Below are 115,343 nucleotides of genomic sequence, written 5' to 3' on the forward strand. Positions count from 1 at the left end.
CCATCTAAGCACCATAGCCATTCACGCAGGTGCCCCATGAGCGACCAGCAGGATTTCCCGGACCGCCCCGACGAACACAGCGAAGTCGAACACCCCGATCACGCGACCGGCGCCGGCCACCACCTCGCCCTGCCCGGCCAGCAGTTGCCGGACAAGGTCTACGTGATCCCGATCCACAACCGCCCGTTCTTCCCCGCGCAAGTGCTGCCGGTAATCGTCAATGAAGAGCCCTGGGCCGAAACCCTCGACCTGGTGGCCAAGACCCCGCACCACTCGCTGGCGCTGTTCTTCATGGACACCCCGGCCGAAGACCATCGCCACTTCGACACCAAGGCCCTGCCCCAGTACGGCACCCTGGTGAAGGTGCACCACGCCAGCCGCGAAGGCGGCAAGCTGCAGTTCGTCGCCCAGGGCCTCACCCGGGTGCGCATCCGCACCTGGCTCAAGCACCACCGCCCGCCCTACCTGGTGGAAGTCGAGTACCCGCACCAGCCGGCGCAGCCCACCGATGAGGTGAAGGCCTACGGCATGGCGCTGATCAACGCGATCAAGGAACTGCTGCCGCTCAACCCGCTGTACAGCGAAGAGCTGAAGAACTACCTCAACCGCTTCAGCCCCAACGACCCGTCGCCGCTCACCGACTTCGCCGCCGCGCTCACTTCCGCCACCGGCAACCAGCTGCAGGAAGTGCTGGACTGCGTGCCCATGCTCAAGCGCATGGAAAAAGTGCTGCCGATGCTGCGCAAGGAAGTCGAAGTCGCGCACCTGCAAAACGAGATTTCCGCCGAGGTGAACCGGCAGATCGGTGAGCACCAGCGCGAATTCTTCCTCAAGGAACAGCTCAAGGTCATCCAGCAGGAGCTGGGCCTGACCAAGGACGACCGCAGCGCCGATGTCGAGCAGTTCCAGCAGCGCCTGCAGGACAAGACCCTGCCCGAGCAGGCGAAGAAACGCATCGACGAAGAGATGGGCAAGCTGGCCATCCTCGAGACCGGCTCCCCGGAATACGCCGTCACCCGCAACTACCTGGACTGGGCCACCGCCCTGCCCTGGGGCGTGTATGGCAAGGACAAGCTCGACCTCGTACACGCGCGCAAAGTGCTCGACCGCCACCACGCCGGGCTCGACGACATCAAGGAGCGCATCCTCGAATTCCTCGCCGTCGGCGCCTGGAAAGGCGAGATCAGCGGCTCGATCGTGCTGCTGGTGGGCCCGCCCGGGGTGGGCAAGACCAGTATCGGCAAGTCCATTGCCGAGTCCCTTGGGCGGCCGTTCTACCGTTTCAGCGTCGGCGGCATGCGTGACGAGGCCGAGATCAAGGGGCACCGGCGCACCTACATCGGCGCCCAGCCGGGCAAGCTGGTGCAGGCGCTGAAGGAAGTCGAGGTGATGAACCCGGTGATCATGCTCGACGAGATCGACAAGATGGGCCAGAGCTACCAGGGCGACCCGGCCTCGGCGCTGCTGGAAACCCTCGACCCCGAGCAGAACGTCGACTTCCTCGACCATTACCTGGACCTGCGCCTGGACCTGTCCAAGGTGCTGTTCGTCTGCACCGCCAACACCCTGGACTCGATCCCCGGGCCGTTGCTCGACCGCATGGAAGTGATCCGCCTGTCCGGCTACATCACCGAAGAGAAGCTCGCCATCGCCAAGCGCCACCTGTGGCCCAAGCAGCTGGAAAAGGCCGGTGTCTCGAAGAGCAGCCTGAGCATCAGCGACAGCGCCCTGCGCACGGTGATCGAAGGCTATGCCCGCGAGGCTGGTGTGCGCCAGCTGGAGAAACAGCTCGGCAAGCTGGTGCGCAAGGCGGTGGTCAAGCTCCTGGAAGCCCCGGACGCCAAACTGAAGATCGGCAACAAGGAGCTTGAGCCGGCCCTCGGCATGCCGGTGTTCCGCAGCGAGCAAGTGCTGGCCGGCAAGGGCGTGATCACCGGCCTGGCCTGGACCAGCATGGGCGGCGCCACCCTGCCGATCGAGGCCACGCGCATCCACACCCTCAACCGCGGCCTCAAGCTCACCGGCCAGTTGGGGGATGTGATGAAGGAGTCGGCAGAGATCGCCTACAGCTATGTCAGCTCGAATCTGAAGCAGTTCGGTGGCACGCCGGGCTACTTCAACGAGGCTTTCATTCACCTGCACGTGCCCGAAGGCGCCACCCCCAAGGATGGCCCCAGCGCCGGTGTGACCATGGCCAGCGCGCTGTTGTCGCTGGCCCGCGACCAGGCGCCGAAGAAAGGCGTGGCCATGACCGGCGAGCTGACCCTGACCGGGCAGGTGTTGCCGATTGGCGGGGTACGCGAGAAGGTCATCGCCGCACGGCGGCAGAAGATCTTCGAGCTGATCCTGCCCGAGGCCAACCGCGGTGATTTCGCGGAGTTGCCGGCGTATTTGAAAGAGGGCCTGACCGTTCATTTCGCCAAGCGCTTTGCGGAAGTGGCGAAGGTACTTTTCAGCTAAGGGAACAGTGTAGGCGGGCTGACAGCGCCCGCCCTACCCGAACAGCTTGCTCATGCCCCCGGCATGCTCGCCGATAGTCGCCCACTGGCCGAGGAACTGCCTGAAGTGGAACATGAACGTAGCCAGTTGCTGGCGAGTGTTCATGCGCAGCAGGCGTTCCATGGCACTCTCCAGATAGGCCTCGATGGTCTGCCAGGCGGTGTGCAAATGACCGCTGGCGATCACCACATCCCACAGTTCGATGTCCAGTAGCTGCATATGGCCTTCAAGCTGGCTGACCCGGCCCTCGACTCGGCGGTGCTGCGCCAGACGCTGGCTGAGCTGCTGGTGACGCTGCTCCAGCGCCCTGATCTGGGCCCGCGCGTTCGCAGCCTTGCGCCCATAGATCGAGCGGCTGATGAGGAAGCCAAACAGGCCACCTGCCCAACCGGCCGAAGACTGCTTCGAGTAACGCAGGTAATCGCGCTGCAGCGCCCTGATGTCTTCATTGAGCATCTCCAGCTCCCAACTCAGGTCGAGGGGCCCTGACGAGCCGGCAAAGCGCTTTGCCGCACGGCACTTTTCCAGGATGGGCGGTATCAGCCGCTCACGGGCGGTATCGCGAAAGATCGTCAGGCCAATACGCAAGGTGTCGACCTGCTGGTCGTAGTCATCCACCAGCCCGTGCAATCGCACCAGCTCGCTCCCCATCACGGCAAGCACCTGTCGGTCATGGCTGTCGAGCTCGACGGGCGGCGCTTGCAGCAGGCTTTCCCAGCTTTGCTTGTTGGCGCCAAGGGCGCGCGTGCGAGCGGCCAAGGCCACCACTTTGCTCCCTTGCACGTCAATGCTGGCGGCATGCTTTTGCAACCCGGCGGTGACCCGCTGGCATTGCACGCGCAAGCCCATCCAGCTGTCACCATGTGCCCGCAACTGCTGAAACAACGACAGCATGCTCTGGGGTATCAGCTCAGGCTCGCTGATCCAGTCGTACCCCAGCCACTCCCGGGTCTGTGCGATGTTAGAAGGCAGCTGCTGCACACTCGCACGGTAAGCATCAAGTGCCTGTAAGGCCGGCCGGGTGACCAGCATGCCCGCCTGGCCGTGGCCTTCACGTTCGTCCATCGCCTCGATCAGCGCACCCGGCTGCATGATCGCCCTGGTTTGCTGTTCATCGAAGCTCAATTGTCTTGGGTTCATTCCCATACTCCAGGTAGAAGGCACCGTCCGCCAATGCCCCGGCTGACGGTGCCTGGACCTCAGAAGGCCCGACGGTCCTGTTCGAGCAGGCTACGCAGGAAGCCGAGCAAGGCCGCGAACGCCTGCACCACGGAGGTGACATCACTGGCAGTGGCCATTGCATGGCTGGCGATCTGCGTCTGCCGGGCCTGCAACGAAAGACGCAGAACATTGATCGCGCTGTCCCACTGCGCACGCAGCTCGAGCAGGCGCGGCAAGTCGTCCAGCGCTGCCAGGTTGCTGCGCAACTCGGCCCGCGCTCGGGCCAACTCGCGCAGCTTGCGAGCCAGGCCGTTGAGGCGTTCCTGCAGCGCACGGCGCTCACGCTGCAGCTGTTCGTAGCGCATGCCTTCGATCAGATCGCCCAACAGTACTTTGAGCTGCTCCACCGCCTGGGTCACAACCTCGGCCGTGACCAGCGCCTCACCGCCCGGGGCCGCCAGCTTCTGCAAGTCGGTGAGCGACGGTACTACACCGCCAAAACGTGTTTGCAGGCCGTTGGCTTCCAGGGTGGCAATGGCCTTGAGCACGCTCTCAACCTTGGCGGCCTCACGCCCATGCTCTTCAGTCAGCTGCCGCTCGGTGCCCGAGGTTGCTTGTTGCTGCTTGAGCAGGCGCTGCTGGTCGCCCTGCCCGTCCAGCGCCGGCAGGGCGGCAAGCGCCTGGCGCTCGCTTGCCAGGTGAGCCAGCAACCGGCCCAACAGTGTCGCGACAGCGTCGCGGGTTTCTCCGGCGAGGCCGATCAGTTCGCCGCCATCATCGTCGCCTAAGGCATCCAGGATATCGGCCAGAGGATCGCCGGCCAGTTCGGCAACCAGGCGTTGGGCATTGCCAGCCAATTGCCGGCGGCAGTTGTCGAACAGCTTCATGTGCCGCTCAAGGCCCTCTTGAAGCACTGGCGCGAATTTCAGCGCGCCCTGCTGCCAGGCAGTGGTGAACGCGCGATTGGCAGCCAGGATGGGCTCCATCTGCGGCGCATCGGAAGGCTGCAGGTAAGTGACATTGTCATTCATGCTCGTTCACCTTTTATTGGGCCGAGGCGGCTTCGTCGAAAATGCGGGTTAGTTGCAGGCTGGTTTTCTCGATAGCGGCCCACTGTTTGAAGAACTGCTTGAAATGCAGCCCGAAAATCGCCAGCCGTTGGGTATCGTTGATACGGTCAAGACGCGAGATGGAGGTATCGATGTAAGCACCAACGATGCCCCACGCTGTTTGCAGGTGGGACGCGGAAGTCACCACATCCTGCAGCCGGGTATCGAGTTCGTTGACGAAGGTGGCCAGCGTTTCCATGCGCCCTTCCAGGTTGACTCGCTGGGTCAACTGCTCACTGAAAGAGTGCCGCTCAGCCTGACGTTTCTTGCGTTCCTTGCGCACTTTCTCGGCTTTGCTGCCATAGATGCCGCCGGTGATGATCGCCCCAATCGGGCCAGCGGCCAGCCCGCCCAAGGCCAGCTTGAGGTATTGGTCGTATTCCTTGCTCAACGCCTCGATTTCAGCGTCCAGCTCGGCCATGAGGCCACGCAGGCGCTCGACCTCACCATCGTTCTGCTTGCGCTCGACGGCCTGGCCCTTGGTCTTCACCGCGGGAATCAACTTGAAGCGGGCGGTATCGCGAAATGACTCGGTTTCCTGCTGCACGGCAGTGACCTGAACGGCGTAGGCACGTACATCCTCGTTGAGAAACTGCATGTACTCGACCAGCGTCGACACCGCATTCCGGTCGCTGGTACCCAACGCCAGCGGGGCACGCAAAGCAACATCCTGCCATTGGCTTTCCCTGTTCACCTTGAGGATCTCGCCGGTCAGCTCGATGATCGCCTCGCCGGCGCTACCGATCGCGTTGGCGGTCGACGCCAGCTGGCTGGCGAGGCGCTTGCTGTTGTCCGAGAGCGGCGCCCAGCCGCGCGCGTGGGTGCGCAGGTCGGCGAACAGCTTGCCCCATGCAGCCGGCTTGAGCTCTGGCTCATTGATATCGGTGTAGCCCAGCCAGCGCTGCAGATTGTCGGTGGTGGCGGGCAAGGCAAAGACGAAGTTGACGTAGCGATTGATGGTGATGATGTGCTCGCGGCTGAGGGTCAAGCCCCCCTCCCCTTCACCATCACGCTCGGCCATGGCCTTGACCAGCTTGCCCGGCACGATTGCAGCATCCTGTTGCAGCTGATCATAATCAGCCCTGATTGCGTTCATGGTCCTGCTCCCTTGATTCGAGCCTGGACAGGCTCGGGAGGAGCAACCCTAGGTATCCCGTACATCCGATAGCAGCGGGCAGCTGTTCCTGCCCGGCTGGTTTTTCCCCCTCGACCCGGAGCCACCATGCCCTACCACCGCGCACTGTTTCTGTTTGGCCTGGCGCTGTTAAGTGCCTGCGCGCAACAGCCGCAACGCACCGTCGAACTGGACGCCGAAAGCGAATGCCCGACGCGCCTGCAGGTCGGCCAGAACATGACCCTCACCCTGCCCAGCAACCCCACCACCGGTTATCGCTGGCTGTTGCAGAACCCGGCCCCGGAGATCCTGCGCGCCCTCGGCCCCGAGGTGTACAGCAGCCCCGAGCAAGCCGGCATCGTCGGCAGCGGCGGGCTCTCCACCTGGCGTTTCCAGGCCAAGGCTGCCGGCGAGGGCCACCTGATCCTGGTCTACCAGCAGCCCTGGGCCCCGGAAGTGCGGCCGGTGCAGACCTTCGATTGCGCCATTCGGGTCAAGTGAGCCTGCGGCGCCGGTCAGCCAGTCATGCAAGCTTGCCGTGGTTTGGCTAGAATGCCGCCCCTGTAGATTGCCAGCCGCCCGGACCCTTCGTGAGCAAACAACCCGACCGCCTTTTCGCCCAGCCCCTGGAGCAGGTACCCGACTTCGTCTTCAACGAGGACGTGGTGCAGGTGTTCCCGGACATGATCAAGCGCTCGGTGCCCGGTTACCCGACCATCGTCGAGAACCTCGGCGTGCTGGCCGCGCGCTTCGCCCAACCGAATACCGCGCTGTACGACCTCGGCGCCTCGCTGGGCGCGGTGACCCAGGCCCTGCGCCGGCATGTGCGCAGCGACGGCTGCCGGGTGATCGCGGTGGACAATTCCGCCGCCATGGTCGAACGCTGCCGCCAGTACCTCACGGCCCAGGATTCGATGTTCCAGGAACTGTTGCCGGTACAGGTGCTGGAGGCCGACATCCTGTCGTTGCCGTTCGAGCCCGCCTCGGTGGTGGCGATGAACTTCACCCTGCAGTTCATCGCCCCCGAACAACGCCTGGAGCTGCTCGGCCGTATCCGCCAGGCGCTGCTGCCAGGCGGTGCGCTGATCCTCTCGGAAAAGCTGCGCTTCGCCGATGACCAGCAACAGCAACTGCTCAACGACCTGCACCTGGACTTCAAGCGGGCCAATGGCTACAGCGAACTGGAAATCGCCCAGAAGCGCAGCGCCATCGAAAACGTGATGAAGCCCGATACGTTGGAAACCCATACCGAGCGCCTGCGCGCCGCCGGTTTCTCCAAAGTCGTGCCCTGGTTCCAATGCCTTAACTTCGCCTCGCTGATAGCCCTGCCATGATCGATCTGTCCCCCCTCGTCCGCCGCCTGGCGGGCACGCCCCTTGCCACCTGGTCCCAGGGCCTGCAGGCACAACTCGAAGCCAAGCTGGAAAAGGGCCACGGCGACCTCGACCGCTGGCGCGGCGCGCTCGATGCGCTGCCGCAACTGATGCCGAGCGAAGTCGACCTGGCCAACGGCCTGCGCCTGGACTGCGACTGCGACGACGCCACCCGTGCGCAGATGCGCCAGGCCCTGATGGGGCTGTCGCCGTGGCGCAAGGGGCCGTTCGACCTGTTCGGCGTGCACGTGGACACCGAATGGCGCTCGGACTGGAAATGGTCGCGGGTCGGCCCGCACCTGGACCTTAAGGGCAAGCGCGTGCTCGACGTGGGTTGCGGCAATGGCTACTACCAGTGGCGCATGCTCGGCGCCGGTGCCGACATGGTCATCGGTGTCGACCCCAACTGGCTGTTCTTCTGCCAGTTCCAGGCGGTGCAGCAGTACCTGCCGGACTTGCCGGCCTGGCACCTGCCGTTCGCCCTGGAAGAGCTGCCGGCCAACCTGGAAGGTTTCGATACCGTGTTCTCCATGGGCGTGTTCTACCACCGCCGCTCGCCCATCGAGCACCTGCTGGCGCTCAAGGACTGCCTGGTGAAAGGCGGCGAGCTGGTGCTGGAAACCCTGGTGATCGAGGGGGATGAAAACCAGGTGCTGGTGCCTGAGGACCGTTATGCGCAAATGCGCAACGTGTGGTTCCTGCCCTCGGTGCCGGCGCTGGAGCGCTGGCTGCGCCGCGCCGGGTTCAGCGATGTGCGCTGCGTCGATGTCAGCGTCACCAGCGTCGAGGAGCAGCGCAGCACCGAGTGGATGCGCTACCAGTCGCTGGGCGACTTCCTCGACCCGAACGACCACGGCAAGACCGTCGAAGGCCTGCCGGCGCCGCGCCGCGCCACGCTGCTGGCGCGCAAATAAAAAAGGCGCCCAAGAGGGGCGCCTGAATACACCTGCGGCGAGGAGCTGTCGCGGCGCAGGTGGCGGTACTCAATCCTTGGCCAACTCGCGGGCCTTCTCTTGGGCCTTGCGCTCGCGCTCGGCCACGGCCTGTTGCTTGTCGCCGTACAGGCGCGCCTGGTCCTCGCGGAACGCCTGCCAGAACTGCTTGGAACGCTCCGCGCCACCCTCGGCGAAAACGCTGGTGCTGCCCAGGGCGAGGATCGCCAGCAGCAGGTATTTGTTCAGGTTCATCGTGCTTGCCTCGTGATAACCGTTTCGACAGGGTCATCATCGCAAGGGGTAGCTAACGCCAAGGTGAGGCGCAGATTACAGTGCTGCAAGACTGGCCTCATCGGCGGCAAGCCCCCACTTAACGGGCTCCTACAAAAAAACTGTCTTGCAGGCGATGGGCCGGGCCTGTCACGCACATGACCCGCGTATTACAAATCCGTTATCCCCGCCGTTTACCCATTCGCATCCAGTAACATCCTCACCGCTTGACCCTGATGTCACTACAGGGTCGAGAATCGCCCCCTTTCCGCAACCCGAGCCCACCATGCGCCTATTGATCATCGAGGACGAACCCCGCACCGCCGATTACCTGCAGCAGGGCCTGCGCGAGAACGGCTACGTGGTCGACTGTGCCCACACCGGCACTGACGGCCTGCACCTGGCCCGCCAGCAGCCCTACGACCTGGTGATCCTCGACGTCAACCTGCCAGAGCTCGATGGCTGGAGCGTGTTGCAGCGCCTGCGGGCCGAGTCGTCCACGCGGATCATGATGCTCACCGCCCATGGCCGCCTGGCCGATCGGGTCAAGGGCCTGGACCTGGGCGCCGACGACTACCTGCTCAAGCCCTTCGAATTCCCCGAACTGCTGGCGCGTATTCGCAGCCTGCTGCGGCGCAACGACCAGCGCCTGCAACCGAGCACCCTGAGAGTCGCCGACCTGGAGCTCGACCCCGGCCGCCACCGCGCCTTCCGCGGCGGCCAGCGCATCGACCTGACCGCCAAGGAGTTCGCCCTGCTGCACCTGCTGATGCGCCAGAGCGGCGAAGTACTGTCGCGCACGCAGATCATCTCGCTGGTATGGGACATGAACTTCGATTGCGACACCAACGTGGTCGAGGTGTCGATCCGCCGCCTGCGGGCGAAGATCGACGACCCCTTCGAGGACAAGCTGATCCATACCCTGCGTGGCGTTGGCTATGTGCTTGAGGCGCGGGCGTGAAGCGCGCGACCCTGTCACTGCGCCTGGGCCTGACCGTCACGCTGATGGGCGCGGCGTTGGTGCTGTTGCTGGCCACCCTGGCGGTGTTCGCCCTCGACCACGAGTTGGACAGCCGTGCGCGCAAGGACCTGGCGCGCAAGATGCAACAGGTCGAGCACAACCTGCGGGTCGACCTGCGCAGCGACGACCTGGGCGCCCGCGCCCACCCACTGCTCGACCTGGTGATGGGCCATGACAACCTGAGCCTCAGTGTCATGGCCACCAGTGGCCGCCACCCGGCCCTGCTCAGCCTTGGCCCGGCCCTGCAATCCCGGCACCTGCTGGAAATGGCCGCCAGCCCCCGGCTGGTGTTCCACGAATGGCGCGACGATCAAGGCAACGAAGTGCTCACCGCCAGCCGCTTGATGTTGCTGCGCGACGACACCCCGGTGAACGTGCTGATGTCGCTCAACCGCGGCGACGACAACGCCTTGCTCCAGGCCTACCTGCATTCGACCCTGCTCGCCTTGCCGCTGTTGCTGCTGCTGATCGGTATCGCGGCCTGGAAACTGGTGCAGCGCGACCTGCGCCCGCTGCGTCACTTTCGCCGTATCGCCGGCCAGGTGTCGGCCCAGGATCTGGACCACCGCCTGCCGGTGGACGGCCTGCCGACGGAGCTGGCCGACCTGGCCCGGGCCATCAACGTCATGCTCGACCGCCTCGATCAGGGCGTGCGCCAGTTGTCGCAGTTCTCCGACGACCTGGCCCACGAACTGCGCACGCCGATCGGCAACCTGATGGGCAAGGCCCAGGTGACCCTGGCCCGCGAGCGCGATGGCGACAAATACCGTGAAGCGCTGGAAGACAGTGTCGAGGAGCTGACCCGGCTCAACCGCATCATCAACGACATGCTGTTCCTGGCGCAGGTCAGCCAGCCCCAGAGCCAGGTTGCGCTGCAGCCGGTGGCACTGGCCGACGAGGTGGCCCGGGTGAGCGAGCTGTTTGCCTTCAGTGCCGAACTCAAGGGCATCACCCTGGAACTGCAAGGCTGGGGGACAGCGCTGGCGGACAAGCTGATGTTCCAGCGGGCGCTGTCGAACTTGCTGAGCAATGCGATACGGCATAGCCCGGAAGGGCAAAAGGTGACCGTGGGGATCGAGCGGCTGGGCGATGAAGTCGGGGTCTGGGTGGAAAACCATGGGGCTGGCATTGGCGAGGCGCATTTGCCGCACCTGTTCGAGCGTTTCTACCGGGCTGGCAGCGGGCGGTCACGGCTGGAGGGGGGGACCGGGCTGGGGTTGGCCATTGTGAAGTCGATCATGCAGTTGCATGGGGGGCGGGTTGAGGTGCGTAGCCGGGCCGAGGGGCCGACGCGCTTCACCCTGGTATTCCAAGCAGAATGAGGCACTGGCAATGCCGGCCTCTTCGCGAGTAAACCCGCTCCCACAGAATTCGTGCACGCCTTGAGGCCTGCGAAGAATCTGTGGGAGCGGGTTTACCCGCGAAAAGGCCGGTGCTGCCAAACATCAATTAGCGCGAAGCGGCGACGATCAGCGCTTTCATCTCGGCCACGGCGGCCTTGAAGCCAACGAACAGCGCATGGGCCACCAGCGCATGGCCGATGTTCAGCTCGTTGATGCCCTTGATCGCAGCCACGGCTTCGACGTTGTGGTAATGCAGGCCATGGCCTGCGTTGACGATCAGCCCCTGGCCGATACCGAACGCCACGCCATCGACAATACGCTGCAGCTCTTCGGCCACCTCGGTTGGGGTTTCGGCATCCGCGTAACGGCCGGTGTGCAGTTCGATGGCCGGGGCACCGACGCGGCGCGAGGCTTCGATCTGGCGCTCATCGGCATCGATGAACAGCGACACTTCGGCGCCGGTGCGCGACAGGCGCTCGACCGCGGCCTTGATCCGCGCTTCCTGGCCAGCCACATCCAGGCCACCTTCGGTGGTCAATTCCTGGCGGGTTTCCGGGACCAGGCAGATATGTGCCGGGCGGATCTTCTCGGCGAACAGCATCATCTCTTCGGTGACGCCCATCTCGAAGTTCATGCGGGTCTGCAGCACGTCCTTGAGCACCAGCACGTCGCGCTCCTGGATGTGCCGGCGGTCTTCGCGCAGGTGCACGGTGATGCCGTCGGCACCCGCTTCCTCGGCGTCCAGCGCGGCCTTGACCGGGTCTGGATAGCGGGTGCCCCGGGCCTGGCGCAGGGTCGCCACGTGGTCGATGTTGACGCCGAGAAGCATGCGGTTGCTGTGAGTCACGAAGGGGCACTCCTGAAAGTTGAGGGCCACAGCATACGTGCTGATCAGCGCTTGCGAAACAGTTCCCGGCTGACCAGTGGCTTGGGCCCCAGGTGCACCGCCAGGGCCTGGCGCATCAGGCGCTTGGCGGCGAGCAAGGCGCCGGGGGCGTCCCAGTCGGCCTGGGCCAGGGCCTGCAACACGGAGCCTGTGAACAACCCGGGCTGGAACAGCTCGACCCGTTGCAGGCCGGCGTCCACCTGCAGGCGATAAAGGCCCTCGGCGACGACCGGGTCGTCATTCACGTCATGTTCCAGCGAGAAGGCGTAACCCAGTTCGTCCAGCAACCGCCATTCGAACGAGCGCAGCAGCGGCTCCAGCGGTCGGCCGGCGGCCAGGGCTTGCAGGGTCAGGGTGTAATGCTCGAACAGCGCGGGCTGCGGTGCCTCGGCGGGCAACAGGCGCATCAGCAGTTCGTTGAGGTAGAGGCCGCTGAACAGCGCGTCGCCGTGCAGCCAGGCGGCGATGCCGCTGCTGTCCAGGTGCCATACGGTCTTCAGCTCACCACGGCCGCGCAGTTCCACCTCCAGTGGCACGAACGGCCGCACCAGGCTGCCACCCTTGCCCCGCGCCCGGCGCAGTACCGCGCGCACCCGCCCCTGGGGCGTGAGGAAATCCACCAGGGCGCTGGTTTCCTTGTAGGGGCGGGTGTGCAGCACGTAGGCCGGCTGGGGGGTGGGTTGGTCCATGGAGACTCACTCAGGCCTGGTGTCGCGAACCTGTAGGAGCGGCCCTGTGCCGCGAAAGGGCCGTAAAGCGGCCCTCAGATTTCAGCGTCGATGCGCAGATTGCCGGGGCCGCTCTGCGGCCCGTTCGCGGCACAAGGCCGCTCCTACAGGCAGAGCAGATTCGCTCGGGATGGGCTTACAGGTCGCCGTAACCCAGCGAACGCAGGGCGCGCTCGTCGTCGGACCAGCCGCCTTTGACCTTGACCCACAGGTTGAGCATGACCTTGGAATCGAACAGCACTTCCATGTCCTTGCGCGCTTCGGAGCCAATGCGTTTGATGCGCTCGCCCTTGTCGCCAATGATGATTTTCTTCTGGCCGTCACGCTCGACCAGGATCAGCGCATGGATGTGCAGCACATGGCCCTGCTGCTTGAACTCTTCGATTTCCACGGTGATCTGGTACGGCAGCTCCGCACCCAGCTGGCGCATGATTTTCTCGCGGACCAGTTCGGCGGCGAGGAAGCGGCTGCTGCGGTCGGTGATCTGGTCTTCCGGGAAGAAGTGGTCGTTCTCCGGCAGGTGCTTGGCGATCTGGGCTTCCAGCGCCTCGAGGTTGTGCCCCTGTTGCGCGGAAATCGGCATCACTTCGGCGTTCGGCAGTTGTTCCTGCAGCCACTGCAGGTGCGGGATCAGCTCGGCCTTCTCTTCCATGCGGTCGGTCTTGTTGACCGCGATGATCAGGGGGCCGGTGACGTACTGCACGCGCTCGAGCACCAGCTGGTCCTCGTCGGTCCACTTGGTGCGGTCAACCACGAAGATCACCACGTCGACATCTTTCAATGCCGCCGAGGCGTTGCGGTTCATGTAGCGGTTGAGCGCCTTGTCGTTGGCCTTGTGCATGCCGGGGGTGTCGACGTAGATCGCCTGCACGTCACCCTCGGTCTTGATGCCGAGCATGTTGTGGCGGGTAGTCTGCGGCTTGCGCGAGGTGATCGCCAGCTTCTGGCCGAGGATGTGGTTGAGCAGCGTCGACTTGCCGACGTTGGGGCGGCCGACGATGGCGACATAGCCGCAGCGGGTCGAAGTGTTCTCAGTCATTGCCATTCTCCACGCCCAGGGCGATCAATGCGGCGGCGGCGGCGACCTGTTCGGCAATACGCCGGCTTACGCCCTGGCCACGGCTTTTCTTGTTCAGCAGGACCACTTCGCATTCGACGAGGAAGGTCCGGCAGTGCGGTTCGCCCTGGATGTCCACCACTTCGTAACGTGGCAGCTCGCAGGCACGCGACTGCAGGAACTCCTGCAGGCGGGTCTTGGGGTCTTTATTGGTGTCGACCAGGGTCAGGCCTTCGAACTCGTCGGTCAGCCAGGCCAGGATGCGCTCGCGCGCGGTCTGCATGTCGGCGTCCTGGTAGATGGCGCCAATCAGCGCTTCGAGGGCGTCGGCGAGGATCGACTCGCGGCGGAAACCGCCGCTCTTGAGCTCGCCCGAACCCAGGCGCAGGTACTCGCCCAGGTCGAAGCCGCGGGCCAGGCGGGCCAGGGTTTCGCCCTTGACCAGGCGCGCACGCAGGCGCGACAGCTGGCCTTCCCGGGCCTGCGGGAAGCGCTCGAACAGCGCTTCGCCGACCACGAAGTTGAGAATGGCATCGCCAAGGAATTCCAGGCGCTCGTTGTTGCGCCCGGCATAACTGCGATGGGTCAGGGCCAGCAGCATCTGGTCCTGATCCTTGAAGGTGTAGCCGAGCTTGCGCTCCAGGCGGGCAAGGGAAGCACTCATGGGGCCACCCGTACAATGTTCAACGCGTTGTTCAAATCAACATCCTGAAAGACGGTTTGGCTGTGGTCCGACATCAAAATGGCGAAACCTCTCACTCCCTGAGAACACAGCCTATGTCAGAAAAGCAATCGGCGCTGTCCGCAGACAGCGCCGTTGATACTTAGTGGATCAGGCCGACCCGCGACAGGTTGGGCAGGTGGCTGAGTTTCGGCTCAGGCCAGCTCATCCACACCGCGAACGCCTTGCCGACGATGTTCCGGTCCGGAACCATGCCGTGCAGCTCTTTGGGGATGTTCGGATCATCCCAGTAGCGGCTGTCGTTGGAGTTGTCGCGGTTGTCACCCATCATGAAGTAATGCCCGGCAGGCACGGTCCATTGCTGGTCCGGCGGCATGCGGTAGCGGGTCATTTCCTTGCGGATCAGGTGCTCGACTTCGCCGAGTTTTTCCTTGTACAGCTCGGCACTGCCCAAGGTGCCCGGCTCGCTGCCGACCAGTTGCTCGGTGACCGCCTGGCCATTGACGAACAGGCGCTTGTCGTTGGTGTAGCGGATCTGGTCGCCCGGCAGGCCGATTACCCGCTTGATGTAGTTGACGTTCGGGTCGCTGGGGTAGCGGAACACCATCACATCGCCGCGCTGCGGGTCACCGACTTCGATGACCTTCTTGTCGATCACCGGCAGGCGGATGCCGTAGGAGAACTTGTTCACCAGGATGAAATCGCCCACTTCCAGGGTCGGTTTCATCGAACCCGACGGGATCTGGAACGGCTCAACCAGGAACGAACGCAGCACCAGCACGATGAACAGTACCGGGAAGAACGACTTGCCGTACTCGACCAGCAACGGCTCCTTGTTCAGGCGTTCGACCACGGCCATTTCTGGCTGGTTGACGCTGCCCTGGTAGGTGGCGATCGCCGCACGCCGGCGCGGGGCCAGGAACAGCAGGTCGATCAGACCCAACAGGCCGCAGACGGCAACGGCGATGACGAGCAACAGCGGGAAATTTAGCGACATAGGACCTAGCTATCCAACCTGAGCACGGCGAGGAAGGCTTCCTGTGGAATTTCCACGTTGCCGACCTGTTTCATGCGTTTCTTACCGGCCTTCTGCTTCTCCAGCAGCTTCTTCTTACGGCTCACGTCGCCACCGTAGCACTTGGCCAGTACGTTCTTTCTGAGCGCCTTGACGGTTGTCCGCGCAATGATCTGGCCGCCAATGGCTGCCTGGATCGCCACGTCGAACATCTGCCGAGGGATCAGCTCCTTCATCTTCTCGGTCAACGCACGGCCTTTGTAGGCGGCGTTGTCACGGTGCACGATCAGTGCCAGGGCATCGACCTTGTCGCCGTTGATCAGCACGTCCAGCTTGACCAGGTTGGCCGACTGGTAGCGGTCGAAATGATAGTCCAGCGAGGCATAACCGCGGCTGGTGGACTTGAGGCGGTCGAAGAAGTCCAGCACCACTTCGTTCATCGGCATGTCGTAACGCACTTGCACCTGGCTGCCGAGGAACTGCATGTCGCGCTGAACGCCACGCTTCTCGATGCACAGGGTGATGACGTTGCCCAGGTGCTCCTGCGGTACCAGGATGGTGGCGGTGACGATCGGCTCGCGGAAATCGGTGACGGACGACACATCAGGCAGCTTCGACGGGTTGTCGACGACGATGGTTTCGCCGGTCTTGAGCTCCAGCTCGTAGATCACGCTTGGTGCGGTGGTGATCAGGTCCAGGTCGTACTCGCGCTCCAGGCGCTCCTGGATGATCTCCATGTGCAGCATGCCGAGGAAGCCGCAACGGAAGCCGAAGCCCAGGGCATCGGAACTTTCCGGCATGTATTGCAGCGACGAGTCGTTCAGGGTGAGCTTCTGCAGCGCGTCGCGGAAGTCCTCGAAGTCGTCGGAGCTCACCGGGAACAGACCGGCGTACACCTGCGGCTGGATCTTCTTGAAGCCTGCGAGCACTTCGACTTCGGGGGTCGAGGACAGGGTCAGGGTGTCACCGACCGGCGCACCGTGAATGTCCTTGATGCTGGCGATGATGAAGCCCACTTCACCGGCCTTCAGATCGGCAGTTTGCGTGTGCTTGGGGGTGAACACGCCAACGCTGTCGACCAGGTGCACCTTGCCGGTGGACTTGACCAGGATCTTGTCGCCCTTCTTGACGCGGCCCTGGCGCACGCGCACCAGCGAGACCACGCCCAGGTAGTTGTCGAACCAGGAGTCGATGATCAGCGCCTGCAGCGGCGCGTCGATCTCGCCTTCTGGCGCGGGGATGGTCTGCACCAGGCGCTCGAGCACCTCGTCCACGCCCATGCCGCTCTTGGCACTGCACGCCACGGCGTCGGTGGCGTCGATGCCGATGATCTTCTCGATCTCGTCCTTGACGCGGTCCGGGTCGGCCTGGGGCAGGTCCATCTTGTTCAGCACCGGCATGACTTCCAGGCCCTGCTCGATGGCGGTGTAGCAGTTGGCGACCGACTGGGCCTCGACGCCCTGGCCGGCGTCGACCACCAGCAGTGCACCCTCGCACGCGGCCAGCGAACGCGAAACTTCATAGGTGAAGTCGACGTGGCCGGGGGTGTCGATGAAGTTCAGCTGGTAGGTTTTGCCGTCCTGCGCCTTGTAGTGCAGGGTGACGCTGTGGGCCTTGATGGTGATCCCGCGCTCGCGCTCCAGGTCCATGGAATCGAGGACCTGGGCCTCCATTTCGCGCGCCGACAGGCCACCGCACATCTGGATGAAACGGTCGGCCAGCGTCGACTTGCCATGGTCGATGTGGGCGATGATGGAGAAATTGCGGATATGACTCAAATCACTCACGGGTCAACACTCGAAAAGGCTGCGAGCCGGACGCCCGCCGAAAAATAGCCGGGAATTGTACCTCAAGCCGGAGGGATATGGGAGGTTCCTCTATCGGCCAGCGGCATCACCCTGCGGCTGCGCTGAGAAAAACATGTACTTGTGGGAGCGGGCTTGCCCGCGAACACCGGCAAAGCCGGTGCCCTCCAACGCAGCGCCTGCTTCGCGGGCAAGCCCGCTCCCACAGGGCCCGCAATGCCTGCCAGCGCCGCAGATTGTCCCATAGCAAATTGAGAGCGCTCATGAAAAAGGGCAGCCAACGCTGCCCTTTTCCTACCTAACAATCCGCTTATTCAGCCAGCTTGAAGGTGATGAAGCTTGCGCGCCCCTGGCGCAGCACGCGCATCGACACCGAACGGTTCTTCGGCAGGTCCTTGGCAATTTCGGTGAATTCCTTGGCCGAGCCGATGGCCTGGTTGTTCAAGTGGCTGATGACATCGCCCGGACGCAGGCCGATCAGCGCTGCCGGGCCGTCCTGGACTTCCTTGATCACCACGCCGCCCTTGAGCTCCAGCGACTTCTTCTGCTCAGCGGTCAGGTCAGCAACCGAAACGCCCAAACGGTTGCTACTGCGCTCGACGCTGCCCTGGGCACCGGTGCCGATGTCAGCCTCTTCATCCGGCAGGGCGCCAACGGTGACATCGAGGTTCTGGCGCTTGCCATTGCGGATGATCTCAAGTTTGGCCTTGGCGCCATCCTTGAGGCTGCCGACCAGGTGCGGCAGGTCGGCCGACATGACGATCGGCTGGCCATTCATGCTCAGAATCACGTCCCCCACCTGCAGCCCGCCCTTGGCCGCCGGGCCGTCTTCCAGCACCTGGGCTACCAGGGCGCCAGCCGGTTTGTCTAGGCCGAAGGATTCAGCCAGGTCCTTGTTAACCTCCTGGATCACCACGCCCAGCCAGCCGCGACTGACCTTGCCGTCTTTCTTCAACTGGTTGGAGACGTCGATCGCCACGTCGATCGGGATGGCGAACGACAGGCCCATGAATCCACCGGAACGGGTGAAGATCTGCGAGTTGATACCCACCACCTCGCCATTCATGTTGAACAACGGGCCGCCGGAGTTGCCCGGGTTGATCGCCACGTCGGTCTGGATGAACGGCACATAGGTGTCGTTGGGCAAGGTACGGCCCTTGGCGCTGACGATGCCTTTGGTCACCGAATGATCGAAGCCGAACGGCGAACCGATGGCCAGCACCCACTCACCCACCTTGAGTTTTTCCGAGTCGCCCAGCTTGACGGTCGGCAGGTTCTTGCCCTCGACCTTGAGCAGGGCCACGTCGGTACGCGGGTCGGTGCCGACCAGCTTGGCCTGCAGCTCACTGCGGTCGGACAGACGGACGATGATTTCGTCGGCATCGGCGACCACATGGTTGTTGGTCAGCACGTAGCCATCGCTGGAAATGATGAAGCCCGAACCCAGCGACTGCGCCTCGCGCTGGCGATCGCCACGAGGCGAGCGCGGCTGCTGCGGCATGTTGCGTTCGAAGAACTCGCGGAACATCGGCGGCAGGCCTTCGAGGTCGGGCATCTGCCCGGCGGCGATGCGCCGGTCCGGCAGTTTCTGCTTGGTACTGATGTTGACCACCGCCGGCGAAGCCTGCTCGACCAGCGTGGTGAAGTCCGGCAGGGCTTCCTGGGCTTGGGCGGTCAGCACCTGGCCGAGCATCAGCACGGCGGCGAACATCGATAGGTAGGGTTTCAAGCGTGGTATTGACATACGGCTCCCGTCACAACGAGCGTAGTTAGCAGTTAGGCCTTGCAGACGCAGGAAAGGCCAGACTCCAAGAAGAGCCTGACCTATAGAAAATTTGTGGCTGGATTGCAAATGACAATGGGTTAATTTCATGTCAGCTCTGTGTAACAAGAGCTTTCAGAACACGCGACCCCGTCACTGACGGGCCTGGGCATCCTGGGCCCGCATCGACAAGGCGACGCGCTCGGCAGTGCCCAGCGGAATTTCGCCGACCACGGTGACCATCACCTTGCCCTTGGGCGTGTTGAGATGCCGCGAGACCGCGACGGTCGGGCCGAGCTGAGTGCGGGTATCAGTGCCCGAATTGTCGCTGATCGGCTCGAGGAACACCGAGAAGCGGGTCAGGCCGTCGTCATACATCAGGCTGCTGACCGTACTCTTGCGGTCCGGGTCACGGCGTACGCTGCTATTGATCAGCTCGAAGCCTGGCGGCAGCCAGTCCGAGCGCCAGCCAGCGACTGCTTGCGAGGTAGTGGACGTCACCCGCTCAACCGGCTTGCAGGCAGCACTGGCACCGAGATCAGCGTCGCTCGGCAGGTCATTGGTATCCAGGCGGGTCATCTGAAAGCGCTCAAGCAGTTGCCCTTTGTCGTTGATCATCAACGAGCGCAGCGGCAAGCCGGTCTGGCGATCCAGGTGAAGCTCGAAGGCATAACGGTGCTGGTCACGCGGGGTAAGGGTCACGATCACTGCGTCGCGCCCGGCAACGCGTGACTTGCCTGCCACGCTCAGGTCGTACCAGCTCATCAGTTTCAAAGGGTCAAGCATGCGCGGGGCGGCATCGGGCGGCGCACTCACGCCACTGACCAAGGCGCCACTGACGCATTGCACCTTGCCATCGACGCGCACGATTTCCTGAGCCGAGCCATCGAGCTGAAGTAGCCGCTCGCTGACCTTGCCATCCTGGACGCGATGCCAGATATCGTGCGTGGAGAAGCTGCCATTGCGTTCGTAGACGAACGACCCCTGGTAACTCTGCTTCTGTTCAGCCTGTGCCAGCTTGTTCAGCCACTCGCTCGCCTCGGGCGAGGAGTTGGCCGCGTAGGCCTGCAGCGTCAGGCTGCTGCCAAGCAGCAGCGACAGGAGAGGTAGCGCGCGCATGATCCTCCTTACTAGCGGTTTTCCAGGCTGGCAGCGCGTGCGTAAGGCAGAGCGGTTTCGGTGCCTTTGAGCGCGGATTCCTGGGCATGCTGACGCAGATAACCTGGCAGACGCTGATCCCAGCCGGCCTGATTCTGCAGCACACCGTTGGCCATCGGCCCGGTCGGTTGTTCGCTGCTTTCACTATAGCCTGCCAAAACGGCGGGGCCTTGTGCCTGAGGCATGCTCAGCCCCTGCTGGGCAGGCTGCTGGGAAGCCAGTTCGGCACCCGTTATCTCATCCTGGTTGTAGAAGCGCACACCTGCCAGCACGGCAACGGTCACCGAGGCAGCCACGGCCAGGCGGCCAATGCTGCGCCACGGGCCTTGCTTGACCTTGGCAGGCACGGCCTCGTCAGCCAGCGCTGCGGAAACCGCCGAGGCGATATCCAGCTTGGGCAACAGCAGTTCCTTGTGCATCGCTGCACGAGCGACCTGGTAGCGCGACCAGGTGGCACGGGTTTCGGAATCGTCGACGGCATTGAGCACACGACGCAGTTCCAGTTCGTCCGCTTCGTTATCCATTACCGCGGACAGCGATTCCTGCAAAGCTTCACGACTCATGGCGGTTCCTCTCTTGGCTGTCGCCGCTGTCTCAGGTTTCCTGCAACAGCGGTTGCAGGGCTTTGTCTATGGCCTCCCGAGCGCGGAAAATCCGGGAGCGCACGGTACCCACCGGACATTGCATGACACTGGCAATGTCCTCATAACTCAGACCATCGAACTCGCGCAGCGTCAACGCCGTGCGCAGGTCTTCCGGCAGTTGCTGGATGGTGCGATGGACAGTGCCTTCGATTTCATCCCGCAACAACGCGCGCTCTGGGGACTCGAGATCCTTGAGACCATGATCGCCGTCGTAAAACTCCGCATCCTCGGAGCTCACATCGCTGTCTGGCGGCCGTCTTCCACGGGATACCAGATAGTTTTTCGCCGTGTTGATGGCGATGCGGTAGAGCCACGTGTAGAACGCGCTGTCACCGCGGAAATTCCCCAGCGCCCGGTACGCCTTGATGAAGGCTTCCTGCGCCACGTCCTGCGCTTCATGGGTGTCGTGTACGAAACGCACGATCAACCCGAGAATCTTGTGCTGATACTTCAGCACCAACAGATCGAACGCTCGCCTGTCACCGCGCTGCACGCGCTCGACAAGCTGCTGATCCTCTTCCTGGGTTAGCATGAACACTCCTCAGTGAACTCGAAGGAGCGTTGCGACAAGCATCGTTCAGGCTTGCAACCATAGACTCGGGCTTTACGCAAAAGTTCTCCCCTCCAAGCAAGTTTCCTGCGGCCCTTGGTCGGCTCGCACGAAAGGCGCAGCGCGGTCACGGCCGGCTGCGTCGATAATCTGGTTTCAGTACACAGGTGTCAGCCCAAGCAAAGGGCTGCCGCCCTGCGTCGCCGCGGCAAAATGTGGCGTGCGTACAGCCTTCTTAGGATTTCCCTGGCTAGAGGAAAGTTCCCAAAAAGATCGTCTTTGCCCCGCATCCGCCATTGGAAATCCGGCCCCCGGGGCTGCTATAAAGGCATCCCGGCCCGGTTTCACGATAGTTTCACAATGCCATCTGCGCTTGACTATTGTGCCGTGCCCCCTTCGAAGATTACTAGTGTCCCGACATGAGCCAACAATTCCAACATGATGTCCTGGTGATCGGCAGTGGTGCGGCTGGCCTGAGCCTGGCACTGAACCTACCCGGCCACCTGCGCATCGCCGTACTCAGCAAGGGCGACCTGGCCAACGGCTCTACCTTCTGGGCCCAGGGCGGCGTGGCCGCCGTGCTCGACAACACCGATACCGTGCAGTCGCATGTCGAGGACACCCTCAATGCCGGCGGCGGCCTGTGCCACGAGGACGCCGTGCGTTTCACTGTCGAGCACAGCCGCGAAGCGATCGAGTGGCTGATCGAACAGGGCGTGCCGTTCACCCGTGACGAACACTACAGCGTCGACGACGGTGGTTTCGAATTCCACCTCACCCGCGAAGGCGGCCACAGCCACCGGCGCATCATCCATGCCGCCGACGCCACCGGCGCGGCGATCTTCAAGACCTTGCTCGACCAGGCGCGCCAGCGGCCGAACATCGAGCTGCTGGAACAGCGCGTGGCGGTCGACCTGATTACCGAGCGCCGCCTGGGCCTGGGCGGCGACCGTTGCCTGGGCGCTTATGTACTGGACCGCAACACCGGCGAGGTCGATACCTTCGGCGCCCGCTTCACTGTGTTGGCCACAGGCGGCGCGGCCAAAGTCTACCTGTACACCAGCAACCCCGACGGCGCCTGTGGCGACGGTATCGCCATGGCCTGGCGGGCGGGTTGCCGGGTGGCGAACCTGGAGTTCAATCAGTTCCACCCCACTTGCCTGTACCACCCGCAAGCCAAGAGCTTCCTGGTGACCGAGGCCCTGCGTGGCGAGGGCGCCCTGCTGCGCCTGCCCAATGGCGAGCGTTTCATGCCCCGCTTCGACCCGCGCGAAGAGCTGGCACCACGGGACATCGTTGCCCGGGCCATCGACCACGAGATGAAGCGCCTGGGCGTGGATTGCGTGTACCTGGACATCAGCCACAAGCCGGCCGAGTTCATCAAGAGCCACTTCCCCACCGTCTACGAGCGCTGCCTCACCTTCGGCATCGACATCACCCGCCAGCCGATCCCGGTGGTGCCGGCGGCCCATTACACCTGCGGTGGAGTAATGGTCGATGATCGCGGCCATACCGACGTGCCCGGCCTGTACGCCATCGGCGAAACCAGCTTCACCGGCCTGCATGGCGCCAATCGCATGGCCAGTAACTCACTGCTCGAATGCTTCGTCTACGGCCGCGCCGCCGCCGCTGACATCGAAGCGCACCTTGATCAGGTAAACATGCCCCGCGCCCTGCCCTGCTGGGACGCAAGCCAGGTCACCGACTCTGACGAGGACGTGATCATCGCGCACAACTGGGACGAACTGCGGCGCTTCATGTGGGACTACGTCGGCATCGTGCGCACCAGCAAACGCCTTCAGCGCGCCGAGCACCGTGTGCGCATGCTGCTGGACGAGATCGACGAGTTCTACAGCAACTACAAGGTCAGCCGCGACCTGATCGAGCTGCGCAACCTGGCTCAGGTCGCCGAGTTGATGATCCGTTCGGCGATGCAGCGCAAAGAGAGCCGCGGCCTGCACTACACCCTCGACTACCCGGGCATGTTGCCCGAGGCCCACGACACTATCCTGCAGCCACCCACCTTCGCCGGCTGAACTTCAGCCGCACGCGCAAGCGCCGATGCGTTTCAGCGGCCAGTGCATCCCTCACGATGCACTGGCTCTCACTGAGCCAGCGGCCCTTGCGCACGAAGCGCAACACCACCAAACCCGGCTGGGCGATGCTGTCGCGGCACAACCGCACCGGCTGCCAGCCACGGGCACGGCTGTACAAGCGCCAGCCACGCGGGTCGCGGCGCAAGCCGGTGATCGCTTCGGGGTGGGTGAGCAGGATACGGCGGGGAATGGCCCAGCAGGCATGCACCAGGCAAACGACGAACAACAGGCCGCACAACCAGAATGGAAGCGCGGTGACGGCGAGTGTGACCAGCGCCAGCAGCTGACTGGTGAGGTAGGCCGTCAGCAGCAGGCGCGAGCCCTGCCAACGGCACTCGAAACGGTCACTTGGGCTGGACACGGTCCAGGATGATACGGACCATGCGCTGCAGCTCCGGGTCTTCGGACTCGTTGCGTTCCATGAACCAGCCGAACATGTCCTGGTCTTCGCAGCTCAGCAGGCGCACGTAGAGTTCACGGTCGGCTTCGCTCAGGCTGGGGTAGACCTCCTGGGTGAAAGGTACCAGCAGCACGTCCAGTTCCAGCATGCCACGGCGGCTGTGCCAGAAAAGCCGGTTGAGTTCAGTTTGTTCGACCATGGGGCCCTCCTCGAATGGTCGGGCAGTATACCGTGCGGCGCACGAAGCGACACCGGGCGTTGGTCTAGTCACCTACCTATTTTGTTACTGGCGTTCTATGATGGCCGCCAGTCTCTAGCTACCGCGATGACCCATGGCCGATTCCGCTTTTTTCTGTACGCTCGCCCACGAGGGCATCCTCGCTGTGCGCGGCTCCGACGCCGGCAAGTTCCTGCAAGGCCAACTGACCTGCAACATCAACTACCTCAGCGATGAGCACGCCGGCCTCGGCGCGCGCTGCATGGTCAAGGGCCGGATGCAGTCGAGCTTCCGTATCCTCCCGCAGGGCGATGGCTACTTGCTGGCGATGGCCAGCGAGCTGCTTGACGCGCAACTGGCCGACCTGAAGAAGTACGCCGTATTCTCCAAGGCCAAACTGACCGACGAAAGCGCTGCCTGGGCACGCTTTGGCCTGCAGCACGGCGAAGCAGCGCTGCAGGCTCTGGGCCTGAGCGTGCCAGATGCCGCGGGTGCGACCGTACGGCATGACAGCCTGATTGCCGTTCGCGTCTCGGCTGGCCGGGTGGAATTGTGGGTGCCCGCCGAACAGGCCAACGCCGCGCGCGACAAACTTGCCGCCGCACTGCCCGAAGGTTCGCTCAACGACTGGCTGCTGGGCCAGATCCGCGCCGGCATCGGCCAGGTGATGGGCCCGACCCGTGAGCTGTTCATCCCGCAGATGATCAACCTGCAGGCGGTCGATGGCGTGAGCTTCAAGAAAGGCTGCTATACCGGCCAGGAAATCGTCGCGCGCATGCAGTACCTGGGCAAGCTCAAGCGCCGCCAGTACCGCCTGGCGCTTGACCAGGCCGATGTGCCCGCGCCTGGCGCCGAGATCTTCTCGCCCACCCACGGTTCATCGGTCGGTGAAGTGGTGATCGCCGCCAGCGCGGGCAACGGCGTCGAGCTGCTGGCCGTGCTCAGCGCCGACGCGGTGGCCGACGACAACCTGCACCTGGATAGCCTCGAAGGCCCACGCCTGACGCTGCTCAACCTGCCTTACGAACTGGACCGCGACCGGGAAATCCAGCGCTGACCAGCCCGCCCCGCCCGCGTGGCGGGGCCGCATCACCTTTGCCGTAGAGAAGTCCATGAACAAGCTGGCCGAGATGGTCCAAGCACAGTTGCTCACTGCCATCGACAACGACGACCTTGTCCTGCCGACACTTCCGGAAGTCGCCCTGAGCATCCGCGAAGCCGCCGAGGACAGCGAAATCAGCGTCTCGGCCCTGAGCAAGGTGATCGGCCGCGACGCCGCCCTGTCGGCGCGCCTGATCAAGGTGGTCAACAGCCCGCTGCTGCGCGCAGCGGTTGAAGTCACCGACCTGCACACCGCCATCACCCGCCTGGGCATCAACTACAGCTGCAACCTGGCCATTGGCCTGGTGATCGAGCAGATCTTCCACGCCCGCGCCCCGGCGGTCGAGCAGAAGCTGCGCGACATCTGGGCCAACAGCCTTGAAGTCGCCGGCATCAGCTATGAGCTGTGCCGCCGCTATACCCAGCTCAAGCCCGACCAGGCTGCCCTTGGTGGCCTGGTCCACCAGATCGGCGCACTGCCGGTGCTGATCTATGCCCAGGAGCACAACGAACTGCTCTCGGACCCGGTGTGCCTGCACTACGTGATCGAACAGATCCAGCCAGCGTTGGGTGACAAGATCCTCAGCGCCTGGGAATTCCCCGAGCAGTTGGTCAAGCTGCCCGGGCAGGTTCAGGACCTGGACCGGCGTACCGACCGGGTCGACTACATCGATGTGGTGCAGGTCGCGCGTTGCATCAGCCAGCGCGGACGCAGCCGGCCACTGGCGGCGTTGCCCGCCTACCGGCACCTGGGGTTGCCCTATGGGACCGAGTTGAATGTCGAGGAACTGCTGGAAGCGCGGAACATGTTGCGCTGAAGCACAATCGCTCAGTTACCTGACCTAGCCAATCGCTGGCAAGCCAGCTCCCACACGTTTAATCGAACCCTGTGGGAGCTGGCTTGCCAGCGATTGGCCAGCGCGGACAACACAAATGCCAGGCATTAATCGGCGATAAAGCTCACCCGCACCTTCAACCCGCCCCGCTCGCCATCATGCAGGCTGATCTGCGCCAGGTGCGCCCGGCAGATCTCGCCGACGATGGCCAGGCCCAGCCCGCTGCCCTGCGCGCTGCGCCGGTAGAAACGCTCGAACACCCGCTCGCGCTCCGCCTCGGGAATCCCCGGCCCATCGTCCTCGACCTCCAGCACCGCCGGCGCCAGCACCCGCAGCACCACGTCGCCACCTTTCGGTGTATGGGCCAAAGCGTTATCCACCAGGTTGCTGAGCAACTCGTTGAGCAACGTCGGCTCGCCCCTGAGCCATACCGGTGCCTCGGCCTCAAGCGCCAGCGATACACCTCGGGCATGGGCCAGGGGGGCCATGGCCATGCCCAATTCGCGGGCCAGCTGGCTCAAGTCCAGGCGCTGGGCGCCACCTTCGGCGATGGCTCGCGCACCGTTTTCCACCCGTGCCAGCGACAGCAACTGGTTGGCCAGGTGGGTCAGTCGGTCAGTGCCCTGGGCGGCGGCGTCCAGGGTCTGGCGCCACTCTTCGGGGTCCTTCGAGCGCAAGCCCAACTCGACCCGCGCCTTGAGCGCCGCCAGCGGCGTACGCAGCTCGTGCGCAGCATCGGCGATGAACTGCGCCTGGCGCTCGAACTGTCCGCGTAAACGCTCGGTGAAGTGGTTGAGCGCCCGCACCAGCGGCCCAAGCTCGCGCTGCACCTGCACCACCGGCAAAGCCCGCAGGTCGTCCGGCTGACGCTCTTCCACCGCGCCACGCAGGCGCTCCAGCGGACGCAGTGCGGCGCTGACCGCGAACCACACCAGCACCAATGCGCCCAGCGCCAGCATGCCCAGGCGCAGCAGGGTGTCGGCCATCAGGCCACGGGCCATGCGTACCCGTGCCTCTTCGGTTTCGGCCACGCGGATTTCGGCCATGCCATTCATGTTCGGTTCGCTGACCGCCTTGAGCAGGCTGACCACCCGCACGTCCTGCCCCTGGTAAGTGGCGTCGTAGAAACGGGCAAGGGCCGGGTAGTCGTCGGTGCGCGGCGTGCCCGGCGGCGGTGGCGGCAGGTTTTCATAGCCCGAGATCAGCTTCTGGTGGATGTCCAGGACCTGGTAGTAGATACGCCCGGCGCTGTCGTAGGCGAAGGTATCGAGGGCCACGTAGGGCACATCGGCGCTGAGCGTGCCGTCGCGTTGCGAAAGCCCGGCGGCGATGGTGCGCGCCGAAGCCAGCAGGGTGCGGTCATAGGCGGTATCGGCGGCCTCACGGCCATTCCAGTAGGCACTCAGGCCGCTGGCCAGCATCAGCACCACCAGCAACAAGGCCAGGTTGCCCAGCAAGCGCCCGCGCAGGCTGCCGTTGTCACGCATCGCGGTGCTCGAGCAGGTAGCCCAGGCCACGGAAAGTGACGATGGCGACCGGGTGGCCATCGAGCTTCTTGCGCAGGCGATGAATGTAGATTTCGATGGCGTCGGGGCTGGCCTCTTCGTCCAGGCCGAATACCTGGGCCGCCAGCTGTTCCTTGCTCATCACCCGCCCCGGCCGGGCGATCAAGGCCTCCAGCACACTCTGTTCGCGCTGGGTGAGCGTCAGCGCTTCGCTGCCCAGGGAAAACCGCCGGGTATCGAGGTCGTAGACCAGTGGGCCACAACGCTGCTGGCGCTCACCGCCCAGTACGCTGCGGCGCAGCAACGCCTTGACCCGCGCCTCAAGCTCAGTCAGCTCGAAAGGCTTGGCCAGGTAATCGTCGGCGCCCAGGTTCAGGCCATGGACCCGATCCTTCACATCGCTGCGCGCGGTGAGCATCAGCACCGGCACGGTCTTGCCGCGCCCGCGCAGGCGCGCCAGCACCTCGAAGCCGTCCATGCGCGGCAGGCCGACATCGAGCACCGCCACGGCGTAGTCCTCGCTGGCCAACGCCAGGTCGGCGGCCACGCCGTCGTGCAGCACATCCACGGTCAGCCCCTGGCTCTTGAGGGCCTGGGCCACGCTTTCGGCCAGTTGCAGGTGGTCTTCGACCAGCAGCACACGCATCGGATTCTCCCAGCCCGGGCAGGGCTTTTTGCGCGGAGTGTACCGCCGTCATCGGGCCTGTGAAGCCCTGGCAGCAAACCTTTCACGCTGAAAGGTTAGCGAAAGGTTGATTGCCTAGCATCGCACCACGGTCGCCCCGCGCGCCGCCAAAAGCACCAGCAAGGTGCAATTTATAAGAACAATAATTGGAGTCACCGACGATGCTGTCCATGCAGCCGCAGGCGTTCGCGCCTTCCCGTTCGTTCGCCGCCCGCCCTTGTGCCCTCGCCAGCGCCGTCGCGCTTGCCGGTGTCGCCCCCCTGAGCCAGGCCGCCTTCTTCGAAGACAGCACGGCCACCTTCGAAACCCGCAACATGTACTTCAACCGCGACTTCCGCGACGGCACCAGCGCGCAGCAATCCAAGCGCGACGAATGGGCCCAGGGCTTCATGCTCAACTTCGAGTCCGGTTACACCGAAGGCACCGTGGGCTTTGGCCTGGATGCCCTGGGCATGCTCGGCGTGAAGCTCGACTCCAGCCCCGACCGCACCGGCACCGGCCTGTTGCCCACCCATGACGACGGCAAGGCGGCCGACGAGTACGCCAAGCTCGGCCTGACCGGCAAGGTGAAGGTGTCCAAGACCGAACTGAAAGTCGGCACCCTGATCCCCGAACTGCCCACCCTGCAGCCCAACGACGGGCGCATCCTGCCGCAGACTTTCGAAGGTGGCCTGGTCACCTCCAACGAGATCAAGGGCCTGACCTTCACAGGCGGGCGCCTGGACAAGGCCAAGGACCGCGACGACACCAACTGGGAAGACCTGGCGCTGAACAACAAGAACGGCCGCTTCGGTGGCAGCTTCAGCGCCGACAACCTCGACCTGGCGGGCCTGGACTACAAGTTCACCGACCGCATCACCGGCAGCTACCACTTCGCCCAGCTCGACGACATCTACCGCCAGCACTTCATCGGCATGGTCGCCACCCAGCCCTGGGGCCCTGGCACCTTCGGCGCCGACCTGCGCCTGGCGGTGAGCGACGAGGCCGGCCAGGCCAAGGCCGGGCGCATCGACAACACCACCTTCAGCGGCATGCTCAGCTATGGCCTGGGCGGGCACAAGCTCAGCGCCGGCTGGCAGCAACTGAGCGGTGACAGCGCCTTCCCCTACGTCGACGGCGCCGACCCCTACCTCGTCAACTTCGTGCAGATCAACGACTTCGCCGGCGCCGACGAGCGCTCCTGGCAGGCGCGCTACGACTACAACTTCGCAGCCCTGGGCGTGCCCGGCCTGACCTTCATGACCCGCTACATCAACGGCGACAACGTCAGCCGCGCCGCCGGTGGCGAGGGCAAGGAGTGGGAACGCAACACCGAACTCAAGTACGTGGTACAAAGCGGCCCGTTGAAGAACGTCGCCGTGCGCCTGCGCAACGCCACCTTCCGCTCCAACTTCACCCGCGACGCGGACGAGGTGCGGCTGCTGGTGAGCTACAGCGTAGCTCTGTGGTAACCCATAACAACAACGCTCACGGAGATAGACGATGACCTTTTCACTGCGCCGCCTCGCCCTCGCAACCGGCTGCCTGCTGCTGGCCGGCAATGCCCTGGCCGCCGAACCGAAACGCCCCGAATGCATCGCCCCGGCTTCGCCCGGCGGCGGTTTCGACCTGACCTGCAAGCTGGTGCAGAGCGCCCTGGTGGAGGAAAAGATCCTCAGCAAACCGATGCGCGTGACCTACATGCCCGGCGGTGTTGGCGCGGTAGCCTATAACGCCGTGGTAGCCCAGCGCCCGGCCGACGCCGGTACGCTGGTGGCCTGGTCCAGCGGCTCGCTGCTCAACCTGGCCCAGGGCAAGTTCGGCCGCTTCGACGAGAACGCGGTGAAATGGCTGGCGGCGGTCGGCACCAGCTACGGTGCCATCGCAGTGAAGAGCGACTCGCCCTACAAGACCCTAGACGACCTGGTTGCGGCCCTGAAGAAAGACCCAAGCAAGGTGGTGATCGGCTCCGGCGGCACCGTCGGCAGCCAGGACTGGATGCAGACCGCCTTGATCGCCAAGGCCGCCGGCATCAACCCGCGCGACCTGCGCTACGTGGCCCTGGAAGGCGGCGGCGAAATCGCCACCGCGCTGCTTGGCGGCCATATCCAGGTCGGCTCCACCGATATCTCCGACTCCATGCCGCATATCCAGAGCGGCAACATGCGCATCCTCGCGGTGTTCTCCGAGAAGCGCCTGGACGAGCCGGAAATGAAAGACATCCCCACCGCCAAGGAGCAGGGCTACGACATCGTCTGGCCGGTGGTGCGCGGTTTCTACCTGGGGCCGAAGGTCAGCGACGAGGACTACGCCTGGTGGAAAGCCTCGTTCGACAAGATGCTCGCCTCGGAAGACTTCGCCAAGCTGCGCGACCAGCGCGAGCTGTTCCCGTTCGCCATGACCGGCGAAGAGCTGGACGGCTATGTGAAGAAGCAGGTGGCCGATTACAAGGCACTGGCTCGTGAGTTCGGGTTGATCCAGTAACGAGCAAGCGACTCGATCCCTGTGTAGGAGCGGCCTTGTGCCGCGAAAGGGCCGCATCGCGGCCCCAGGACTTGCGCGGCGACGCATAGATCGCTGGGGCTGCTGTGCAGCCCTATCGCGGCACAAGGCCGCTCCTACAGGGTCCGCGTAATGCCAATCACCACCGAGGATTCTCCCATGATCCTGCAACGCCTCTTCGCCCTGGTCCTGCTGGCGCTATGCGCCGCCCTGGCCGTGATGGCCTGGCCCTACCAGGCCGCGTTTTCCTATGAACCGGTGGGCCCGCGCGCCTACCCGCTGCTGATGCTCGGCCTGATGGGCCTGGGCCTGCTGTACCTGGCCATCCGCCCCACACCCATCGTACGCAAGGACGACGAGCCTGAGCTGGACCGCGAAACCCTGATCAAGATCGCCGCCTGTGTCGGCCTGCTGATCGTCTTCGCCAGCACCTTCGAAGCCCTGGGCTTCATCCTCAGCGCCGTGCTGGTGGGCATCCCCATGGCCCGCCTGTACGGCGGCCGCTGGTTGCACAGCGCCCTCGTGGTGGTGGGCATGAGCGTGCTCCTCTACTGGCTGTTCGACCGCGTGATGGACGTGCCCCTGCCCCTTGGCCTGCTGAGCGTACTGGAGAACTGACACATGGATACCTTGAGCTATCTTGGCCAGGGCTTCGGCGTCGCGCTGAGCCCGTACAACCTGGTCACCGCCCTCACCGGCACCCTGATCGGCACCGTGGTCGGCCTGCTGCCGGGCCTGGGCCCGATCAACGGCGTGGCCCTGCTGATCCCCATCGCCTTCGCCCTCGGCCTGCCGCCGGAGTCGGCGTTGATCCTGCTGGCCGCCGTCTACCTGGGCTGCGAATACGGCGGGCGCATCAGTTCGATCCTGCTGAACATCCCCGGTGAAGCCTCCACCGTGATGACCACCCTCGACGGCTACCCCATGGCCCGCCAGGGCCTGGCCGGTGTGGCGCTGTCGCTATCGGCCTGGAGTTCGTTCATCGGCGCGTTCATCGCCACCTGCGGCATGGTGCTGTTCGCCCCGCTGCTGGCGAAATGGGCGATCGCCTTCGGCCCGGCGGAGTACTTCGTGCTGATGGTGTTCGCCATCGTCGCCCTCGGCGGCATGGCTGGCGACAAGCCGTTGAAGACCTTCATTGCCGCGCTGATCGGCCTGTTCCTGTCGGCGGTGGGTATCGATGCCAACAGCGGCGTGTACCGCTTCACCGGCGACAGCGTGCACCTGGCCGACGGCATCCAGTTCGTGGTGCTGGTACTGGGGCTGTTCTCGATCAGCGAGATCCTGCTGCTGCTGGAGAAGACCCACCATGGCCACGTGGCGGTCAAGGCCACCGGGCGCATGCTGTTCAACCTCAAGGAAGCGGCGTCGGTGTTCGCCGTGAACATCCGCTGTGGCCTGCTCGGTTTCTTCATGGGTGTGCTGCCGGGTGCCGGCGCGACCCTGGCCAGTGCCGTGGCCTACATGACCGAAAAACGCATGGCCGGTGAAAAAGGCAAGTTCGGCAAGGGCGACGCCCGTGGCCTGGCCGCCCCGGAAACCGCCATCGGCGCCTCCTGCTGTGGCGCCCTGGTGCCGATGCTGACCCTGGGCGTACCGGGCTCGGGCACCACTGCGGTAATGATTGGCGCGCTGACCCTGTACAACATCACCCCGGGCCCGCTGCTGTTCGAACAGCAACCAGACATCGTCTGGGGCCTGATCGCCTCGCTGTTCATCGCCAACATCATGCTGGTGATCCTGAACATCCCGATGATCCGCATCTTCACCCGCATCCTCGCCGTGCCGAACTGGGCGCTGGTGCCGGTGATCGCGATCATCACCGCGATCGGCGTGTACGCCGTGCATGCCACCACCTTCGACCTGTTCCTGATGGTCGGCATCGGCATCATGGGCTACATCCTGCGCAAGCTGGACTTCCCGCTGTCGCCGATCCTGCTGGGCTTCATCCTCGGCGGGCTGATGGAGCAGAACCTGCGCCGCGCGCTGTCGATCTCCAACGGCGAGCTGGGCATCCTCTGGTCGAGCCCGATCAGCATGTCGGTCTGGGTACTGACGGTGTTGATGCTGACCCTGCCGCTGCTGCGCATCTGGCGCAAGCGTGCCCAACAGCGCCGGGCGATGGCGGATGCCTGACCGCGGTCTACCCCTGTTCTGGGCCACCGGGCTGGTCGGTCTTGCTGGCGGTTATGCCGCCAGCAAGGTCGGCTGGCCTTTGCCGTGGATGGTCGGCGCGTTGCTGGCGATCATCCTGGTGCGCTGCCTGACCCCCTGGCAGTTGAGCGAGATCCCCAATGGTCGCAAATGCGGGCAGTGGATCATCGGTGTCGGTATCGGCCTGCACTTCACCCCGGCGGTGATCGAGCAGGTTGCCGAGCACTTTGCGCTGATCTTCTTCGGCGCGCTGTTCACCACGCTGTCCAGCGTGATCAGCGTGTGGCTGCTGCGGCGTACCGGCGAAGACCGCGCCACGGCGTTCTTTGCCAGCATGCCGGGCGGCTCGGGGGAGATGGTCAACCTGGGCGCACGCAACGGCGCGGTACTCAGCCAGGTGGCAGCAGCGCAAAGTTTACGGGTGCTGGCGGTGGTGCTGTGCGTGCCGGCGCTGTTCAAGCTGTTGCTGGGTGATGGGGTGGCGCTTAACCACGCCGGCAGTGTCAGTTGGGGCTGGCTGGCCCTGATCGCGCCGCTGGCCGTGGTGGTCGCGCTACTTTGGCAACGGTTGCGCCAGCCCAACCCCTGGTTGTTCGGGCCGTTGCTGGTGGCCGCGAGCGTAAGCCTGGCCGGTAACCTGCAGATTGGTTTGCCCAATGGCGCCAGCCAGATCGGCCAGTGGCTGATCGGCAGCGGCCTGGCGTGCCATTTCAACCGCGCGTTTTTCCGCCGGGCGCCGTCGTTTCTCGGGCGGACCTTGCTGGCCACGGCACTGTGCATGCTGGTTGCAGCTGGCGCGGCCTGGGCATTGAGCCTGCTCACCCACCTGGACCTGCGTTCGCTGACCCTGGGGATGATGCCGGGGGGGATTGCCGAGATGAGCCTGACGGCCGAGACGCTGCAGCTTTCGGTGCCGTTGGTGACGGCGCTGCAGGTAATGCGGTTGTTGTTCGTGCTGTTTCTGGCTGAGCCGTTGTACAGGCGCTGGAACGCCAGCCCGTAATACCGAATCGCCTTCTTCGCGGGCAAGCCCGCTCCCACAGGTACAGCGCTACTCTCAGATTTCACGCGCTACTTGTGGGAGCGGCGGTTCGCCGTCGCGACTTGCCCGCGAAGAGGCCTACTCGGTCACAGCGGCGGCAACGCCCAATTGATCGGTGCCATCCCACGCTGCTCGAGGAAGCCATTGGCCCGGCTGAAATGCCCGCAGCCGAAGAACCCGCGATACGCCGACAACGGCGACGGGTGCACCGACTTCAGTACCAGGTGTTTGCTGGCGTCGATCAGCTTCTGCTTGCTCTGGGCATGCGCCCCCCACAGCAGGAACACCACGTTCGGGCACTGCTCGCTAACCACCTGGATGACCCGGTCGGTAAAGAACTCCCAGCCCTTCTTGGCATGCGAGGCGGCATTGGCCCGCTCCACGGTCATGGTGGTGTTGAGCAGCAGCACCCCCTGCTCGGCCCAGCTCTGCAGGTAGCCGTGGCTGGGGATCGGCAGGTTGAGGTCGCGCTGCAGCTCTTTATAGATGTTGACCAGCGACGGCGGCGTGGGCACGCCCGGCTGCACCGAGAAACACAGGCCGTGGGCCTGGCCGGGGCCGTGGTACGGGTCCTGGCCGAGAATCACCACTTTCACCTGCTCCAGCGGCGTGGAGTTCAGGGCGTTGAAAATCAGCGGCCCTGGTGGGTAGATCTCCTTGCCCGCGGCGTATTCACCCTTCAGGAACTCACGCAGCTGGTGCATGTAGGGCTGGTCGAACTCGGCGCGCAACGCGGCCTTCCAGCTGGGTTCGAGTTTGATGCGGTCGTCGTCGGTCATGGGGCCATCCAGAAGCAAAGTGGCGCGACACTAGGAAAGCCGCGCCGGCTTGTCAATCGATCCGACCGACGACCGGCAGCATCGGCACGGCGGGCCATACTGGTGGGATGACTTGCGCGAGGTAGTCCATGTCCATTCAATGCGAGGTACTCACCGGCGCCGATGGCGCCCGCATCGGCATCGCCAGCCTGGATGCACCCAAGGCGCTCAATGCGCTGACCCTGCCGATGATAGAGGTGCTCGACCAGCACCTGCACGCCTGGGCCAGCGACCCCGGCATCGTCTGCGTGATGCTGCGCGGCAACGGGCCCAAAGCCTTCTGCGCCGGGGGCGACGTGCGCGCGCTGGTGCAAGCCTGCCGCGAACACCCCGGCAGCATACCGCCGCTGGCTGCTAACTTCTTCGCCAGCGAATACCGCCTCGACCACCGCCTGCACACCTACCCCAAGCCCCTGCTGTGCTGGGGCCATGGGCATGTGCTCGGCGGTGGCATGGGGCTGCTGCAAGGCGCGGGTGTGCGCATCGTCACCCCCAGCAGCCGCCTGGCCATGCCCGAGATCAGCATCGGCCTGTACCCGGATGTCGGCGCCAGCTGGTTCCTTTCCCGCCTGCCCGGCAAGCTCGGCCTGTTCCTCGGCCTCACCGGCGCGCCGATCAATGCCCGAGACGCCCTGGACCTTGGCCTGGCCGACCGCTTTCTTGGCGAGCATCAACAAGAAGCGCTGGTGGAAGAGCTGTTGCAACTGAACTGGCAGGAACAGACTGACCTGCAGCTCAACAGCCTGCTCAAGGCCGAACAGCACCGGGCATGCGCCGAACTGCCCCAAGGTCAATGGCTGGCGCGCCGGGCAGTGATCGACGAAGTGCTCGATGTGGCCGACCCTGTGGCGGCCTGGCGGGCGCTGGCCGGGCTGGCCCGACACAGCGACCCTTTGCTGGCCGCGGCTGGCCAGCGCCTGCATGAGGGTTGCCCGCTAACCGCGCACCTGGTGTGGGAGCAGATCCGTCGGGCCCGCTACCTGTCGCTGGCGCAGGTGTTCCAGATGGAATACACCCTGAGCCTGAACTGCTGCCGTCACCCCGAGTTCAGCGAAGGGGTGCGGGCCAGGTTGCTGGACAAGGACAACACCCCGCACTGGCACTGGCCAGACGTGGCGCAAGTGCCCGCGGCGGTGGTGGCGGCGCATTTCACCAAGGCCTGGGAGGGCCGACACCCGCTGGCTGATCTGGCCTAGCAGCATCACAGGGCAAGTCGGTACGGCACACCGACTTGCCCTGTGATGGCCCATTGTTCCTCAACGCTGCCAGTTGCGATCCCCACCCCGCCCACCGTCCGGGCCACGATCACGGTTGCCCTGCCCATTGGAGTGCCAGCGATCCCCTCGCCCGCCACGGTTGTCGTTGCGGTAGTCCTGCCGATCCCGGTCCCGCCCATAGTCATAACGCTGGCGATTGCCGTAGTCATTGCGCGGGTTGCCGTGCCAGCTGGGCTGCATGCCGGGTGCCGGATAGGGCCGGTACTGCGGCACCGGTGCCGGCCGGTAGTAACGCGGTGCAGGCTGGTAGTAGTAACGCGGTTGCGGGGCAACATAGTAGCGGTCCTGGCGGTAATAGCCGGGGTACACGTAGCGGTCGCTGGTGTAGTAGTCACTGCGGTAATAGCCGTCGCTCTCGTAGTAGGGGGCGCAGGCGGAGGTCAGCAGTCCGAGCAGGACAATGATCAGGATTCGTGGGTACATGGCGGCCTCCTGGACCGCAGGGGTGCCCGACACAGCGGCGCTGGCGAGCGTCGACGACGATGCGTTGATCGACACTGCATAAGACAGTCCGGCCAGGGTTCAGTGCCATTTCTGCAACAAATTGAAACATCCCGTATAACCCTGAAAAACATGCAGTCATTTTTCGGTCATCTCACTAGAATGTCGCCACCGGCACACATCATGGGACGATCATGCCCTCGCCTTCCGCCCTGTTCTCGCAACGCTCGCTGATCTTCACCCTGCTGCTGTTGCTGGGCTGCGGCTTCCTCGCCACCTCGCTGCTGAGCTACTACGCCTCGCGCGGGGCGATCCGCGACGGCATCGTCAACACCGAGCTGCCGCTGACCTCCGACACCGTCTATTCGGAAATCCAGAAAGACCTGATCCGCCCGGTGCTGATCTCGTCGATGATGGCCCAGGACACCTTCCTGCGGGACTGGCTGCTGGGCGGCGAACAGGACCCCACCCGCATCACCCGCTACCTGGGCGAAGTGATGGGCAGCCAGGGCACCTTCACCAGCTTTCTGGTTTCCGAACGCAGCCGCACCTATTACCAGGCCAAAGGTGTACTCAAACAGGTGAAGGCCGATACCTGGCGCGATGCCTGGTATTTCCGCCTGCGCCAGGCCAGCGTGCCCTACGAGATCAACGTCGATGTGGACATGGCCAACCAGGACAAGCTCACGGTGTTCATCAACTACCGCGTGCTCGACTACCAGCAACGTTTCATCGGTGCCGTGGGCGTGGGGTTGAGCGTCGAGTCAGTGGTACGCCTGATCGATGACTACCAGCGCCGCTACCAGCGCTCGGTGATGTTCACCGACGCCCAGGGCAAGGTACTGCTGACCGGTTCTGATGGCGGCCCCCATGGCCTTCGCGCAGGGCAGCAGCTAAGTGACAGCAGCCAGTGGCAGGACCTGCTGGCGCGCATGCCGACCCCTGCCGCCGGCAGCCACGAGTATTACGACAACGACGGCCACAGCCACTTCCTGAATGTGCGCCCGCTGCCCGAACTGGACTGGTACCTGCTGGTGGACAAGCGCGAGACCGGTGCCCTGGACCGTATCCGCCAGTCGCTGTACCTGAACCTGGCGATCTGCACCATGATCACCCTGGTGGTGCTGTCGCTGCTCAACGCCATGATCAAGCGCCACCAGGACAACGCCGAGGCCCTGGCCACCCTCGACAGCCTCACCGGCCTGCCCAACCGGCGCAGCTTCGACCTGCTGGCCGGCCAGGCGCTGGCCGAAGCACAGCGCATCAGCGCACCGCTGGTCGCCCTGTTGATCGACCTCGACCATTTCAAGGCACTCAACGACACCCACGGCCACCTGGCCGGCGACGAAGTGCTGCGCCAGTTCGCCAACGTGCTGCAGGGCAGCCTGCGCCAGTCCGATATACTCTGCCGCTGGGGCGGCGAGGAGTTCATCGTGCTGCTGCGCGAAACCGAAGGGCGCCAGGCCGTCGAAGTGGCCGAAAAGATCCGCCGGCGCACCGAACAGCTGATCTTCAGTTATGCCGACCAACCGCTGCGCCTGACCGTCAGCATCGGCCTCGCCGGCCTGCAGCGCGACGACAGCCTGCACAGCCTGTTGAGCCGCGCCGACCACGCGCTTTATCGTGCCAAACAAGGCGGACGCAACCGCGTCTGCAGCCAGATGCCCGGACCCGACCATGACCAGTGACCAGCACTGCCCCGCCTGCGGCGCCGCCAACCAGTGCGGCCTGGCCAACCCGGCCAGCGCCACCCAAGGTTGCTGGTGCTTCGGTGTGAGCATCGACCCGGCCATTATCGAAGCCCTGCCTGCCGAACTGCGCAACCAGGCCTGCCTGTGCCCACGTTGCGCGAAGGTGGACGAGCAACTCAAGGCAGCGCAATCACGGGCGATCCGCTAGACTGCGCGCCGATCTGCCGCGACCTGCCGCCATGCGCCTCGACCGTTTCCTCGCCAACCAGCCCTGCCTCAACCGCCAGCAAGTGCGCCTGCTGCTGGTGCAGCGGCGTGTGCGCGTGGATGGTGTGACCACCGCCGACCCCCTGCATGAGGTACGCGAGTTCAGCCGTGTCGAGGTGGACGAGCAACTGCTGCAGGCCGGCCGCCCGGCGCGCTACCTGATGCTGCACAAGCCCATGGGTTGCGTGAGCGCCACCAGCGACCCGCAGCACCGCACCGTGCTCGACCTGCTGCCAGCCGCCTGGCGCGACGACCTGCACATTGCCGGGCGCCTGGACTACAACACCACCGGCCTGCTGATCCTGACCAACGACGGCCAGTGGTCGCGCCGCCTGACCCAGCCACAGACCAAGCTGGCCAAGGTTTACCACGTACAGACCGAGGACGAGATCGGCGCCCACTACGTCGAGAAGTTTCGCCAAGGCTTCTATTTCGCCTTCGAGGACCTCACCACCCAGCCCGCGCAGTTGGACATCCTCGGCCCCCGCGAAGCGCGGCTGGCGATCGTCGAAGGGCGCTATCACCAGGTCAAACGCATGTTCGGCCACTTTCAGAACAAAGTGGTGGGGCTGCACCGGGAAAGCATGGGGATGATCGAACTGGACCCGGCCTTGTTGCCGGGTGAATACAGGGACCTTTCTGCCGCGGAAATCGCCTGTTTCTGAACAGCTGCGATGGCTCTGGACAGGCGTTTTTCGCGCAAACGATTGGGTAGCCCCGGCACGTTTCCACTACACCGACCGCCCAGCGGTTTCCTGCAAAAAATCCCCGGAAAGTCACTTGCGCGATCAGTAGTCCGCTGCTTGACTGCCAACTTGTCGGTCCGCCTGTGACTTACCGGTCACAAGTGCAGTCCAAGACACCTTTTTGCCGGCCACCCAGGGTCTCGACACCGTGGGGCACGGCAAATCGCCCGCTACAACAATACCGTCGACACACGCGTCAGGGATCGACACAAGGGCCTACCGGTTTTCTTCCAGGCAAATGCCTACCTGTCATAAAGCACGTGCACCCTAACGGCCTGCGCGGTTGATTCGAACGCGAGTTCACGAACCAGCCATGCAGACCAAAAGGTGACGCGAATACCCTTTTTTGCGCCAGGAGTCGATGACATGAGGCCAGAAATTGCTGTACTTGATATCCAAGGTCAGTACCGGGTTTACACGGAGTTCCATCGCGCGCAAGGCGCCGAAAAGACCATCATCCTGATCAACGGATCATTGGCCACGACGGCATCCTTTGCACAGACAGTGCGCAACCTGCACCCGCATTTCAACGTAGTGCTGTACGACCAGCCCTATGCCGGCAAGTCCAAGCCCCACAACCGCCAGGAACGGCTGATCACCAAGGAGACCGAGGCGCACATCCTCCTCGAGCTGATCGAGCACTTCCACGCCGACCACGTGATGTCGTTCTCCTGGGGCGGTGCCTGCGCCCTGCTGGCGCTGGCGCACCAGCCACGGTTGGTGAAGAAGGCCATCGTCAGTTCGTTCTCGCCGGTGATCAACGAACCGATGCGCGACTACCTGGAGCGCGGTTGCCAGTTCCTGGCCGCCTGCGACCGCTACCAGGTGGGCAACCTGGTCAACGACACCATCGGCAAATACCTGCCATCGCTGTTCAAGCGCTTCAACTACCGGCATGTCAGCAGCCTGGACAGCCACGAGTACGCGCAGATGCACTTCCACATCAACCAGGTGCTCGATCACGACCTGGAGCGGGCGCTGAAGGCCGCGCGCAACATCGACATCCCGGTGCTGTTCATCAACGGCGACCGTGACGAGTACACCACCGTCGAAGATGCGCGGCAGTTCAGCAAACATGTGGGGCAAAGCCACTTCAGCGTGATCCGCGAAGCCGGCCACTTCCTCGACATGGAGCACAAGAGCGCCTGTGAGGATACCCGCTCGGTCATGCTCGGCTTCCTCAAGCCGACCGTGCGCGAGTCCCGTCAACGCTACACCCACACGCAGGGGCAGCATGCACTGGCCATCTAAACGCGTACCGGCACCTGCATGCCTGGCTTATCCGCGGGCAGCAGGCTGCCGACAGCCTTTTATGACATTGGGCTATTAATTGGCTGGGGGTTATGGTAAAAAGTCGGGCGCAAACGCGGGTATAGTTTAGTGGCAAAACGAAAGCTTCCCAAGCTTTAGTTGAGGGTTCGATTCCCTCTACCCGCTCCAACATCGCATTCCCCGCATGACGTTCCAGCAACGTCATCGCTGTCAAAAGGAGCCTTGGCTCCTTTTTTCGTTTCTGCAGCCTTCGTTTCTGTACCATCCATTGATCTGGCCCATGGCCATCCCGTGCCCGATTGGCTTCAATGCCCGGTGCTGCCCAGCACGCAAAAGCACCTACGCTTTCTGAAACATTTCCAAAGGACTGCACATGTTTCTCTCCCGCTGGCTACCGGGCCTGGCCAACCTGCTGCACTACCGTCGCGAGTGGTTCCACGACGACCTGCAGGCAGGCCTGTCGGTGGCCGCGATCCAGATTCCCATCGCCATCGCCTATGCCCAGATCGTCGGCTTACCGCCGCAATACGGTTTGTATGCCTGCGTGCTGCCGATGATGGTCTATGCCTTGATCGGCAGTTCGCGTCAGTTGATGGTCGGGCCCGATGCCGCTACCTGCGCCATGATCGGCGGCGCCGTGGCCCCATTGGCCATGGGTGACCCGCAGCGCATCGCTGAACTGTCGGTGATCGTCACCGTGCTGGTGGGCGTGATGCTGATCGCCGCCGGGGTGGCGCGCGCCGGCTTCATCGCCAGCTTCTTCTCGCGGCCGATCCTGATCGGCTACCTCAACGGCATCGGCCTCAGCCTACTCGCCGGGCAACTCTCCAAAGTCGTGGGGTTCAAGATCGAGGGCGACGGATTCATCCTCAGCTTGATCAACTTCCTGCAGCGGCTGGGCGAGATCCACTGGTTGACGCTGTCGATCGGCTTGGCCGGGCTGGCATTGCTGATCTGGTTGCCGCGGCAGTTCCCCCGTGTACCGGCGGCGCTGGTGACGGTGGTGGTGTTCACCGCCCTGGCCGGGCTGCTCGGCCTGGACCGTTACGGCGTGGCGGTCCTTGGCCCGGTACCGGCGGGTATTCCGCAGCTGGCCTGGCCACAAAGCAACCTGGCGGAAACCAAGAGCCTGCTGCGTGACGCCCTGGGTATTGCCACCATCAGTTTCTGCAGCGCCATGCTCACCGCCCGCAGCTTCGCCGCCCGGCATGGCTATGCGATCAACGCCAACCATGAATTCGTCGCCCTTGGCGTGAGCAACCTGGCCGCCGGTATTTCCCAAGGCTTCGCCATCAGCGGTGCCGACTCGCGCACCGCGGTCAACGACATGGTCGGCGGCAAGAGCCAGCTGGTGGGCATCATCGCCGCGCTGGTGATTGCCCTGATCCTGCTGTTCTTCACCGCGCCCATGGCCTGGATCCCGCAAGCGGCGCTGGGCGCGGTGCTGTTGATGGCCGGCTGGGGGCTGATCGACATCAAGTCGCTCAAGACCATCCGCAAGCTCAGCCGCTTCGAATTCTGGCTGTGCCTGCTGACCACGGCCGGTGTGCTGGGGCTGGGTGTGCTGCCGGGCATCGTGTTTGCCGTGACCCTGGCCATCCTGCGCCTGCTCTACAGCATCTACCAGCCCACCGACGCCGTGCTCGGCTGGCTACCGGGCGTCGAGGGGCAGGTGGACGTGCGCCAGCACAAGGACGCCCGCACCGTGCCGGGCCTGGTGGTGTACCGCTTCGACGACGCGATCCTGTTCTTCAACGCCGACTACTTCAAGATGCGCCTGCTCGACGCCGTGCAAAGCGTGGACAAAGCGCAAGCGGTGCTGTTCGACGCCGAAGCCGTGACCAGTATCGACGTCAGCGGCATCGCCGCCCTGCGCGAGGTGCGCGACACCCTCTCGGCCCAGGGCATCCATTTCGCCATCGCCCGTGCCCGCGGCACCTTCCTGCGCATGCTGGTGCGCTCGGGGATGGCACGGGAAATGGAGGACAAGTTGCTGTTTGGTTCGGTGCGGGCAGGGATTCGGGCGTACCGGGTGTGGCGGAACAGGACGAGCAAGGCGCCCGCTGGCGAATAGAGTATTGATGTTCAGTGGCCCCCACCCCTTGGCTCAGCAAGCCTCGCACAAGCCGCATGACATGCTAAAGTCGCCGCGTTTTGAGCCACGCCCAACGGACTGCCCATGCCCGCACTCGACGCCCACCTGCCCGCCTGGGCCGACCTCAACCAACGCCACCCGTGCACCGCCCTGCTGCTGGGCAACGGTGCCAGCCGGGCGCTGTGGAAGCCGTTCGGCTACTTCTCGCTGTACGAAGAAGCCCAGCGTGCCGGCCGCAAGAAAGGCCTGGGCGTCAGCGACCAGGCATTGTTCAAGTCACTCGACAGCGAACTGTTCGAGCCGCTGCTGAGCACCCTGAACCACACCGTGCGCGCCAACGCCGCGCTGGCCATCAACTCCACGGCGCCGCTCAACCGCTACTACTCGATCAAGGAAGCCCTGATCCACGCCGTGCGCAGCGTGCACCTGCCTTGGGCGCTGATGCCCGCAGCCACCCTGACGGCGATCAACCAGGCGCTACGCGGTTATCGCAGCGTGTACACCAGCAACTATGACCTGATACTGCCGTGGGCCGTGCAACAGGCCCCGCAAGGCTTCGCCGCGCTGTTCGACGAACAAGGCTTCTTCGACGTGCGCCGCACCCGCAGCGAAGGCACCCGGGTGATGCACCTGCATGGCGGCTTGCACCTGCTCAAGCTGCCGGACGGCACTACCCGCCAACGCAGCGCCGAATGCGCAGAATTGCTGGACGGATTCGCCGTCAACATTCCCGGCGAGGTGCCGCTGTTCGTCAACGAGGCCCGCAGCGACGAGAAACTGCGCGCCATCCGCAACTCGGACTACCTGTCCTGGTGCCTGGGGCAACTGGCCGGCGAGGCCGAGGGGATCTGCCTGTTCGGCCAGCATCTGGATGCCAGCGACCAACACCTGCTCGACGCTGTCCGCCACGCTCGCCCGAACCATTTGGCGATCGCCGTCAGGCCGCTTAACGAGGCATCCATCATCAACCAGAAGCAGCATTTTATTAATCGCTTCGCCGATTTTACTGGTACTTCGCTGCACTTTTTCGACGCATCCAGCCATCCGCTGGGGCTGCTCGAATTGGCGATCGCGGTGCCTCCGGAGCGAAACAAGCGGCAATGAGCCAGCGGCGGGCAGCACTTTGCAAATGTAAATAATTATCGATAAGATCCGCACCCTTTCCCCTGGCCAGCCCCGGAAAGCGTGCATGCAGCGCCTGAAACCCGACCCTTTCGCCCAGGAAACCTGTCGTGGTTTCTATGCCGAGATCCTGCACTTCCTGCGCAAGCGCATGGACAATGCCAGCGATGCCGCGGACATGACCCAGGATGTGTTCGCCCAATGGCTGGGTTACCGTGAACGGGCTAAGGTGGAGCAGCCCCGCGCCTTCCTGTTCCAGGTGGCGCGCAACCTGCTCAGTGATCACTGGCGCCGGCAAAAGGTTCGCCACGCCGTGCTGGAAGACGACGCCTCGATCGACGAACAGGCCCAGCCCGGCAACGACCCGCTGGACCACGCGCAACACCAGCAGCGGCTGGCACAATTGCGCCAGGCACTTGGCGAACTCTCGCCGCGGCGCCGGCAAGCCCTTATGCTGCATCGCTTCGAGGGCCTGACCCAGGCCGAGATTGCCGAACGCATGAACATTTCCGTCAGCATGGTCGAGAAACACATCGCCGCCGCCCTGCTGCAGTGCAAGCAACATCTGGACAGTAAGACCGGCACGGAGCAGTCCCCATGACCCCTACTGACGAATTCGACCCAAACCTGGTCGACACGCAGGCGGCAAGCTGGTTCAGCCGCAACCGCAACACACCGTCCAAGGGTGAGCGCGACGCCTTTGCCCAGTGGATGCAGACTGCCGAGCATGCCCGCGCCTACCGCCAGTTCGAGCAACTGTGGGATGACCTGGCAACGCTCAAGCAAGCCAGCCGCCCCGTGCCCCTACCGGCGCAACGCGCCACGCCCTTGCGCCCGGCCCTTGCGGCAGCGGCGGCGTTGGTGTGCATGCTGCTCGTGGGCAACCCCGGTGCGGGCAGCGCCGCCCTCAGCCAGCACATCGCCGCCAGCCAGGGCATGCAGAACCTGCACTTGCCCGACGGCAGCCAGTTGTACGTCAATGCCCATACCCGGCTGCGCCTGGACTTCAACGCCGAGCGGCGGGTGATCCACCTGGACCACGGCCAGCTGTACATCGAGGTTGCCGCCGACAAGGAGCGCCCTTTGTTCGTCGATGCCGGCAGCGCCCGCGTGCGGGTAGTCGGGACCGGCTTCGACCTGCGGCGTGGCGAGCGCGAACTGGAAGTGCGCGTCGCCCACGGCCAGGTTGCATTCGAAGCACTCGGTGAACGCCACGCGCCTTTGCTGCTGAGCGCCCAGCAGGGTGCCACCTACGACCTGGCCCGCGGCACCCTTGCGCAGCAAGCGCTGAGCGAACAGCCCATTGCCGATTGGCGCAACGGCCAGGTGAGCTTTCGCAACCGCGAGCTGGCCAGCCTGATCGACGAGCTGAGCCTGTACCGCGAGCAGCCGGTGCTGCTCGCGGATCCAGCCTTGGGCCGCTACAAGGTCTCTGGCAACCTCGACGTGCATGACCCGGACGCGCTGCTCAATGCGCTGCCGGCCCTGTTGCCAGTGAAAAACACACTGTTGGCCGACGGTCGGCTGCGCATCGAGCGTCGGTAAAAATAATTTGAGAATTTTTATCATTCGCAGGTGAGGTTTTTTCGCAACGCCACGTCTTCCTCCCCGCCTGCCCCATGACGGCAGGTTTTTTCGGCCTTTTGCCATTTGGGGGAATTCATGTTGTCCGCGTTGCGTCCGTTGCACCACCTGCCCGCCCGTCCTACCCTGCTTGCCCTGTGCCTGGCCATGAGCCTGGGCGCCCAGGCTGCGCCGATGCCCGTCGACCTACCCGCCCAGCCACTGGCACGCTCACTGAGCCAACTGGCGCAACAGGCCAAGGTGCAATTGCTGTTCGACGAAGCGCAGCTGGGCACAGCCCTGGCCCCGGCGCTGAAGGGCGACTTCGAGGCCGAGGCGGCCATCGCCCGACTGCTGGTCGGCAGCCGTTTCAACGTGGTACGCATGGGCAATACCTTCGTGGTTCGCCTGCGTGAAGACGCCCCCAGTGCCGACAACAGCATTCAGCTTGGCGCCCTGAGCATCGTCGGTGACGGGCAACAGGTCGACGCCAGCAGCGTCGGGCGCTCGACCCTCGACCAGGAACAGATCGACCGTTACCAGCCAAGCAATATCCCCAGCGTGCTGGCGACCCTGCCTGGGGTGAACATGGGCGGCTCGGCCAAGCCCGGCGGCCAGACCATCAACATCTGGGGCCTGGGCGATGCCGAAGACGTGCCGATGACCGTCGACGGTGCGACCAAGAGCGGCTTCGAGCGCTACCAGCAAGGCACCATCTTCATCGAACCCGAGCTGATCAAGCACATCGAGGTAGAAAAGGGCCCGCACTCGGTCAAGACCGGCAACGGCGGCTTTGGCGGCAGCGTCAACATGGAAACCAAGGATGCCAGCGACCTGCTGCAGGAAGGCCGCAACAGCGGCGCCATGGTCAAGTATGGCTACGCCAGCAACGACCATCAGCAGATCTACAGCTCGGCCCTGTTCGGCCGCACCGAGGATGGCCGCATCGATGGCCTGGTGTATTTCACCAAACGTGACGGCGGCAACCTGAAGATGGCCGACAGCCTGCCCGATCCGACCGGCCGCTGGCCGATCAACCCGCAGCGCTTGCCCTACAGTGCTCTGGACCTGGATGGCGCATTGCTCAAGACCAACATCCACTTCACCGACGAGCACAGCCTGGGGCTTTCCTGGTCGCGCGCGCAGAGCGAGCGCTGGACCACCTTTGCCGCCACTGCCTTCCCCGCGCCGCCTTCGGCGGCGGACATCAAGAAATACGGTTACGAAGGTGCGCTCAAGCGCTTCCTGGCCAACCGCGAAACCGTCGACACCACCTGGTCGGCCACTTACAAGTATCAGCCGATCGACAACCCCTGGGTCGACTTGCAGGTCAAATACTCCGAGTCCGACACCCGGCAAACCGACGAGCGTGATGCCACCGCGTTCTTCCAGCCCTCCACCGGTGGCCGCAAGATGGACACCGAGTACCAGGACCGCACGCTCGAAGTGAAGAACACCAGCACTTTCCTCACCGGCCCACTGGAGCACGCACTTACCGGCGCAGTGCAGGTGCGCCGCCACGATCGCGATACGCAGATGTGGATGCCCGGCAAGAGTTATGAAGTGCCCAAATACAACTACGGCAACTACCAGCCGTACTTCATGCCCAGCGGCCAGGTCGACAGCCAGGGCTACTATCTGCAGGACGCCATCACGCTAGGCGACCTGACTGTCACTCCGTCGCTGCGCTACGACCACGTCACCAATCGTGGCAAACCCAACGACGCACCCTACTACAACAATCCGGCGGCCGGGCATGACTACAGCGCCAAGACCTACAGCGGCTGGTCGCCGCGCCTGTCGCTGTTCTGGAAGATGACCGAGCAGACCGCGCTGTTCGCCGACTACAGCAAGACCTGGCGCGCTCCGGTGCTGGACGAGCAGTACGAGGTACAGGGACTGGGCAGCCGCACCGCCACCAGCCGCGACCTGGACCCCGAGCGCATCACCGGTATACGTGTCGGCAGCATCAGCAACTTCAACAATGTGTTCACCCAGGGCGACAGCGCGCAGATCCGCACTACCCTGTTCCAGAACAAGATCACCAACGAGATCTTCAAGGCCACTGGCATCGGTTGCCAGCAACAGATGGTCACCGGCGGAAACATCTCCGATACCTGTGGCAACGGCCTGATGGGCAACTACCGCAACATCGGTGACGCCAACTACAAAGGCTTCGAGATCGAAAGTTTCTACGACGCCACCTATATGTTCGGCGCGCTGTCGTATGCCTGGATGGAGGGCCGTCACGAGGGCGCCTACACCAACCCCTGGGGGCCAGATGTATGGGCCAAGGATGTGCCGGCGCCCAAATGGATCGCCACCCTGGGCGTGAAGATCCCCGCCTGGGACGCCCGGATTGGCTGGACCGCGCAATTCGTGGGGGCCACCCACCACCTGCCAAGCGACAAGTATTTCGATGGCCCGGCCAGTGCGCTGGGTGACCGCTACTACGACAACTTCGGCAACGAAAAATACGAGCTGCACGGCTTGTTCGCCAACTGGAAGCCGCAGCAGCGCTACCTGAAAGGTACAGAGGTCAACCTGACCGTGGACAACCTGTTCAACAAAGCGATTCGTCCGGAGCTGTCGGGAGAAAACGCGTACACCGTGGGGCGCAACGCCAAGGTCAGCGTAACGCGGTTCTTCTGATGGGGGGCGAAACCCTCACGAGCCATTGCGCGAGGGTTTGTGCTGCTTACTCGGCCAACCGCTGGTAGGCGCTGGCGACGTTTACGCGCATTGCTGCAAAGGCCAGGTCCAGGATGGTCTGGGCCACGGGATAGGTCCCGCGCGCCTGCATCCAGGCCAGGACATCGGCCAGGTGCCAGAGCGCCGTGCTGCCGTCATGCACCGGCGCCGGGAAGCTGCGGTAGTGGGCCAGCATCAGTTTGCGCATGTTCTGCCGCGACACGCCCACCAGCTGTGCCACATCGGTCAGGCCGACCAGGTCGGGTGTGGCTTCGATCAGCTGGGCCTGCGGCACAATGCGCTGCACATCGGCCAGGGCACTTTGCAGGGCTTCAAGGGCAGAGTCGGCCTGCCGCGCAAAGGCCAACGCCAGCCGGCCTGGCTGACCGATGCCGACCACTGCGTCATCGCAACCGCCCTGCCCCAGGCGCTCGACCAGGGCGTCGAGGTCTTCGTCGCCGGCCAGTTGGTATTTAAGGGTGAATTCGTATTCCATCACTTAGGCTCCGGATTCGCAGGGGTGTGCGGGCGCGCCGATGTGCAGTTGTCCACCACGCGCCGCAGCATGCGGGCAAAAGTGCCAGGGTTTCTGGGCGTGCTCCACACACTGGTGATGCAGAACTCGCCACAGCGGCAATCGCGATCGTTCAAGGGGCAGTAGATGCGCCCCCAGCAATGGCCACCGCCCACCGTGACTCGCCAACCCTGCGCCTCGGCGTGTTTCAGGGTGTGTTCAACTTCCTTGTTGGGGTGAGCGGGTCGGGCCATTGGCTGGGCTCCAGTATGGGCAAGAGAAAATGGTTGTCAATCGACAACCTAAAGTTGCCGACGAACGTTTCTCAAGCCAGCCTAGGCCCGCTTTGGTCGTTCAAAATGCCGAAGCGGCGTTACCGGAGATGTCCTATTAGAAACAGCGAAACTGACGCGCCTGGCAGGTCACCCGGCAATCAACCCATCCGCGCGCAACAGGCTTTCCAGGCAATGCTCGCGCACCCCGTAGAACGCCTTGAGCTCGGCGATTTTTTCCAGCAGTGCGGCATTGTCCTGCGCCTGGCGACGCTTGACCGCAAGGATCATCTTGTTCTTGTTGGTGTGCTCCAACGAGATGAACTCGAAGACCTTGGTCTCATAGCCGCAGGCTTCGAGGTACAGCGCGCGCAGGCTGTCGGTGAGCATCTCGGCCTGCTGGCCCAGGTGCAGGCCGTACTGCAGCATCGGCTGCAGCAACCCTGGGCTGTGCAATTGCGGGCGGATCTGCTTGTGGCAGCACGGCGAGCACATGATGATCGCCGCGTTGCAGCGGATGCCGGTGTGGATGGCATAGTCGGTGGCGATGTCACAGGCATGCAGGGCGATCATCACCTCGATGGCCTCCGGCACCACACTGCGCACGTCGCCGCATTCGAACACCAGCCCCGAGTGCTCCAGGCGCGCAGCAGCGGCGTTGCACAGCTCGACCATGTCCGGGCGTAGCTCTACGCCGGTGACCTCTGCCTCACGCCCAAGGGTGTTGCGCAGGTAGTCGTGCATGGCGAAGGTCAGGTAGCCCTTGCCCGAGCCAAAGTCGGCTACCCGCAGCACCTGTTCGGCAGCCACCGGCGCGCTGGCCAGGGCGTGGTCGAAGACCTCGATGAACTTGTTGATCTGCTTCCACTTGCGCGACATCGACGGGATCAACGCGCCTTGCGCGTCGGTCACCCCTAGGTCGCGCAGGAAGGGCCGCGACAGTTCCAGATAGCGCTTCTTCTCGCGGTCATGCCCACCTGCCGCCGCTTCTCGGGGAGCCTGTTGGGCCAGGTGACGGCGCAACATCGGCTTGCCCTTCTTGCTGAACTCCAGTTGCACTTCACCCTCACCGGTGAACAGGTGAGCGTTGCGAAAGCTCTCCGGCAGCAGCTCGGCCACCAGTGCCTGCGCCTGGCCCAATGGCAGGTTGCGGGTGATGTCGCGGGTCTGGTGGCGGTAGACCAGTTGCAGGCAGGCCTCGCCCTTGAGCTGCACCAGTTTGGCGATGATCCGCTGCAGGGTCTGGTCGGCCCCCACGTGGCGGGCCAGCACCAGCTTGGCCAGGCTGCCATCGGCCAGGGCATCGGCCAGCAGGCTCAGGAACTGGGCGCGCGCATCCGGCGCGGTGGGGGCGGAAGTAGTCGACGACATGGGGAGCGGGTGCCTCGGAATGCGGGGAGCGCGTTGCGCAATGCCGCGCATTCTACGTCGCTGACCGCCCATCGCGAAGGTTTTCGCGATGGGCGCGGTTCAATCGAGGATCACCAGGCGGTTGGGCAACTCGTTGCGCGCGTGGGTGGGCGGCACGTGTTCGCTGAGCAGTTCGCCACAGGCCTCGATGCAGTCGACGAAACCTTGCAAGGTATGGCCCTGGCAGACCTGCTCGGTAAACCGCGCGACGATCGCTTCGCGGGCCTGGGGCGGCAGGTGCCGGGCGATCCCCTCGTCGACCAGGATCTCGACATGCCGCTCGGCCTCGCTGACGAAGATCAGCACCCCGGTGGCCCCAGCGGTGCGCTGCAGATTGAGCTCAAGAAACTGCTGCCGGGCAAGCCCGGAAGCGCGTCGACGGCGCAGGATCGCCGGCACCACCCAGGCGGCCAGGCGTGGATGGCGCAACAACAGGCACAAGGTAACGAAGGTGAGCATCTGCGCCAGCAACAGGCCGTTGAGGCCGATCCCGCCCTGCCAGCGGTGCAGCAGCAGCGGGATGACCAGCGCCAGCAGCGCGGCCCAGAGCAGGGGTAAATAGGGGTAGTCGTCGGCGCGGCGCGCCAGCACGGTCACCAGCTCCGCGTCGGTGCGCCGCTCGACGCGTGCGATCGCCTCGGCGATCTGGCGCTGTTCGTATTCGGTCATGCCATCGTCTCTCGAGCGTTCTTATCGTTGTTATCCCGGCATCGGGGTGGCGAGAGTGTATCTCAACAAGCGCTTCATATAAGGCATAATCCGCGGCTGCGTCGGATCATGGACGAATGATCCAGAAAATCGCCAGCGGGCTCCAGAACAACAGGCGTACGAAACCTCTCGGCCAACCGCCCTACTCAACAACGGAATTGATGATGAAACTGTCTTTGCTGGGCCTGGCCATGGGCCTTGCCAGTCAGGCGGCCTTTGCCGCCCCCCCCGCCCCGCCCCTGCAAGACAAGCAGGCATTCATCGACCATCTGGTCAGCCAGATGACCGAGGCCGAAAAGATCGGCCAGCTGCGCCTGATCAGCATCGGCCCCGAGATGCCCCACGAGAAGATCCGCGAAGAGATTGCCGCCGGGCGCATCGGCGGCACCTTCAACTCGCGCACCGCCCCCGAGAACCGACCGATGCAGGACGCCGCCATGCGCAGCCGCCTGAAGATCCCGATGTTCTTCGCCTACGACACCATCCATGGCGAGCGCACCATCTTCCCGATCGGCCTGGGCCTGGCCGCCTCCTGGGACATGGACGCCATCGCCAAGGTCGGCCGCACCTCGGCCATCGAGGCCGCCGCCGACTCGCTGGACATGACCTTCGCACCGATGGTCGACATCGCCCGCGACCCGCGCTGGGGCCGTACCAGTGAAGGCTTCGGCGAAGACACCTACCTCACCTCGCGGATCGGCCAGGTGATGGTCAAGTCGTTCCAGGGCAAGAGCCCGGCCGAGCCCGACAGCATCATGGCCATCGTCAAGCACTTCGCCCTGTATGGCGCGGTGGAAGGCGGGCGCGACTACAACACGGTCGATATGAGCCTGCCGAAGATGTACAACGAATACCTGCCGCCCTACCGCGCCGCGCTGGACGCCGGTGCCGGCGGGGTGATGGTGGCGCTGAACTCGATCAACGGTGTGCCGGCCACCTCCAACACCTGGCTGATGAACGACCTGCTGCGCAAGGAGTGGGGCTTCAAGGGCGTGACCATCAGCGACCACGGCGCCATCCAGGAACTGATCCGCCATGGCGTGGCCCGCGACGGTCGCGAAGCGGCCAAGCTGGCGATCAAGGCCGGCATCGACATGAGCATGAACGACACCCTGTACGGCGAAGAGCTGCCAGGCCTGCTCAAGTCCGGCGAAGTGAGCCAGGGCGAGCTGAACCAGGCGGTGCGCGAAGTGCTGGGCGCCAAGTACGACATGGGCCTGTTCAAGGACCCGTACGTGCGCATGGGCAAGCCTGAGACCGACCTAGCCGACTACTACGCCGAGAACCGCCTGCACCGCGACGCCGCCCGTGACGTGGCACGCCGCAGCCTGGTGCTGCTGGAGAACCGCGAGCAGACCTTGCCGCTGAAAAAGGCCGGCACCATCGCCCTGGTCGGCCCACTGGCCGACGCCCCCATCGACATGATGGGCAGCTGGGCCGCCGACGGTAAGCCACAGCACTCGGTCACCGTACGCGAAGGCCTGCGCCGCGCCGTCGAGGGCAAGGCCAAGCTGGTCTACGCCAAAGGCTCGAACGTGACCGGCGACAAGGCCATGTTCGACTACCTCAACTTCCTCAACTTCGATGCCCCGGAGATCGTCAACGACCTGCGCCCGGCCGCCGTGCTGATCGACGAAGCGGTCAAGGCCGCCCAGCAGGCCGACGTGGTGGTGGCCGTGGTCGGTGAATCCCGTGGCATGTCCCACGAATCATCGAGCCGCACCACCCTGGAAATCCCGGCGGTACAACGCGACCTGATCAAGGCGCTCAAGGCCACCGGCAAGCCCCTGGTGCTGGTGCTGATGAACGGCCGCCCGCTGTCGATCGCCTGGGAGCGCGAGCAGGCCGACGCGATCCTCGAAACCTGGTTCAGCGGCACCGAGGGCGGCAACGCCATCGCCGACGTGCTGTTCGGCGACTACAACCCGTCGGGCCGCCTGGCCATTACCTTCCCGCGCTCGGTCGGGCAGATCCCGATGTACTACAACCACCTGCGCATCGGCCGCCCGTTCACCCCAGGCAAGCCGGGCAACTACACCTCGCAATACTTCGAGGAGCCCAACGGCCCGCTGTACCCGTTCGGCTACGGCCTGAGCTACACCAGCTTCGACCTGACCGACCTGACCCTGTCGCGCACCGAGCTCAAGCGCGGCGAAACCCTCAAGGCCAAGATCACGGTGAAAAACACCGGCAAGCGTGACGGCGAGACCGTGGTGCAGCTGTACCTGCAGGACCAGAGCGCGTCGATGAGCCGCCCGGTGAAAGAGCTGAAGAACTTCCAGAAACTGATGCTCAAGGCCGGTGAAGCCCGCACCGTGACCTTCGACATCAGTGAAGAAGACCTGAAGTTCTACAATGGCCAACTGCAGCGGGTGGCCGAGCCTGGCCAGTTCAATGTGCAGATCGGCCTGGACTCGCAGGATGTGCAGCAGCAGAGCTTCGAGCTGCTGTAACACCTGAGCCGGCCTCTTCGCGGGTAAACCCGCTCCCACAGGATCCTCTGTACCTGTGGGAGCCGGTTTACCCGCGAAAAGGCCGGACCTGACAACCGAAATCCCGGATCCGCCCCATGCCCTCTTCCTTCCGCGCCCTGCGTCTGGGGCTGATCATCCTGCTGATCCTGGTCGGCACCGGCCTCAGCGCCGGCTGGGCCATGCACCAGGCCAAGCGCGAGGCGATGCAGGCCGACGCGCAGCGGGCCAGCCAGCAGCTGGGCCTGTACGCCAACACCTTGCACACCCTGATCGAACGCTACCGCGCCCTGCCCGCCGTACTGGCGTTGGACCCGGAGCTGGTAGCCGCCCTGCGCGGCCCAGTCACCGAGCAGGTGCAGGACACCCTGAACCGCAAGCTCGAACGCATCAACGGCGCCGCCAATTCCTCCACCCTGGAGCTGCTCGACCGTACCGGCCTGGCCATCGCGGCCAGCAACTGGCGCCTGCCGACCACCTATGTCGGCTCCAACTACGGCTTTCGCCCCTATTTCAAACAAACCCGCAGCCAGGGCAGCGGCCGCTTCTACGCGGTCGGTGTGACCAGCGGGGTGCCGGGTTATTTCCTGGCCAGCGCGGTCAACGACGAGCATGGCCGCTTCCTCGGCGCCATGGTGGTCAAGCTGGAGTTCCCCGAACTTGAACGCGAGTGGCGCCAGGGCAGCGATATCCTGCTGGTCAGCGACGCCCGCGGCATCACCTTCATCGCCAACCAGGACGGCTGGCGCTACCGCGAACTGCAGCCGCTGAGCGGCGCCGACCGCGCCGAACTGGCCGAAACCCGCCAGTACGACAAACAGCCGCTGGTGCCCCTGCAACACCAGGCCCTGACCCGCTTCGCCGACAACAGCCACCTGACCCGCGTGCAAGGCCCCGACGGCGCCGCCGAATACCTGTGGGAGCGCCTGCCACTGGAAGCCGAAGGCTGGACCCTGCACCTGCTGCGCAAGCCGCAGGTCGCCGAGGACGGCCGTAACGCCGCCCTGGCCGCCGCCGCGATCTGGCTGACCCTGGTGTTCGCCGCGCTGTTCGTCAGCCAGCGCCTGCGCCTGGCCCGCCTGCGCCAGCGCAGCCGCGAAGAGCTCAAGCGCCAGGTCGAGGAGCGCACCCGCGAACTGCGCACCGCCCAGGAAGGCCTGGTGCAATCGGCCAAGCTGGCGGCGCTGGGGCAGATGTCCGCCGCCCTGGCCCACGAGATCAACCAGCCCCTGACCACCCAGCGCATGCAGCTGGAAACCCTGCGCCTGCTGCTCGACCATGGCCGTTACGACCAGGCGCGCCAGGCCCTGGAGCCGCTGGAGCAGATGCTCACGCGCATGGCCGCGCTCACCGGCCACCTGAAGACCTTCGCCCGCAATAGCCCCGGTGGGCTGCGCGAGCGCCTGGACCTGGCCACGGTGGTCGACCAGGCGCTGCACCTGCTCGATGCGCGCATCCACGCCGAAGCGGTCGACGTGGCGCTGTACCTGGCCCGCCCGGCCTGGGTGCGCGGCGATGCGATCCGCCTGGAGCAGGTGCTGATCAATCTGCTGCGCAATGCCCTCGACGCCATGGCCGACAAGCGCTACAAACGCCTGGAGATCCGCATCGAACTCGACGATGGCCAGTGGCGCCTGAGCGTACTCGACTCCGGTGGCGGCATTGAGCCTGCCGACCTGGCCAAGGTGTTCGACCCGTTCTTCACCACCAAGCCGGTGGGTGAAGGGTTGGGCCTGGGCCTGGCGATTTCCTACGGCATCGTGGTCGATGCCGGCGGCTGCCTGCAGGTCGAGAACCTGCCGGGCGGCGCGCGTTTCAGCCTGACGCTTCCCCGTGACCTGGAGCCGGTATGTTGAATTCAGTGATCGTCGTCGATGACGAAGCCAGTATCCGCAGCGCCGTGGAACAGTGGCTGAGCCTCTCGGGCTTCAGCGTGCAACTGTTCGCCCGTGGCGAGGACTGCCTGGCGCAGCTGCCGCGCAACTTCCCCGGGGTGATCCTCAGCGACGTGCGCATGCCGGGGCTTTCCGGCATGCAACTGCTCGAACGGCTGCAGCAGGATGACCCCGACCTGCCGGTGATCCTGCTCACCGGCCACGGCGATGTGCCCATGGCGGTTGAGGCCATGCGCAACGGCGCCTACGACTTCCTGGAAAAACCCTTCACCCCGCAACACCTGCTGGGCAGCCTCGGCCGCGCCCTGGAAAAGCGCCAGCTGGTGCTGGAGAACCGGCGCCTGCACGAACAGGCCGACCTCAAGGCGCAACTGGAAAGCAGCCTGCTCGGCATGTCCCAAGGGCTGCAACAGCTGCGCCGGCAGGTGCTGGACCTGGCCAGCCTGCCGGTGAACGTGCTGATCCGTGGCGAGACCGGCAGCGGCAAGGAGCGGGTGGCGCGCTGCCTGCACGATTTCGGCCCGCGCGCAGACAAGCCCTTCGTCGCGCTCAATTGCGCGGCGATCCCCGAAACCCTGTTCGAGGCCGAGCTGTTCGGCCATGAGAGCGGCGCGTTCACCGGCGCCCAGGGCAAACGCATCGGCAAGCTGGAATACGCCAACGGCGGCACCGTGTTCCTCGACGAAATCGAAAGCATGCCACTGGCCCAGCAGGCCAAGCTGCTGCGGGTGATCCAGGAGCAGAAACTTGAGCGCCTGGGCGCCAACCAGAGCATCGCCGTCGACTTGCGCATCATTGCCGCGACCAAGCCGGACCTGCTTGAAGAGGCCCGCGCCGGGCGCTTTCGCGAAGACCTGGCGTACCGCCTCAACGTTGCCGAGCTGCGCCTGGCGCCCTTGCGCGAGCGGCGTGAAGACATCCCGCTGCTGTTCGAACACTTCGCCCGCACCGCCGCCGAACGCCTGGGCCGCCATGCCCCACCGGTCAGTGGAGGACGCTTGGCGCAACTGCTGGCCCACGACTGGCCGGGCAATGTGCGTGAGCTGGCCAATGCCGCCGAGCGTCATGCCCTGGGGCTGGATTCGCCGAACCTTGAGAGCCTGCCAGGCGGGCAGTCGCTGGGCGAGCAGATGGAGGCCTTCGAAGCCCAGTGCCTGCGTGCGGCGCTGCGCCAGCACAAGGGCGAGATCAAGGGGGTGATGGAGGCCCTGCAACTGCCGCGGCGTACGCTGAACGAGAAGATGCAGCGGCATGGGCTGGTGCGTGAGGACTTTCTCGGTAGCGAATGAGCGGATTTCCGCTTATTGAATCAGGGGAATGAGCGGAAGTTCGCTTATTGCCTGTTGGATCGTCGGGGCTGCTTTGCAGCCCATCGCGGCACACGGCCGCTCCTACAGGGATCGCGGGAGCCCAGGCACGGCAAGGCCTGTAGGAGCGGCCTTGTGCCGCGACGGGGCGCAAGGCGCCCCCAAATGGATCACCCCGCACCCATTTGGCACAGCTCCTGCAAAACCCTTCTCAAGCTGCGCCCCGAGCGCGCTCCACAAAAACAACGAGAAGGTATCCCTGATGGATAACGCCAGCACCCTGCCCACCGGGGCGGCCGCCGCGCCTGCCGCGGAAAAAACCACCGCCAGCCGCCTCAAATCGATCTTCAGTGGTTCCATCGGCAACATGGTCGAATGGTACGACTGGTACGTCTACGCCGCGTTCTCGCTGTATTTCGCCAAAGCCTTCTTCCCCGCCGGCGACACTACCGCGCAACTGCTCAACACCGCCGCGATCTTCGCCGTGGGCTTTTTGATGCGCCCGATCGGCGGCTGGCTGATGGGTATCTACGCCGACCGCAAAGGCCGCAAGGCCGCGCTGATGGCCTCGGTACTGCTGATGTGCGCCGGCTCCCTGGTCATCGCCCTCACCCCTGGTTACGAAACCATCGGCGTTGCCGCGCCGGTCCTGCTGGTGGTCGCGCGCCTGATGCAAGGCCTGTCGGTGGGCGGTGAATACGGCACCTCGGCCACCTACCTGAGCGAGATGGCCAGCAAGGAACGCCGTGGCTTCTTCTCCAGCTTCCAGTACGTGACCCTGATTTCCGGCCAGCTCATCGCCCTGGCGGTGCTGATCATCCTGCAACAGACGCTCACCACCGAGCAGCTGTATGCCTGGGGCTGGCGCGTACCCTTCGTGATCGGCGCGCTGTGCGCGGTGGTTGCCCTGTACCTGCGCCGCGGCATGGAAGAGACCGCCTCTTTCACCAAGAAAGAGAAGTCCAAGGAAAGCCTGATGCGCACCCTGATGCGCCACCCCAAAGAGCTGATGACCGTGGTCGGCCTGACCATGGGCGGCACCCTGGCCTTCTACACCTACACCACCTACATGCAGAAGTACCTGGTCAACACCGTGGGCATGAGCATCAGCGACTCGACCACCATCTCGGCGGCCACGCTGTTCCTGTTCATGTGCCTGCAGCCAATCATCGGCGGGCTGTCCGACAAGATCGGCCGTCGCCCGATCCTGATCGCCTTCGGCGTGCTCGGCACCCTGTTCACCGTGCCGATCCTCAGCACCCTGCACACCGTGCAGACCTGGTGGGGCGCGTTCTTCCTGATCATGGCCGCGCTGATCATCGTCAGCGGCTACACCTCGATCAACGCCGTGGTCAAAGCCGAGCTGTTCCCCACCGAAATCCGCGCCCTGGGCGTCGGCCTGCCGTACGCGCTGACCGTGTCGATCTTCGGCGGTACTGCCGAGTACGTGGCCCTGTGGTTCAAGAGCAACGGCATGGAAACCGGCTTCTACTGGTACGTCACCGGCTGCATCGCCTGCTCGCTGCTGGTATACGCGACCATGAAGGACACCAAGCAGCATTCGCGGATCACCACTGACTGATCAGCGGCACTGCAATGAACAAGGGGCGCTCCGGATAACAGGGCGCCCCTTTTTATTGGGTGTGAGCCGAATAGCAGACGTAGTCGGCTCACTAAATGAGCCGAATACGTATCACTCAGGACATCTCCATCGCCCGCTGTGGCTCACGACGCTGGTAGTACGTAGCCGCCAGCACCAACACCAGCAACACCCCACCCAGCACCATCGACGAACCCACAGTGCCGAAGTCCAGCCCGCCTTTCTCGTGGGTCTTGGTCAGCACATCGCCCAGGGTCGCACCGAATGGGCGGGTGAGCACGAAGGCGATCCAGAACAGCACCACGCCGGAAATCTTTGTCCAGTAGCGGGCAGCCGCCACCACGGCGATTGCCGAGCCGATCAACAGCGCACCGCCGGCAAAGCCCAACCCCGAATCATCGGCCAGGTAGTCGCCCAGCGCAGTGCCGAGGGTGTTGGAGAACAGGATCGCCACCCAGTAGAACAGCTCGCCGCTGCGGTTCTTGATGCGGGTCACATCCAGTGGGTTGCCGCTCAGGCGCCACACCGCGAAGGTCAGCAGCAGGATGCCGATCAGCAGCGCCGAGCCTGTTGCATAACCCAGCCCCAGGGTGCGGTCCATGAAGTCGGACATGGTGGTACCGGCAGTGCTGGTGGAGAGGATCACCAGCCAATAGAGCATCGGGTTGTAGCGGCGCGAGTAGAGCTGGGTGACCAGGGTCAGCAGGAACACGCTGATCAACAGCAGCGAGCTCATTGCATAACCGATGTTCAGGGTCATGGACAGCAAGTCGCCGGCCGTCTCGCCGAGTGTGGTTGCGCAGATCTTCATGACCCAGAAGGCCAGGGTGATTTGCGGGAGTTTGTTCATTGTTGTGCCGCTCCAGGTTTTGAGTGCGGCGATGGTGAATAGCGATGCCTGAAAAATCGGTTGGAGTTGTATGAAAAAAGTGTTGTTCGCGTAGGACGAACACTCGTGACCTGTTAATTCGGCATTAATTCCTACCCGCCATGCTGGGCCGACTGAAAAAGCCGCACCGTTCGCATGGCCTGACAAGGCCAGGTACTGCGTTCTGCGCGAGACAAGCACGCCCATAACAATCGATTTAATCGATTATTTAGCGTTATTTTTTGCGCTTTTTAATCAATTTAATAGGCGTAGCATTGAACCCATAGAAACAAACAACCCACTGATCCACCGGAGCAACGACCATGAAAAGCAAATTGATCCTCGCCCTGACCCTCTCGGTTCTGACCACTGGCGCTTTCGCCGAAGACGGTTTCGACCGTACCAGCGCCCACACTTTCGCCGCCGCCCAGAGCCAGTCGGCCAGCTACGCAGAAGATGGTTCTGATCGCACCGGTGGCCAACGCTTCGCCGAAGACGGCTTCGACCGCACCAATGGCCAACGCTTCGCCGAAGACGGCTTCGACCGCACCAACGGCCAACGCTTCGCCGAAGACGGTTTCGACCGCACCAATGGCCAACGCTTCGCCGAAGACGGCTTCGATCGCACCAACGGCCAGCGCTTCGCCGAAGACGGCTTCGACCGTACCAACGGCCAACGCTTCGCCGAAGACGGCTTCGACCGCACCAACGGCCACCGCATCAGCTGATCACTGATGCGTGCAACCAGCCCGGCTTCGGCCGGGCTTGATCATTTTCAGCCAGGCAAAGCCTTGGCACACTAGGCGCCTCGTTCCCAACCAGGAAGGGCCTCGCGGCCTTGCGCAGATGTACTACTACGAACCCGCCAAAGGCCACGGCCTGCCCCACGACCCGTTCAACGCCATCGTCGGCCCCCGGCCCATCGGCTGGATCTCCAGCCACGACCGCGAAGGCCGCCTTAACCTGGCGCCCTACAGCTTCTTCAACGCCTTCAACTACATCCCGCCGATCATCGGTTTCTGCAGCGTCGGGCGCAAAGACAGCCTGAACAACATCGAGCAGACCGGCGAATTCGTCTGGAACCTGGCTACCCGGCCATTGGCCGAACAAATGAATCAGAGCTGCGCCGCCGTGGCGGCGGAGGTCGACGAGTTCGTCCTCAGCGGCCTCACGCCAGCTGCCTCGAACCTGGTCAAGGTGCCACGAGTGGGCGAGAGCCCGGTGAGTTTCGAATGCAAGGTGAGCCAGATCGTCCAGCTCAAGCGGGCCGACCAGGAACTGGTGCCCAGCTGGCTGATCCTGGGTGAAGTGGTGGCCGTGCACATTGCCGAACACCTGCTCAAGGACGGCATCTACGACACCGCCGCTGCCGAGCCGATCCTGCGTGGTGGTGGCCCGGCGGACTACTTCGCACTGGGCGAGCTGTTCAAGATGAGCCGCCCGCAGGTCTGATCAGAAGATCAGCTGGCCTTCCTCGTCGACGCCTTGCAGGCGTTCGAGTTCGGCGCACGCGGCATCGTCGGCAGCGAGGGCGGACTTGAACACCTGGCCGTCGAGGACCTTGTGAAAGCGCGGCGCGCCGCCCATGTTCAGGGCCTTCACGGCGATCGCCGCGTTGTAGCCGCCGCCTTCCACCGGGACCATCGCCGAAACTGCTTCGAAGTGAGGGAATTCTTTACGTGCCATGCTGCTCTGCGCCTGAGTGATCGAGGGGCGGCATTGTACACCTGACAAGGTTGCCTGTTCCGGCCTCATCGCCGGCAAGCCGGCTCCCACAGTGGGTTCGTGCGGTCAGTGTGGGAGCGACTGTCTTGCGCAGTTCCTCTGTAGGAGCGGCCTTGTGCCGCGAAAGGGCCGCGAAGCGGCCCCGCGAGCTATGTGGCGCCGCCACTCTCGGAGGGCTGCTGCGCAGCCCTTTCGCGGCACGAGGCCGCTCCTACAGGGGCAAGCGAGCCCATGATGTGGGCTTCGCGGCGATAGGGCCGCAAGATCAGGCAAAGGTATGCAGGTCCAGGCTGCTGACCACTTGCGCCTGCACCAGTTCGCCAAACAGGTTCAGCGTCGGCGAAGCGAAGTAGCCACTCATCGCCTGCTGGTCGCACCAACTGCCGCTGAGCAGCCACAGGTCGGCATCGACTTGCGAGCGTTGCACACTGAACGCCAGGCAACCCGGCGCACGCCGCGTAGGCTCTAGCAGGTCGCGCAGGCGTACACCGAGTTCCGCGGAACGACCGTTGCTGGCGCGGATGAACGCCAAATGGGTGACCGGTTGCTGAAGGGTCATGAACGATCTCCTTGAAGCCAGGGGCGAGAAACAGGCTGCCAAGGTTAGGGGCCACCCCTCGCGCGACGTTAGGCCATTACTGCCGGCCGATTGCCTGATCCTGCAACGCTGCAGGATCAGGCAATCGATCTGCAGCATCCGACTAGCGCCCGGCATTGCCCAAACCTATGCTGCGTCGGTCAGCAGAGGAAACCCGCCATGACCACTCCCCCGCCCCTCGAACCCTCCCTGGAACAGCAGCGCCAGGAGCTGGCCGGGCTGATCCTGCGCCATGCCGGCGAACCCCATGGCCCGGCCTCGCCCATCGAAGACCTCTACCTCACCTGCTACCGCGAGGACATTCGCGGCATGCCCGCCCTGGCCCAGCCGGCCCTGTGCGTCCTGGCACAGGGCAGCAAGACCCTGATCCTGGGCGATGAACACTATGCGTACGATCCACTGAACTACATGGTGGTGTCGGTGACCCTGCCGATCAGCGGCGCGCTGCTCAAGGCCAGCCCGGAACACCCGGCCCTGGGCCTGCGGCTGGACATCGACCCGGCGCAGATCAGCCAGCTGATTGCCGAAAGCAGCCCGATGGTGGTGCCCAACCTGCCGTCCGGTCGCGGCCTGTTCGTCGAGAAAAGCGACCCGCAACTGCTGGATGCCCTGCTGCGCCTGATTCGCCTGCTGGATACGCCGCGCGATATCCCGATCCTCGCGCCGTTGATCCGCCGCGAGATTCTTTACCGCCTGCTGCGCGGGCCGCAGGGCCACCGTCTGTACGAGATCGCCCTGTCCAACAGCCAGACCCACCGTGTGTGCCAGGCAATCAACTGGCTCAACCAGCATTACCAGCAACCGCTGCGCATCGAGGACCTGGCGCGTGAGGTGAACCTCAGCACCTCGACCCTGCATCACCGCTTCAAGGCGGTGACGTCGATGAGCCCGTTGCAGTACCAGAAGCAGTTGCGCCTGCAAGAGGCGCGGCGGCTGATGCTCAATGACGGGCTGGAGGCGGCGGTGGCGGGGTATCGGGTGGGGTATGAGAGCCCGTCGCAGTTCAGCCGTGAGTACAGCCGGTTGTACGGCGCCCCGCCGATCAGAGATGTGGCGCGGTTGCGTGCCAGTGCGGGATGAAGCGGCGAACCGCGGCTTACACAGGATGGCACATGGCTTGATGTAGATGCGGTCGAGGTGGGAGCAACTGTCTTGTGTGACTTTTTCTGGCCTCATCGCCGGCAAGCCGGCTCCCACAGGACTTGCGCACGGCTTGAGGTCTGCGCGATCAGGGTGGGAGCCGGCTTGCCGGCGAATCGGGGGCAAAGCCCCCGCAGCCATAGTCAGCCTTGCACCGCTTGCTGCCATTGCCCCTGATCCACCTGGATCAGCGTCGGCCCCCGGCGCTCAACCGCCCGACCCAGCGCCGCCTGCAACTGCGCGACATCACCCACGTTCTCAGCCTCGGCCCCCAACGCCCGTGCCACACCGACGAAGTCCGGCGTATGAATATCCACGCCCACCGGTTCGATATCCCGGTTGACCATGTACTTCTTGATTTCCTCATACCCCTGGTTGTTCCACAGCAGCACGATCAGCGGCACCTGCGCCTCCACCGCACTGGCCAGTTCCGGCAGGGTGAACTGCAGGCCGCCGTCACCAATCAGGCACACCGCCGGCGCACGCTTGGCGGGCACTTCAGCGCTGCCCAGCCAGGCGCCCATGGCGGCAGGCAAGGCATAGCCAAGGGTGCCGTAGCCGGTCGACGCATTGAACCAGCGGCGTGGATGGGCCATGTCCAGGGTCAGGTTGCCGGTGTACACCGGCTGGGTCGAATCGCCGACCAGGATGGCGTTGGGCAGCGTTTCCAGGATGCCGGTCAGCAGGCGCGTCTGGCTCAGGGTCACCGGGTCCCAGGTTGCCGCATTGTCCTGGCGCAGACGCCCGGCACGCGCGGCACCCCACGCGCTGTCGCGGGGTGGCTGCGGTTGCGTTTGCAGGGCAGCAAGCAGCGCCTCGGCGGCCTGCTCGGCATCGGCCACCAGGGCCAGCTCGGGCAGGTAGTTGCGCACTGTCTGGTCCGGGTCGATATCGATGCGCAGCACGCTGCCGGGGATCTCGAAGCCGCCCTTGAAGGTCACGTCGTAATCGGTCTCGGCCAGCTCGGTGCCGATGGCCAGCACCACATCGGCCTCGGCTACCAGCGCGCGGGTGGCCGGCAGCGTCTGGGTCGAACCGATCTGCAAGGGGTGGTTCGCCGGCAGCAGCCCTTTGGCATTGATGGTCAGCGCCACCGGCGCCTGCAGGTGCTCGGCCAGGCGGGCCAGCGCCGTGCCAGCGGCCAGCGCACCGCCCCCGGCAAGAATCAATGGCCGGCGCGCCTTGGCCAGGCGCTCGGCCATCTGCCGTACCGCCTGCGGTGCAGCGCCCGCGCGGCTGGTGCGCACGGGGCGTGCCGACAACAGGTGATCGGCCGGCTCCACCAGCACGTCCAGCGGGATCTCGATATGCACCGGGCGTGGCCGGGCGCCGTCGAACACGGCAAAGGCACGGGCCAGCACCTGGGGCAGGTCATCGGCGCTCATCAGCGTCTGCGAGAAGGCCGCCACGCCCGCGACCAGGGCGGACTGGTTGGGCAGCTCATGCAACTTGCCGCGCCCGCCGCCGAGCTGGCTGCGCGACTGCACGCTGGAGATCACCAGCATGGGGATCGAGTCGGCATAGGCCTGGCCCATCGCGGTGGTGATATTGGTCATGCCTGGGCCGGTGATGATGAAGCACACCCCCGGCTTGCCCCGTGTGCGCGAGTAGCCGTCGGCCATGAACCCAGCGCCCTGCTCGTGGCGCGGGGTGATGTGGCGGATGGAAGACGCCGCCAGGCCACGATACAACTCGACGGTATGCACACCAGGAATACCGAAGACATGGTCGACGCCATAGTCTTCGAGGAGTTTGACCAGTACTTCGCCGCAGGTTGCCATGTTCGAATACCCGAATCTTGTTGAAATCGGTGTTCATGGAACCAATCCGCAGCTACCGCCACAATGCAAAAAAACACATACTAGCCATGACTTCACATCATGGCTTACCACGATGAAACGGCTACCGCCCCTGCCCGCCCTGCACACCTTCCTGGTGACCGCCCAACACTGCAATTTCACCCGTGCGGCGCAGCAGCTGCATATCACCCAGGGTGCGGTCAGCCGGCAGATCGCCGGGCTCGAGGAGCACCTGGGTTACCCGTTGTTCCAGCGCCAGGCCCGTGGCCTGGCCCTGACCCGCGAAGGGCAGGACTGGCTGCCCCGGGTGCAGCAGATCTTCGCCCTGGTGGAGCAAGGCGTGCGCGAGGTCGGCGGGCGCAGCAGCACGCTGCAGCTCAAGGCGCCGACCTGCGTGATGCGCTGGCTGTTGCCACGGCTGATGGAATGGCAGGCCTTGCGCCCGGACGTGCCGGTGGAGCTGACCACCACGGTGCAGCACGGGGTGGACTTCCGCCATGAAGGCTTCGATGCGGCCGTGGTGTATGGCGCCGCGCCCAACCATGGGCTGCAGGTGCGCAAGCTGTTCGATGAACAACTCACGCCGGTCTGCGCGCCCTCGCTGCTGAGTGGGCCATTGCCGTTGCAGCAGTTGCAGGACCTGACGCGGCACATGCTGCTGCACCCCTCGCGGGACGAGCATGACTGGCGGCTGTGGTTGCAGGCGGCGGGCGCCGGGTTCGAGCCGCAAGGGCCGAAGCAACATTTCGAGACGCTGGACATGGCAATGGCCATGGCTTCGCAGGGGACTGGGATCGCCATCGGCGATTGGGCGTTGATCGGCGATGACCTGCGCAGCGGGCGGTTGTGCATGCCGTTCGGGCTGAAAGTGACGACCGGGAAAGGGTATTACCTGGTGAGCCCGTCGAAGACCATGGCGGCGGGATTGGTCGAGTTGCTGGAGTGGTTGCAGGAGCGTGCCCGTCACTAGACCGCTGGGCGCGCGTTGCGCCCCGCTGTCACGGTCAGGATCATCAGCCTTGTGTTAATGACTCTGGCCTCATCGCCGGCAAGCCGGCTCCCACAGGTACAGCGCTGGCCTGAAGATGGCGCGATCGATGTGGGAGCCGGCTTGCCGGCGATGCAGGCGACTCAGTAGCCGACGGTGAACCGCACCCGTGAGTGCGCCGGCTTCTCCAGCTCATCGATCATCGCGATCGCATAGTCGGCGAAGGTGATCCAGCTCTTGCCCTCGGCGCCGATCAACAGGTGATCCTTGCCCAGCTTGTACTGCCCGCTGCGCTCGCCTTCAACGAACTCCGCCGACGGCGACAGGAAAGTCCAGTCCAGCGCCTGTTCCTGGCGCAGCGCGTCGAGGAAACGCACGCCGCCATTGGCCTCGGCCTTGTAGGCCTCCGGGAAATCCGGGCTGTCGATCACCCGCTGCCCGGACGGCAGCAGCAGGCTGCCGGCCCCCCCCACCACCAGCAGGCGCTTCACACCAGCGTGCTTGACCGGCCCGATGACAGCCTGGGGCTCAAGGGTCGAGAAATGCGCTGCGCTCAGCACCGCGTCACAGCCGCTGACCGCCGCCTGCAGGGCGGCGCTGTCCTTGGCGTCCAGCGCCTTGACGGTGACACCTTCACGGCCTTGCAGCTTCGACGGATCACGGGCGATGGCGACCACGCTGTGGCCACGGCGCAGGGCCTCTTCCAGCAGTTGGCTGCCGGCACGCCCGGTGGCGCCGATGATTGCGATCTTGCTCATGGAAAACACTCCAACAGGTTGAATGGGATTACCACTTCATCTCGCCCTTGGCGACCTTGGCGCCCAGTTCCAGGGAGCTTTCGTCGGCCAGGTTCGGGTAGCGCTTTTTCATCGCCGCGATCAGTGCGTCGGCGTTGCCGGCCTTGGCAGTTTCGGTATCGAAGTCACGAATGTAGTTGGCGGTGAAGCGCACGGCCTCCAGTGAACGGCTGCTGTCGCCCAGGAAGTGCCCGGGGACCACGGTGCGCGGCGCCAGTTGCTCGATCCTGGCCAGGGTATCCAGCCAGTCGGCGTGGGATTGCGCGGTCTGGGTGTCGGCCATCCATACATGGATGTGCTCGGACACCACCACGCCACCTACCACGGCCTTGATCGAAGGGATCCAGACAAAGCTGCGGTCCGGCTGCGGGCCGTCCAGGCCGACGACTTCCAGCGCCTGGCCTTCGAGCTTCAGCTGATTGCCGTCGAGCACTTGGGGCACGACCAACTTGCTTGGCTTATCGGCGCCCATTTGCGGGCCCCAGTAGGCGAGCTTGGCGTCCATGGTCTTGCGGATATGGGCAACGGTGGCGGCCGACGCGACCACGCGGGCCTTGGGGAACGCCTGGGTGAGCGTGTCCAGGCCGAAGTAGTAGTCCGGGTCGCCGTGGCTGATGTAGATGGTCGTCAGCTGCTTGCCACTTTTGCGCAGGCGCTCGACCACCTGTTCGGCCTGACCCTTGCCGAACTGCGCATCGACCAGGATCGCGTCGTGTTCGCCACTGACGATCACCGAACTGACCGGGAAAATGGCATCGTGGCCGGGGTTGTAGACATCGAGCTTGAGCGGGTCGGCAGCCATGGCCTGGCCAGCGAGGGTGACACAGGCCAGCAGCAGGCTGCGCAGGGGCGTGAACAGTGACATGGGTGCTTCCTGATGAGTGAGTCGATGGAGCACAGCTTAGTTGCCCGATTCATTACAAAAAATGCGATGCTGCGACATAGTTCATTTCTAAAATCGGGCAAATCATGGACCGTCTGAACGCCATGCGCGTGTTCGTCACCGTCGTCGACCTGGGCAGCCAGTCGGCGGCGGCGGATCACCTGGAGCTTTCCCGGCCAGTGGTGTCGCGCTACCTGGCGGAGCTGGAGGACTGGGTCGGCGCACGGCTGATGCAGCGCACCACACGCAAACTCAGCCTGACTGCTGCCGGCCAGGAAACACTGCCGCGCTGCCGGCAACTGCTGGAACTGGCCGGCGACCTGCAGCACGCCGTGCGCCAGCCCGATGATGCCCCGCGCGGCGAATTGCGCATCAGCGTCAGCACCTCGTTCGGCCAGGCCCAGTTGGTGGATGCGCTGGCGGCGTACGTCAAGCGCTACCCCGGGGTGAAGGTGGAACTGCAGATGCTCGATCGCACCGTCAACCTGGTGGACGAACGCATCGACCTGGCGATCCGCACCAGCAACGACGTCGACCCCAACCTGATTGCCCGGCGCCTGAGCGTGTGCCGCTCGGTGGTCTGCGCCAGCCCCGCGTACCTGCGCGAGCATGGCACCCCCGCGCGGGTGGAGGAACTGAGCAGGCACAACTGCCTGACCCATGCCTACTTCGGCCATAGCCTGTGGCATTTCGAGGTGGACGGGCAGAGTGTCGCCGTGCCGGTGCAGGGCAATATCAGCGCCAACGAGGCCATGACCCTGCAGAAGGCCGCGCTGGCCAGCGCCGGCATCGCCATGCTGCCCACCTACCAGGCGGCCAGTGCGCTGCGCAGTGGCGAACTGGTGCGGCTGTTGCCCGAGGCACGGCCACGGGAGCTGAACCTCAATGCCGTGTATACGTCGCGCAAGCACATGCCGGCGACCTTGCGCAGCATGCTGGACTTTCTGGTGGAGCGGTTTGGCGATGAGCCGGAGTGGGATCGGGGGTTGGGGCTTTAGGGGTAACGGCTTTCAACACTTGTCCACTTTCTTGAACTTTGCGCGAAACCTGTAGGAGCGGCCTTGCCGGGGCGCCGGACCGGCAAGGCCGCTCCTACAGAGAACTCGCCAAGCCAACGATGGGCTCGGCCGGCGATGAGGACAGTACGAATGCTCGGAGCGGAACTATGCTTACCGTTATCACCTGTTACAGCAACAGGAGGTAAGCACCATGAGTATCAAGTCCAGGCGTTGCGCGCTGGTCTTCGCCCTTGCCGCCGTCGTGGGGCTGTACGGTTCGGCCTGCTGGCGGGTCGAGCTGCTGCGCAGCCAACCCAACACCGCGGCCAGTTGCGCGCAGGAACACTGTGTGCCCCACACCGCAACCTTGAGTGCCGTCAGGTAAAGCGACGGCGCTGGGCGCCGGTCACTCCTCGACGCTCATGTATTCCTTGGCCCAACGGATGTAGTCCTCCGGCTGGGTGTAGGTGTGCGACAACTCGGTGGCGTTGAGGCTGTCCGACTTGTGCTGCTGGCCACGCTGCAGGCGCAGGCAGTCGTAGGTGGCCTTGATCGCGGCGAAGTAGGCGGCGTGGCCGTCGACCACGATGCGCACACCCAAGCGTGCCAGGCGCTCGTCGTCACGCAGGTTCGGATTGCCGTAGGTGACCAGCATCAGCGGCACGTTCAAGTGCTCGGCGATCTGCTCCAGTTGCTCGAAGTCCTTCACCCCCACCATGCAGATGCCATCGGCACCGGCCTTCTGGTAGCTCTGGGTGCGCACGATGATTTCTTCGGTGCTCAGCACCCCGGCGTTGGTGCGGGCGATGATCGCCATGGCCGAGTCGACACGGGCTTCCAGCGCGGCGCGGATCTTGCCGACGCCCTCCTCCACCGGAATCAGGTCAGTGGACTTGCGGCCGAACTGGGCCGGCAGCAGGGTGTCCTCGATGGTCAGGGCGGCAACCCCGGCACGCTCCAGTTCGATCACCGTGCGCATGACGTTGAGGGCGTTGCCGTAGCCATGGTCGGCATCGGCGAGCACCGGCAATTGGGCAACGCGGCCAATGCGGGTGGCCTGTTCGACGAACTCGCTGAGGGTGATCAGGGCAAAGTCCGGCGCGGCCAGTACCTGCAACGAGGCGACCGAGCCGCCGAGGATGCCGACTTCAAAGCCAAGGTCGGCGGCGATGCGCGCGGACATGGGGTCGAAGACCGAAGCGGTGTGATAGCACGAACCTGAAGCGAGCAGTTCGCGGAAGGCAAAACGCAGATCGTGGTGGGAAGCCTTGGGCATGATCACTCCGCTTGTAATAAGAAATGTTGAACGGCTGACAACCGACCCCTGTATCGGGTCTACCTGACTGATCCAACCGTCGCCATCGGGGCGGCCATGCTCGTCATGCAGGCAGAGGAATAAAAGGTGTGGAAATACAGCAACGCGAAACCCTGTGGCAAAACGCTGCACCATGCTGGTGCAGGCCCCGGATTTCAGCCTCTGCGGCCCTTGCACGATATCACGCAGCCATGCAGCACTGGATGAATGCGCCAATGCCGATCTTGCATAGGGGATGCACAGAGTACATAGGAAGCTACTCAACTCAGGTTACAATCAGGCCACTCCGAATGAGCCGATCGAAACCAGGTAGCCACCGTGACCGCCGCCCTGCCCCCTACCGTTCTGCGCAGCGTACTGACCGCCCTGATGCTGGCGATCTTCCTTGGCGCCCTCGACCAGACCATCGTCGCCGTGTCGCTGCCGGCGATCTCTGCCCAGTTCAACGATGTCGGCCTGCTGGCCTGGGTCATCTCCGGCTACATGGTGGCCATGACCATCGCCGTGCCGATCTACGGCAAGCTTGGCGACCTGTATGGCCGGCGACGCATGATCCTCACCGGCACCGCGCTGTTCACCCTCGCCTCGATCGCCTGCGGGCTGGCCCAGGACATGCCGCAACTGGTGCTGGCGCGGGTACTGCAGGGCATCGGCGCCGGCGGCATGGTGTCGGTAAGCCAGGCGATCATCGGCGACTTCGTGCCGCCGCGCGAACGCGGCCGCTACCAGGGTTATTTCAGCAGCATGTACGCCCTGGCCAGTGTCGCCGGGCCGGTGTTGGGCGGCTGGCTGACCGAGTACCTGTCGTGGCGCTGGGTGTTCTGGATCAACCTGCCGCTGGGGCTGGTGGCGCTGTGGGCGATCCACCGCGCCCTCGACGGTTTGTCGGTAAAACGCCGCGAGGTGCAGGTGGACTACCTTGGCGCGGTGTTGATGATCATTGGCCTTGGCAGCCTGCTGCTGGGCATCACCCTGGTCGGCCAGGGGCATGCCTGGGAGTCGACGCCGGTGCTGGTGCTGCTGGGTTGCGCGCTGCTCGGGCTGCTGGTGTTCGTCGCTCACGAGCGGCGTTGCCGCGAACCGCTGCTGCCGATGAAGCTGTTCGGCAACCGGGTCGCGGTGCTGTGCTGGTGCGTGATCTTCTTTGCCAGCTTCCAGTCCATTTCGCTGACCATGCTTATGCCCTTGCGCTTCCAGGGCATCACCGGGGCCGGCGCCGACAGCGCCGCATTGCACCTGCTGCCGCTGGCCATGGGGCTGCCGATCGGCGCGTTCACCGGGGGGCGCATGACCAGCCGTACCGGGCGCTTCAAGCCACAGATCCTGACCGGCGCGCTGCTGATGCCGGTCGCCATCGCCGCCATGGCGCTGACGCCACCGCAATCGGGCTGGCTGAGTGCACTGTTCATGCTGCTGACCGGGATCGCCTGCGGGTTGCAGTTCCCCACCTCGCTGGTGGGCACGCAGAGTGCGGTGGAGGCGAAGGACATCGGCGTGGCCACCAGCACCACCAACCTGTTCCGTTCGCTGGGTGGGGCGATGGGGGTGGCGTGCATGTCCAGCCTGCTGCTGGCGTTGCTGCACCAAGGGGGCTTCGAGCTGCTGGGCAACCCGTTGCTGGGTAGCCTCAAGGCAGGCGAGGCGGCCCCTGAGACCCAGGCGCGGTTGCTGGAAACGTTCAGGAATCTGTTGCTGGCCAGCGCCGGGGCTTCGTTGCTTGGGTTGCTGGCGGCACTGGCGTTGCCGGACAGGCAGCTGCGCGGGCGGTGAGATCGCCGGAGGCGCTTCGCGCACCTTTCGCGGCGCGAGGCCGCTCCTACCTGGGAATCACGAGCTCTGTAGGAGCGCCCTCGTGCCGCGAAAGGGCGGCGCAGCGGCCCCGGTTGTTAATCCCCCGTTAATGCCGAGGGGCCAACACTCCCTCACAATCCTTCACAAAGTGTCATTTGCGCAGGCTTGGGCTCAAGCGCAGCATATCCAGCCCGGTGTCCACCCACTTTTCCGCATCGCGCAGCAAGTCGAAACTGTCCGGCAGCAGCAACCAGCGCCCAATCAGGCCATCAACGTAGGCAAACATCGCCACGGCAGCACGTTCACAATCGAGGTCGGCAGGCAATTGCCCGCGTCGCACGGCGTTGGTCAGGGTCAGGGCAATGCCCACGTGGCAATCGAGTACCGCGCTCTGCCGTTGCTGGCGAATCTCACACATGTCGTCGGTGAACTCGCACTTGTGGTGCAGGATTTCATTGATACGCCGGGTTCGGGCATCCAGCACCAGCTGGTTGAACACTTGCAGTAACAATTTGCGCATACAGCCCAGGGGGTCGAGTTCATCCTCGCTCTCACTGGCCCGGGCCAGGTGATCGTGGGTTTCGTGCAGACAGTCGAGCAGCGCCTGGACCAGGTCGGCCTTGTTGCTGAAATGCCAGTAGATCGCGCCACGGGTTACCCCCGCGATCTCAGCGATATCGGCCAGTGTGGTTCGCGCAACCCCGCGCTTGTAGAAGGCCTTTTCCGCCGCTTCGATAATCTGGGCGCGGGTTTCCTGGGCTTCTTCTTTGGTTCGACGGACCATGGCAGCACAACCTCTTCAGGCCCCGCACGCACGTCTGGCGGGCGGGAATCAGGCCGGGGTCGCCTCTTCAGGGGCCGTTCCCGGGGTATTTGAGCGGTTCGCGGTGGGGGCACAGAGTCCACCGGCGGTATTTACAAACAAGCATGAATGTAAGTATATTCGGTAGCAAGCTATTAATCCACCGGATAGCGTTTTTCTGACAAGACACTTCCACTATTCTTGAGCTCCCTTGCTCCAGCGACCCGAGGATCCTCATGCAATTCAAGCCAGCCGTAACCGCCCTGGTTTCCGCCGTGGCCCTGGCAACCCTGCTCAGTGGCTGTAAGAAAGAAGAAGCCGCGCCCGCGCCGCAGGCTCCTCTGGTCGGCGTCGTCACCGTACAACCCCAGTCCTTCACCCTGACCTCGGAACTGCCGGGGCGCACCTCGGCCTACCGCATCGCCGAAGTCCGTCCACAGGTCAATGGCATCATCCTCAAGCGCCTGTTCAAGGAAGGCAGCGACGTCAAGGAAGGGCAGCAGCTCTACCAGATCGACTCCGCCGTCTACGAAGCCAACCTGGCCAACGCCCAGGCCAACCTGCAGGCTACTCGCTCGCTGGCCGAACGCTACAAGCAGCTGATCGACGAGCAGGCCGTCTCCAAGCAGGAATACGACGACGCCAATGCCAAACGATTGCAGGCAGAAGCCGCGCTCAAGAGCGCCCAGATCGACCTGCGCTACACCAAGGTCCTGGCACCGATCAGCGGTCGCGTCGGCCGTTCCTCGGTCACCGAAGGCGCGCTGGTGAGCAATGGCCAGACCAACGCCATGGCCACCATCCAGCAGCTCGACCCGGTCTACGTCGACGTCACCCAGTCCACCGCCGAGTTGCTCAAGCTGCGCCGCGACCTGGAAAGCGGCCAGCTGCAGAAAGCCGGTGAAAACGCGGCGCAAGTGCAACTGGTGCTCGAAGACGGCAGCCTGTTCAAGCAGCAAGGCCGCCTGGAATTCTCGGAAGTCGCGGTCGACGAAACCACCGGCTCCGTGACCCTGCGTGCGATCTTCCCCAACCCCGACCACACCCTGCTGCCAGGCATGTTCGTTCATGCCCGCCTCAAGGCCGGGGTCAATGCCAACGCCATCCTGGCCCCGCAACAGGGCGTGACCCGCGACCTCAAGGGTGCGCCGACCGCACTGGTGGTCAACCAGGAAAACAAGGTCGAACTGCGCCAGCTCAAGGCCAGCCGTACCCTGGGCAGCGACTGGCTGATCGAGGAAGGCCTGAACCCGGGTGACCGCCTGATTACCGAAGGCCTGCAGTACGTGCGCCCAGGCGTCGAGGTCAAGGTCAGCGAAGCCACCAACGTCAAGAAGCCAGGCGGCCCCGATCAGGCCAACGCGGCGAAAGCAGACGCCAAAGCGGAGTAAACCATGTCGAAGTTCTTTATCGATCGCCCGATCTTCGCCTGGGTGATCGCCCTGGTGATCATGCTGGTCGGCGCCTTGTCGATCCTGAAGCTGCCGATCAACCAGTACCCAAGCATCGCGCCGCCGGCCATCGCCATCGCCGTGACCTACCCGGGCGCCTCGGCGCAGACGGTGCAGGACACCGTGGTGCAGGTGATCGAGCAGCAGCTCAACGGTATCGACAACCTGCGTTATGTGTCGTCGGAAAGTAACTCCGACGGCAGCATGACCATTACCGCCACCTTCGAGCAGGGCACCAACGCCGACACCGCGCAGGTGCAGGTGCAGAACAAGCTCAACCTGGCCACCCCGCTGCTGCCGCAGGAAGTGCAGCAGCAAGGTATCCGCGTCACCAAGGCTGTGAAGAACTTCCTGCTGGTGATCGGCCTGGTGTCCGAAGACGGCGGCATGACCAAGGACGACCTGGCCAACTACATCGTCTCCAACATGCAGGACCCGATCTCGCGGACCGCGGGCGTGGGTGACTTCCAGGTGTTCGGTGCGCAGTACGCCATGCGTATCTGGCTGGATCCGGCCAAGCTCAACAAGTTCCAGCTGACCCCGGTCGACGTGCGCACCGCGGTTGCCGCGCAGAACGTGCAGGTGTCGTCCGGCCAGCTCGGCGGCCTGCCGGCCCTGCCGGGTACCCAGCTCAACGCCACCATCATCGGCAAGACCCGCCTGCAGACCGCCGAGCAGTTCGAAAAGATCCTGCTCAAGGTCAACAGCGACGGCTCCCAGGTACGCCTGGGCGACGTGGCCGAAGTGGGCCTGGGCGGTGAGAACTACGCCGTCAGCGCCCAGTTCAACGGCAAGCCCGCCTCGGGCCTGGCCGTGAAGCTGGCCACCGGCGCCAACGCCCTGGACACCGCCAAGGCGCTGCGCAAGACCATCAGCGACCTGGAACCCTTCTTCCCGCCAGGGGTGAAGGCCGTGTTCCCGTATGACACCACCCCGGTGGTCACCGAATCGATCAGCGGGGTTATCCACACCCTGATCGAAGCCGTGGTCCTGGTGTTCCTGGTGATGTACCTGTTCCTGCAGAACTTCCGCGCCACCATCATCACCACCATGACCGTACCGGTGGTGTTGCTGGGTACCTTCGGTATCCTCGCGGCGGCCGGCTTCAGCATCAACACCCTGACCATGTTCGCCATGGTGCTGGCCATCGGCTTGCTGGTGGACGATGCCATCGTCGTGGTGGAGAACGTCGAACGGGTCATGTCCGAGGAAGGCTTGCCGCCCAAGGAGGCGACCAAGCGCTCGATGGAACAGATCCAGGGCGCGCTGGTGGGTATTGCCCTGGTGCTGTCGGCGGTACTGCTGCCCATGGCCTTCTTCGGCGGCTCCACCGGTGTGATCTACCGTCAGTTCTCGATCACCATCGTTTCGGCCATGGGCCTGTCGGTACTGGTCGCGCTGATCTTCACCCCGGCCCTGTGCGCCACCATGCTCAAGCCGCTGAAAAAGGGCGAGCACCATGTGGCCAAGCGCGGCTTCTTCGGCTGGTTCAACCGTAACTTCGACCGCAGCGTGGTCGGCTACGAACGCAGCGTCGGTACCATCCTGCGCAACAAGGTGCCGTTCCTGCTGGCCTACGCGCTGATCGTGGTCGGCATGATCTGGCTGTTCGCCCGTATCCCCACCGCGTTCCTGCCCGAGGAAGACCAGGGCGTGCTGTTCGCCCAGGTACAGACCCCGGCCGGCTCCAGTGCCGAGCGCACCCAGGTGGTGGTCGACCAGATGCGCGAATACCTGCTCAAGGAAGAAGCCGACACCGTGGCTTCGGTGTTCACCGTGAACGGCTTCAACTTCGCCGGCCGCGGCCAGAGCTCGGGCATGGCGTTCATCATGCTCAAGCCATGGGGTGAGCGTTCGGCCGAGAACAGCGTGTTCAAGCTGTCGCAACGCGCCCAGCAGCACTTCTTCAGCTTCCGCGACGCCATGGTATTCGCCTTTGCCCCGCCTGCGGTGCTGGAGCTGGGTAACGCCACCGGCTTCGACGTGTTCCTGCAGGACCGCGCCGGTGTCGGCCACGTCAAGCTGATGGAAGCGCGCAACCAGTTCCTGGCCAAGGCCGCGCAGAGCAAGATCCTCAGCGCCGTGCGCCCGAACGGCCTGAACGACGAGCCGCAGTACCAGCTGACCATCGATGACGAACGTGCCAGCGCCCTGGGCGTGACCATCGCCGACATCAACAGCACCCTGTCGATCGCCCTTGGCGGCAACTACGTCAACGACTTCATCGACCGCGGCCGGGTCAAGAAGGTCTACATCCAAGGCGCGCCAAACGCGCGGATGAGCCCGGAAGACCTGCAGAAATGGTACGTGCGCAATGGCGCCGGCGAGATGGTGCCGTTCTCCTCGTTCGCCAAGGGCGAGTGGACCTACGGCTCGCCGAAACTGTCGCGCTACAACGGCGTTGAAGCGGTCGAGATCCTCGGTGCCCCGGCCCCGGGCTACTCCACCGGTGAAGCCATGGCCGAAGTCGAGCGCATCGCCGGCGAACTGCCAGCGGGTATCGGCTACTCCTGGACCGGCATGTCCTACGAGGAAAAACTCTCCGGCTCGCAAATGCCGGCGCTGTTCGCCCTCTCGGTCTTGTTCGTGTTCCTCTGCCTGGCAGCGCTGTACGAAAGCTGGTCGATCCCGATCGCCGTGGTACTGGTCGTGCCCCTGGGCATCATCGGTGCGCTGATCGCCACCAGCATGCGCGGGCTGTCCAACGACGTGTACTTCCTGGTCGGCCTGTTGACCACCATTGGCCTTGCGGCGAAGAACGCGATCCTGATCGTCGAGTTCGCCAAGGAACTGCACGAGCAGGGCCGCAGCCTGTACGACGCCGCCATCGAGGCGTGCCGCATGCGTCTGCGCCCGATCATCATGACCTCCCTGGCGTTCATCCTCGGCGTGGTACCGTTGACCATCGCCAGCGGCGCGGGCGCCGGCAGCCAGCATGCCATCGGCACCGGGGTGATCGGCGGCATGATCAGTGCGACCGTGCTGGCCATCTTCTGGGTACCGCTGTTCTTCGTAGCAGTGTCGTCGCTGTTCGGCACCAAAGAGCCGAAAGCCGACGCCACCCCTGAAACTCCACGTTATGAGGCTGGGCAATGACCAAGTCTTTGCTGTCCCTGGCGGTTACCGCCTTCATTCTCGGCGGCTGCTCGCTGATCCCTGACTACCAGACGCCGGAAGCGCCGGTCGCCGCGCAGTGGCCGCAAGGCCCTGCGTACTCGCCGACCGAAACCGCCAACGTCGCCGCTGCCGAACAGGGCTGGCGCCAGTTCTTCCACGACCCGGCGCTGCAGCAGCTGATCCAGAGCTCGCTGGAAAACAACCGCGACCTGCGCGTGGCAGCGTTGAACATCGATGCCTACCGCGCCCAGTACCGCATTGCCCGTGCCGACCTGTACCCGGCTGTTTCTGCCAATGGCAGCGGCAGCCGTCAGCGGGTACCGGGGAACGTGTCGCAAACCGGTGAGGCAGACATCACCAGCCAGTACTCGGCAACCATCGGCGTCAGTGCCTACGAGCTCGACCTGTTCGGTCGCGTGCGCAGCCTGAGCCAGCAGGCCCTGGAAACCTACCTGTCCAGCGAGCAGGCACGCCGCTCCACGCAGATCAGCCTGGTGGCCAGCGTCGCCAACGCCTATTACACCTGGCAGGCCGACCAGGCGCTGCTCAAGCTGACCCAGGAAACCCTGAAAACCTACGAAGAGAGCTACAATCTCACCCGCCGCAGCAACGAGGTGGGTGTGGCGTCGGCGCTCGACGTGAGCCAGGCACGCACCGCCGTGGAAGGCGCCCGGGTCAAGTACGCGCAGTACCAGCGCCTGGTCGCCCAGGACCTCAACAGCCTGACCGTGCTGGTGGGTACCGGCGTGCCGGCCAACCTGCCCGCGCCGCTGGAACTGAACGCCGACCAGCTGGCCGAAGTGCCGGCGGGCCTGCCGTCCGACCTGCTGCAGCGCCGCCCGGACATCCAGGAGGCCGAGCACCTGCTCAAGGCCGCCAACGCCAACATTGGCGCCGCCCGCGCCGCGTTCTTCCCGAGCATCAGCCTGACCGCCAACGCCGGTACCCTGAGCCCGGACATGGGTGGCCTGTTCAAGGGTGGTTCTGGCACCTGGCTGTTCCAGCCGCAGATCAACCTGCCGATCTTCAACGCCGGCAGCCTGAAAGCGAGCCTGGACTACTCGAAGATCCAGAAGGACATCAACGTCGCCAAGTACGAAAAGACCATCCAGACCGCCTTCCAGGAAGTCGCCGATGGCCTGGCCGCACGCAAGACGTTCGAAGAGCAGCTGCAGGCGCAACGTGACCTGGTGGCCGCCAACCAGGACTACTACCGCCTGGCCGAGCGCCGCTACCGCATCGGCATCGACAGCAACCTGACCTTCCTCGATGCCCAGCGCAACCTGTTCAGCGCCCAACAGTCGTTGATCGGCGATCGCCTGTCGCAGCTGGTCAGCGAGGTCAACCTGTACAAGGCGCTCGGCGGTGGCTGGTACGAGCAGACCAACCAGCAAGCGTCGGTACAGTCGCCAAAAGGCTGATCACACCGGCAACAGCATCAAGCCCACCCTAGCGGTGGGCTTTTTGCGTTAACAGGCCCTCCAGTAAAAACGCAAACTAACCACACCGAACATTGCGTTCGATAATCGCCCCATTCCGCTTGCGACGAATTGCCTCGCCCTCCCCCTCCCCCGCACCATCGCCCACGCAACGTTGCACAAGTTCTCACAAAGACGCCCGTCCCCTGCGGCCCGCACCCGCAGCGCCCCGGCTCGCCCAATAAAAACAAGAGATCCACGACAGATGAGCACTTTGCACCCCGCACGCCAGCTGCTGCCCGGCCTGTTGGCCATGTCTTGCGCCCTGCCCGCCCTGGCCGCCGAAAGCGGCTTTTTCGAGGACGCCAAGGCCAGCCTCAACCTGCGCAACTTCTACATCAACCGCAACTTCGTCGACCCGGCCTACCCCCAGGGCAAGGCCGAGGAATGGACCCAGAGCTTCATCCTCGACGCCCGCTCCGGCTTCACCCAGGGCACCGTCGGTTTCGGCCTGGATGTGCTGGGCCTGTATTCGCAGAAACTCGACGGCGGCAAAGGCACCGCTGGCACCCACTTGCTGCCGGTACACGACGATGGCCGCCCGGCCGATGATTTCGGCCGCCTGGGCGTGGCGTTCAAGGCGCGCCTGTCGCAGACCGAACTGAAGGTGGGCGAATGGATGCCGGTGCTGCCGATCCTGCGTTCCGACGATGGCCGCTCGCTGCCGCAGACCTTCCGTGGCGGCCAGCTCACCTCCAAAGAAATCGATGGCCTGACCCTGTATGGCGGCCAGTTCCGCGGCAACAGCCCGCGCAACGACGCGAGCATGGAAGACATGTTCATGCAGGGCCGCGCTGGCGCTACCTCGGACCGCTTCAACTTCGCTGGCGGTGAATACACCTTCAACGACAAGCGCACGATGATTGGGCTATGGGATGCGCAACTCAAAGACATCTACCGCCAGCAGTACCTCAACCTGGTGCACAGCCAGCCATTGGGTGACTGGACCCTGGGCGCCAACCTCGGCTACTTCATCGGCAAGGAAGACGGCAGCGAACGTGCCGGCGAGCTGGACAACCGCACTGCTTCGGCCCTGCTCTCGGCGCGCTACAAGGGGCATACCTTCTACGTTGGCCTGCAGAAGGTCAGCGGCGACGACGCCTGGATGCGGGTCAACGGCACCAGCGGCGGCACCCTGGCCAACGACAGCTACAACTCAAGCTTCGACAACGCCAAGGAACGCTCCTGGCAGGTGCGTCACGACTTCAATTTCGTCACCGTCGGTGTGCCTGGGCTGACCTTGATGAACCGCTATATCAAGGGCGACAACGTGCACACCAGCGCGGTGAACGACGGCAAGGAATGGGCGCGGGAGACCGAGCTGGCTTATGTGGTGCAGTCCGGAGCGCTCAAGGATTTGTCGGTGAAATGGCGTAACTCCACCATGCGCCGGGACTACAGCACCAATGCGTTCGATGAGAACCGGTTGATCGTGAGCTACCCGCTGAATCTGCTTTAACAGGTCCGGCCTCTTCGCGGGCAAGCCCGCTCCCACAGGATTGTGCGCAACCTTGTGGGAGCGGGTTTACCCGCGAAGAGGCCGGCAATCACAACAAAGAACCAAAGCGAATATACAAATCAAATAACATTCTTTGACGTTATATGTAACAAAAGCTAAAACCGAGCCCTGATCCCCGCACCAGAGCCCGAGCATGGACCTCCGCCAACTGCGCTATTTCATCGCCCTCACCGAATACCGCAGTTTCGTCCGCGCCGCCGAAGCCATGGGCATCACCCAACCGGCGTTCAGCCGGGCCATCCAGAACCTCGAACACACCCTCGGCTGCACCCTGGTCGACCGTGGCAACAAAGCCCTGCCCCCCACCCCCGAAGGCCAGGTGGTGCTGCAACACGCCCGACGCCTGGTGCAAGGCGCCGCCCAGCTCAACAACGAGGTGTTGCAAATGACCAAGCTCGACGCCGGTGAACTGCACTTCGGCAGTGGCCCGGCCCTGGCCGTGCGCCTGGTGCCCGAGGCCTTGCAGCAGTTCATCGAGCGCCATCCCGGTATCCGCACCGAACTGCTGGTGGACAACGCCGAACGCCTGGGCCAGGCCCTGCGCCGCGAGCAGATCGAGTTCTTCGTCGACGACATCCGCCCGTTCGAGGCCGACCCGAATTTCCACACCGAAGCGCTCAACCCACGCCCCGGCCTGTTCTTCTGCCGCCCCGGGCACCCGCTGCTGGCCAAGGACAGCCTGTCGACCAACGACCTGTTCGCCTACCCCCTGGCCTGCGCCCTGCTCGCCCCCGGGGTGCGCAAGCGCCTGGCCAACCTCAGCGGGCGCAACGACTTCACCCCGCACCTGCAAACCGAGCACCTGGCGGTGCTGCGCAGCGTGGTGCTGGCCAGTGATGCGGTCGGCAGCGCCAGCGAAGAAGCGGTGGCCGAGGACCTGGCCGCCGGCACCCTGGTGCGCCTGCACTGGCGCAACCTGCCGCCGGGGCTCGAGGTGCTGAGCGTGCGTTGCGGGGTGGTCAGCCGCAGCGGCTATCGCCTGTCGCCGGCGGCGCGGGCGATGATCGAAACCCTGGTCAGCCTGGATGCTGCGCCATTGCCCGCAACCGCGGCGCATCGACAATCTCCACCTCGCCATAGCCCAGGCGCACCACGCCGGCTTGTTCGAGGTTCCTGAGGATCTGGTTGATGGTCTGGCGCGACAGCGACAGCATCAGCGCCAGCTGCTCCTGGGACAGTTGCAGGCGCCACTGGGCGATATCGCGCTCGCCATAGCCCTCGGCGATCTGCAGCAGGCGGTGGGCTACCCGCGGCGCTGCGGCCAGCAGGCTCTGCTGCTCCAGGGCGACGAACACCCAGCGCAGCTTGTGGCTCATCAGCAGCGCCAACTCACGCCAATGCTGTGGTTCGCGCGCCAGCCATTCGAGCAAAGGCGCCTGCGGGAGCCACAGTAAGCGCGTAGCCCCTTCGGCAAAGGCGTCATGGGTGCGTGGCTGGCCATCGAACAGGCTGATCTCGCCGAACCAGTAAGGCGCTTCGACCAGCGTCAACAGCGCCTCCTTGCCCTCGCTGCTGACCGCGCCGACCCGCATCGCCCCTTCCAGTACCGCATACAGCCCACACGGCGCATCGCCACGCTGGAACAGGCATTGCCCCGGCGCCAGCTCGCGGGTTCGGGCCAGGGCCAGCAGGCTATCCTGAACCTTGATGGGCAACTGCCGGAACCATTGCCCGTGCAGCAACTGGGTACGCAGATCGTGCATGGCACCTCGCAAAGCGGACTCTGTCGGCCAGGCGACAGACGACGACGGATGGACGGGGCAAGCTGCGCCTACCCCTGATGGAGGAACAACAATGAAAAACCTCGTCGAACACCTGAGTCAATACGCGGCCTATCACCGCGACCCGCGCAATATCACCACCCACTTCGTCGGTATCCCGCTGATCGTGCTCGCGGTGAGCATCCTGCTGTCGCGACCCGGGTGGGACGTGGCGGGTTTGTGGCTGTCACCGGCACTGTTGCTGGCCACCTGGTCGGTGTGGTTCTACCTGCGCCTGGACCTGCGTTTCGGCCTGGTGATGGGGCTGTTGCTGGGGCTGTGCCTGTGGGCCGGGCAGGCGTTGGCCGTGCAGTCCACTGGGCTGTGGCTGAGCGCCGGGCTGGGGGCTTTCGTGCTGGGCTGGATTATCCAGTTTGTCGGGCATGCCTACGAAGGGCGCAAGCCGGCATTCGTCGATGATGTCAGCGGGCTGATCATCGGGCCGTTGTTCGTGGTGGCGGAGCTGGCGTTCATGGCCGGGCTGTGTGGCGAGTTGAAGAAAGCCGTGGAGGCCAATGCCGGGCCGGTGGCGATCCGCCAGAAGAAAGCCGCAGTCTGACAGCGGCATTGCGTGGGCTTCATCGCTGGCAAGCCAGCTCCCACCGGAGCAGCAAATGCCGGCCCCTGTGGGAGCCGGCTTGCCGGCGATGAGGGCGGCGCCGATTCACCTCACTGCCGCGACTCAACCCCCAACTCATCCCACACCGACTCCGCCAGGTGGAAGGTGGCATTGGCCGCCGGGATGCCGCAGTAGATCGCACTCTGCATGATCACTTCCTTGATCTCTTCGCGGGTCACGCCGTTGTTGGCCGCCGCGCGCAGGTGCAGCTTGAGCTCGTCGTTGCGGTTCATGCCGATCAGCATGGCGATGGTGATCAGGCTGCGGGTATGCCGTGGCAGCCCCGGGCGGGTCCAGATGTCACCCCAGGCATGGCGGGTGATCATTTCCTGGAACTCGCCGTTGAAGTCGTTGAGCTTCTCCAGGCTGCGGTCCACATGGGCATCGCCCAGCACCGCGCGACGCACCTGCATACCGGCGTCGTAGCGTTGTTTCTCATCCATGGCGTGTGTCCTCAGCGGGCCAGCAGGAAATCGAGCACACGGTCGCTGAACGGCGCACCGACTTCGACGTTGGACAGGTGCGCCGCCGGGAACTCGGCGTATTCGGCACCCTTGATGCCCGCTTGCATGAAGCGGCCATGCTCCGGCGTGGTCACCACGTCGGCAGTGCCGGCAACGATCAGCGTCGGCACCTGGATGTGGTTGAGCTGGTCACGGAAATCGGCATCACGCACAGCGGCGCAGTTGCCGGCGTAACCGGCGGGCGAGGTGTGCGCCAGCATCTCGGTGATGCGCTGGGCAATGGCGGGCTCGGCCGCGGCGAAGGCCGGGGTGAACCAGCGCGCAATGGAGGCATCACGCAGGTCACGCATGGCCTGCTGGCCGCCCTTGAGCACGGTGTCGATGCGGGTATTCCACACCTCGTCGTTGGCGATTTTCGCCGCGGTGTTGCACAGGGTCAGGCTGAGCAGGCGCGCGCCTGCATTGATGCCCAGCCACTGGCCGATCAGGCCGCCCATGGACAGGCCGACGAAGTGGGCCTTCTCGATATCCAGCGCGTCGAGCAGCGCCAGCACATCGTTGCCCAGTTGTTCGATGCTGTAGGGCCCCTCGCTGACCACCGAGGCACCGTGGCCACGGGTGTCGTAGCGCAGCACGCGAAAGTGCTCGCTCCAGGCCGGGATCTGCGTGTCCCACATGCCCAGGTCGGTACCCAGCGAGTTGGACAACACCAGCACCGGGGCATGCGCCGGGCCGTCGAGTTGGTAATGCAGTACGCCATCGGCCAGTTGCACGTGCGCCACAGCGGTCTCCTTCAGGCAATGAAACGTTGATGTTCGGCCACGGCACGCGCCACCCAGACGCGGGCCTGGCCGAGGTAATGGGCAGGGTCGAGCAGGCGGTCGAGCTCGTCGGCAGGCAGTTCGGCGCTGACCTGCGGCTCGTCACCCAGCACGGCGCGCAGGTGGCGTTGCTCGGCCACCGCGCGCTGGCAGCATTGCTCCAGCAAATGGTGGGCGCGGTCGCGGCCCAGGCGCTGGGCCAGGACGATGCTGACCGCTTCGGCCAGCACCAGCCCCTGGGTGAGGTCAAGGTTGCGGCGCATGCGTTCGCTGTCCACTTCCATGCCCTCGGCGATCACCTGGGCCTGGCGCAGCGCGCCGGACACCAGGCAGCAGATGTCGGGCAGGGTTTCCCATTCGGCGTGCCACAGGCCCAGGCTGCGTTCGTGCTCCTGGGGCATGGCGCTGAACAGCGTCGACACCAGCCCCGGTACACGGGTGGCGGCACCGATCAGCACCGCCGCACCCACCGGGTTGCGCTTGTGCGGCATGGTCGAGGAGCCGCCCTTGCCCGGCGCGGAGGGTTCGAACAGCTCGCCCGCCTCGGTCTGCATCAACAGGCTGACATCACGGCCGAACTTGCCCAGGCTGCCGGCGATCAGGCCCAGCACCGCGGCGAACTCAACCAGTCGGTCGCGCTGGGTGTGCCAGGGCTGCTCGGGCAACGTCAATTGCAGGTGTTCGGCCAAGGCTTCGGCCACCGGCAACGCCTTGCTGCCCAGCGCCGCCAGGCTGCCGGAAGCACCACCGAACTGCAGCACCAGCAGGCGCGGGCGCAGCTCTTTCAAGCGCTGACGATGACGGGTCAGGGCGCCGAGCACACCGGCCAGCTTCATCCCCAGGGTCACTGGCGTGGCGTGTTGCAACCAGGTGCGGCCCACCAGTGGCGTGTCGGCATGCTGCAGGGCCTGGCGGGCCAAGGTGTCGGCCAAGGTGCCGAGGTCGCTCTCGATCAGCGTCAGCGCATCACGCAGCTGCAGCACCAGGCCAGTGTCCATCGCGTCCTGGCTGGTTGCGCCCAGGTGCACATAGCGCTCGGCCTCGGGCACGCCACTGGCGATGACCTTGCCCAACGCCTTCACTAGCGGGATCGCCGAATTGCCGGCGGTGGCGATGGCATCGGCCAATGCCCGCACGTCGTAGCGCTCGGCCTTGCAGGCGGCCTCGATCGCCGGCACCACCGCGTGTGGCACCAGCCCGGCAGCGGCTTCGGCACGGGCCAGGGCCGCCTCGAAATCGAGCATGCCCTGCAGCCGGCCACGGTCGGAAAAGACTTCGCGCATGGCCGGGGCGGTGAAGTAGGCGTCGAACAGTTGGTTGCTCATGCAACGTCCTTAGTGATCATCGTGCAGGTACTCCGCCTGCTTGGGCAGGCGCAGGCTGAACAGGAAGGCCACCGCCATCATGGCGGTCACGTACCAGTAGAAGGTGTTCTCCATGCCCAGGGTCTTCAAGCCCAGGGCCACGTACTCGGCCGAACCGCCGAACACCGCGTTGGCGATCGCATAGGCCAGCCCTACCCCCAGCGCCCGCACCTGCGGCGGGAACATCTCGGCCTTCACCAGGCCGCTGATCGAGGTGTAGAAACTGACGATGCACAGCGCCAGGGTCACCAGCACGAAGGCCATGAACGGGCTGCTCACGGTCTTCAGCGCCATCAGCAGCGGCACGGTGAACAGGGTGCCCAGGGCACCGAACAGCAGCATCGAGTTGCGCCGGCCGATACGGTCGGAAAGCATGCCGAACACCGGCTGCAGGATCATGAACAGGAACAGTGCGCCGGTCATCACGAAACTGGCGCTCTTGGCGTTCATGCCGGCCGTGTTGACCAGGTACTTCTGCATGTAGGTGGTGAAGGTGTAGAAGATCAGCGAGCCGCCGGCGGTGTACCCCAACACGGTGATGAAGGCGGCGGCGTGGTTGCGGAACAGGCCACTGATCGAGCCTGCGTCCTTGTTCTGACGCGTCTCGGCGCTGCTGGTTTCTTCCAGGGAGCGGCGCAGCATCAGCGAGATCAGCGCGGCAACCGCGCCGACCACGAACGGGATACGCCAGCCGTAGGCGCGCAGTTCTTCTTCGCTCAGCAATTGCTGCAGGATGACCACCACCAGCACCGCCAGCAACTGGCCGCCGATCAGGGTGACGTACTGGAACGAGGCGAAGAAGCCACGCTGACCGCGCAGCGCCACTTCACTCATGTAGGTGGCGGTAGTGCCGTACTCGCCGCCCACCGACAGGCCCTGGATCAGCCGCGCCAACAGCAGCAGCGCCGGCGCCCAGGCACCGATGCTGGCGTAGGTCGGCAGGCAGGCGATGATCAAGGAGCCGAAACACATCATCAGCACCGAGGTCATCAATGAATTCTTGCGCCCGTGACGGTCGGCCAGGCGGCCGAAGATCCAGCCACCGATGGGCCGCATCAGGAAACCCGCGGCGAACACGCCCGCCGTGTTGAGCAGCTGCACCGTGGGGTCGTCGGAGGGGAAGAAGGCCGGGGCAAAATAGATGGCGCAAAAGGCGTAGACATAGAAGTCGAACCATTCCACCAGGTTGCCCGACGAGGCACCGACGATGGCGAAGATGCGTTTGCTGCGCTCTTCGCCGGTGTAATAGGTTGAGGTCATGGTGCGTTTACTCCTGGAGGGTCACAGGTAAGTCTAGACATACCTGGTTACACACTCGTTCCGCATGGGGGCTGGCCATTAGCCCTGTGCCTTGCAGGTCCGGCCTCTTCGCGGGCAAGCCCGCTCCCACAGGATGGCGTGGTCCCTGTGGGAGCGGGTTTACCCGCGAAGAGGCCGGTACAGGTCAGACCCGCTCGATGGCCAGCGCCAACCCCTGCCCAACCCCCACACACATGGTCGCCAGGCCTTTCCGCCCGCCGCTCTTCTCCAGCTGATGCAACGCCGTCAGTACCAACCGCGCACCGCTCATGCCCAGCGGGTGGCCAAGGGCGATGGCGCCGCCATTGGGGTTCACCTGCGGCGCATCATCCGCCACACCCAGTTCGCGCAGCACCGCCAGGCCCTGGCTGGCGAAGGCTTCGTTGAGCTCGATGACATCGAAATCTGCCACGGCAACGCCCAGGCGCTCGGTCAGCTTGCGCACCGCCGGCACCGGGCCGATGCCCATCACCCGTGGTGCCACACCGGCGCTGGCCATGCCCAGCACCCGGGCCCGTGGGGTCAGGCCGTGTTTCTTCACGGCTTCGGCCGAGGCGAGGATCAGCGCAGCGGCACCGTCGTTGACGCCCGAGGCGTTGCCGGCGGTGACGGTCTTGTCCGGGCCATTGACCGGTTTGAGCCGGGTCAGCGCTTCGAGGGTAGTGTCCGGGCGCAGGTGCTCGTCGTGCTCGACCAGGGTCTCGCCCTTCTTGTGCGCGATGCGCACCGGCACGATCTCTTCGGCGAAGAAGCCAGCGGCCTGCGCGGCACCCGCCTTCTGCTGGCTGCGCAGGGCGAAGGCGTCCTGGTCGGCACGCGACACCTGATAGTCATCGGCGACGTTGTCGGCCGTCTCGGGCATGGCGTCGACGCCGTACTGGGCCTTCATCAACGGGTTGATGAAGCGCCAGCCGATGGTGGTGTCTTCCAGTTTCATGTTGCGCGAAAAACCGCTCTCGGCCTTGCCCATGACGAACGGCGCACGCGACATCGACTCGACGCCGCCGGCAATGGCCAGCTCCATCTCGCCGCTGGCGATGGCGCGGAAGGCGGTGCCGATGGCATCCATGCCCGAAGCGCACAGTCGATTGAGGGTCACCCCCGGCACGCTGTCCGGCAGGCCGGCCAGCAGCAGGGCCATGCGCGCGACGTTGCGGTTGTCTTCACCGGCCTGGTTGGCACAGCCGAAGAACACTTCGTCGAGCTGGTCCCACTGCACGCTCGGGTTACGTTCGATCAGCGCCTTGAGCGGCACGGCTGCCAGGTCATCGGCGCGCACGCCGGCCAGGGCGCCGCCAAAGCGGCCAATGGGGGTGCGGATGGCGTCGCAGATGAATACGTCACGCATCAGGCTTCTCCTGCCACTTGCCCATGGGCGGCGGCGGTGCGGGCTTCGAGGTCACGCAGCGCGGTCAGCTCGACCTCGCTCGGCGCCGCAGTCTCCTGGGCGTTGTCGGCAAAGCGGATCGCCCAGCCGGTGGCGTTGATGATCTGCTCGCGGGTCACGCCCGGGTGGATCGAGGTCACGACAAACTCATGGGTGCCGGCTTCCGGCTCCATGATGCACAGATCGGTGATGATGCCGACTGGCCCTTCGCCCGGCAGGCCCAGGCGCTTGCGCGAGTCGCCGCCTTCGCCGTGGCCGACCGAGGTGATGAAGTCGAGCTTGTCGACGAACGCCCGGGGCGACTGTTTGAGGATGATCAGCACCTGCTTGGCGGAGCCGGCGATCTCCGGCGCGCCGCCAGCCCCCGGCAGGCGGGTCTTCGGCGCGTGGTAGCCACCGACCACGGTGGTGTTGATGTTGCCGAAGCGGTCTACCTGGGCGGCGCCGAGGAAGCCCACGTCGATGCGCCCGCCCTGCAGCCAGTAACGGAAGATTTCGCCGGTCGGCACCACGGTGTCGGCGGTTTCCGCCAGTTCACCATCGCCAATCGACAGCGGCAGCACGCTGGGCTTGGCACCGATCGGGCCGGACTCGTAGATCAGCACCACGTCGGGCGACGAAGTCAGGCGCGCCAGGTTGGCGGCCTTGGACGGCAGGCCGATGCCGACGAAGCAGACAGCACCGTTGCGCAGGCGACGGGCGGCGGCGACGGTCATCATTTCGGAAGTGGAGTAGCTCATTGCGCGGCCTCCGCGGTGCTGGCCAGCTTGGCCTGGAATTCGGTGAAATCGGTGGTGCCACGGATGTAGGTGTCGATCCAGGCGCTGAAGGTTTCGCGGTTGCGGGCAATCGGGTCCCAGGCCTGGTAGAAGCGGTTGTCACGCTCGTAGTAACCGTGGGCGTAGGACGGGTGGGCGCCGCCCGGCACCAGGCACACCGCGCTCAGGGCCCAGGTTGGCAGCACGCAGGCGTTCATCGGTGCGTTGAGGTCGTCGACGATCTCTTCGACGGTGACGATGCAGCGCTTGGCCGCCAGGGCCGCTTCCTTCTGTACGCCAAGGATGCCCCACAGCAGCACGTTGCCCTTACGGTCGGCTTTCTGCGCGTGGATCACGGTGACGTCCGGGCGCACCGATGGCACGGCGGCGAGCACTTCGCCGGTAAACGGGCAGGTGACGCTCTTGATCAACGGGTTGACCTTGGGCAGGTCGGAGCCGGCGTAGGCGCGCAGCACCGCGAACGGCAGGCCGGAAGCACCCGCGACGTAGGCGTTGGCCAGGTCGGCGTGGCTGTGCTCTTCGATCTCGATGGCATGCGGCCACTGCTTTTCCACCGCGTCACGCAGGCGGTGCAGCGAACCCACACCCGGGTTGCCGCCCCAGGAGAAGATCAGCTTGCGCGCACAGCCGGCACCGATCAGCTGGTCGTAGATCAGGTCCGGGGTCATGCGCACCAGGGTCAGGTCGCGCTTGCCCTGGCGGATGATCTCGTGGCCGGCGGCGGTCGGGATCAGGTGGGTGAAGCCTTCGAGGGCGACGCTGTCGCCATCCTGGATGAACTGCTTCACGGCATCGTGAAGCGAGAGGATTGCTGCCATTGGAGACTCCTGGTCAGGACGAGCCGGGTCGGTGAGCAGCGGGCCCATGCGTCGCTGCGATGGGCTCAGATTAAGGAGACTGACGGGGCGGTTACAATCCGATAATCGCACTTATGTGCGATTATCGAACCGTTTGTTACTCTGCTATTCATCTATGCCAGGCCGGCTCTCCCCTTGCGGGAGTCACTGTCTGGCGCAGCTTTCTGGAGGAGCGGCCTTGTGCCGCTCCTCCAGAACCTCAGGTCGCGTCGGCGTGGCTCACCAAACCTTTGACCACCACGCCCACGGTAGCCAGCGCGGCCGGTACCAGCAAAGCCGTCAGCACCTGCTCGAAATTCCAGCCCAACCCCAGCAGCGTTGCCCCGCTCCAGGCGCCGAGGATCGCACCGAAACGGCCGATGCCGAGCATCCACGATACGCCGGTGGCACGCCCTTGGGTGGGGTAGAAACGCGCCGCCAACGAAGGCATGGCCGACTGCGCACCGTTGACGCACATGCCCGCCACCAGCACCAGGGTCGCCAACAGGGTGATGTTGCCCAGGCTCTGCCCCACCGCGTAGGCAAATACGCCGGCCAGCAGGTAGAAGATGCCGATCACCTTGTGCGGGTTGAAACGGTCCATGGCCCAACCTACGCCCACGGCGCTGAGCACACCGCCGAACTGGAACAACGCGCCGATGAACGCGGCCTGCTCCATGCTCGCGCCGCTGTCGCGCATCAGCGTCGGCAGCCAGCTGGTCAACAGGTAGACGATCACCAGGCCCATGAAATAGGTCAGCCACAGCAGCACGGTGCCCAGGCCATAGGTGCCGGAGAAGATCACCGCGAACACGTTGCGTGCCGCCACCGCCTTCTGCTCAGGCACACTGAAGCTCGCCGCCTGGGCCACCACCTGGGGGGCGATCGGCGCCAGCGTCTTGCGCACCTTGTCGCTGCCACGATTGCGCACCACCAGGAACCGTGCCGACTCCGGCAGCCACACCAGCAGCACCACCGCCAGCAACAGCGGCAGCACGCCACCGATCACCAGCAGGCTGTGCCAGCCGTAGGCCGGGATCAACTTGGCGGAGATGAAACCACCGCCGGCCATGCCCAGGTTGAAGCCGCAGAACATGCTGGTCACCAGCAACGACTTGAGGCGCTCGGGGGTGTACTCGGAGAGCAGCGTGGTGGCGTTGGGCATGCCCGCACCCAATCCCAGGCCGGTGAGGAAGCGCAGCACCAGCAACTGGTCGACATTGGTTGCATAGGCCGAGGCCAGACTGAAGCCACCGAACACCAGCACCGCGCCCACCAGCACGCCCTTGCGCCCGAAACGGTCGGCCAGCGGCCCGGAGCCCAGTGCACCGAATACCATACCGATCAGCGCGGCACTCATGACCGGGCCAAGGCTTGCACGGTCGATACCCCATTCCTGGGAAAGCGCCGGGGCAATGAAGCCCATCGCCGCAGTGTCCAGCCCATCAAGGAAGACAATAAGAAAGCACAGGATCACCACACGCCATTGATACCGGGACAGTGGCTGGTCGTTGATGAACGACTGAACGTCGAGGCAGTTGCCGACGGTTGATTGCGGTTTGTTCATTGTTGTTATCCGGAAGATAGGCGCAGGCAGGCGACTGCGTACATACATACGCAGGAACGATAAGTTTCGCAGGGAAACAGCGGACTGGGTTCAGCCGGAGTTGAGCGGTAGCGTGCGCGGGTGCGGCCGCGACAGCAAAAGATGCGTATTCATCAAGGAGCCCTTTTGGCCTGTTGTTATTGTCAGGTCGGCACAGCCGACTTGTGCGACAGACATTAATCAGCGGGCCGGGCCTGCGCAATTCGTCGAACACGACATTGTGCGTTTATCGAACAGGAAACTTTCCGACTGTTCGATTTTGGTGCATGTGGGAGCAACTGCCTTGCACGATTTTTGTAGGAGCGGACGAGCAAGCCCGCCCCCACAAGCAGTCGAGTAATCAACCAAACAGCTGATGGCAAAGATCGCGGCTGGCCGCCAGCAGGATCGGCAGGAAGCGTTGCTCCAGCTCGCTACGGCTGACCCGCCCGACATGGGTGCTGACGTTCAGCGCCGCCAGCACCTGGCCGGAGGCGTCATAGACAGGCACGGCAATCGAGCGCAGGCCTTGCTCCAGCTCCTGGTCGACCACGCACCAGCCCTGCTCGCGCACCTGCTGGATACAGGCGAACAACGACTGCGCATCGTGCAGGGTACGGCTGGTGCGAGCCTTGAGGTCGGCACGGTCCAGGTATTCGTGCAGGCTGGCATCGTCCAGCGCCGCCAGAAGAATGCGCCCCATCGACGTGCAGTAGGCCGGCAGGCGCCCGCCAACCGAAAGGTCGACCGAAATCAGCCGCTCGACGGTGGCCGAGCGTGCGATGTAAAGAATGTCGTCGCCCTCGAGCGTGGCCATGTTGGCCGCTTCGTGCAGCTGGTCGCTGATGCGATCCAGGTAGGGCTGCGCTGAAACCGCCAGCGGCGTCGAGGACAAATAGGCGTGGCCGAGGGTCAGCACCTTGGGCAGCAGCGAGTAGGTGCGACCGTCGGTCGTCGCGTAGCCAAGCTTCATCAAGGTGTGCAGGCAGCGGCGCACGGCAGCCCGTGGGATCTCGGTACGGTGGCTGATCTGGGCGATGGTGAGGTGGCGCTTGCGCTCCTGGAACGCCTGGATCACTGCCAGGCCACGGGCCAGAGAGGTCATGAAGTCCGGGTCACCGGTGAAGGCCTGGATGCGTTTGGCCGCCGAGGCCACGATCGGCGGGGCCATGGCCGGCGTGGTGCTGCGCGCGGGGTCGTTGGCCACCGGGCCGCTGGTTTCATCGCTCATGGAGCTGCCTCATAAAAAACGCTGGTTTGTGCGATTATCGAACGAACGGCCGATAATCGCAATTGACCGCTGACACTTTTGCTTATACCTTTCCCCTGCCACATGTGGCTTCTTTGGAGAGACTGGTCAGGTACCCACCGTAGAAGTCTCAGGCAACGGCCTCGCCCACCCGCGAGGCCGTTTTTATTTCAGCCCTGCTGGCTTGAACTTTAAACCCGGTGGCTTGAACTTACAGTGTCTGCACGCAGATACTCACAGGCTGCAGGCGATAACAACTTGCAGGGTTTTGTCAGCGGCCAGTAAAGAACGATGGCCTTCGTTCGGGCTGTTGCTATAATCGTTTAGGTTGATTGCCCGCAAGCCATGCGGATCCCATCAGCTAACTTTCGTCGCTTGCCGACCTTCAAGCCAACGCCTCGGTTTGGCTTGCCCGGTGTTGAACAAGGGCACTTTCCGGTTACCTTGAACTTGCCACCTCGGCGTCGCTACGACGGATATTTCGCGTTGAACAGATACGCCAGCACATGCCATGTGCTGGTCTATGCCAACGCCAAACTTCAAACTCTTCAGGTATGACTGTGACGAAAGAAGAACTGCGCGCGGAACTCGAGCGACAGGCTGAACGTTACAAGGATGTTTACGGTGGCGAAGTTACCACCTATGCCGCACAACCCGACCCGGAACGTAAACCCTGGCGCAAGCGCGCAAGCATTCGCGACCAGGCGTTCGCCCAGGAGCTGGAAAAGATGGAGAAGGATCTGCACAGCGACGGCGAACGTAGCTGACTGATATCACCGCGCCATCGGTCATCAACCGTCGGCGCGCCAGCATCTTTACCAAAACACCCCGGGTGAAATGGAATTACACAAATTTCATACGGGCGTTTGAGCAGATTCCCACACAAAGATTTTCAGTCAAATCTTTGATTTTTAGGGAATTTAGTGAATTTTTGCTGCCTGTTCGCTGCTACCCATCAGCAACTGGCGAAAGCCCTGCGCGAACGGTCATCCGTCATCGTTCTGTGGCAGGTGCATCGATTTCCAGGGTTTTCTGGCATAATCCCGCCCCCCTAAAGACCGCCAGACAACCTTCATGATCGATTTATTCAGCGGACTGGATGCCTGGGTCGTCGTGAGCCTGATGCTCGCTCTGACCTTCGTTCTCGCCTTCGAGTTCATCAATGGCTTTCATGACACCGCCAACGCGGTAGCCACTGTCATCTATACCAAAGCCATGCCACCGCACCTGGCCGTATTCTTCTCCGGGGTGTTCAACTTCCTCGGGGTGCTGCTCGGCGGCGTCGGCGTGGCCTATGCCATCGTCCACCTGTTGCCGGTGGAACTGCTGATCAACGTGAACACCGGCCACGGCCTGGCCATGGTCTTCTCGTTGCTGGCCGCAGCCATCACCTGGAACCTGGGCACCTGGTACTTCGGCATCCCCGCCTCCAGTTCGCACACCCTGATCGGTTCGATCCTTGGCGTGGGCCTGGCCAACGCGCTGATCAGCGATATCCCGCTGGGCGATGGCGTCAACTGGCAGAAAGCGATCGATATCGGCATGTCGCTGGTGCTTTCGCCCATGGCCGGCTTCGCCGTTGCCGCACTGGTGCTGCTGAGCCTGAAGTGGTGGCGCCCGCTGTCGAAGATGCACAAGACCCCGGACCAGCGCCGCAAGCTCGACGACAAGAAGCACCCGCCGTTCTGGAACCGCCTGGTACTGGTGATCTCCGCCATGGGCGTGAGCTTCGTGCACGGCTCCAACGACGGCCAGAAAGGCATCGGCCTGATCATGCTGGTACTGATCGGTATCGTCCCGGCCAAGTTCGTGCTCGACCTGAACAGCACCACCTACCAGATCGAACGCACCCGCGACGCCACCCTGCACATGAGCCAGTTCTACGAGCGCAATGCGGCGACGCTGGGTGAGTTCCTGGCACTGGGCAAGGCCAAGTCGAGCGACCTGCCGGAGCAGTTCAGCTGTAACCCGCAGCAGACCGAGCCGACCATTGCCGCGCTGCAATCGTCGCTGCAAGGTGTGACCGACTACCGCGCCCTGAGCGCCGAAAAACGCGTTGAAGTACGCCGCTACCTGCTGTGCCTGGACGACACGGCGAAGAAGGTCGGCAAGCTGCCAGGCCTGGAGCCACGCGAAAAGGCCGACCTTGAGAAGCTGCGCAAGGACCTCACCGCCACCACCGAGTACGCGCCGTTCTGGGTGATCGTCGCCGTCGCCCTGGCCCTGGGCCTGGGTACCATGGTTGGCTGGAAACGCGTGGTACTGACCGTCGGCGAGAAGATCGGCAAGCAGGGCATGACCTATGCCCAGGGCATGTCGGCACAGATCACCGCCGCCTGCGCCATCGGCATGGCCAACATCTTCAGCCTGCCGGTGTCGACCACCCACGTACTGTCGTCAGGCGTGGCCGGTACCATGGTCGCCAACAAGAGCGGCCTGCAAGGCGGCACCGTGAAGACCATCCTGCTGGCCTGGGTACTGACCCTGCCGGCAACGGTGGGCCTGTCCGCCGGCCTGTTCTGGCTGGCGATCAAGGCGATGGGCTGAACCCCGTCAGCATGAAAAAAGGCGCCTTCGGGCGCCTTTTTCATGGTCCGGGCAAGCGCCCGTCCCTGACCGGTCAGGGACGGGCGTTGATCTGCTGCTGCAGGTTCTGGATCTGACTCTGCAGGGTATTGATGTTGCGGGTGGTCTGCCCGCGGAACGCATCGAACTCCTGCACCGAAGCGCCCCCGGCCGGCTGCGCCGAGCGGTTGTCGGCCTGGCTCTTGAGCACCAGCACATCCTGCTCCAGGCTTTCGATTGCCGCGCTCGGGTTGCGCTTTTTCAGCGCCTCCACCTCGGTGCTCAGGCTTTTCAGCTGACCATCGAGCTTGCCACCGTCCAGCTGACCCGACTTCAACGCCGCCAGTTCCGTATTCACGGCCTTCAACTGCGCTTGCAGTTGCCCCTGCAATTCGGTCACGGCTTTCTGCTGCTCACGGGTATCCGCCAGCACCTGCTCCAGGCGCTTGCCCAGGTCGCCCGCCTGGCCGGCAACGCCCTGCTGCTGCTTGCCCTGCTCGGCCAGGTTGGCCTGCAACTGACGGATCTGCAGTTTCAACGCCTCACTGCCGGTGGTGCTGCTCGACTCGCTGGCGTCGACCTTGCCACTGATTGCCTGCAGGCGCCCGGCCGCTTCTTCACTGATGCGGGCGAAGCTTTCCTGGGTGGCCACCAGTTGCTGCTCCATCAGCGAGAGCTGCTGAAAACTCCACCAGCCGAGCCCGGCCAGGCCAATGAACGAGGCCCCCAGCAACGCCCAAAGCGGGCCATTGCTGCGCGGCTGCGCGGCTTGTTGGCGGCTGCGCGCGACATGGGCAGGCAGCAATTCATCGTCATCGGGGGTGCCGGCGCGCAGGGCAGGCACGTCGTCGAAATCGTCGTGGGCGTCGTTACGCATGGGTGCATTCAACCGCTGTGGTAGCAAAGAGGCATGAGTATAAACCGCCAAGGCGGCGCACTGCAGACCATCATCCCGGCAGCAGGTTCACGGGTTGCCCGGCTGCGCTTTCCACCAATGGCAGAATTCATCCAGCGCGGCCCAGGTATCGGTCTTGGGGCGATAGTCCAGGTACTGGCGGGCACGGCTGATGTCGAGGGTGAAGTCCTTGCTCATTACCTGCATCGCAGTACGGGTAAGGGTTGGCTGCGGACGGCCCGGCCAGAGCAGGCAGGCGGCCTCGTTGACTGCCGCCAGGCTGTAGGCCAGGCCAAAACTGCGATAGCGGGTGACCTGCGGCAGCTGCATCCGGCGCATGACGTAGTTCACCACGTCCCACAGCGGCAGCGGGTGGCCGTTGCTGATGTTATAGGCCTGCCCCAGTGCCTGTTCTTCGGCGAACAGCGCGCTGAGCAACGCTTCGTTGAGGTTGTGCACGCTGGTGAAGTCGACCTTGTTCAGGCCGTTGCCGATGATCGCCACACGCCCCTTGCGCTGCATGCGCATCAGCCGCGGGAAGATGCTGGCATCGCCCGCCCCGGTGACGAAACGCGGCCGCAGGGCCAGCACTTCCAGGCCGAACTCCTGGGCACCGAACACCTTCTGCTCGGCCAGGTGCTTGGTCAATCCGTAGTGATCGTGAAATCGCCGTGGCACCTGCTCTTCACGGATATCACGCTGGGAGCGGCCATTGAAGTAGATCGACGGCGACGACAGGTGCACCAGGCGTCGCACATGCTCCTTGATGCAGCCTTCGACCACGTTCTCGGTCAGCACCACATTGCCCTGGTAGAAGTCCTGGTAGCGCCCCCAGTTGCCCACCGCGCCTGCGCAATGCACAACGGCGTCGACCCCCTGGTACAGTCGCCGGGCCAGTTCAGCGTCGCCCAGGTCGCCGGGGATGAACTGCGCGCCGCGCTTGACCAGGTGCTCCACGCCCTCCGCACGCCGGCCGTTGACCCGTACCTCCAGGCCCTGCTCCAGGGCAAAGCGCGCAAAGCGCCCGCCGATGAAGCCGCTCGCGCCGGTGACCAGAATTCGCATGTAACACTCCGCCTTGCCAGATTTCAGATGCAGCAGACGCTGGCCAGGCCTACAAGGGCACCAGCCAATCCCGTGCCGAATGGCGCAGGTGCTCGGTCAGCTGGGCGAGCAATTGCCCGCCGTTGCGCCAATGATGCCAGTACAGCGGTACGTCGATGGGGGTATCGCTGCAGATTTCCACCAGTTCGCCCCGGCCCAACTGCTCGGCCACCTGGCGCTCCGGTACCAGCCCCCAGCCCAGGCCCGCCTCGGTCATGCGCAGGAAGCCTTCGGACGAAGGGCACAGATGGTGCAGGAAACCGTCCTGGATACCCATCGATGCCAGGTAGCGATGCTGCAGGAAATCGTCCGGGCCGAATACCACCGCTGGCGTGCGCGCCAGCCGCGCCACCTCGAAGCCATTGGGGAAGTAGCGCGCCATGAACGCGGGGCTGGCCAGCGCCCGGTAGCGCATCGCCCCCAGCGGCATGCTTCGCGCCCCGGCCACCGGCCGTTCGCTGCCGCACAGGCAGGCCGCCACCTCACCGGCGCGCATGCGCTTGAGACCGACATCCTGGTCTTCCACCACCAGGTCCAGCAGCACCTGCTGCTCGGCACAGAACGCCCCCACGGCGCCCGCCCACCAGGTCGCCAGGCTGTCGGCATTGAGCGCGATGCGCAGGCGCTCGGGCATGCCCTCCACGTCCAGTGCCGGCACCTGGCGTTGCAGGTCGCGCTCCAGCAGGCGCACCTGCTGCACATGGTTGAGCAACTGGCGGCCGACTTCGGTGGGGCTGGGCGGCGTGGCCCGCACCAGCACCGGCTGGCCGACCCGCGCCTCGAGCAGCTTGATGCGCTGGGAGATGGCCGATTGCGACAGCCCCAGCACCTGGGCGGCGCGCTCGAAGCCCGCTTGTTCGATCACCGCGGCGAGAGCGGCGAGCAGCTTATAGTCGAACATCGATTTCTCTAATGAGTGATCAGCTCTATTTGTTTTTCTTATACAGCCGAGGGCGCCACAATGGCCACATCTTTCTTGGCAATCAACACCGGCCGCTGCGCCGGTGTCAGTGGAGTGTTGGCGCTATGTGGCAAAGCTATCTGAACGGCATGCTGGTGGCCTTCGGTCTGATCATGGCCATCGGCGCGCAGAACGCCTTCGTCCTGGCGCAGAGCCTGCGCCGTGAACATCACCTGCCGGTGGCGGCGTTGTGCATCGTCTGCGATGCGCTGCTGGTGGCTGCTGGAGTGTTCGGCCTGGCCACGGTACTGGCGCATAACCCGACGCTGCTGGCAGTGGCCCGCTGGGGCGGCGCGGTGTTCCTGATCTGGTACGGCGCCAAGGCCTTGCGCAGCGCCTGCTCCAAGCAGAGCCTGCAGCACCAGGAGGGCCAGGGCGTGCGCTCGCGCCGTGCGGTGCTGCTCAGTGCACTGGCGGTGACCCTGCTCAACCCGCACGTGTACCTGGATACGGTGCTGCTGATCGGCTCGCTCGGCGCCCAGCAGACCGTGCCCGGCGCCTACGTGGCCGGTGCCGCCAGCGCTTCGTTGCTGTGGTTCACCACCCTGGCCGTGGGCGCTGCATGGTTGGCGCCATGGCTGGCACGGCCGGCGACCTGGCGGATGCTCGACCTGATGGTGGCGGTGATGATGTTCGCGGTGGCGGCGCAGCTGATCTTCAACTGATATCAGGCCTGCATGGCCCTGTAGGAGCGGCCTCGCCGGGGCGCCGGACCGGCCGGAAAGGGGGGCGCAGCGCCCCCAGGATTTCAGCCTTTGCGCACAGATTGCCGGGGCCGCTCTGCGGCCCTGTCGCGACGCATGGCCGCTCCTACAGGGGCCGACGTCCATTCACCAATCTGGAAACGACCACCACCGATCGGCACCCGCCAACCGCTCTGGAACCTCTATTCCCTATAGTTGTTGCGTGGTTATGCGCAAGGCCCGGTGCTATGATCCAGCCCTTGCGTCGCAAAGAGTACAAACTCGCCGACGCTCACCGGGCCGCCCGTGATCGGCCTTGCGCAAACCGCGAACAGACCTGAATCAGGAGATCCACCATGGCTTTTGAATTGCCGCCGCTGCCGTACGCCCACGATGCCCTGCAGCCGCACATCTCCAAGGAAACCCTGGAGTTTCACCACGACAAGCACCACAACACCTATGTCGTGAACCTGAACAACCTGGTCCCAGGCACCGAATTCGAAGGCAAGACCCTGGAAGAGATCGTCAAGAGCTCTTCGGGCGGCATCTTCAACAACGCCGCTCAGATCTGGAACCACTCCTTCTACTGGGAATGCCTGTCGCCAAACGGCGGCGGCCAGCCGACCGGCGCCCTGGCTGACGCCATCACCGCCGCTTTCGGCTCCTTCGACAAGTTCAAGGAAGAGTTCACCAAGACTTCGGTCGGCACCTTCGGTTCCGGCTGGGGCTGGCTGGTGAAGAAGGCCGACGGCTCCCTGGCCCTGGCCAGCACCATCGGCGCCGGCTGCCCGCTGACCAGCGGCGACACCCCGCTGCTGACCTGCGACGTCTGGGAACACGCCTACTACATCGACTACCGCAACCTGCGTCCGAAGTACGTCGAGGCGTTCTGGAACCTGGTCAACTGGAAGTTCGTTGCCGAGCAGTTCGAAGGCAAAGTCTTCACGGCCTGATCAGCCAAGCCTTGAAAGAAAACCCGGCCGCCGCCGGGTTTTTTTTCGCCTGTTGCCTGCCTTTGTCCTCTTGCTCAGCACGCAGAGCGCGCTAACATCAATTTTCTGGAAAGTTGATGCAGCGCACTCAAGTCGCATGGCCACTTAACCGATATAGAGCCAAGGGCAATTCCGTCGATGGGCGGGCAATCGGTCGATAGTCTTGTTGCCAAGATTGATGGCAAAATAATGGCATGCGCATGGATTAAGGAAACCCCTTTGAAGCTGGAATTTCGCAACAGCTTGTCGGTCAAGTTGCTAAGGGTTGTGCTGCTGTCGGCGTTAGCGGTCGGCGTCGTGCTCAGCTGCGCGCAGATCGTCTATGACGTCTACAAGACCCGCCAGGCCGTGAACAGTGACGCCCAGCGCATCCTCGACATGTTCCGCGACCCCTCCACGCAAGCGGTGTACAGCCTTGACCGGGAAATGGGCATGCAGGTGATGGAAGGCCTGTTCCAGGACGAATCGGTGCGCATGGCCTCCATCGGCCACCCCAACGAAACCATGCTCGCAGAAAAATCCCGCCCGCTGCAGGACATGTCCATGCGCTGGCTGACCGACCCGATCCTCGGCCAGGAACGCACCTACACCACGCAACTGGTCGGCCGCGGCCCCTACAGCGAATACTACGGCGACCTGAGCATCACCCTCGACACCTCCAGCTACGGCGAAGGCTTCCTGATCAACGCCGTGATCATCTTCATCTCCGGGGTATTGCGCGCCCTGGCCATGGGCCTGGTGCTGTACCTGGTGTATCACTGGCTGCTGACCAAGCCGCTGTCGAAGATCATCGAACACCTCACCCAGATCAACCCCGACCGCCCCAGCCAGCACCAGATCCCGCTGCTCAAGGGCCACGAGAAGAACGAACTGGGTATCTGGGTCAACACCGCCAACCAGTTGCTGGCCTCTATCGAGCGCAACACCCACTTGCGCCACGAAGCCGAGAACAGCCTGCAGCGCATGGCCCAGTACGACTTCCTCACCGGCCTGCCCAACCGCCAGCAGTTGCAGCAGCAGCTGGACAAGATCCTCGACGACGGTGGCCGCCTGCAACGGCGCGTGGCCGTGCTGTGCGTGGGCCTGGACGACTTCAAGGGCGTCAACGAGCAGTTCAGCTACCAGGTCGGCGACCAGTTGCTGCTGGCCCTGGCCGACCGCCTGCGCGCCCACAGCGGCCGCCTCGGCGCCCTGGCCCGCCTGGGAGGCGACCAGTTCGCCCTGGTCCAGGCCAATATCGAGCAGCCCTACGAGGCCGCCGAGCTGGCCCAGAGCATCCTCGACGACCTGGAAGCGCCCTTCGACCTCGATCACCAGCAGATCCGCCTGCGCGCCACCATCGGCATCACCCTGTTCCCCGAAGACGGCGACAGCACCGAGAAGCTGCTGCAAAAAGCCGAACAGACCATGACCCTGGCCAAGGCCCGCTCGCGCAACCGCTACCAGTTCTACATCGCCAGCGTCGACAGCGAGATGCGCCGGCGCCGCGAACTGGAAAAAGACCTGCGCGAAGCCCTGCCGCGCAACCAGTTGTACCTGGTCTACCAACCGCAGATCAGCTACCGCGATCACCGCGTGGTGGGCGTCGAGGCACTGCTGCGCTGGCAGCACCCGGAGCTGGGCATGGTACCGCCGGACCAGTTCATCCCCCTGGCCAAACAGAACGGCAACATCATCACCATCGGCGAATGGGTACTCGACCAGGCCTGCCGTCAGCTGCGCGAATGGCACGACCTGGGCTTCAGCGAACTGCGCATGGCGGTCAACCTGTCCACCGTGCAGCTGCACCACAACGAGCTGCCGCGAGTGGTCAACAACCTGCTGCAGGCCTACCGCCTGCCACCGCGCAGCCTCGAGCTGGAAGTGACCGAGACCGGCCTGATGGAAGACATCAGCACCGCCGCCCAGCACCTGCTCAGCCTGCGCCGTTCAGGCGCGCTGATCGCCATCGACGACTTCGGCACCGGCTATTCCTCGCTCAGTTACCTGAAGTCGCTGCCACTGGACAAGATCAAGATCGACAAGAGTTTCGTCCAGGACCTGCTCGACGACGACGACGATGCCACCATCGTCCGGGCCATCATCCAGCTGGGCAAGAGCCTGGGGATGCAGGTCATCGCCGAAGGCGTGGAAACCGCCGAGCAGGAGAGCTACATCATCGCCCAGGGCTGCCACGAAGGGCAGGGCTACCACTACAGCAAGCCGCTGTCGTCGCGCGAGCTCACCGCGTTCCTCAAACAGGCGCAGCGCAACCAGGTCTCGGTGCTGTAACCCCCCGCCACGACAGACGATGCACCGCAAACGGGCGTTTGCATGAAATGCGCGCCCGCCCCTTTACAGCAAATGCAAATCTTTCGCATGATGTTGTGGTTTCGCGTGCCACGCCGCACGGTCCAACCACACGACGCAGGAAACCAATAATGATTCGTATGCCTCTGGCCTCCGCCAGTCTGCTGGCCATCGCCATCGCCCTCGCCGGTTGCGGCGAAGGCAAGAATGACAAGGCCGCCGCACCGCAAGCCCAGGCACCTGCCGCCGCCAGCACCACCACCGCAGCGCCGGGCGCTGTCGATGAAGCCGCCGGCAAGGCCGTGGTCAAGCATTACGCCGAGATGGTCTACGCCGTGTACAGCGACTCGCTGAGCACCGCCAAGCAGCTGCAAACCGCAGTGGACGCGTTCCTCGCCACGCCAAACGACCAGACCCTGAAAGCCGCGAAAGAAGCCTGGGCCGCCGCACGTGTTCCTTACCTGCAGAGCGAGGCATTCCGCTTTGGCAACACCATCATCGACGACTGGGAGGGCCAGGTGAACGCCTGGCCCCTGGACGAAGGCCTGATCGACTACGTCGACAAGAGCTACGAGCACGCCCTGGGTAACCCGGCCGCCAGCGCCAACATCATCGCCAACACCGAAATCCAGGTTGGCGAAGACAAGGTCGACGTCAAGGACATCACCCCCGAGAAACTGGCCAGCCTGAACGAGCTGGGCGGGTCCGAAGCCAACGTCGCCACCGGCTACCACGCCATCGAATTCCTGCTCTGGGGCCAGGACCTCAACGGTACCGGCCCAGGCGCCGGCAACCGCCCAGCCTCGGACTACCTGGAAGGCAAAGGCGCCACCGGCGGCCACAACGACCGCCGCCGCGCCTACCTGAAATCGGTCACCCAACTGCTGGTCAAGGACCTCGAAGAGATGGTCGGCAACTGGGCACCGAACGTGGCCGACAACTACCGCGCCACCCTCGAGGCAGAACCGGTCAACGACGGCCTGCGCAAGATGCTGTTCGGCATGGGCAGCCTGTCGCTGGGCGAACTGGCCGGCGAGCGCATGAAGGTCTCGCTGGAAGCCAACTCGCCAGAAGACGAGCAGGACTGCTTCAGCGACAACACCCACTACTCGCACTTCTATGACGCCAAGGGCATCCGCAACGTCTACCTGGGCGAGTACACCCGCGCCGACGGCACCAAGCTGAGCGGTCCGAGCCTGTCGTCGCTGGTGGCCAAGGCCGACCCGGCCGCCGACGCCACCCTCAAGGCCGACCTGGAAGCCACCGAAGCCAAGCTGCAGGTGATCGTCGACCACGCCCTCAAAGGCGAGCACTACGACCAGCTGATCGCCGCCGACAACGCTGCCGGCAACCAGATCGTGCGTGACGCCATCGCCTCGCTGGTCAAGCAGACCGGCGCGATCGAGCAGGCCGCGGGCAAGCTGGGCATCGACAACCTGAACCCGGACACCGCTGATCACGAGTTCTGATCAACCCGGTAGCGGTTCACGCAAAGAGGCGGCCTTCGGGTCGCCTTTTTGCTTTCAGGCCCTGTCGCGGGGCATGAAAACCAGCGAAATTACTGAAATTTCACATTCTTTTCATCCGTGTAATTGCAAATTGCTCTTATTCAAAAATGGCCGGCCTGATAAGCTTGCACGCCGGTTTTTCGCCCACGCCCAGGATTGTCGATGTCCTTGCTCCGCCTAAGCCCCCTGCTGCTGGCCCTCACCCTTGCCGCCTGTGACGACGCCCCGCGTTTCACCCAGGCCGAGCCCGGTGAAGCCCTCTCCGGCGGCCAGGCAACGGTACAGCGCAGTGACCGCAACGCCTTCTCCCTGCCCTCGGCCAACCTCAGCCCCGAGCGGCGCCTGGACTTCGCCGTGGGCAACAGCTTCTTTCGCAGCCCCTGGGTGATCGCCCCGTCCACCACCACCGCCCGTGACGGCCTGGGCCCGTTGTTCAATACCAACGCCTGCCAGAACTGCCACGTGCGTGACGGCCGCGGCCACCCGCCGGAACCGGGCGACAGCAACGCGGTGTCGATGCTGGTACGCCTGTCGATCCCCGACCAGCCGTACTACGCCCGGGTAATCGAACGCCTGGGCGTGGTGCCTGAGCCGGTGTATGGCACCCAGCTGCAGGACATGGCCGTGCCCGGCGTGGCGCCAGAGGGCAAGGTACGGGTGAGCTACGACAACCACACCGTCACCTTCAAGGACGGCCACCAGGTCGAGTTACGCCGCCCCACGCTGCAGATCACCCAGCTCGGCTACGGCCCGATGCACCCCGATACCCGTTTCTCGGCCCGCATCGCCCCACCGATGATCGGCCTGGGCCTGCTCGAAGCCATCGCCGAGGCTGACATCCTGGCCAACGAAGACCCGGATGACCGCAACCACGACGGTATCCGCGGCCGTGCCAACCGCGTGTGGGACGACGCCCTGGGCAAGACCGTGGTCGGCCGCTTCGGCTGGAAGGCCGGGCAACCCAACGTCAACCAGCAGAATGTGCACGCCTTCGCCGGTGACATGGGCCTGACCAGCACGCTGCTGCCCAAGGACGACTGCACCCCGGCCCAGGCCGACTGCCTGGCCGCGCCCAATGGCGATGGCGCCGATGGCGAAAAAGAGGTCAGCGACAACCTCCTGCGCCTGGTCACCTTCTACACCCGCAACCTCGGCGTACCGGCCCGCCGCGACGTCGCGGCGCCCCAGGTGCTGGCCGGCAAGAACCTGTTCTACCAGGCCGGTTGCCAAAGCTGCCACACCCCGCAGTTCACCACCGCCGCCAATGCCGCCGAGCCAGAGCTGGCCAACCAGGTGATACGCCCTTACAGCGACCTGCTCCTGCACGACATGGGCCCGGGGCTGAGCGACGAGCGCACCGAGTTCGCCGCCAACGGCCAGGACTGGCGCACCCCGCCGCTGTGGGGTATCGGCCTGAGCCAGACCGTCAGCAGCGATGCCCGCTTCCTTCACGATGGCCGCGCCCGCGACCTGCTCGAAGCCGTGCTCTGGCACGGCGGCGAGGCCCAGGCGGCGCGCGACCAGGTACTGACCTTCAATGCCGAGCAGCGCGCCGCGCTGCTGGCCTTCCTGAATTCACTTTAAAACGCGCTAAGGAGCCGGGCATGTTCCGACCCAAACTGTTGTTCACCAGCCTCGCCGCACTCGCCCTCGGTGCCTGCTCGCCGCAGGACCCACAAGCCGTGACCTCCGCCGCCATCGCCAAGCAGGTGATCCTGCCGACCTACAGCCGTTGGGTAGAAGCAGACCGCGCGCTGGCCGCCAGCGCCCTGGCCTATTGCGAAGGCAAGACCTCGCTGGACAACGCCCGCGCCGACTTCCTCAACGCGCAGAAAGCCTGGGCCGAGCTGCAACCGCTGCTGGTCGGCCCGCTGGCCGAAGGCAACCGCGCCTGGCAGGTGCAGTTCTGGCCGGACAAGAAGAACCTGGTCGGTCGCCAGGTCGAGCAACTGGTCAATGGCGACAAGCCGGTCGATGCCGAGTCGCTGGGCAAGGCCAGCGTCGTGGTGCGCGGCCTGTCCGCCTACGAATACATCCTGTTCGACAGCAAGCCGGATGTTGCCAGTGCTGAACAGAAAGCCCGCTACTGCCCATTGCTGGTGGCCATCGGCGAGCACCAGAAGGCACTGGCCGAGGACATCCTCAAGAACTGGAACAGCACCGACGGCATGTTGTCGCAGATGACCAAGTTCCCCAACCAGCGCTACGCCGACTCCCACGAAGCGATCGCCGACCTGCTGCGCGCCCAGGTCACCGGCCTGGACACCCTGAAGAAAAAACTCGGTGCGCCAATGGGCCGCCAGAGCAAGGGCATCCCGCAACCGCTGCAGGCCGAAGCCTGGCGCAGCCATTCCTCGCTCAAGAGCCTGGAAGCCTCGCTCAAGGCCGCCCAGACCGTATGGGTCGGGGTCGACAACCAGGGCCTGCGCGGCCTGCTGGGCAAAGACCAGGCGGCGCTGGCACAGAAGATCGACGACGCCTACGCGGCCACGCTCAAGTTGCTGGACGGCAACCAGAAGACCCTCGGCGAGCTGCTGGCCGACGAGGCTGGCCAGCAGGCGCTGAACCAGATCTACGACAGCCTGAACGTCCTTCATCGCCTGCATGAAGGCGAACTGGCCAAGGCGCTTAACATTCAGCTGGGCTTCAACGCCAACGACGGTGACTGATCATGCTGCGACGCCAGGCGATCAAACTCGGTAGCGTACTGCTCAGCGCCCTCACCCTGGGCGGCTGGAGCCTGTTTCGCAACAAAGGCAGCGAACCCTTGCTGCTGTCGGCGCGCGACGATGGCGACGGCAAGCATTACGCCGTCGGGTTCCGCCTGGACGGCACCCAGGTGTTCAGCACCCAGGTAGCCCAGCGTTGCCACGCGATCATCAACCACCCTGAGCTGCCCATCGCCCTGTTCGTCGCCCGCCGGCCCGGCACCGAAAGCTACCTGGTCGACCTGCGCGACGGGCGCCTGCTGCAAACCGTCACCTCGAAGCCGCATCGCCACTTCTACGGCCATGCGGTGATCCACAAGGGCGGCGAATGGCTGTACACCACCGAGAACGACACCACCGACCCAGGCCGTGGCGTGCTGGGCGTGTACCGCTTCGAAGGTGAGCGCCTGGTGCACACCGGCGAGCTCTCGACCCACGGCATCGGCCCCCACGAAGTGGCCTGGCTGCCCGACGGCGAGACCCTGGTGGTGGCCAACGGCGGCATTCGCACCGAGGCCGAAAGCCGGGTGGAGATGAACCTCGACGCCATGCAGCCGAGCCTGGTGCTGATGCAGCGCGACGGCACCCTGCTGAGCAAGGAAACCCTGGCCCAGCAGATGAACAGCGTGCGCCACCTGGCGGTGGGTGACGACGGCACCATCGCCGCCTGCCAGCAGTTCATGGGCGGCTCGCAGGAGACCGCCGAGCTGCTGGCGATCAAACGCCCCGGCGAGCCGTTCAAGGCCTTCCCGGTGCCCGAGCGGCAATTGCAGTCGATGGCCCAGTACACCGCCAGCGTCGCCATCCACAGCGACCTGCGGCTGGTGGCGCTAACCGCGCCACGGGCCAACCGGTTGTTCATCTGGGACCTGGACAGCGGCGCGGTGAAGCTCGATGCGCCGATGCCCGATTGCGCCGGGGTGGGTGCGGTGCAGGATGGTTTCGTCGTGACCTCCGGGCAGGGGCGTTGCCGCTTTTACGACTGCCGCAAGGCAGAGCTGATCGGGCAACCGATGAACCTGCCATCCGGGTTCTGGGACAACCACCTGCACCTGGCCTGATGGCTCTGTTGCCTGCACCGGCCTCATCGCCGGCAAGCCGGCTCCCACAAAGGTTATGCGCAACCGGAGTGGGAGCTGGCTTGCCAGCGATGAGGCCATAACAGGCAGCCATCTCCTCCCCTTTTCCGAAAAACCGACAATACTTTCCCCCATCGCACGTGGGCAGGATCGCCCGTGGTCGCGCGTAATCCATAACAACCTCGCCTCCAGGGAACCGGACCATGTTGCGCCGCCGCATGCTGATCATGTTGGCCGTTGTCTTGCTGATCGTGCTGATCCTGGGGGGCATCAAGGCCTTCTCCATCTACAAGCAGGTGCAGATGTTCAGCCAGCCCAAGCCGCCGGTCAGCGTTGCCGCGGCCCAGGCCGAACTGCGCCAGTGGCAGCAGCGCCTGCCGGCGGTTGGCAGCCTCAAGGCCTACCAGGGCGTTGAGCTGAGCCTGGAAGTGGCCGGCACGGTCAAGTCGCTGCACTTCGAGTCGGGCCAGCAGGTCAAGGCCGGGCAACTGCTGCTGCAACTGGACCACGACCAGGAAACCGCGCTGCTGGGCACCGCCCAGGCCGACCTGAACCTGGCCAAGGTCGACTTTGGTCGCGGCAGCCAGCTGGTCGGCGACTCGGCCATCTCCCGCGGCGAATACGACCGCCTCACCACCCAATACCGGCGCAACCAGGCGGTGGTCGATCAGCTCAAGGCGTCGCTGGCGAAAAAAAGCATCAGCGCGCCGTTCAGCGGCACCATCGGCATTCGCCAGGTGGATGTCGGTGCCTACCTCGCCAGTGGCACGGTAATCGCCACCCTGCAGGACCTGTCCAGCCTCTATGTCGACTTCAACGTGCCGGAACAGGCCCTGCCGCAGCTGAGCCTGGGCCAGCAAGTGCTGGTACAGGTGGCGGCCTACCCAGGCCAGACCTTCCCCGCCAGCCTCAGTGCGATCAACCCCAAGGTCGAGGAAAGCACGCGCAACCTGCTGGCCCGCGCCACCCTGGCCAACCCCGACGGCAAGCTGCTGCCGGGCATGTTCGCCAGCCTGCAGCTGCTGCTGCCCAACCCACAACCGCAGGTGGTGGTGCCAGAGAACGCCATCACCTTCACCCTGTATGGCAACTCGGTCTATGTGATCACCCCGAAGAAGGCCGCGGATGGCCAGCCAGCGCCCGCTGCCGACGGCCAGCCGCAGTTGATCGCCGAACAGCGCACCGTGCAGACCGGCGAACGGCGCGACGGCTGGGTGGTAGTGAACAAGGGCCTGCAGGCCGGCGACCAGGTGGTGACCGCCGGCCAGCTCAAGCTCAGCCCCGGCGCGGCAATCCGTATCAGCGACGACCAGGTCCTCAAACCTGCGGCGCCTGGCGCGAACTGAACAGGAGCCGGCCATGGCGTTCACCGACCCGTTCATCCGTCGCCCGGTATTGGCCAGCGTGGTCAGCCTGCTGATCCTGCTGCTGGGCCTGCAAGCCTGGAACAAACTGCAGATCCGCCAGTACCCGGCCATGGAAAATGCCCTGATCACGGTGACCACCGCCTACCCTGGGGCCAATGCCGAGACCATCCAGGGCTACATCACCCAGCCGCTGCAACAGAGCCTGGCCAGCGCCGATGGCATCGACTACATGACCTCGGTGAGCCGGCAGAACTTCTCGGTGATCTCGGTCTACGCACGCATTGGCGCCGACACCGACCGCCTGTTCACCCAACTGCTGGCCAAGGCCAACGAGGTGCGCAACAAGCTACCCCAGGACTCGGAAGACCCGGTGCTGAGCAAGGAAGCGGCCGATGCCTCGGCGCTGATGTACATCAGTTTCTACAGCACCCAGATGAGCAACCCGCAGATCACCGACTACCTGTCACGGGTGATCCAACCCAAGCTGGCCACCCTGCCCGGCATGGCCGAAGCGCAGATCCTCGGCAACCAGGTGTTCGCCATGCGCATCTGGATCGACCCGGTGAAGCTGGCCGGCTTTGGCCTGTCGGCGGTGGACGTGACCAATGCCGTGCGCCGCTACAACTTCCTCGCCGCCGCCGGTGAGGTGAAAGGCGAGTACGTGGTCACCAGCATCAACGCCAGCACCGAGCTCAAGACCGCCGATGCCTTCGCCGCCCTGCCGGTCAAGACCGCCGGCGACAGCCGGGTGCTGCTGGGCGATGTGGCACGCATCGAGATGGGCGCCGAGAACTACGACACGGTCAGCTCGTTCGACGGTACGCCTTCGGTGTACATCGGCATCAAGGCCACCCCGGCAGCCAACCCGCTGGACGTGATCAAGGAAGTACGCAAGCTCATGCCGCAGCTGGAGGAAGAACTGCCGTCGAGCCTGAAGGTGTCGATCGCCTACGACGCCACGCTGTTCATCCAGGCCTCGATCAATGAAGTGATCAAGACCCTGGGCGAGGCGGTATTGATCGTCATTGTCGTGGTGTTTCTGTTCCTCGGCGCCCTGCGCTCGGTGGTGATCCCGGTGGTGACCATCCCGCTGTCGATGATCGGGGTGCTGTTCTTCATGCAGATGATGGGCTACTCGCTGAACCTGCTGACACTGCTGGCCATGGTCCTGGCCATCGGCCTGGTGGTGGACGACGCCATCGTGGTGGTGGAGAACATCCATCGCCATATCGAAGAGGGCCAGACCCCGTTCGAGGCGGCGCTCGAAGGCGCGCGGGAGATTGCCTTGCCGGTGGTATCAATGACCATCACCCTGGCGGCGGTGTATGCGCCGATCGGTTTTCTCACCGGGTTGACCGGTGCCTTGTTCAAGGAGTTTGCCCTTACGCTGGCCGGTGCGGTGATCATTTCCGGCATCGTCGCCCTGACCCTGTCGCCGATGATGTGCGCGCTGCTGTTGCGCCACGAGCAGAACCCTACGGGCCTGGCCCATCGCCTGGACCTGATCTTCGAGAACCTCAAACTGCGCTACCAGCGCCTGCTGCACGGCACCCTCGACAGCCGCCCGGTGGTGCTGGTGTTCGCCGTGTTGATCCTGTGCCTGATCCCGGTGCTGCTGATGTTCACCCGCAACGAACTGGCCCCGGACGAGGACCAGGGGGTGATCTTCATGATGAGCAGCTCGCCACAGACCGCCAACCTCGACTACCTCAATGCCTACACCGACAAGTTCACGCCGTTGTTCAGGACCTTCCCCGAGTACTACTCGTCGTTCCAGATCAACGGTTTCAACGGCGTGCAAACCGGTATTGGCGGTTTTCTGCTCAAACCGTGGAGCGAACGCGACCGCACGCAGATGGCGTTGTTGCCGCTGGTGCAGGCCAAGCTTTCACAGATCGGCGGCCTGCAGATCTTCGGCTTCAACCTGCCCTCGCTACCCGGTACCGGCGAAGGGTTGCCGTTCCAGTTCGTGATCAACACCGCCGGTGACTACCCTGCCCTGCTCGATGTGGCCCAGCGCGTCAAAACCCGCGCCGAAGCTTCCGGCAAGTTCGCCTTCCTCGATATCGACCTGGCATTCGACAAGCCTGAGGTGCTGATCGACATCGACCGCGCCAAGGCGGCGCAGATGGGCGTGTCGATGGACGCCCTGGGCGGTACCCTGGCCACCCTGCTGGGCGAGGCGGAGATCAACCGTTTTACCCTGGAGGGCCGTAGCTACAAGGTGATCGCGCAGGTCGAGCGGCCCTACCGTGCCAACCCCGGCTGGCTGAACAACTACTACGTGAAGAACGACCAGGGCCAGCTGCTGCCGCTGTCTACCCTGATCACCCTCAGCGACCGCGCCCGGCCGCGTCAGCTCAACCAGTTCCAGCAGCTCAACTCGGCGATCATCCAGGGGGTACCGATGGTGAGCATGGGCGAAGCGCTGGACACCGTGCGTGCCATCGCCCGCGAGGAAGCCCCCGAGGGTTTCTCGGTCGACTATGCCGGCACGGCGCGGCAGTTCGTGCAGGAAGGCAGCGCACTGTGGATGACCTTTGGCCTGGCCCTGGCGATCATCTTCCTGGTGCTGGCGGCGCAGTTCGAGAGTTTCCGTGATCCGTTGGTGATTCTGGTGACGGTGCCGTTGTCGATCTGTGGGGCGTTGTTGCCGCTGTTCCTTGGGGTGTCGAGCATGAACATCTATACCCAGGTGGGGCTGGTGACCTTGATCGGGTTGATTACCAAGCACGGCATTCTGATCGTCGAGTTTGCCAACCAATTGCGGGAGGAGAAGGGCCTGGGGGTGCGTGAGGCGATCGAGGAGGCGGCGGCGATTCGGTTGCGGCCGGTGCTGATGACCACGGCGGCCATGGTGTTTGGGATGGTGCCGTTGATATTGGCGACCGGGGCTGGGGCGGTTAGCCGGTTTGATATCGGGCTGGTGATTGCTACGGGGATGTCGATTGGGACGTTGTTTACGTTGTTTGTGCTGCCTTGTATTTATACGGTGTTGGCGCATAAGGGGCGGGGTTTGGCTGGGTGAGTTTTTGGCTGCGGGTTCGGGCTCGGGTTCGGGTTCGGGTTCGGGTTCGGGTTCGGGTTCGGGTTCGGGTTCGGGTTCGGGTTTCAGAGTGTTTGTTTTGGTATATGTATGCGCATTCGGCGGCGATGTCGACTTTTAGTCACCTTTCCGCCCTTACGGCGGCCTACTTTGGTCTTGGCCAAAGTAGGCAAAACCGCCTGCTCCCATCATACGGCCCCTGCGCTACGCTCCGGGGTCCCCTCGACTCCGGTGCCTTCCGGGCCCGCGCGGCCTACGACTTGCTGCGCAAGTCTACATCTCGCGCCTTCGGCTGCGCCGAAGGGTGCTGCGCACCAGGGCCCTCCAGTCACCTCCGCTCGGCCTCCTGAAGTCGCAATTTGTGTTGCCTGGACTATTGCGCGCTTAGAAGCAAAAGCAAAAACAGATCAAGAGCAGATCAAGAGCAGATCAAGAGCAGATCAAGAGCAGATCAAGAGCAGATCAAGAGCAGATCAAGAGCAGATCAAGAGCAGATCAAGAGCAGATCAAGAGCAGTGATATTGCTATCTAGGCTTGGCTGCTGTTGATGTATTGATTGTTCTGGCCCTATCGCCGGCAAGCCGGCTCCCACAGGTACAACGCAAGTCTGAAAGTTTGGCAATATCCTGTGGGAGCTGGCTTGCCAGCGATTGCAATCCAGAGTTCCCAACCAATCCAACTAGCGACAGCTAACGCCAGCCCAGGCGCCGCCCCTAACTTCGCGACTTCAGGAGGCTGAGCGCAGGCGTCTGGAGGGCCCTGGTGCGCAGCACCCTTCGGCGCAGCCGAAGGCGCGAGATGTAGACTTGCGCAGCAAGTCGGAGGCCGCGCGGGCCCGGAGGACGCCGGAGCGAAGGGACCCCGAAGCGCAGCGTAGGGGCCGTATGATGGGAGCGAGCGGCTTTGCTTACTTTGGCCAAGACCAAAGTAAGCCGCCGTAAGGGCGGAAAGGTGACTACGCGTCGACACCACAAATGAATGCGCATACAACTCTCAACACAATCACCAAACACCAAACACCAAAACGCCAGAAGTCCACATAAACTTCTGGCGCCTAAATCAAACAAACAAACCATCAACCAAACGGCCGCAGCCCCTGCCTCATCCCAAACAGAAACAACAACAAATCATGATCCGGTTGAACAGACGCCTGCTCGACCTTCGCCTCCCGCGGCAGCGGGCACAAACCACCGACTTCGGCCTTGCTGAACACCGTCAGCCCCGGCTGCTCCCAGGCAGCCGCTGCCACCGTGGTCACCGCCAGTGCCCCAACAAGAAACAAAGCTCGAGCGATTTCTAGTTTCATTGCTCTAACCCTTTGACAGCGCTGCCAAACGCCATCTGGTAAAAATAGAGCAAGGTCTGCCACTCTGCGTCAGTGATCGACGAATGGCGGCGCAGCTGACGCAAGTCGTTGTACGCCGCGCGTTGGCAACTGATGCGCCGTCGGCACTTCTCCAGGTCGAGCAAGGCCACCTCAGCCCGGGCCTGCTCACCGGTGCCGATCACCTTGACGAACACATGCTTGCCATAGAGGCAGCCATGCTGCCAGTGCCCCAGGTGCATGCGCGCCAGGTTGTCGGCCAGGTCCTTGAACATCCGCTCGTGGACCGCCTGGGGATAACGCTCACGGGCGCCTTCGCTGTACCAGGTGTCCAGGTCGACAAAACCGTCCAGCGCTTCACTCACCAGCAATGCGCGCCATTGATGGTCAGCATCACGCTCAGCACCGGCAAACACAATGCGTGGCACACGCACACCCAGTTGCTCGAAACTGTTCAAGGCATCGAGTTCGCGCAAGACCGTGGGCCGACCGAACGGGTGCAGCAGGCTCCGGTAGATATGACCCACCTGGCGCTTGGCATACAGCAATTGCCCGCTGGCGTCGCAGAGGCGCTGCACGCCGCTTTCGCCACCCCGGCGCTGGTTGGGTTCCTCGACCCATTCACCCTGCTGCTGCCAGTAGAAATCGAACTGCCCGGACTCTTTCTGCACTGCCGTCATCAATCACTACCCCTTACGTAAAACGTATACGCGCCACATCGCGTAGAGCGGCAAGAAGTCGAGCCGCTCCTGAATTCTGAAACCTGCCGCCGTAAATTCTTCTTCTACTGTAGCCGCCGGTAACACAAAGCGGTTCTGGTAGCTGTCCTGCTCGGCTCTGACACTGCGTCGCGCTTCAAGTTTCTTACGCCGCCATGCCTTGAAATTACCATCCACCCACAGCGACAGAATCACACTGTCGCGGCTAACTCGTTGAAACTCCGAAAGAATCGTCTTGCGATGGGCCGGGTCGCCAATATGATGAAACAAGCGCATGCAGAAGATGCTGTCGACCGAGTTGTCCGGCAGATCAATGGCGAAGGCGGAAGTCTGCAAGGGGCGTACCCGCTTCACCACCTCTGGCGGTTGTGCGGCACAGGCTGTCTCGATCATCGCCGCAGAATTGTCGGCGCCAATGATCACGCGGTTGGGTTTTTCCGCCAGCAGCGGCCAGAAGCGCCCGGCGCCACACGGCAGGTCGAGCACCAGGCCCGGCTCGCCAGCCAGCGCCAGGGCATGCCGGGCCATTTGCTCGTCACGTTTGTGCGACAGCCGTCTGGCCAGGCCGTCCTGATGCTTGAGGAAGTAATCACGGGCATGGTCCCGGTCGTACTTCTCCGAAAACTCGAGTTTGATTGGGCTACGCATAGAGCATCTCCTGTCTCCGATTGCGCCCACCTTAGGAAGGCGGGCGTTGGAATCAGGTCATGCCAATGTGAAAATTCTGTCATCAATCAGGGGAGGTATTACAAGACGTTAATGCGGATCCAAAACCCCATCGCCGTCTTCGTCCTCAACGACCATCTTGTTACCCTGGCTCAGGTCAACCTGGAAGCGGCAACCGTGGGGCAGCGTAGTGCTCAGGGTGACACGCCAACCCTGGTCATCACAGATCCGCTGTACCAGTGAAAGCCCCAGCCCCAGCCCCTCGCCACGGCGTTCGTCACCGCGCACGAACGGACGGAACATCGCCTCGCGCTGCTCCTCCGGGATACCCACCCCACTGTCCTCGACGCTGAACCCGTTGGGCTCAAGGCTAAGGCGGATATAGCCGCCATCGGTGTAGTGGGCGGCATTGCGCAGCAGGTTGCCCATCACCGATTGCAGGAAGGTGGCGTTGTACAGTGCCGGGCTGGCACTCACCCGGCCATCGTAGTAAAGGGCCAGGCCCTTCTGCTCGATGGTGTCACGCCACACGGCGGTCAGGTCATCGGCCACTTCACGCAGGGTCGCCTTGGCGGCGATTGCACCTTCGTCACGTTGCGCGCGGGCCAGCATGAGAAACGTCTTGACCAGCTCACGCATCTCCTCGGTAGCCCGTGCGATGCGCTCGACCTGGCTGCGCGCACGGCTGTCCAGGTTAGGGTTTTCAATCAGCAGCTCGCACGACGTGGCCAGTACCATCAATGGCGTACGCAACTCGTGGCTGACGTCGCTGGTGAACAGGCGTTCTCGGGTCAGCGCATCACGCAGGCGGCCCAGGGTATCGTCGAAGGCCACCGCCAGCTGCCCCACCTCGTCCGCCGCGTAATCCGGCGCCAGCGGTGGCGCCAGGCCAAGCAACTGGTCGCGATGCCGCACCTGGCGTGCCAGGCGGATCACTGGCGCCATCACCCGTCGTGCCAACACCCAGCCGAGGATCACCGCCAGCGCCAGGCTGAGCACAAAGCCCACCACCACCACGGCGAACAGCACCCGCTCGCGCTCTTCGAAATCGCTCTGGTCCTGCAGCAGCACGTAGCGCCGGCCATCGACGATCTCGACCATCGCGTGATACGACAACTGGTCGCGAAACACCTCATGGAAGCCCGGATCCAGATGCCGCAGATCCTTGGGCAGCTCGAAATCATCACGCCCACCGCTGAAGTAGAACAGCTGGTCCGGGCGTGGCCGATGGCTCCAGTCGCTGACACTGTCCATGCGCAGCAGACGCTGCAGATCGCCGCCGAGCACCGAGGAAATCAAGCGCTCTTCCACCAGATGCACGGTGGCGACGATACCGAAGGCAAAGGCCCCGGCCACCAGCGCGCTCATCAACGCAAAGGCGATGATGATGCGCTGGGCAAGGCTCTGCTTAAACTCCATCGCGGCCCTCGGCGAGGCGATAGCCGACGCCATGGACGGTGTGCAGCAGGGGTTTGTCGAACGGTTTGTCGATCACCTGGCGCAACTGATGGACGTGGCTGCGCAGGCTGTCGCTGTCGGGGCAATCATCCCCCCACAGGGCCTCTTCGAGCACTTCGCGGCGCAGCACGTGGGGGCTTTTCTGCATCAGCACGGCGAGCAGCTTGAGGCCCACCGGGTTGAGCTTGAGCAGGCGGCCCTGGCGGGTCACTTCGAGGGTGTCGAGGTCATAGCTCAGGTCGGCCACCTGCAAGGTACGCCGCCCACCGCCCTGGGCCCGGCGCAGCACCGCTTCGATACGCGCGGCCAGTTCCGACAAGGCGAATGGCTTGAGCAGGTAATCATCGGCACCTGAACGGAAGCCCTGCAGACGATCATCCAGTTGGTCGCGGGCGGTCAGCATGATCACCGGGGTATCGCGGCGGGCGTCCTCGCGCAGGCGTTTGCACAGTGTGTAGCCGTCGATGCCGGGGAGCATGATATCCAGCACGATCAGGTCGTAGTGCTCGGTGGCCGCCAGGTGCAGGCCCGACAGGCCATCCTGGGCGCAGTCCACGGTGTAGCCTTTCATGCCCAGGTAGTCGGCCAGGTTGGCAAGAATGTCGCGGTTGTCTTCAACCAAAAGAATACGCATCGGGGTCTCCTGTACCGCGCTTCGCTCGGCGGCAGCTTAAGGCCATCGCCGGCCCTGTGCCAGCCCTTGGGAAAATTCACCGAGCTTGACAGTTTTTTCACCGAACCTTCACGGACACAGGATA

General features: G+C 64.3%; 102 protein-coding genes and 1 tRNA gene. 53 read left to right on the forward strand and 50 right to left on the reverse strand.

Translation table 11 applies throughout. The features are described from left to right. The first annotated feature begins 36 nt into the window (after positions 1-36). Positions 37-2,460 carry an endopeptidase La gene (gene lon, locus L6D77_RS05610; protein ID WP_232883338.1) on the forward strand — a complete coding sequence of 808 codons (2,424 nt, stop codon included), beginning with the start codon at positions 37-39 and terminating at the stop codon, positions 2,458-2,460. Positions 2,461-2,493: 33 nt separating this feature from the next. On the opposite strand, the gene L6D77_RS05615 is transcribed toward lon, so the two are convergent. From L6D77_RS05615 to L6D77_RS05625, 3 genes are read right to left on the reverse strand one after another with little or no spacing between them, the layout of a single operon-like run. Next, on the reverse strand, positions 2,494-3,639 hold the full coding sequence (locus L6D77_RS05615) for an alpha-xenorhabdolysin family binary toxin subunit A (protein WP_232883337.1): 1,146 nt from the start codon (positions 3,637-3,639) through the stop codon (positions 2,494-2,496). A gap of 59 nt (positions 3,640-3,698) precedes the next feature. Next, the gene (locus tag L6D77_RS05620) at positions 3,699-4,691 is read right to left on the reverse strand and encodes an alpha-xenorhabdolysin family binary toxin subunit B (protein ID WP_232883336.1); all 993 of its coding nucleotides are present in this window, start codon (positions 4,689-4,691) and stop codon (positions 3,699-3,701) included. Positions 4,692-4,704: 13 nt separating this feature from the next. Further along, the gene (locus L6D77_RS05625; RefSeq protein WP_232883335.1) at positions 4,705-5,865 is read right to left on the reverse strand and encodes an alpha-xenorhabdolysin family binary toxin subunit A; all 1,161 of its coding nucleotides are present in this window, start codon (positions 5,863-5,865) and stop codon (positions 4,705-4,707) included. 126 nt (positions 5,866-5,991) lie between these two features. Between L6D77_RS05625 and L6D77_RS05630 the strand changes: the two genes are divergently transcribed. The 3 genes from L6D77_RS05630 (at position 5,992) to cmoB (ending at position 8,170) form a co-directional block, all read left to right on the forward strand. Further along, positions 5,992-6,384, forward strand: coding sequence for a protease inhibitor I42 family protein (locus L6D77_RS05630; protein WP_232883334.1), 393 nt, complete (start codon positions 5,992-5,994; stop codon positions 6,382-6,384). A gap of 89 nt (positions 6,385-6,473) precedes the next feature. Then, positions 6,474-7,217: a carboxy-S-adenosyl-L-methionine synthase CmoA gene (cmoA, locus tag L6D77_RS05635; RefSeq protein WP_232883333.1), complete on the forward strand. Its 744-nt coding sequence runs from the start codon at positions 6,474-6,476 to the stop codon at positions 7,215-7,217. Next, positions 7,214-8,170, forward strand: a complete 957-nt coding sequence (gene cmoB / locus L6D77_RS05640) for a tRNA 5-methoxyuridine(34)/uridine 5-oxyacetic acid(34) synthase CmoB (RefSeq protein ID WP_232883332.1) — start codon at positions 7,214-7,216, stop codon at positions 8,168-8,170. The genes cmoA and cmoB overlap by 4 nt, the downstream gene beginning before the upstream one ends. 69 nt (positions 8,171-8,239) lie before the next feature. Here cmoB and L6D77_RS05645 read toward each other — a convergent pair whose 3' ends face one another. Then, positions 8,240-8,443, reverse strand: a complete 204-nt coding sequence (locus tag L6D77_RS05645) for a hypothetical protein (protein ID WP_232883331.1) — start codon at positions 8,441-8,443, stop codon at positions 8,240-8,242. A 304-nt stretch (positions 8,444-8,747) separates the two neighbouring features. On the opposite strand from L6D77_RS05645, the gene L6D77_RS05650 reads away from it, so the two are divergent. Next, positions 8,748-9,422: a heavy metal response regulator transcription factor gene (locus tag L6D77_RS05650; protein ID WP_232883330.1), complete on the forward strand. Its 675-nt coding sequence runs from the start codon at positions 8,748-8,750 to the stop codon at positions 9,420-9,422. Next, positions 9,419-10,804, forward strand: a complete 1,386-nt coding sequence (locus L6D77_RS05655; protein WP_236170027.1) for a heavy metal sensor histidine kinase — start codon at positions 9,419-9,421, stop codon at positions 10,802-10,804. Before L6D77_RS05650 ends, L6D77_RS05655 begins: the two co-directional genes overlap by 4 nt. 127 nt (positions 10,805-10,931) lie before the next feature. Here L6D77_RS05655 and pdxJ read toward each other — a convergent pair whose 3' ends face one another. The 10 genes from pdxJ to rpoE form a co-directional block, all read right to left on the reverse strand. Beyond that, a complete protein-coding gene (gene pdxJ / locus L6D77_RS05660) occupies positions 10,932-11,654 on the reverse strand; it encodes a pyridoxine 5'-phosphate synthase (protein ID WP_269807519.1) in 723 nt (240 codons plus the stop codon). A gap of 62 nt (positions 11,655-11,716) precedes the next feature. Further along, entirely contained in the window at positions 11,717-12,400 is a 684-nt protein-coding gene (gene recO, locus L6D77_RS05665; protein ID WP_232883327.1) for a DNA repair protein RecO, read from the reverse strand. 175 nt (positions 12,401-12,575) lie between these two features. Further along, positions 12,576-13,478 carry a GTPase Era gene (gene era / locus L6D77_RS05670; RefSeq protein ID WP_031315023.1) on the reverse strand — a complete coding sequence of 301 codons (903 nt, stop codon included), beginning with the start codon at positions 13,476-13,478 and terminating at the stop codon, positions 12,576-12,578. After that, positions 13,471-14,160, reverse strand: a complete 690-nt coding sequence (rnc, locus tag L6D77_RS05675) for a ribonuclease III (RefSeq protein ID WP_110993796.1) — start codon at positions 14,158-14,160, stop codon at positions 13,471-13,473. The genes era and rnc overlap by 8 nt, the downstream gene beginning before the upstream one ends. A 160-nt stretch (positions 14,161-14,320) precedes the next feature. Next, on the reverse strand, positions 14,321-15,175 hold the full coding sequence (lepB, locus tag L6D77_RS05680) for a signal peptidase I (protein WP_232883326.1): 855 nt from the start codon (positions 15,173-15,175) through the stop codon (positions 14,321-14,323). A 5-nt stretch (positions 15,176-15,180) separates the two neighbouring features. After that, positions 15,181-16,980, reverse strand: a complete 1,800-nt coding sequence (gene lepA, locus L6D77_RS05685) for a translation elongation factor 4 (RefSeq protein WP_232883325.1) — start codon at positions 16,978-16,980, stop codon at positions 15,181-15,183. A gap of 328 nt (positions 16,981-17,308) precedes the next feature. Further along, positions 17,309-18,709, reverse strand: coding sequence for a DegQ family serine endoprotease (locus L6D77_RS05690; RefSeq protein WP_373870575.1), 1,401 nt, complete (start codon positions 18,707-18,709; stop codon positions 17,309-17,311). Positions 18,710-18,913: 204 nt separating this feature from the next. Then, complete coding sequence (locus L6D77_RS05695; protein WP_232883323.1) at positions 18,914-19,879, reverse strand: MucB/RseB C-terminal domain-containing protein; 966 nt, start codon at positions 19,877-19,879, stop codon at positions 18,914-18,916. 11 nt (positions 19,880-19,890) lie between these two features. After that, entirely contained in the window at positions 19,891-20,481 is a 591-nt protein-coding gene (locus L6D77_RS05700; protein WP_110993791.1) for a sigma-E factor negative regulatory protein, read from the reverse strand. Between the two features lie 31 nt (positions 20,482-20,512). Beyond that, positions 20,513-21,094 carry an RNA polymerase sigma factor RpoE/AlgU gene (gene rpoE, locus L6D77_RS05705; RefSeq protein ID WP_010220971.1) on the reverse strand — a complete coding sequence of 194 codons (582 nt, stop codon included), beginning with the start codon at positions 21,092-21,094 and terminating at the stop codon, positions 20,513-20,515. A gap of 437 nt (positions 21,095-21,531) precedes the next feature. Between rpoE and nadB the strand changes: the two genes are divergently transcribed. After that, entirely contained in the window at positions 21,532-23,148 is a 1,617-nt protein-coding gene (nadB, locus tag L6D77_RS05710) for an L-aspartate oxidase (protein WP_232883322.1), read from the forward strand. Here the strand turns inward: nadB and L6D77_RS05715 are convergent. Next, a complete protein-coding gene (locus L6D77_RS05715; RefSeq protein ID WP_232883321.1) occupies positions 23,117-23,569 on the reverse strand; it encodes a protein YgfX in 453 nt (150 codons plus the stop codon). The two genes, nadB and L6D77_RS05715, sit on opposite strands and share 32 nt — an antisense overlap. Continuing rightward, positions 23,553-23,807, reverse strand: a complete 255-nt coding sequence (locus L6D77_RS05720; protein WP_110993788.1) for an FAD assembly factor SdhE — start codon at positions 23,805-23,807, stop codon at positions 23,553-23,555. The genes L6D77_RS05715 and L6D77_RS05720 overlap by 17 nt, the downstream gene beginning before the upstream one ends. Before the next feature lie 133 nt (positions 23,808-23,940). Here L6D77_RS05720 and ygfZ point away from each other — a divergent pair, with 133 nt between their 5' ends. Both ygfZ and L6D77_RS05730 read left to right on the forward strand, forming a co-directional pair. Then, positions 23,941-24,882, forward strand: a complete 942-nt coding sequence (gene ygfZ / locus L6D77_RS05725) for a CAF17-like 4Fe-4S cluster assembly/insertion protein YgfZ (protein WP_232883320.1) — start codon at positions 23,941-23,943, stop codon at positions 24,880-24,882. 55 nt (positions 24,883-24,937) lie between these two features. After that, complete coding sequence (locus L6D77_RS05730; RefSeq protein WP_232883319.1) at positions 24,938-25,744, forward strand: HDOD domain-containing protein; 807 nt, start codon at positions 24,938-24,940, stop codon at positions 25,742-25,744. Positions 25,745-25,869: 125 nt separating this feature from the next. Here the strand turns inward: L6D77_RS05730 and L6D77_RS05735 are convergent, their stop codons facing one another. Both L6D77_RS05735 and L6D77_RS05740 read right to left on the reverse strand, forming a co-directional pair. Continuing rightward, the gene (locus L6D77_RS05735) at positions 25,870-27,249 is read right to left on the reverse strand and encodes a sensor histidine kinase (RefSeq protein WP_232883318.1); all 1,380 of its coding nucleotides are present in this window, start codon (positions 27,247-27,249) and stop codon (positions 25,870-25,872) included. Further along, positions 27,242-27,913, reverse strand: a complete 672-nt coding sequence (locus L6D77_RS05740) for a response regulator (protein ID WP_232883317.1) — start codon at positions 27,911-27,913, stop codon at positions 27,242-27,244. The genes L6D77_RS05735 and L6D77_RS05740 overlap by 8 nt, the downstream gene beginning before the upstream one ends. A gap of 200 nt (positions 27,914-28,113) precedes the next feature. On the opposite strand from L6D77_RS05740, the gene L6D77_RS05745 reads away from it, so the two are divergent. From L6D77_RS05745 to L6D77_RS05765, 5 genes are all read left to right on the forward strand, one after another. Further along, complete coding sequence (locus L6D77_RS05745) at positions 28,114-29,403, forward strand: OprD family porin (protein ID WP_232883316.1); 1,290 nt, start codon at positions 28,114-28,116, stop codon at positions 29,401-29,403. A 31-nt stretch (positions 29,404-29,434) separates the two neighbouring features. Continuing rightward, entirely contained in the window at positions 29,435-30,415 is a 981-nt protein-coding gene (locus L6D77_RS05750) for a Bug family tripartite tricarboxylate transporter substrate binding protein (RefSeq protein ID WP_232883315.1), read from the forward strand. 177 nt (positions 30,416-30,592) lie between these two features. Then, positions 30,593-31,051: a tripartite tricarboxylate transporter TctB family protein gene (locus tag L6D77_RS05755; protein ID WP_232883314.1), complete on the forward strand. Its 459-nt coding sequence runs from the start codon at positions 30,593-30,595 to the stop codon at positions 31,049-31,051. Positions 31,052-31,054: 3 nt separating this feature from the next. Further along, positions 31,055-32,569 carry a tripartite tricarboxylate transporter permease gene (locus L6D77_RS05760; RefSeq protein WP_110993779.1) on the forward strand — a complete coding sequence of 505 codons (1,515 nt, stop codon included), beginning with the start codon at positions 31,055-31,057 and terminating at the stop codon, positions 32,567-32,569. After that, positions 32,562-33,590, forward strand: a complete 1,029-nt coding sequence (locus L6D77_RS05765; RefSeq protein ID WP_232883313.1) for an AbrB family transcriptional regulator — start codon at positions 32,562-32,564, stop codon at positions 33,588-33,590. The genes L6D77_RS05760 and L6D77_RS05765 overlap by 8 nt, the downstream gene beginning before the upstream one ends. Positions 33,591-33,715: 125 nt before the next feature. Here L6D77_RS05765 and ung read toward each other — a convergent pair whose 3' ends face one another. Continuing rightward, the gene (gene ung / locus L6D77_RS05770; RefSeq protein WP_232883312.1) at positions 33,716-34,408 is read right to left on the reverse strand and encodes a uracil-DNA glycosylase; all 693 of its coding nucleotides are present in this window, start codon (positions 34,406-34,408) and stop codon (positions 33,716-33,718) included. 128 nt (positions 34,409-34,536) lie between these two features. On the opposite strand from ung, the gene L6D77_RS05775 reads away from it, so the two are divergent. Further along, complete coding sequence (locus tag L6D77_RS05775; protein WP_232883311.1) at positions 34,537-35,643, forward strand: enoyl-CoA hydratase/isomerase family protein; 1,107 nt, start codon at positions 34,537-34,539, stop codon at positions 35,641-35,643. Between the two features lie 60 nt (positions 35,644-35,703). Here L6D77_RS05775 and L6D77_RS05780 read toward each other — a convergent pair whose 3' ends face one another. Continuing rightward, positions 35,704-36,147, reverse strand: a complete 444-nt coding sequence (locus L6D77_RS05780) for a hypothetical protein (RefSeq protein ID WP_232883310.1) — start codon at positions 36,145-36,147, stop codon at positions 35,704-35,706. 212 nt (positions 36,148-36,359) lie between these two features. Between L6D77_RS05780 and L6D77_RS05785 the strand changes: the two genes are divergently transcribed. From L6D77_RS05785 to L6D77_RS05830, 10 genes are all read left to right on the forward strand, one after another. Beyond that, positions 36,360-37,853 (forward strand): sensor domain-containing diguanylate cyclase, encoded by a 1,494-nt coding sequence (locus tag L6D77_RS05785; protein ID WP_232883309.1) that lies wholly within the window; start codon positions 36,360-36,362, stop codon positions 37,851-37,853. After that, a complete protein-coding gene (locus L6D77_RS05790) occupies positions 37,843-38,064 on the forward strand; it encodes a cysteine-rich CWC family protein (RefSeq protein ID WP_232883308.1) in 222 nt (73 codons plus the stop codon). Before L6D77_RS05785 ends, L6D77_RS05790 begins: the two co-directional genes overlap by 11 nt. Before the next feature lie 31 nt (positions 38,065-38,095). Continuing rightward, the gene (locus tag L6D77_RS05795) at positions 38,096-38,788 is read left to right on the forward strand and encodes a pseudouridine synthase (protein ID WP_232883307.1); all 693 of its coding nucleotides are present in this window, start codon (positions 38,096-38,098) and stop codon (positions 38,786-38,788) included. 447 nt (positions 38,789-39,235) lie between these two features. Continuing rightward, positions 39,236-40,120 (forward strand): alpha/beta fold hydrolase, encoded by an 885-nt coding sequence (locus L6D77_RS05800; protein ID WP_232883306.1) that lies wholly within the window; start codon positions 39,236-39,238, stop codon positions 40,118-40,120. 115 nt (positions 40,121-40,235) lie between these two features. Continuing rightward, a tRNA-Gly gene (locus L6D77_RS05805) sits at positions 40,236-40,309 on the forward strand. A gap of 205 nt (positions 40,310-40,514) precedes the next feature. Then, on the forward strand, positions 40,515-42,215 hold the full coding sequence (locus tag L6D77_RS05810; RefSeq protein ID WP_232882285.1) for a SulP family inorganic anion transporter: 1,701 nt from the start codon (positions 40,515-40,517) through the stop codon (positions 42,213-42,215). Between the two features lie 105 nt (positions 42,216-42,320). Further along, positions 42,321-43,340 (forward strand): DUF4917 family protein, encoded by a 1,020-nt coding sequence (locus L6D77_RS05815; protein WP_232882284.1) that lies wholly within the window; start codon positions 42,321-42,323, stop codon positions 43,338-43,340. Between the two features lie 85 nt (positions 43,341-43,425). Then, the gene (locus tag L6D77_RS05820) at positions 43,426-43,959 is read left to right on the forward strand and encodes an RNA polymerase sigma factor (protein WP_232882283.1); all 534 of its coding nucleotides are present in this window, start codon (positions 43,426-43,428) and stop codon (positions 43,957-43,959) included. After that, complete coding sequence (locus tag L6D77_RS05825; RefSeq protein WP_232882282.1) at positions 43,956-44,903, forward strand: FecR family protein; 948 nt, start codon at positions 43,956-43,958, stop codon at positions 44,901-44,903. The genes L6D77_RS05820 and L6D77_RS05825 overlap by 4 nt, the downstream gene beginning before the upstream one ends. 117 nt (positions 44,904-45,020) lie before the next feature. Continuing rightward, entirely contained in the window at positions 45,021-47,573 is a 2,553-nt protein-coding gene (locus L6D77_RS05830) for a TonB-dependent receptor (RefSeq protein WP_232882281.1), read from the forward strand. 46 nt (positions 47,574-47,619) lie between these two features. Here L6D77_RS05830 and L6D77_RS05835 read toward each other — a convergent pair whose 3' ends face one another. The 4 genes from L6D77_RS05835 to L6D77_RS05850 form a co-directional block, all read right to left on the reverse strand. Beyond that, positions 47,620-48,108 (reverse strand): helix-turn-helix transcriptional regulator, encoded by a 489-nt coding sequence (locus L6D77_RS05835; RefSeq protein ID WP_232882280.1) that lies wholly within the window; start codon positions 48,106-48,108, stop codon positions 47,620-47,622. Then, positions 48,108-48,380, reverse strand: a complete 273-nt coding sequence (locus L6D77_RS05840; protein WP_232882279.1) for a hypothetical protein — start codon at positions 48,378-48,380, stop codon at positions 48,108-48,110. The genes L6D77_RS05835 and L6D77_RS05840 overlap by 1 nt, the downstream gene beginning before the upstream one ends. A gap of 168 nt (positions 48,381-48,548) precedes the next feature. Further along, positions 48,549-49,769, reverse strand: coding sequence for a class I SAM-dependent methyltransferase (locus tag L6D77_RS05845; RefSeq protein ID WP_232882278.1), 1,221 nt, complete (start codon positions 49,767-49,769; stop codon positions 48,549-48,551). 99 nt (positions 49,770-49,868) lie between these two features. After that, positions 49,869-50,477: a TPM domain-containing protein gene (locus L6D77_RS05850; RefSeq protein WP_232882277.1), complete on the reverse strand. Its 609-nt coding sequence runs from the start codon at positions 50,475-50,477 to the stop codon at positions 49,869-49,871. Between the two features lie 200 nt (positions 50,478-50,677). On the opposite strand from L6D77_RS05850, the gene bglX reads away from it, so the two are divergent. The 4 genes from bglX (at position 50,678) to L6D77_RS05870 (ending at position 57,771) form a co-directional block, all read left to right on the forward strand. Beyond that, a complete protein-coding gene (gene bglX, locus L6D77_RS05855; protein WP_232882276.1) occupies positions 50,678-52,969 on the forward strand; it encodes a beta-glucosidase BglX in 2,292 nt (763 codons plus the stop codon). A gap of 116 nt (positions 52,970-53,085) precedes the next feature. After that, entirely contained in the window at positions 53,086-54,843 is a 1,758-nt protein-coding gene (locus tag L6D77_RS05860) for a sensor histidine kinase (protein ID WP_232882275.1), read from the forward strand. Then, the gene (locus L6D77_RS05865; RefSeq protein ID WP_232882274.1) at positions 54,837-56,171 is read left to right on the forward strand and encodes a sigma-54-dependent transcriptional regulator; all 1,335 of its coding nucleotides are present in this window, start codon (positions 54,837-54,839) and stop codon (positions 56,169-56,171) included. Before L6D77_RS05860 ends, L6D77_RS05865 begins: the two co-directional genes overlap by 7 nt. 280 nt (positions 56,172-56,451) lie before the next feature. Beyond that, positions 56,452-57,771, forward strand: a complete 1,320-nt coding sequence (locus tag L6D77_RS05870) for an MFS transporter (protein WP_232882273.1) — start codon at positions 56,452-56,454, stop codon at positions 57,769-57,771. 115 nt (positions 57,772-57,886) lie between these two features. Here the strand turns inward: L6D77_RS05870 and L6D77_RS05875 are convergent, their stop codons facing one another. Further along, complete coding sequence (locus L6D77_RS05875; protein WP_125462784.1) at positions 57,887-58,639, reverse strand: COG4705 family protein; 753 nt, start codon at positions 58,637-58,639, stop codon at positions 57,887-57,889. Between the two features lie 341 nt (positions 58,640-58,980). Between L6D77_RS05875 and L6D77_RS05880 the strand changes: the two genes are divergently transcribed. Together L6D77_RS05880 and L6D77_RS05885 are read left to right on the forward strand one after the other, a co-directional pair. Continuing rightward, entirely contained in the window at positions 58,981-59,385 is a 405-nt protein-coding gene (locus L6D77_RS05880) for a heme utilization protein (protein WP_232882272.1), read from the forward strand. Between the two features lie 118 nt (positions 59,386-59,503). After that, positions 59,504-60,109: a flavin reductase family protein gene (locus tag L6D77_RS05885; protein ID WP_232882271.1), complete on the forward strand. Its 606-nt coding sequence runs from the start codon at positions 59,504-59,506 to the stop codon at positions 60,107-60,109. Here the strand turns inward: L6D77_RS05885 and L6D77_RS05890 are convergent, their stop codons facing one another. Both L6D77_RS05890 and L6D77_RS05895 read right to left on the reverse strand, forming a co-directional pair. Then, entirely contained in the window at positions 60,110-60,343 is a 234-nt protein-coding gene (locus L6D77_RS05890) for a hypothetical protein (protein ID WP_232882270.1), read from the reverse strand. 304 nt (positions 60,344-60,647) lie between these two features. Then, the gene (locus tag L6D77_RS05895; protein ID WP_232882269.1) at positions 60,648-60,941 is read right to left on the reverse strand and encodes an antibiotic biosynthesis monooxygenase family protein; all 294 of its coding nucleotides are present in this window, start codon (positions 60,939-60,941) and stop codon (positions 60,648-60,650) included. A 198-nt stretch (positions 60,942-61,139) separates the two neighbouring features. Here L6D77_RS05895 and L6D77_RS05900 point away from each other — a divergent pair, with 198 nt between their 5' ends. Further along, positions 61,140-62,060 carry an AraC family transcriptional regulator gene (locus L6D77_RS05900; RefSeq protein ID WP_232882268.1) on the forward strand — a complete coding sequence of 307 codons (921 nt, stop codon included), beginning with the start codon at positions 61,140-61,142 and terminating at the stop codon, positions 62,058-62,060. Between the two features lie 203 nt (positions 62,061-62,263). Here L6D77_RS05900 and L6D77_RS05905 read toward each other — a convergent pair whose 3' ends face one another. Beyond that, complete coding sequence (locus tag L6D77_RS05905) at positions 62,264-63,901, reverse strand: 5-guanidino-2-oxopentanoate decarboxylase (RefSeq protein ID WP_232882267.1); 1,638 nt, start codon at positions 63,899-63,901, stop codon at positions 62,264-62,266. Between the two features lie 112 nt (positions 63,902-64,013). Here L6D77_RS05905 and L6D77_RS05910 point away from each other — a divergent pair, with 112 nt between their 5' ends. After that, positions 64,014-64,889 (forward strand): LysR substrate-binding domain-containing protein, encoded by an 876-nt coding sequence (locus L6D77_RS05910; protein WP_232882266.1) that lies wholly within the window; start codon positions 64,014-64,016, stop codon positions 64,887-64,889. 161 nt (positions 64,890-65,050) lie between these two features. Here L6D77_RS05910 and L6D77_RS05915 read toward each other — a convergent pair whose 3' ends face one another. Together L6D77_RS05915 and L6D77_RS05920 are read right to left on the reverse strand one after the other, a co-directional pair. Next, complete coding sequence (locus tag L6D77_RS05915) at positions 65,051-65,665, reverse strand: NAD(P)-dependent oxidoreductase (RefSeq protein WP_232882265.1); 615 nt, start codon at positions 65,663-65,665, stop codon at positions 65,051-65,053. Between the two features lie 28 nt (positions 65,666-65,693). Next, positions 65,694-66,569: an MBL fold metallo-hydrolase gene (locus tag L6D77_RS05920; protein WP_232882264.1), complete on the reverse strand. Its 876-nt coding sequence runs from the start codon at positions 66,567-66,569 to the stop codon at positions 65,694-65,696. Between the two features lie 104 nt (positions 66,570-66,673). Here L6D77_RS05920 and L6D77_RS05925 point away from each other — a divergent pair, with 104 nt between their 5' ends. After that, on the forward strand, positions 66,674-67,585 hold the full coding sequence (locus L6D77_RS05925) for a LysR family transcriptional regulator (protein ID WP_232882263.1): 912 nt from the start codon (positions 66,674-66,676) through the stop codon (positions 67,583-67,585). A 211-nt stretch (positions 67,586-67,796) separates the two neighbouring features. Further along, positions 67,797-67,970, forward strand: coding sequence for a hypothetical protein (locus tag L6D77_RS05930; protein ID WP_189654521.1), 174 nt, complete (start codon positions 67,797-67,799; stop codon positions 67,968-67,970). Positions 67,971-67,991: 21 nt separating this feature from the next. Here L6D77_RS05930 and L6D77_RS05935 read toward each other — a convergent pair whose 3' ends face one another. Further along, positions 67,992-68,861, reverse strand: a complete 870-nt coding sequence (locus L6D77_RS05935) for an isocitrate lyase/PEP mutase family protein (RefSeq protein WP_110993744.1) — start codon at positions 68,859-68,861, stop codon at positions 67,992-67,994. Positions 68,862-69,218: 357 nt separating this feature from the next. Here L6D77_RS05935 and L6D77_RS05940 point away from each other — a divergent pair, with 357 nt between their 5' ends. After that, positions 69,219-70,670, forward strand: a complete 1,452-nt coding sequence (locus tag L6D77_RS05940; RefSeq protein WP_232882262.1) for an MDR family MFS transporter — start codon at positions 69,219-69,221, stop codon at positions 70,668-70,670. A 172-nt stretch (positions 70,671-70,842) separates the two neighbouring features. On the opposite strand, the gene L6D77_RS05945 is transcribed toward L6D77_RS05940, so the two are convergent. Next, the gene (locus L6D77_RS05945) at positions 70,843-71,475 is read right to left on the reverse strand and encodes a TetR family transcriptional regulator (protein ID WP_232882261.1); all 633 of its coding nucleotides are present in this window, start codon (positions 71,473-71,475) and stop codon (positions 70,843-70,845) included. Between the two features lie 254 nt (positions 71,476-71,729). On the opposite strand from L6D77_RS05945, the gene ttgA reads away from it, so the two are divergent. From ttgA to L6D77_RS05970, 5 genes are all read left to right on the forward strand, one after another. Next, positions 71,730-72,884: a toluene efflux RND transporter periplasmic adaptor subunit TtgA gene (gene ttgA, locus L6D77_RS05950; protein WP_232882260.1), complete on the forward strand. Its 1,155-nt coding sequence runs from the start codon at positions 71,730-71,732 to the stop codon at positions 72,882-72,884. 3 nt (positions 72,885-72,887) lie between these two features. Then, the gene (ttgB, locus tag L6D77_RS05955; protein ID WP_232882259.1) at positions 72,888-76,040 is read left to right on the forward strand and encodes a multidrug efflux RND transporter permease subunit TtgB; all 3,153 of its coding nucleotides are present in this window, start codon (positions 72,888-72,890) and stop codon (positions 76,038-76,040) included. Continuing rightward, positions 76,037-77,482 carry an AdeC/AdeK/OprM family multidrug efflux complex outer membrane factor gene (locus L6D77_RS05960; protein ID WP_232882258.1) on the forward strand — a complete coding sequence of 482 codons (1,446 nt, stop codon included), beginning with the start codon at positions 76,037-76,039 and terminating at the stop codon, positions 77,480-77,482. Before ttgB ends, L6D77_RS05960 begins: the two co-directional genes overlap by 4 nt. A gap of 262 nt (positions 77,483-77,744) precedes the next feature. Beyond that, complete coding sequence (locus tag L6D77_RS05965; protein WP_232882257.1) at positions 77,745-78,998, forward strand: OprD family porin; 1,254 nt, start codon at positions 77,745-77,747, stop codon at positions 78,996-78,998. A 193-nt stretch (positions 78,999-79,191) separates the two neighbouring features. Continuing rightward, positions 79,192-80,175, forward strand: a complete 984-nt coding sequence (locus tag L6D77_RS05970) for a LysR family transcriptional regulator (RefSeq protein ID WP_232882256.1) — start codon at positions 79,192-79,194, stop codon at positions 80,173-80,175. On the opposite strand, the gene L6D77_RS05975 is transcribed toward L6D77_RS05970, so the two are convergent. Beyond that, entirely contained in the window at positions 80,075-80,761 is a 687-nt protein-coding gene (locus tag L6D77_RS05975; protein WP_232882255.1) for a Crp/Fnr family transcriptional regulator, read from the reverse strand. The two genes, L6D77_RS05970 and L6D77_RS05975, sit on opposite strands and share 101 nt — an antisense overlap. Positions 80,762-80,852: 91 nt before the next feature. Here L6D77_RS05975 and L6D77_RS05980 point away from each other — a divergent pair, with 91 nt between their 5' ends. Further along, positions 80,853-81,377, forward strand: coding sequence for an Mpo1 family 2-hydroxy fatty acid dioxygenase (locus tag L6D77_RS05980; protein WP_232882254.1), 525 nt, complete (start codon positions 80,853-80,855; stop codon positions 81,375-81,377). Positions 81,378-81,487: 110 nt separating this feature from the next. Here the strand turns inward: L6D77_RS05980 and pcaC are convergent, their stop codons facing one another. The 9 genes from pcaC to pcaR all read right to left on the reverse strand — a co-directional run bounded on the left by pcaC (position 81,488) and on the right by pcaR (position 91,203). Further along, positions 81,488-81,880: a 4-carboxymuconolactone decarboxylase gene (pcaC, locus tag L6D77_RS05985; protein ID WP_070093782.1), complete on the reverse strand. Its 393-nt coding sequence runs from the start codon at positions 81,878-81,880 to the stop codon at positions 81,488-81,490. Positions 81,881-81,891: 11 nt separating this feature from the next. Beyond that, complete coding sequence (gene pcaD, locus L6D77_RS05990) at positions 81,892-82,683, reverse strand: 3-oxoadipate enol-lactonase (protein ID WP_232882253.1); 792 nt, start codon at positions 82,681-82,683, stop codon at positions 81,892-81,894. Between the two features lie 11 nt (positions 82,684-82,694). Beyond that, a complete protein-coding gene (locus tag L6D77_RS05995; protein WP_232882252.1) occupies positions 82,695-84,047 on the reverse strand; it encodes a 3-carboxy-cis,cis-muconate cycloisomerase in 1,353 nt (450 codons plus the stop codon). 9 nt (positions 84,048-84,056) lie between these two features. Continuing rightward, complete coding sequence (locus L6D77_RS06000; protein WP_232882251.1) at positions 84,057-85,346, reverse strand: MFS family transporter; 1,290 nt, start codon at positions 85,344-85,346, stop codon at positions 84,057-84,059. A gap of 184 nt (positions 85,347-85,530) precedes the next feature. Beyond that, complete coding sequence (gene pcaF, locus L6D77_RS06005) at positions 85,531-86,736, reverse strand: 3-oxoadipyl-CoA thiolase (RefSeq protein ID WP_232882293.1); 1,206 nt, start codon at positions 86,734-86,736, stop codon at positions 85,531-85,533. After that, a complete protein-coding gene (locus L6D77_RS06010) occupies positions 86,733-87,512 on the reverse strand; it encodes a CoA-transferase subunit beta (RefSeq protein WP_232882250.1) in 780 nt (259 codons plus the stop codon). Before L6D77_RS06010 ends, pcaF begins: the two co-directional genes overlap by 4 nt. Then, positions 87,509-88,369, reverse strand: a complete 861-nt coding sequence (locus tag L6D77_RS06015) for a CoA transferase subunit A (RefSeq protein WP_232882249.1) — start codon at positions 88,367-88,369, stop codon at positions 87,509-87,511. Before L6D77_RS06015 ends, L6D77_RS06010 begins: the two co-directional genes overlap by 4 nt. 238 nt (positions 88,370-88,607) lie before the next feature. Next, positions 88,608-89,954, reverse strand: coding sequence for a 4-hydroxybenzoate transporter PcaK (pcaK, locus tag L6D77_RS06020; RefSeq protein WP_232882248.1), 1,347 nt, complete (start codon positions 89,952-89,954; stop codon positions 88,608-88,610). A gap of 379 nt (positions 89,955-90,333) precedes the next feature. After that, complete coding sequence (pcaR, locus tag L6D77_RS06025; RefSeq protein WP_232882247.1) at positions 90,334-91,203, reverse strand: pca regulon transcriptional regulator PcaR; 870 nt, start codon at positions 91,201-91,203, stop codon at positions 90,334-90,336. 578 nt (positions 91,204-91,781) lie between these two features. Here pcaR and L6D77_RS06030 point away from each other — a divergent pair. Together L6D77_RS06030 and L6D77_RS06035 are read left to right on the forward strand one after the other, a co-directional pair. Continuing rightward, positions 91,782-91,988, forward strand: a complete 207-nt coding sequence (locus tag L6D77_RS06030; RefSeq protein ID WP_110993726.1) for a hypothetical protein — start codon at positions 91,782-91,784, stop codon at positions 91,986-91,988. A 307-nt stretch (positions 91,989-92,295) separates the two neighbouring features. Next, positions 92,296-93,768 carry an inorganic phosphate transporter gene (locus L6D77_RS06035; RefSeq protein WP_232882246.1) on the forward strand — a complete coding sequence of 491 codons (1,473 nt, stop codon included), beginning with the start codon at positions 92,296-92,298 and terminating at the stop codon, positions 93,766-93,768. Between the two features lie 73 nt (positions 93,769-93,841). Here the strand turns inward: L6D77_RS06035 and L6D77_RS06040 are convergent, their stop codons facing one another. The 3 genes from L6D77_RS06040 to L6D77_RS06050 form a co-directional block, all read right to left on the reverse strand. Continuing rightward, positions 93,842-94,663 (reverse strand): ATPase, encoded by an 822-nt coding sequence (locus L6D77_RS06040; protein WP_232882245.1) that lies wholly within the window; start codon positions 94,661-94,663, stop codon positions 93,842-93,844. Positions 94,664-94,750: 87 nt separating this feature from the next. Continuing rightward, complete coding sequence (locus L6D77_RS06045) at positions 94,751-95,746, reverse strand: NAD-dependent epimerase/dehydratase family protein (RefSeq protein ID WP_232882244.1); 996 nt, start codon at positions 95,744-95,746, stop codon at positions 94,751-94,753. A 49-nt stretch (positions 95,747-95,795) separates the two neighbouring features. Continuing rightward, the gene (locus L6D77_RS06050) at positions 95,796-96,686 is read right to left on the reverse strand and encodes a LysR family transcriptional regulator ArgP (protein ID WP_232882243.1); all 891 of its coding nucleotides are present in this window, start codon (positions 96,684-96,686) and stop codon (positions 95,796-95,798) included. A gap of 125 nt (positions 96,687-96,811) precedes the next feature. On the opposite strand from L6D77_RS06050, the gene L6D77_RS06055 reads away from it, so the two are divergent. The 9 genes from L6D77_RS06055 to L6D77_RS06095 all read left to right on the forward strand — a co-directional run bounded on the left by L6D77_RS06055 (position 96,812) and on the right by L6D77_RS06095 (position 110,400). Further along, positions 96,812-97,411, forward strand: a complete 600-nt coding sequence (locus L6D77_RS06055; RefSeq protein WP_194792333.1) for a LysE/ArgO family amino acid transporter — start codon at positions 96,812-96,814, stop codon at positions 97,409-97,411. A 374-nt stretch (positions 97,412-97,785) separates the two neighbouring features. Beyond that, positions 97,786-98,382, forward strand: a complete 597-nt coding sequence (locus L6D77_RS06060) for a superoxide dismutase (RefSeq protein WP_232882242.1) — start codon at positions 97,786-97,788, stop codon at positions 98,380-98,382. 258 nt (positions 98,383-98,640) lie between these two features. After that, positions 98,641-100,692, forward strand: a complete 2,052-nt coding sequence (locus tag L6D77_RS06065; RefSeq protein ID WP_236170028.1) for a putative bifunctional diguanylate cyclase/phosphodiesterase — start codon at positions 98,641-98,643, stop codon at positions 100,690-100,692. Between the two features lie 149 nt (positions 100,693-100,841). Further along, positions 100,842-102,179, forward strand: a complete 1,338-nt coding sequence (locus L6D77_RS06070; RefSeq protein ID WP_232882240.1) for an imelysin family protein — start codon at positions 100,842-100,844, stop codon at positions 102,177-102,179. 195 nt (positions 102,180-102,374) lie between these two features. Further along, a complete protein-coding gene (locus L6D77_RS06075) occupies positions 102,375-103,802 on the forward strand; it encodes a di-heme oxidoreductase family protein (protein WP_232882239.1) in 1,428 nt (475 codons plus the stop codon). Between the two features lie 20 nt (positions 103,803-103,822). After that, positions 103,823-104,887: an imelysin family protein gene (locus tag L6D77_RS06080; RefSeq protein ID WP_232882238.1), complete on the forward strand. Its 1,065-nt coding sequence runs from the start codon at positions 103,823-103,825 to the stop codon at positions 104,885-104,887. A 2-nt stretch (positions 104,888-104,889) separates the two neighbouring features. Continuing rightward, positions 104,890-105,987: a DUF1513 domain-containing protein gene (locus L6D77_RS06085; protein WP_232882237.1), complete on the forward strand. Its 1,098-nt coding sequence runs from the start codon at positions 104,890-104,892 to the stop codon at positions 105,985-105,987. 221 nt (positions 105,988-106,208) lie between these two features. Then, positions 106,209-107,351 carry an efflux RND transporter periplasmic adaptor subunit gene (locus L6D77_RS06090; RefSeq protein ID WP_232882236.1) on the forward strand — a complete coding sequence of 381 codons (1,143 nt, stop codon included), beginning with the start codon at positions 106,209-106,211 and terminating at the stop codon, positions 107,349-107,351. A gap of 13 nt (positions 107,352-107,364) precedes the next feature. Continuing rightward, entirely contained in the window at positions 107,365-110,400 is a 3,036-nt protein-coding gene (locus L6D77_RS06095) for a multidrug efflux RND transporter permease subunit (protein WP_232882235.1), read from the forward strand. Positions 110,401-111,493: 1,093 nt separating this feature from the next. Here L6D77_RS06095 and L6D77_RS06100 read toward each other — a convergent pair. From L6D77_RS06100 to colR, 5 genes are all read right to left on the reverse strand, one after another. Beyond that, on the reverse strand, positions 111,494-111,724 hold the full coding sequence (locus L6D77_RS06100; protein ID WP_232882234.1) for a hypothetical protein: 231 nt from the start codon (positions 111,722-111,724) through the stop codon (positions 111,494-111,496). Beyond that, on the reverse strand, positions 111,721-112,422 hold the full coding sequence (locus tag L6D77_RS06105; RefSeq protein WP_232882233.1) for a lipopolysaccharide kinase InaA family protein: 702 nt from the start codon (positions 112,420-112,422) through the stop codon (positions 111,721-111,723). The genes L6D77_RS06100 and L6D77_RS06105 overlap by 4 nt, the downstream gene beginning before the upstream one ends. Before the next feature lie 6 nt (positions 112,423-112,428). Next, positions 112,429-113,109: a class I SAM-dependent methyltransferase gene (locus tag L6D77_RS06110; RefSeq protein ID WP_236170029.1), complete on the reverse strand. Its 681-nt coding sequence runs from the start codon at positions 113,107-113,109 to the stop codon at positions 112,429-112,431. A gap of 108 nt (positions 113,110-113,217) precedes the next feature. Then, entirely contained in the window at positions 113,218-114,546 is a 1,329-nt protein-coding gene (locus tag L6D77_RS06115) for a sensor histidine kinase (protein WP_232882231.1), read from the reverse strand. Beyond that, a complete protein-coding gene (colR, locus tag L6D77_RS06120) occupies positions 114,536-115,219 on the reverse strand; it encodes a two-component system response regulator ColR (RefSeq protein ID WP_028689695.1) in 684 nt (227 codons plus the stop codon). Before colR ends, L6D77_RS06115 begins: the two co-directional genes overlap by 11 nt. Between the last annotated feature and the right edge of the window lie 124 nt (positions 115,220-115,343).

The sequence above is a fragment of the Pseudomonas parasichuanensis genome, assembly GCF_021601385.1.
GTDB lineage: Bacteria > Pseudomonadota > Gammaproteobacteria > Pseudomonadales > Pseudomonadaceae > Aquipseudomonas > Aquipseudomonas parasichuanensis.

Coding starts and splice junctions, on each gene's coding strand:
- L6D77_RS05620 (WP_232883336.1), bottom strand. CDS start 4,691: ATGAATGACAATGTCACTTACCTGCAGCCTTCCGATGCGCCGCAGATG.
- L6D77_RS05800 (WP_232883306.1), top strand. CDS start 39,236: ATGAGGCCAGAAATTGCTGTACTTGATATCCAAGGTCAGTACCGGGTT.
- L6D77_RS05755 (WP_232883314.1), top strand. CDS start 30,593: ATGATCCTGCAACGCCTCTTCGCCCTGGTCCTGCTGGCGCTATGCGCC.
- L6D77_RS05945 (WP_232882261.1), bottom strand. CDS start 71,475: ATGGTCCGTCGAACCAAAGAAGAAGCCCAGGAAACCCGCGCCCAGATT.
- L6D77_RS06060 (WP_232882242.1), top strand. CDS start 97,786: ATGGCTTTTGAATTGCCGCCGCTGCCGTACGCCCACGATGCCCTGCAG.
- L6D77_RS05700 (WP_110993791.1), bottom strand. CDS start 20,481: ATGAGTCGTGAAGCTTTGCAGGAATCGCTGTCCGCGGTAATGGATAAC.
- L6D77_RS05845 (WP_232882278.1), bottom strand. CDS start 49,769: ATGTCGTCGACTACTTCCGCCCCCACCGCGCCGGATGCGCGCGCCCAG.
- L6D77_RS05860 (WP_232882275.1), top strand. CDS start 53,086: ATGCCCTCTTCCTTCCGCGCCCTGCGTCTGGGGCTGATCATCCTGCTG.
- L6D77_RS06045 (WP_232882244.1), bottom strand. CDS start 95,746: ATGCGAATTCTGGTCACCGGCGCGAGCGGCTTCATCGGCGGGCGCTTT.
- L6D77_RS05810 (WP_232882285.1), top strand. CDS start 40,515: ATGTTTCTCTCCCGCTGGCTACCGGGCCTGGCCAACCTGCTGCACTAC.
- L6D77_RS05820 (WP_232882283.1), top strand. CDS start 43,426: ATGCAGCGCCTGAAACCCGACCCTTTCGCCCAGGAAACCTGTCGTGGT.
- bglX (WP_232882276.1), top strand. CDS start 50,678: ATGATGAAACTGTCTTTGCTGGGCCTGGCCATGGGCCTTGCCAGTCAG.
- L6D77_RS06095 (WP_232882235.1), top strand. CDS start 107,365: ATGGCGTTCACCGACCCGTTCATCCGTCGCCCGGTATTGGCCAGCGTG.
- L6D77_RS05735 (WP_232883318.1), bottom strand. CDS start 27,249: ATGCGTGACAACGGCAGCCTGCGCGGGCGCTTGCTGGGCAACCTGGCC.
- L6D77_RS06100 (WP_232882234.1), bottom strand. CDS start 111,724: ATGAAACTAGAAATCGCTCGAGCTTTGTTTCTTGTTGGGGCACTGGCG.
- L6D77_RS05895 (WP_232882269.1), bottom strand. CDS start 60,941: ATGACCCTTCAGCAACCGGTCACCCATTTGGCGTTCATCCGCGCCAGC.
- nadB (WP_232883322.1), top strand. CDS start 21,532: ATGAGCCAACAATTCCAACATGATGTCCTGGTGATCGGCAGTGGTGCG.
- L6D77_RS06010 (WP_232882250.1), bottom strand. CDS start 87,512: ATGAGCTACTCCACTTCCGAAATGATGACCGTCGCCGCCGCCCGTCGC.
- L6D77_RS05785 (WP_232883309.1), top strand. CDS start 36,360: ATGCCCTCGCCTTCCGCCCTGTTCTCGCAACGCTCGCTGATCTTCACC.
- L6D77_RS05650 (WP_232883330.1), top strand. CDS start 8,748: ATGCGCCTATTGATCATCGAGGACGAACCCCGCACCGCCGATTACCTG.
- L6D77_RS05830 (WP_232882281.1), top strand. CDS start 45,021: ATGTTGTCCGCGTTGCGTCCGTTGCACCACCTGCCCGCCCGTCCTACC.
- ung (WP_232883312.1), bottom strand. CDS start 34,408: ATGACCGACGACGACCGCATCAAACTCGAACCCAGCTGGAAGGCCGCG.
- L6D77_RS05630 (WP_232883334.1), top strand. CDS start 5,992: ATGCCCTACCACCGCGCACTGTTTCTGTTTGGCCTGGCGCTGTTAAGT.
- L6D77_RS05825 (WP_232882282.1), top strand. CDS start 43,956: ATGACCCCTACTGACGAATTCGACCCAAACCTGGTCGACACGCAGGCG.
- L6D77_RS06105 (WP_232882233.1), bottom strand. CDS start 112,422: ATGACGGCAGTGCAGAAAGAGTCCGGGCAGTTCGATTTCTACTGGCAG.
- L6D77_RS06055 (WP_194792333.1), top strand. CDS start 96,812: ATGTGGCAAAGCTATCTGAACGGCATGCTGGTGGCCTTCGGTCTGATC.
- L6D77_RS05930 (WP_189654521.1), top strand. CDS start 67,797: ATGAGTATCAAGTCCAGGCGTTGCGCGCTGGTCTTCGCCCTTGCCGCC.
- L6D77_RS05840 (WP_232882279.1), bottom strand. CDS start 48,380: ATGGCCCGACCCGCTCACCCCAACAAGGAAGTTGAACACACCCTGAAA.
- pcaC (WP_070093782.1), bottom strand. CDS start 81,880: ATGGATGAGAAACAACGCTACGACGCCGGTATGCAGGTGCGTCGCGCG.
- L6D77_RS06050 (WP_232882243.1), bottom strand. CDS start 96,686: ATGTTCGACTATAAGCTGCTCGCCGCTCTCGCCGCGGTGATCGAACAA.
- pdxJ (WP_269807519.1), bottom strand. CDS start 11,654: ATGCTTCTCGGCGTCAACATCGACCACGTGGCGACCCTGCGCCAGGCC.
- L6D77_RS05750 (WP_232883315.1), top strand. CDS start 29,435: ATGACCTTTTCACTGCGCCGCCTCGCCCTCGCAACCGGCTGCCTGCTG.
- L6D77_RS05850 (WP_232882277.1), bottom strand. CDS start 50,477: ATGACCGAATACGAACAGCGCCAGATCGCCGAGGCGATCGCACGCGTC.
- ttgA (WP_232882260.1), top strand. CDS start 71,730: ATGCAATTCAAGCCAGCCGTAACCGCCCTGGTTTCCGCCGTGGCCCTG.
- L6D77_RS06000 (WP_232882251.1), bottom strand. CDS start 85,346: ATGACCTCAACCTATTACACCGGCGAAGAGCGCAGCAAACGCATCTTC.
- L6D77_RS05790 (WP_232883308.1), top strand. CDS start 37,843: ATGACCAGTGACCAGCACTGCCCCGCCTGCGGCGCCGCCAACCAGTGC.
- L6D77_RS05965 (WP_232882257.1), top strand. CDS start 77,745: ATGAGCACTTTGCACCCCGCACGCCAGCTGCTGCCCGGCCTGTTGGCC.
- L6D77_RS05870 (WP_232882273.1), top strand. CDS start 56,452: ATGGATAACGCCAGCACCCTGCCCACCGGGGCGGCCGCCGCGCCTGCC.
- L6D77_RS05775 (WP_232883311.1), top strand. CDS start 34,537: ATGTCCATTCAATGCGAGGTACTCACCGGCGCCGATGGCGCCCGCATC.
- L6D77_RS06035 (WP_232882246.1), top strand. CDS start 92,296: ATGATCGATTTATTCAGCGGACTGGATGCCTGGGTCGTCGTGAGCCTG.
- L6D77_RS05975 (WP_232882255.1), bottom strand. CDS start 80,761: ATGCACGATCTGCGTACCCAGTTGCTGCACGGGCAATGGTTCCGGCAG.
- pcaK (WP_232882248.1), bottom strand. CDS start 89,954: ATGAACAAACCGCAATCAACCGTCGGCAACTGCCTCGACGTTCAGTCG.
- pcaR (WP_232882247.1), bottom strand. CDS start 91,203: ATGAGCGATGAAACCAGCGGCCCGGTGGCCAACGACCCCGCGCGCAGC.
- rpoE (WP_010220971.1), bottom strand. CDS start 21,094: ATGCTAACCCAGGAAGAGGATCAGCAGCTTGTCGAGCGCGTGCAGCGC.
- L6D77_RS05615 (WP_232883337.1), bottom strand. CDS start 3,639: ATGAACCCAAGACAATTGAGCTTCGATGAACAGCAAACCAGGGCGATC.
- lon (WP_232883338.1), top strand. CDS start 37: ATGAGCGACCAGCAGGATTTCCCGGACCGCCCCGACGAACACAGCGAA.
- L6D77_RS05900 (WP_232882268.1), top strand. CDS start 61,140: ATGACCACTCCCCCGCCCCTCGAACCCTCCCTGGAACAGCAGCGCCAG.
- L6D77_RS05795 (WP_232883307.1), top strand. CDS start 38,096: ATGCGCCTCGACCGTTTCCTCGCCAACCAGCCCTGCCTCAACCGCCAG.
- L6D77_RS05995 (WP_232882252.1), bottom strand. CDS start 84,047: ATGAGCAACCAACTGTTCGACGCCTACTTCACCGCCCCGGCCATGCGC.
- L6D77_RS05925 (WP_232882263.1), top strand. CDS start 66,674: ATGGACCGTCTGAACGCCATGCGCGTGTTCGTCACCGTCGTCGACCTG.
- rnc (WP_110993796.1), bottom strand. CDS start 14,160: ATGAGTGCTTCCCTTGCCCGCCTGGAGCGCAAGCTCGGCTACACCTTC.
- L6D77_RS05760 (WP_110993779.1), top strand. CDS start 31,055: ATGGATACCTTGAGCTATCTTGGCCAGGGCTTCGGCGTCGCGCTGAGC.
- L6D77_RS05890 (WP_232882270.1), bottom strand. CDS start 60,343: ATGGCACGTAAAGAATTCCCTCACTTCGAAGCAGTTTCGGCGATGGTC.
- L6D77_RS05960 (WP_232882258.1), top strand. CDS start 76,037: ATGACCAAGTCTTTGCTGTCCCTGGCGGTTACCGCCTTCATTCTCGGC.
- L6D77_RS05980 (WP_232882254.1), top strand. CDS start 80,853: ATGAAAAACCTCGTCGAACACCTGAGTCAATACGCGGCCTATCACCGC.
- L6D77_RS05690 (WP_373870575.1), bottom strand. CDS start 18,709: ATGTTCGCCGCCGTGCTGATGCTCGGCCAGGTGCTGACCGCCCAAGCC.
- recO (WP_232883327.1), bottom strand. CDS start 12,400: ATGGACCAACCCACCCCCCAGCCGGCCTACGTGCTGCACACCCGCCCC.
- L6D77_RS05875 (WP_125462784.1), bottom strand. CDS start 58,639: ATGAACAAACTCCCGCAAATCACCCTGGCCTTCTGGGTCATGAAGATC.
- ttgB (WP_232882259.1), top strand. CDS start 72,888: ATGTCGAAGTTCTTTATCGATCGCCCGATCTTCGCCTGGGTGATCGCC.
- L6D77_RS05815 (WP_232882284.1), top strand. CDS start 42,321: ATGCCCGCACTCGACGCCCACCTGCCCGCCTGGGCCGACCTCAACCAA.
- ygfZ (WP_232883320.1), top strand. CDS start 23,941: ATGGCCGATTCCGCTTTTTTCTGTACGCTCGCCCACGAGGGCATCCTC.
- L6D77_RS06115 (WP_232882231.1), bottom strand. CDS start 114,546: ATGGAGTTTAAGCAGAGCCTTGCCCAGCGCATCATCATCGCCTTTGCG.
- L6D77_RS05835 (WP_232882280.1), bottom strand. CDS start 48,108: ATGGAATACGAATTCACCCTTAAATACCAACTGGCCGGCGACGAAGAC.
- L6D77_RS05910 (WP_232882266.1), top strand. CDS start 64,014: ATGAAACGGCTACCGCCCCTGCCCGCCCTGCACACCTTCCTGGTGACC.
- L6D77_RS06040 (WP_232882245.1), bottom strand. CDS start 94,663: ATGCGTAACGACGCCCACGACGATTTCGACGACGTGCCTGCCCTGCGC.
- cmoB (WP_232883332.1), top strand. CDS start 7,214: ATGATCGATCTGTCCCCCCTCGTCCGCCGCCTGGCGGGCACGCCCCTT.
- L6D77_RS06080 (WP_232882238.1), top strand. CDS start 103,823: ATGTTCCGACCCAAACTGTTGTTCACCAGCCTCGCCGCACTCGCCCTC.
- L6D77_RS06110 (WP_236170029.1), bottom strand. CDS start 113,109: ATGCGTAGCCCAATCAAACTCGAGTTTTCGGAGAAGTACGACCGGGAC.
- L6D77_RS05920 (WP_232882264.1), bottom strand. CDS start 66,569: ATGTCACTGTTCACGCCCCTGCGCAGCCTGCTGCTGGCCTGTGTCACC.
- L6D77_RS06015 (WP_232882249.1), bottom strand. CDS start 88,369: ATGGCAGCAATCCTCTCGCTTCACGATGCCGTGAAGCAGTTCATCCAG.
- L6D77_RS05625 (WP_232883335.1), bottom strand. CDS start 5,865: ATGAACGCAATCAGGGCTGATTATGATCAGCTGCAACAGGATGCTGCA.
- L6D77_RS05645 (WP_232883331.1), bottom strand. CDS start 8,443: ATGAACCTGAACAAATACCTGCTGCTGGCGATCCTCGCCCTGGGCAGC.
- lepB (WP_232883326.1), bottom strand. CDS start 15,175: ATGTCGCTAAATTTCCCGCTGTTGCTCGTCATCGCCGTTGCCGTCTGC.
- colR (WP_028689695.1), bottom strand. CDS start 115,219: ATGCGTATTCTTTTGGTTGAAGACAACCGCGACATTCTTGCCAACCTG.
- L6D77_RS05865 (WP_232882274.1), top strand. CDS start 54,837: ATGTTGAATTCAGTGATCGTCGTCGATGACGAAGCCAGTATCCGCAGC.
- L6D77_RS05885 (WP_232882271.1), top strand. CDS start 59,504: ATGTACTACTACGAACCCGCCAAAGGCCACGGCCTGCCCCACGACCCG.
- era (WP_031315023.1), bottom strand. CDS start 13,478: ATGACTGAGAACACTTCGACCCGCTGCGGCTATGTCGCCATCGTCGGC.
- L6D77_RS05730 (WP_232883319.1), top strand. CDS start 24,938: ATGAACAAGCTGGCCGAGATGGTCCAAGCACAGTTGCTCACTGCCATC.
- L6D77_RS05720 (WP_110993788.1), bottom strand. CDS start 23,807: ATGGTCGAACAAACTGAACTCAACCGGCTTTTCTGGCACAGCCGCCGT.
- L6D77_RS06070 (WP_232882240.1), top strand. CDS start 100,842: ATGATTCGTATGCCTCTGGCCTCCGCCAGTCTGCTGGCCATCGCCATC.
- L6D77_RS06090 (WP_232882236.1), top strand. CDS start 106,209: ATGTTGCGCCGCCGCATGCTGATCATGTTGGCCGTTGTCTTGCTGATC.
- L6D77_RS05915 (WP_232882265.1), bottom strand. CDS start 65,665: ATGAGCAAGATCGCAATCATCGGCGCCACCGGGCGTGCCGGCAGCCAA.
- L6D77_RS05695 (WP_232883323.1), bottom strand. CDS start 19,879: ATGCGCGCGCTACCTCTCCTGTCGCTGCTGCTTGGCAGCAGCCTGACG.
- L6D77_RS05740 (WP_232883317.1), bottom strand. CDS start 27,913: ATGCGTGTGCTGCTGGTCGAAGACCACCTGCAACTGGCCGAAAGCGTG.
- L6D77_RS05880 (WP_232882272.1), top strand. CDS start 58,981: ATGAAAAGCAAATTGATCCTCGCCCTGACCCTCTCGGTTCTGACCACT.
- L6D77_RS05935 (WP_110993744.1), bottom strand. CDS start 68,861: ATGCCCAAGGCTTCCCACCACGATCTGCGTTTTGCCTTCCGCGAACTG.
- L6D77_RS05745 (WP_232883316.1), top strand. CDS start 28,114: ATGCTGTCCATGCAGCCGCAGGCGTTCGCGCCTTCCCGTTCGTTCGCC.
- L6D77_RS05765 (WP_232883313.1), top strand. CDS start 32,562: ATGCCTGACCGCGGTCTACCCCTGTTCTGGGCCACCGGGCTGGTCGGT.
- L6D77_RS05970 (WP_232882256.1), top strand. CDS start 79,192: ATGGACCTCCGCCAACTGCGCTATTTCATCGCCCTCACCGAATACCGC.
- L6D77_RS05905 (WP_232882267.1), bottom strand. CDS start 63,901: ATGGCAACCTGCGGCGAAGTACTGGTCAAACTCCTCGAAGACTATGGC.
- L6D77_RS06085 (WP_232882237.1), top strand. CDS start 104,890: ATGCTGCGACGCCAGGCGATCAAACTCGGTAGCGTACTGCTCAGCGCC.
- L6D77_RS05780 (WP_232883310.1), bottom strand. CDS start 36,147: ATGTACCCACGAATCCTGATCATTGTCCTGCTCGGACTGCTGACCTCC.